The sequence below is a fragment of the Rhodopseudomonas sp. G2_2311 genome, assembly GCF_047501505.1.
Lineage (GTDB): Bacteria > Pseudomonadota > Alphaproteobacteria > Rhizobiales > Xanthobacteraceae > Rhodopseudomonas > Rhodopseudomonas palustris_H.
In genome coordinates this window covers 277,154-389,415 of record NZ_JAZDRK010000001.1, presented here as the reverse complement: position 1 = coordinate 389,415, position 112,262 = coordinate 277,154, and the positions used below count along the sequence as shown (strand labels likewise).

Genomic DNA, 112,262 nt, shown 5'->3' with positions numbered 1-112,262 from the left:
CCGATGCGCCGCCGGTGGTGACGAGCAGATCGACGCCGAGATCGCGCGCCTGCCGGATCGCGGCCTGGGTCGCGTCCAGCGTGTCGGCGGCGATGCCGAGGTCGATCACATCGGCGCCTTCGGCGCGCGCCAGCGCGCGCAGCGCGTAGCCGTTGGAATAGACGATCTGGCCGGGAGCGGGCGTCGTGCCCGGCATCACCAGCTCATCGCCGGTGGCGAGCATCGCCAGCCGCGGGCGGCGATGCACCGGCAGCGCCGCGTGGTTCATGCCGGCCGCGAGCGCGAGGTCGCGGTCGCTGAGCCGGTGGCCCTGGCGCAGCAGCACCTGGGCTTCCATGAAATCAATTCCGGCCGGGCGGATGTGACGGCCGGGTTTGACGGCTTCGTTGACGGTGACGCGGTCGCCGTCGCGCACGGTGTCTTCCTGGATCACCACGGCGTCCGAGCCTTCCGGCACCACGCCGCCGGTGAAGATGCGCAGCGCTTCGCCTGGGCCGATGCCGATCGTCGCGGGGCGGCCGGCCGCGATCTCGCCGATCACCCGGAGCGTTGCCGGTGTCGCCGCCACGTCCGCAGCGCGCACCGCGTAGCCGTCCATTGCCGACATCGCCTGCGGCGGCTGGGTCCGCAGCGCTGCGAGATCGCGCGCCAGCACGCGGCGGTGAGCGTCCTCGATCGCGACCAGCTCGGTGTCGAGCCCGTGCGCACCAGCCAGCACCGCGGCCAGCGCGTCGTCGACCGGCATCAGAGCCATCGGGCTTCTCCCTCGCAGGCAAGTTGAAATCGAACCGTCATGATCCGGCTTTAGGTGGCGCGCAGCGCCCGCGCAAGATGCGCCCGGCGTCGGCGGTGAGCGCGGCGTCCCGCCGCGTCGGCCTAAATCATTATTGTCGAACCGTCGTCTTCGCCTGTACGACCGGTTCCAGGCATCGAGCGGACGTGGAGCGGGCAGATGGAAGATTTCCCGAAATGGTTCCTGCGGATCATGGTCGTGGTCGGCATCATCGCGTTCGGCTCGGTGTATTGGATGCGCCACGACTGGAGCAAAGGCTGGGCGCCGTCATTTAACGCCGGTGACTACGGCCCGCCGTCCGCATCCGCGCCTGAGCCTGCAGCGGCACCTGTAGCAGCGCCGGCCGCGGCTCCGAGCGAAGCCGCACGGCCTGCGGCAGCGCCGAGCGCACAGGCGAGCCGTGCGTCCACGCCGTGCCAGCCGATCGGCCGCACCGCCAAGGGCGAGCTGGTGTACTCGATGGATTGCCGGGCGCTGCCGGCGCAGTAGCGAACGGTCGCGGCGTTGCGCGCGAGCGCACGCCGCCGTGCTTCTGAAGCGCTAATCGATGATCTCGGCGCCTTCGGCGCTGAGGCGGGCGAGACCGTCCTTCATCTGCTGCACGCGCTCCTGCGAGTGGCCCTGCCACTTGGTCACTTCGGCGACGATGCGCAGCGGGTGCTTCGAGCGATAGGACAGCGTCGGGTTGCCGGGAAATTTCTTGTCGGTGAGATTGGGATCGTCTTCGAACGGGCCGGTCGGTTCGACCACATAAATCCGCTGCGGCGCATCGCCGGCGGCGAGCTCGGCGCCCCAGATCGCAGCGTCCAGCGTGCCGGAGAAATACACCCAGGACAGCGGCGCGACGGTGGTGAAGTTGGACTGGTAGCCGACCACGATCAGCTCGCCGGGACCGAGATCGGCCCGTGTCCCGTGGAAGAACTGACGCACGAACATGCTGGCCGCTGCGGACATGAGGGGCGCGCTCCGGTGTGACTGAACCGACGACAACGACGTCGGTGCGTGTCGGGTTCATCAGCCTCGAGGCTGATACCGCGCGTGCCGCGGTTTCCTTCGCCCCGGCTCACGACGAAGTCGGGCCGGGCGGAAGAGACTTGTCCTAAGTCGTTGCCGGCGCTGGGCCGCCGTCGTCGGCCTTGATCATCACCGGCAGATAGACGCTGGCGAATTCCGGCGGCAGGCGGCGCGGGCGGCCGCTGCTCAGTTCGATGCACACCAGTTGCCAACGCCCGCGCATGATGGTGGCGCCGTCGCGCAGGCGGATCAGCTGGAAGCGGCGTTCCATCACCAGCTTGCCGTCGCTGCCATAGATCCAGGTTCCAAGCAGCAACTCGTCGCCCAAATGGCTCGGCAGCAGGTAGTCGTATTCGCCGCGCCGGATCGCCATCGCCCGGTCGATCCGCTGCCAGTCGGCGAGCGACAATCCGAGCGCTTCTGAATGTGCCCAGCCAACGCTGTCGCACCATCGCACATAGACGGAGTTGTTGGTGTGGTTGAGGCCGTCGATATCGGCCGGCGAAGGCGTCATCGGCAGCGTGAACGGGGCGGGATGATCCCAGGCAAGATCGGCAGAAGCGTTGGTCATCATCACGTCTCGTCGGTCGTCGGTTTCGCGCGCTTACAGCCCGAGCTGATCGAGGGTGCGGGCGACGTCGTCGCTGGAATGCACCTGGACGGCGTGCAGCCCACGCTCGCGCGCGGCTTCGATGTTTTCCGCCAGATCGTCGAAGAACACAATGCGCTGCGGCGCAACGCCGATCGCCTTGACGACGTAATCGTAGGTCTCGCCGTGCGGCTTGCGCATGCCGATCTGCGACGACAGAAACAGTTCGCGGAAGTGCACCAGAAGCTCGGCATAGTGCTCGGAGAAATGCGCGATATGCGCATCGTTGGTGTTGGACAGCGCGTACAGCGGAAGCTGCTTGGCGGCGCGGTCGAGCAGCGGTGCGATGCCCGGCATTTCGCCGATGAAGATTGCGTTCCAACCTTCGCGCAATTGCTCGTCGGTCAGCGTCAGCCCGAGCGCGCTGCGCACGGCGGCGAAGAACTGCGCATCGGTGACGTGGCCTGTCTCATAGCGATGAAAGGTGTCGTCCTGCGCCAGCTTGGCCATCAGCGCATGCGGATCGCTGCCGAGCTCGACGGCCCACGCCTTCAAGGTGCGGCGCAGGTCGTAGTCGATCACCACGCGGCCGAGATCGAACAGCAGCGCATCGGCGGCGCCGGGGGCGAGGGCGGTGGTCATGCTGAGAACCTTGTCGATGAGAAGCTGCGAGTCGTGAGGTGGCGACACATACGCATTTTGGTTAAAGAATGTTATAGACTGACGAAACCGTTTGGTAATCCGCAGCCGCTACAAGAAATGCCGCTGCGAAGCGCATCTTGCTGCAATCACCTTGCACCGTATGCGGGGTCGCGGCGCCGGGTATTGACCAGCGGCGATCCGCTCATGCGCTTCGGACTTCCCATCTTGCTGCCGTCGTCGACCGCATCGGATCAAAGCCGATGAAGGGTGGTGGTGGACGCCTGTCCTCGGGCAACAACAAGAAGAAGCCCGAGGAAGCTCACGCCACCCACGGCTGGTTCGTCACCTTTGCCGACCTGATGGGCCTTCTGGTCAGCTTCTTCGTCATGCTGGTGTCGTTCTCGACCCAGGACTTGCGCAAGATGCAGATCGTGGCCGGCTCGATGCGCGACGCGTTCGGCGTGCAGCAGAACTCGCGGTTCGCCGGTGTGATCGAGACCGATGGCGTGCCGGTGCAGGGCCACGTCAAGAGCAAGCGCAACGTCGCGCCCGATCAGGCCAGCAACACGCCGCATCTGGAAGAGGCCGGTGGTTCGGGGAGCGCCGCTTCTCATGCCAAGGCCGAGCGCGAATTCGCGCTGGCTTCCGCGTCTCTGCGCCAAGCGCTGCAAGACGTGCCGGAACTAGCCGAGATGTCCAAGAACGTCGTGTTCGAAGAGACACCGGTCGGGCTCAATCTCGAACTCACCGATCAGGACGGCCGGCCGATGTTTCCGGACGGCTCGGCGGTGCCTTACGAACGCACCCGCAAGCTGGTCGCCCGGCTTGCTGCGCCGCTGCGCGCCACCTCGCTGCGCGTGATCATCGTCGGCCACACCGCGGCGACCGTGGTGCAAGCTGGCGATGACGATCCGCTCAGCCTGTCGGTCAACCGCGCCAATGCGGTGCGCGAGGTCCTGAAGCAGGAGGGCCTGCCCACCAGCCAGGTGCTGTCGCTGGTCGGCAAGGGCGACGGCGAACCGCTGTTTCCGGATGCGCCGACACTCGCCGCCAACCGCCGCGTCACCATCACCTTGATGCGCGAGAACCCGCCGCTGCCGCCGGATCTGCAGCGCTGACAATCGGTTGAGCTGACGACTTCGATTGGTGGCTCAAGCTCAGAAGCACAATCCGACGCGGCGGCCGCGCTTCCACACCATCCGGCATTTCTTCTTGGTAGCGCCGTGCAGCATCTCGAAGCGCTGCGGCAGATTGGCGTCGGCATTGAGCTCGACGCAGGCGCCGCCCGCCGAGTAGTCGACGACCCGGCAAGGGATCACCGGCAGCTTCGGGCCGACGATCAGATTGGCATTCCCAGAGACGAGCCCGCTGGGGCGGACGCGTGCAAACCGTCGCGGCTGAGTCATGCAAGTGGCTCCCGGGCTGGCTGGATAAGGGATCAGCCCGATTGCAACCGAGACCTGTTAAATTCGAGTTGTTGTCGACTCTAAACCGGCGCTACTTCCTCGCAACTAAGCCGCGCCCCGGACCGCTTCGTGGAAGCCGGGGCGCGGATGCTTAATGCCAGGTTATGAGTTTGCAGGCCGGATCTCGATCCGCTTCGCCGTCGAGGGTGACGGTTCCACCTTCGGCAGCGTCACGGTCAGCACGCCGTTCTTGAAGCTGGCGCTGACCTGATCGGCGGCGACTGCGACGTCCAGCGGAATCCGGCGTTCGAACTTGCCGTAGAAGTGCTCGCTGAACTGCTTGTCCTTGGCCTCGTTCGACGACGTCTTTTCACCGCGGATCGTCAGCGTACCGTCGTCGAGCAGTACCTCGATGTCTTTCTCCTCGAGGCCCGGCACTTCGGCAGCAATCTTCAGCTCCTTGTCGCCATCGGTGATTTCGAGTTTCGGCCAACCGGTACTGAATGGCGTCAGGGCGCCGGCACGGGCCGGCACGTCGAAGCCGCGGAATACGTCGTCGAACAGCCGATTCATCTCGCGGTGCAGAGACAGGAACGGGTCGCCTTCGAACGAGCGGGTTGCGGGTTGATTGGTCCGGCCCCAGGGGATGATGTCGCGCATGTTCATGGATGCCTCCTCGTACTCAGTCTTGAAGTCCTCGATACTGTTAGTTGTGATCTGGAAGTCGCCCGCGTATCGCGGGTACGCTTTCGATTTGGGCGCGGTTGCGCCGCCGTCAAGGGGCAGGGTGGTAGTCCCGTGGAGGGAGTACGAAGATTTTTTTCGCGCAGCGTCTTGAAAACGGTAACGCCGTGTCCAAGTCATCGGCCGTCCCGGTTTGGAAGGAGGAATTCGGGAGGACCACAGATGCGATCTACCAATTTCGAACACAGCTACGCGCCTGGCGCCGCCAGCGTCACCGCCTTGCGCCACTCGGCAACGGTCTATGATCATCCCGACCAGGTGCTGCGCGACGACGCGCTCTGCACCGCCGAAAAGCGCGCCATCCTCTCCTCATGGGCGTCCGACGCCAATGCCGTCGAGCAGCAGCCGTGGCTGCGTCTCGCGCCGGGGCACCGCAATCCGGTGCCGCTACGCGCGATCCTCGACGCGCTGCAGCGCCTCGATGACGACGATCCGCCGCCGAAAGGCGGGGCCTCGATCCGGCTGAGCGGCGACCGCGCCGCTCAGCATGATCCGTCCGACGACTACCGGCCGTCATGGAGGAGGCATTATGGTCTGGCGCCACGTATCAACCAGTTTCGACCCGTCCCGCTGCCCGGAGTGCGGCGCGACCATGCGGCTCGTGCGCGTCGAGCCACGACCGGTCGGACACAAGGTTGAATTCGAGCGCCACACCTATCGCTGTGAAGACTGCGCCAATACCAGCCGGTTTGTGATCGACCGGCAGGCCGCGGACTACGCGTTCGCGTAACGACGCCGATCCGCGTCCCGCGATGCGGCGGCCGGTGCTACCCCGGTTGCCGCATCATTCTTCGCCACAGCGGCTTGACCAGTTCCAGCACGATCAGCACCACCAGCGCCGCGGCCGCGGTCAGGCCGAGATCGTCCGGATGCAGCGGACCGAACCGGAACAGATCGCGCAGCCAGGGCCATGCCAGGCTGGCGATCAGCACCACCGCGACGACGCCGAGCATCCCCGCCAGCATCGCGTTGGGACGCCGAAGCGCCGTCAGCAGCGAAGCGCTGAACGAGCGATTGACGAAGATCAGTCCGACGAAACTCAGCACCAGCGCGAAGAACGTCAGTGCGCGCAGCTCGGTGTCCGGCATCGCGCGCATCTGGCCGATCACGAACACGCCGGCGACCAGCACGAACACCAACAGGCCCTGCAACATGCCCCACACGATCAGCGCCCGGCTGAACAGCGGCTGCTCCGGATCGCGGGGCGGGCGGCGCATCGCGTCGTCCTCGGCGGTCTCCGCCTCGAACACGATCGAGCACACCGGATCGATGATCATCTCCAGGAACGCGATGTGGATCGGTCCGAGCAGGATCGGCAGTCCGAACAGCAACGGCAGTAGCGCCAGCCCGGCGATCGGCACGTGCACGGCGAAGATGAAGCCCATCGCCTTGACGAGGTTGTCGTAGATCCGCCGGCCGAGTCGGATCGCCTTGACGATCGAGGCGAAGTCGTCGTCGAGCAGCACGATCGCCGAAGCCTCGCGGGCGACGTCGGTGCCGCGGCCGCCCATCGCGATGCCGATATGCGCGGCCTTCAGCGATGGCGCGTCGTTGACGCCGTCGCCGGTCATTGCCACGACTTCGCCGTCAGCTTTCAGCGCTTCGACGATCCGCAGCTTCTGCTCCGGCATGATCCGCGCGAACACGGTGGCGCGGCGCAGCCGCTCGGCGAGCGCGGCGTCGTCGAGCGTGGCGATCTCCTCGCCGGTGACGCAACTGTCCGCATCGATCCCGGCCTGGCGCGCGATCGCCTGTGCGGTTGCCGGATAGTCGCCAGTGATCATCACCACGCGGATGCCGGCGGCACGGCAGTCGGCGACGGCGGCCGGCACCGACGCGCGCAGCGGGTCGGCGAGGCCGACGAGGCCGAGGAAGTCGAAGCGGAAGCCGAGCTGGGTCTCCGGCCAATCCTCGTCTGGATGCGACGCGCGCGCGACGCCGAGCACCCGCAGCCCCTCGGCCGCCATCGCATCGACGGTACGGGAGACGTTGCCGAGCGCGGCGGCATCGAGGCCGCACATCCGCGCGATCGCTTCCGGCGCACCTTTCGCCGCCACCACGTAGTTGCTGACATCGTCCGGGGCGCGCCAGACCTGGGTGATCGCCAGCAGGTCGCGGCGCAGCCCGTAAGCGTGGACGAGGCTGCGCGCGCCATTGCGGCTGGGCAGATGGTCACCGGCGAGCCGGTGCAGCGCGAGGTCCATCGGATCGAACGGATCGGGCGCGGCGGCGAGCAGACCGGTTTCCAGCAGTGGCGCGAAACCTTGGGGCAGCGCGCCGTCCTCGCGCGGCCGGAACACCTCGCCGGAAGGAAGCCGCAGTTCGGCGACCGACATCCGGTTTTCGGTCAGCGTCCCGGTCTTGTCGGTGCACAGCACGGTGGCGGAGCCGAGCGCCTCGATCGCGGCGGCGCGCCGGGTCAGCACCCGGGCCTGCGAGATCCGCCAGGCGCCCATCGCCATGAACACCGTGAGTACCACCGGAAATTCTTCCGGCAGCATCGACATCCCGACGGTGATGCCGGCCAGCACCGCGTCGAGCCATCCGTCGCGCAAAGCGCCGTAGAGGATCACGACCAGCGCGGTGAACGCGGCGGCGATGATGCCGAAGGTGCGGACCAGCACGCGGGTCTGCTGCTGTAGCCGCGGCGCTTCGGTCTGCATCGAGCCGAGGGCCTGACCGATCTTGCCGATTTCGCTGCGTGCGCCCGTGGCGGTCACTTCGGCAAGGCCGCCGCCGCGCACCACCAGCGAGCCGGAATACACATTGGGCTGATCGTCGCCGCCGGGACGATGCGACGCGGTGGTGTCGGCTTCGTCCCGGCTGAGCTTGCGCACCGGCACCGACTCGCCGGTCAGCAGCGACTCGTCGACGAGCAGATCGTCGGCCTGCAGCAGCACCGCGTCGGCGGCGATACGATCGCCCTCGGATAGTACGATGACGTCGCCGCGCGCCACCTCGCGCCCGGCAATGCGTTTGCGCTTCCCGTCGCGGATCACCAGCGCGCGCGGGCTGGTGAGATCGCGCAGCGTCTCCAGCACGCGCTCGGTGCGCGCTTCCTGCACCACCGTGATCACCACCGACAGGGTGGCGAAGATCAGCAGGATGATCGCTTCTTTCAGATCTCCGAGCGCCATGTAGACCACGCCGCCGCCGAGCAGCAGCGCCAGCATCGGCTCGCGCACCACCTCGAACACGATGCCGAGCAGGGTGCGGCGATCAGGGCTTGGCAGCTCGTTGTAGCCCTCGCTGGCGAGCCGTTCCGCAGCCTCGCGCTCGCTGAGGCCGGAGATGCTGTCGGAGGGAGAGGCGAGGTCGGGCATCGGGCAACCTGACATTCGAGAGCCCGCCGATGTTAGCCTATTTTCGGCTCGCGCTCGCGACGTAGTCGCCCGACTTGCCGCCGGTCTTGGCGATCAGATGGATGCCTTCGATCCGGACGCCGCGTTCGGCCGCCTTGATCATGTCGTAGATCGTCAGGCACGCCACCGACACCGCGGTCAGCGCTTCCATCTCGACGCCGGTCGGACCGGTGACCTTGCAGGTGGCGCGGACGATGCAGCCGGGCAGCTTGGCATCCGGCGTGATGTCGAGCGTGACCTTCGACAGCGCCAGCGGATGGCACAGCGGGATCAATTCGGCGGTGCGCTTGGCCGCCATGATCCCGGCGACGCGCGCGGTGCCGAGCACGTCGCCCTTCTTGGCGTCGCCGCTGAGGATGAGCTCCAGCGTCGCCTTCTTCATCACCACGCGGCCTTCCGCGACTGCGACGCGTTCGGTGGCCGGTTTTTCCGACACGTCCACCATCCGCGCCTCGCCGCTGGCGCCGATATGGGTGAGGGCGGCAGGCGCCGCCGCTTCTGGCCTGGATTTCGACTTCGCCGTCTTTGCCATGCTCCGCCTCAGGCCGCGCGCGTCAGCAGCGCGCGGGTGGCGGCGGTGACGTCCTGCTGCCGCATCAGGCTTTCGCCGACCAGGAAGGTCGACATCCCGACGTGGGCGAGGCGGGCGAGATCGGCGGGCGTAAAGATGCCGCTTTCGCCGACCATCAGGCGATCGTTCGGGATTAGCGGCGCCAGCGCCTCGCTGGTCGCCAGCGTGACTTCGAAGGTACGCAGGTTGCGGTTGTTGACGCCGACCATCGGCGACCGCAGCTTCAGCGCGCGCTCCAGCTCGGGCGCATTGTGGACTTCGAGCAGCACGTCCATGCCGAGGTCGAACGCGGCGTCCTCGATGTCCTTGGCTGCTGCGTCGTCGAGCGCCGCCATGATGATCAGGATGCAATCGGCGCCGTGGGCGCGGGCCTCGACCACCTGATAGGTGTCGTACATGAAATCCTTGCGCAGCGCCGGCAACGACACCGCGGCGCGCGCGGCGACGAGGTAATCGAGGCTGCCCTGGAACGACGGCGTATCGGTCAGCACCGACAGGCAGGCCGCGCCGCCGGCCTCGTAGGCGCGCGCCAGCGCCGGCGGATCGAAGTCGGCGCGGATCAGGCCCTTCGAAGGCGAGGCCTTCTTGATCTCGGCAATCAGCCCGTAGTCGCCGGCCGCCTGCTTGGCGCGCAGCGCCTTGACAAAGCCGCGCGGCGGCGACGCCTCACGGGCGATCGCCTCGATCGCAGCCAGCGGACGCTCGCGCTTGGCGGCGGCGATCTCCTCGCGCTTGTAAGCTTCGATCTTGGTCAGGATGTCGGACACGATGGGGTCTCCCGCATCAGCAAACGAGGGTCGTCATTGCGAGGAGCGAAGCGATGAAGCAATCCAGGAGCTCAATGCAGGGAGCCTCTGGATCTTCGCTTCGCTCGCAATGACGAATTTGAATCATCAGCTCATTCACGCCGCTGACGACACCGCGATCAGCTTCTTCAGCCGCGCTTCGGCGGCGCCGCTGTCGATCGATTGGGTGCCGAGCGCGACGCCTTCCTTGAGGTCCTTCGCCTTGCCGGCGACGACCAGCGTCGCGGCGGCGTTGAGCAGGGCGACGTCGCGGTATGGGCCCGGCATGCCTTCCAGCACGGCGCGCAGCGCCACCGCATTGGCCTGGGCGTCGCCGCCCTTCAGCGCGTCGGCGGGCGCGCGGGGCAGGCCGGCTTCCTCGGGGCTGATCTCGAAGCTGGTGATCTCGCCGTTCTTCAGCTCGGCCACCGCAGTGGTGCCGGACAGCGTGATCTCGTCGAGGCCGTCGGAGCCGTGCACCACCCAGACCGCCTCGGCGCCGAGATTCTTCAGCACCTGCGCCAGCGGCTGCACCCATTGCCGCGAGAACACGCCGATCATCTGCCGCTTGACGCCGGCCGGGTTGGACAGCGGCCCGAGCAGATTGAAGATGGTGCGGGTCGCCAGTTCGACCCGGGTCGGGCCGACGTTCTTCATCGCCGGATGATGCGTCGGCGCGAACATGAAGCCGATGCCGGCTTCGTTGACGCAGCGGCCGACCTGCTCGGGCGTGATGTCGATCTTGACGCCGAGCGCGGCGAGCACGTCGGCGGCGCCGGATTTCGACGACAGCGCGCGGTTGCCGTGCTTGGCGACGGTGACGCCGCAGCCAGCGACGACGAACGACGCGCAGGTCGACACGTTGACCGAGCCGGAGCCGTCACCTCCGGTGCCGACGATGTCCACCGCGTCCGCCGGCGCCGAGACCGGCAGCATCTTGGACCGCATCGTGGTCACCGCGCCGGTGATCTCGTCGACGGTTTCGCCGCGGACCCTGAGGCCCATCAGCAGCGCGCCCATCTGCGACGGCGTCGCGTCGCCCGACATCATCGCGTCGAAAGCGTCGGTGGCTTCGTCGCGCGTCAGCGTCGCGCCGGTCGCGACCTTTGCGATAATCGATTTGAAATCAACCATTGTCCCTTTCGGTGACGAAACGGCGGCACTGCGCCGTCAGTTCGTCGCCGCCCCCGTTGCCTGCGCCACCGCTTCCTGATTGACCTTGGTGCCGATGTCCTTCTCCAGCCAGGCGATGTACTCGCCGACCTGTTCGTCGCGCAGCCGCTGCACCAGATTGTCCTTCAACTGCTGCATCTGCGGCGCGTTGAGATCGGCGGTCGGCACGGTGTCACCGGTGACGCGGAACACGTACCACTCGGTGGCGCTGCCGCCCTGAACCTGGCCGGCGCCGTCCTTGGCGGTGCGGAACACCGCGTCCACCACCGTGTTCGGCAGGCCGGCATCGGCGCCTTCGCGCTTGATGCCGGAGGCCGTCTGTACGGTGACGCCGGCCGGCGCGACGTCCGCGAGCTTGGCGCCGCCCTGCAGCTTCTGCACCAGCTCGGCCGCGAGCTTGCGCAGCTTCTCGGTGACCTGCTCGGCGCGCCAGCCGGCTTCGACCTTGTCCTTGACCTCGTCGAGCGGCCGCTCGTGCGACGGCGTGATGCCGAGGATGTCGTACCAGACGTAGCCGTTCTGGAAGCTGATCGCGTCGTTGTCGACGCCCGGCTCGCTGTTGAAGGCGGCGTTGGCGAGTTCGAGCCCTTGCGGGATCGCTGCCACCGGCGCGCCGTCCGGCCCGCGGCCGGCGCGGTCGATCGCGTCGACCGTCACGGCGGTGAGGCCGAGCTGCTTGGCTGCGTCGACGACGCTGGCGCCGCCGCCGCGCGCGTCTTCCATCTTGTCGTGCAGCTCCTGCACCTGCTTGCGGGCGCGCTCCTGGGCGAGGTCGCGCTTCAGACTGGCCGCCACGCTGGCGTAGTCCGGCTGCTTGCCGGGCTCGATCTTGGTGACTTCGAGCAGCACGGTGCCGAACTGTCCCTGCACCGGCTGGCTGACTTCGTTCAGCGGCAGCGCGAACGCAGCCGCGGCGACCTTCTGATCGAGCATCTCGGACTGGCTGACCAGGCCGAGATCGAGATCGGCCGGCTTGACGCCGCGCTCCTTGGCGAGGTCGGCGAAGCTGGTGCCGCCGGCGATCTTGGCGCGGGCCGCCTGGGCCTCTTCGACGCTCGGGAACACGATCTGCAGGATCTGGCGCTTCTCCGGCGTCGACAGCTTGTCCTTGCGCTGCTCGAACAGCTTCTGCGCGTCGGCGTCCGACACCTCGGTCCACTTGGCGATCGATTCCGGCGTCACCACCAAGAACGAGATCTTGCGATACTCGGGGGCGCGGAACTGCGCCTTGTGCGAGTCGTAGAACGCGGTGAGGTCGGCGGGCGAGGGCGCCGGGATGGTGCCGGCCTGCGCGTCAGTCAGCTTCAAATAGTCGATCGCGCGCTCTTCGTTCTGAAACTGGCTCAGCGCCTGCATCAGCGTCTTCGGCGGCTCGAGGCCGGCGGTCAGGCTGCCGGCGATCTGGCGACGGAGCGCGACGCGGCGCTGCTCGGCGAGATAGCGCTGCTCGGTGAAGCCGAACTGGCGGATCAGCTGCTGGAAGCGGTTGGCGTCGAACTGGCCGTTGGCGCCCTTGAAGTTCGGATCCTCCAGGATCGACTTCATGGTGTCGGCGTCGGACTGGCCGAGGCCGAGCCGTCGCGCGTCTTCGTCGAGCGCGGCTTCGGCGATAGTCTGCTGCAGCACCTGGCGATCGATTCCGATCGCGCGCGCCTGATCCGGGGTCAGCGGCCGGCCGAACTGGCGGCCGATCTGCTGCAGACGGTCATTGTAGGTCTGGCGGAATTGCTCGGTGGAGATTTCGGTGCTGCCGATCTTGGCGAGCGTCGACCGGCCAAATCCGCGGAATACGTCGGCAATACCCCAGACTCCGAAGCTGACGATCAGGACGCCCATCACGATCGTCATGATGGTCTTGCCAATCCAGTTGGATGAGGCTTTGCGCATTCCTCGGAGCATGGAGTCACTTTTTGTCAGGAGGGAACCGGCCGCGCTGGGTCAGCGCGGGGGGCAAACTAGCGTCGCCGGCTTGAAAATCCATCATAAAGTGCCGTCTGGGGCGTCGCAACCGCAGCCAATGTCGCGGTCGGTGCAGATGCCATCCCGTTGCAGCGGCCGATGCTGCGGATCGCCGCAGCGCTCGCGTTCACGTCTCCTTGAGTCTCGCAATCGGCTCTGCTAGCGGAACGGTTCAACCCTTTATTGCGAGAGTGCTCATGCCGGTCCCCGCCGTTCGTCCTCTGATTGCTGGAAACTGGAAGATGAACGGCCTGAAGGATTCGGTGGCCGAGCTCGATGCGATGCTGAAAGGCGCCGCGGAGCTGCCGCAGGGCATCGATCTGTTGGTCTGCCCGCCGGCGACGCTGGTCGCGAGCTTCGCGGCGCGAGTCGCGGAAGCGCACGCCGGCAAGGCGCTGCCGTTCTCGATCGGCGGCCAGGATTGCCACGCCAATCCGTCGGGCGCCCACACCGGCGACATCGCCGCCGAAATGCTGGCCGACGCCGGTGCAGCGGCGATCATCGTCGGCCATTCCGAGCGCCGCGCCGACCATGCTGAAAACGACGCAATCGTCCGCGCCAAGGCACAGGCGGTGTGGCGCGCCGGGCTGGTGGCGATCGTCTGCGTCGGCGAGACTCAGGGCGAACGCGATGCCGGCCACACCCTCGACGTGGTCGCCGGCATGCTGGCCGGCTCGCTGCCGGACGGCGCGACCGCGGCGAATCTGGTGGTGGCCTACGAGCCGGTCTGGGCGATCGGCACCGGCCGCACCCCCACGGCGGCCGATGTCGAGGAAGTTCATGGCTTTATCCGCAAGACTTTGAGCGATCGGTTCGGTGCGGCGGGCGAGACCATTCGGATCCTGTATGGCGGCTCGGTGAAGCCTTCGAACGCCCGCGAATTGCTGGCGGTGCCGCATGTCAACGGCGCGCTGATCGGCGGCGCCAGCCTAAAGGCGTCCGATTTCCTTGCGATTGCGGCGGGCTGCCCCTAACTAAACCGCGCCAAGCGGTATTCCTGCGGCGTTTCCGGCGCGGCGCGGGGGTGACAAATCCCCGCGCGATCGTGTAGACACCGCGCGACTTCATTTATCCCGCAAGCCTGTCGAGCAGCCGCCCGTCGGCGCCTATCGGCCATTCGGCGGCGTTGGCTTGCGATGGAAGGGTACGATGCAGACTGTCATTATCGTCATTCACCTGATGTTCGTGCTGGGCCTGATCGGCGTGGTGCTTCTGCAGAAGTCCGAAGGCGGTGGCCTGGGCGTCGGCGGTGGTGGCGGTTTCATGTCGAGTCGCGGCACCGCCAACCTGCTGACCCGCACCACCGCGATTCTCGCGGCCGGGTTCTTCGCCACCAGCCTGCTGCTCACCTGGCTGGCGAGCTACAACCGTAAGCCGACGACGATCCTGCCGACCGCCGCGCCGATTCAGCAGCAGGCCCCGGGACAGCCGGCGCCGCCGCTGTCGCAGGGCGGTGGTCTGCTCGACACGCTGAAGCAGACCGATCAGCAGCAGAACCAGCAGCCGGCGGCACCGGCCGCGCCTGCGGCACCGACCCCGCCGCAGTCGCAGTAAGCATTGCCGATATGCGCTGACGGGGCCTCGCATCTGGTCTGAGGCCCCTTTAGCAATCGTCTGAAATAGCTGAGTTTTCAGCGTCACCCACAGGCATTCGTCAAACTGCCCGAGGGGTTGCGAATCGCTTTGGCGAATCGGACCGGCGGCATTAAAGGTAAAGTCCCATGGCGCGGTATATCTTCATCACCGGCGGCGTGGTCTCCTCGCTCGGCAAGGGTCTGGCATCAGCGGCACTCGGTGCGCTGCTGCAGGCGCGTGGCTACAAAGTCCGCCTTCGTAAGCTCGATCCCTATCTCAACCTCGATCCCGGAACGATGTCGCCGTATCAGCACGGCGAAGTGTTCGTGACCGACGACGGCGCCGAGACCGACCTCGATCTCGGCCATTACGAACGCTTCACCGGGCGGCCTGCGACCAAGCAGGACAACATCACCACCGGCCGGATCTACCAGGACATTCTGACCAAGGAACGCCGTGGCGACTATCTCGGCGCCACCATCCAGGTGGTCCCGCACGTCACCAACGCGATCAAGGAATTCATCGTCAGCGACAATGACGGCTACGACTTCGTGCTGGTCGAGATCGGCGGCACCGTCGGCGACATCGAGGGCCTGCCGTTCTTCGAGGCGATCCGCCAGATCAAGAACGACCTGCCGCGCGGCGACGTGATCTACATCCACCTGACGCTGCTGCCCTACATCCCGAGCGCGGGCGAACTGAAGACCAAGCCGACCCAGCATTCGGTCAAGGAACTGCGCTCGATCGGTATCCAGCCGGACATCCTGCTGTGCCGTACCGACCGCGAGATTCCCAAGGAAGAGCGGCGCAAGCTCGGTCTGTTCTGCAATGTCCGGGAAAGCGCGGTGATCGAGGCGCGCGACGTCGACAACATCTACGCGGTGCCCGAGGCGTATCACGCCGCCGGGCTCGACGACGAAGTGCTGGCGGCGTTTGCGATCGCCGCCAAGGAGCCGCCGCAGCTGGCGCGCTGGCACGAAATCAACGAACGGATCCGCAATCCCGAGGGCGCGGTGACGATCGCGATCGTCGGCAAGTACACCGGGATGAAGGACGCCTATAAGTCGCTGATCGAGGCGCTCAGCCACGGCGGCATCGCCAACAAGGTCCAGGTCAAGCTCGACTGGATCGAGAGCGAGGTGTTCGAGAACGAGGACCCGGCGCCGTTCCTCGAGCACGTCAACGGCATCTTGGTGCCCGGCGGCTTCGGACAGCGTGGCGCCGAGGGCAAGATCGAGGCGGCGCGGTTCGCGCGCGAGCGCAACGTGCCGTATTTCGGCATTTGCTTCGGCATGCAGATGGCGGTGATCGAAGCGGCGCGGAATCTCGCCGGCATCGAACAGGCCAACTCGACCGAATTCGGCCCGACGCCGGAGCCGCTGGTCGGCCTGATGACCGAATGGGTGCGCGGCAACGAGCTGGAGAAGCGCTCCCAGGCCGGCGATCTCGGCGGCACGATGCGGCTCGGCGCCTATCCGGCGTCGCTCAAGCGCGGCAGCCGGGTTAGCCAAGTTTATGGCGGCGCTACCGAGATCTCCGAGCGTCATCGCCACCGTTACGAGGTCAACACCGCCTACAAGGACCGGCTCGAACAGCACGGCCTGAAGTTCTCGGGCATGTCGCCGGACGGCGTGCTGCCGGAGATCGTCGAATACGAGGATCACCCCTGGTTCATCGGTGTCCAGTTCCACCCCGAACTGAAGTCGCGCCCGTTCGACCCGCACCCGCTGTTCGCCTCGTTCGTCCAGGCGGCGCTGGTGCAAAGCCGGCTGGTGTAAGGCGGTTCGCCAGTTAGTTCTCGAACAGCACGAACGCTGCCCAGACCGATGGGGCTTCGGCGGCTTTGATCTTGCCGTGGATCGCCTCGATGCGGACTTGGCGTAGCGCCGTGGCGTAGTCGAGGTTGGCGTCGGCGAGCACCTGGTACAGCCGCGCCATGAAATTGGCGGTGCCTTCGTCGCTGACTTCCCACAGCGTCAGCAGCGAGCGCCGCGCACCGGCGATGGCGAGCGCGGTCGGCAGGCCGCGGACGCTGCCGATCCGGCTCGGATCGCCGAGCGCGGTCTGGCAGGCCGAAAGCACGACGAGGTCGGCGGCCGACAAATTCCAGTCCATCAGTTCGCGGGCGTAGATCACGCCGTCGTCGCCGTCGCGTCGCGGCGGGCGGTCGAGCAGGGGACGGGCGGCGACGAGGCCGCTGCGCCACAGCGCGTCGGTTCGATCAGTCGCCGCCTTGTAGAAGCCGTGGGTGGCGAGATGCAGCAGCGCGGCGCCTTCGGCCCTGCCACGGATTGCGGTTTCGCCGGCATCACCGGTCATCGTCGTGCTGGCGATGCCCCAGCGCTGCAGATCGGGCGCGATGCGCTCGATCTCGGTCTTGGTCGAAGGAAGTTGACTGGCCGCGCCGGCGTAGTCGAGCCCGCCGACCAGCACCGCCTTGCTGCCCGCGACCAGTTTATCGTCCTGCTCGGCAAACACGATCGCGTCGGCGCGGGTCAGGATCCTGGTATCGTAGATCTCGTCGAGATAGCGGCCGTTGCCATCCTGCAGCATCGAAAACGGCAGGCTGTAGAGGTCTGCGTCCGGCACCAGAAACAGCCGAGTGACGCCGGCGAGCTGCGGCTTCAGCGGCCCGATCAGCGTCGCGTACAGTCGCCGGAACGGCTGGGTGCGATCCGCGTCGGCCACGCTGGGGGCGGTGAAGCTATCGAGCGGGCCGAGGTCGATCACCTGCGGCGGCTTGCCGTGACGGTGGATCACCGCCTGCAGCCGTGCGGCCGGTTTCGGTTCGGCCGGATTGACCCGGCTGCCGCGGCCGCTGACGAAGAAATCGACCAGCGCGTCGGTCGTCCCGAGTTTGTCGTCGACAGAAGGCAGTTGCACGTCGGCCGGCGGCTTGGTGCCGGCGCGTGTGGCGAGCTGCTGCCGCGCCTCCTGCAATCGCTTCAGCACGTCGCGCGCATCGTCGTCGAGCTTGCCGGAGGACAGCATCTCCTGCTGCTGGCCGGACAGCCGCAGCACGGTGCGCGCGAGTTCGCGCGTCGGCTCGTCCGGCAGCCGGTCGAGCGTCAGCCGCAGCAACGTGCGCTCGCCGTCCTCCATGGTCTTCCAGCGCGACACGGCGTCCGCATAGGCGACTGCCGCCGTTGGATCGATCAGCGCGTAGCGGCCGTATTCGTAGAGGATATCGTCGGCGAGCTTGCGCATCGTCTCGGCGACATAGCGGTTGCCGGCGGTGCCGACCTCGCGCAGCATCCAGTTGAAGGATTGCTGCTCGACGTCCTTGAAGGTCGCCAGCGCATCCGGATCACCGCGCTTCAGGCGTGTCACGGCGACGCCGAGCAGGGCATTGAACGTGATCGGATGCTGGCGCGCGATGGTTTCCTGCGAGCGGTGATACGCGTCGAGCCGCAGCGTCAGCGCACGCGCACTATCGCCGCGACGTTCGTAGTGATCGGCTGCAAGTTGCGCGGATTTGATCCGCAGCAGGTCGGGCGCGCCGTTCCAATCCTTCACCCGTGTCGTCGCTTCCAGCTCGGCCGTGCTCAGCGCGCGGTCGGGATGGAAGTAGGCTTTGGCGTAGGCGATCCAGGTGTCGGCCTGGGCGACGTGCTCGGAGGTCGGATCGGCGAGTTCGGCTGCGCAACGTTTCTGCAGCGCGAGCGCCTGCATGGTCTCGGCCTCGTTGCCCATCGCCAGATGGTCGAGCGCGAGATTGCTGGCGCTGACCAGCGCCTGGATGCTGCCGACGCCGTAATGCGCGATGCGTTTCTTCAACAGCGGCGCGTCGATCTTGGCGGCGAGGTCGGGATGTCCGACCATGCGCAGCGCTTCGGCGTAGTTGTTCTCGGTGCGCCAGGTCAGCGGCTCCTTGTCGCCGAGCGCCCGGCGCGCCCCGAGATAGGTCTCTTCCGACAGGTTGAGCCCGGCTGCTACGGCGCCGTTGTTGGTCAGCAGCGTGGCGAGGATATCGCTGCCGGCGATGTCCTGTGCGGTGTTCGCCCCATAGCTTTCGCGCATCCGCTTGCGCGCCTCGACCGCGACCGGAATGCCGCGTTCGTATTGGACTGTGCGCTCGAGGAAGCGGGCGTATTCGAACCACAGCGTGGTGGCCTCGGGGCTCGTCTCGTGCGCGGCGCGGGTGTTGGCGGCCTCAGCGAACAGTTCGGAGGCCGTGGCGGTGTCGCGGCGGCGTTCAAACAAGGTGACGGCGCTGAGATAGGCCTGGATGGTCAGCGGGTGATAGCTGCTATCACGCACGGCGCGCAGCGCGGCGGTGAGACGCTGGCGACCGCCGGCGCGATCGCCGGCCTGCAGCGAACGGAACGCATCGTTGATCTTCGCCACGAGTTCGCGTTCGGTCGGCGCTCCGCGCTGCTGCGCTTGGGCGTGCGTGGCGAAGGTCGAAACCAGCACAGGGGGAAGGGCGAGCGCTGCGAGGAGCAGGCGAGCGGCACAACGAGGACCGATGAATTGGCGTGGCGGTAACGAAACTGGCATGCCGGACCGGGCGATCTCGTTACTTGCAGTTCACGGTGCTGTCGCCCGCGCGTGCCACCGGCTTGCCGTTGATGAATACGCCCGAGCCGCTGCCGATCACCACCCCGCCGCAGCCGGTGCGGCTGCCGCCGATCGCCGCCGGCTTGCCGTTGATGAAGACATTTTTTGAGCCTTCGACGATCGCGCCGTCGCTGGTGGTGTCGCCGGCGCGGGCCGCCGGCTTGCCGCCGACCATCACGTCCTGACTGCCGCCGGTGACAACACCCGGCGCTCCGCTTCCCGGCGATTCGGCCAACGCCGACGCGGCGCTCAGCATCAGCAGCAAAACGACCGCCGAGGTTACGCCACAAGCAGGGCACAGCGCGCCGCCGGCGCTACGCTCGGGTGGTGTGGCCATACCTGACTCCTTGGTGGTTCGGCGATTTCCGTGAATGACCATGACCTGCGATGGACATTCCCCCTGCGGTGGATGATGTTTTCATCGCAACCGTAACGTGTCCGGTGACTTCTCTTCAGGGGAATGGAAATGACACCTTCGGTCAACCTCTACGCCTGGGCCGCCCCGGCCTGGTCTTCCGAATCCCCGGTCGACCACACCTGGGTCACCAGCTACGACAATCAGGTTCACCCCTACAGCACTATCGCCGACGTCGTCGTGGCAGGCCAGTCGTTCTGGTACTGCTGGGGATCGTTTCATCCGCAAGGCGGAACGCCGATCAATCCGACCGGCGCGCTCGGCCAGCAGTCCGGCAATCTCAAGCTGGCGCAGTGCCTGGTGCAGCCGAATGCGGACTCCAACACCACGGCGGCGGCGCGCGGCACGATTTACACCTACGGCGTCGACGGCGTGTGCCACCAATTAGCCAATCAGGTGTTGTACGCGACGGCGAACGGCAGCGTTCCGCCGCTGACGGTCAGCAAGGCGCGGGGCTATCCGCTGTCGAGCTTCATCTACGGCACCTACGGGCTGCAGCACACCGCCTGGGCCGCCAAGGTTGCTTCGTGCAGCGGTGCGCAATTGGTGGCGCGGCTGGCGCGGCCGGGCGGGCTGACGGTGGTGGCGGGCGGCGAGGGCATCGCAGTGGACGAATTCGAACGACGCGCGACAGAAGTGCTGGCGACCGAGCCGGCGAAGCTGGCCAGCCTGCTGCGGCTGCGCGGCGAGGTGCAGCGCTTTGCGGCGCAGCCCTGGCCCGGCACCGGCCAGCCCAGCGCCGAGGCGCTGAATGCCCGCAACCAGCACCTGATCGACGAAGCGGCCAAACTGCTCGGGCCGGAGCATTTCAGAAAGCTGTTCGGCGTCGAACCCGGCGCCAAGGTGACGCTGGTCGACCCGCGGACCGCGGCCACCGCCGGCGAAATCCCGCCGCCGAAGCCGCGCTGACGCCGCACGGTTTGCGTCAGCCGATCGGCAGGAATTAGCCGGCCTTCAGCTTCGCTGCCTTGCGCAGCGTCTCGTCGATCCGGGACTGCCAGCCCGGGCCGGTCGCCTTGTAGTGCTCCACCACGTCGGCGCTGAGCCGGATCGACACCGGGACTTTGGTCGGCGCCTTTTGCGGACCGCGGGTGTTCTTGAACTGCGCCAGGATCTCGGGCGGTAGAATTTCTTCCGGCGGCCGCGCGTTGGCGAAGTCCTGTTCGGTCCACTCAGGATTATCGTCGTCGAAGACCGGTTCTTTCGATCTAGGTGACATAGCGGCTAATCTCCTTCATGTGAGCACGACGAAGACTGGGCCGGACTTTTCCATGTCGGTCGGCGAAGACCAGACAGTATGGCAGGCCGTCGATATAGCCGTAGGCACGATAGCGATCTTCGCCATAGTCGCGCCGTTTATCCTTGATGGTCACCTGCATATCGATATCGACCCAACGCGCCAGGGAGATGCCGTGCTTGGCACGGTTGATCGCATCCTTGGCCGGGTCGAAATCCGACATTGCTGTATATACAATTTGCTATGGCAATGCGCAACTCTGCTCCTTGCGCGGCGGGCAAGACAACCCCCGTCGCTTACCGCTATAAGCGCCACAACGATGTGGAGGGCGTCATGATCTACGAGTCGCGAGTCTATCGCTGTGTGCCGGGCAAGCTGCCGGCGATCCTCAAGCGGTTCGAGACCATCACCTTAAAGCTGTTCGAGAAGCACGGCATCCGTCAGGCCGGATTCTTCACCACGCTGGTCGGCGCTTCCAACCAGGAATTGACCTATCTGCTGGCCTGGGAGAGCCTTGCCGAGCGCGAGCAGAAATGGACCGCATTCGCCACCGATCCGGAATGGCTCGCCGCCAAGGCCGAAACCGAGAAGGATGGCCAGATCGTCGACACCATCACCAATCAGCTGTTGGTGCCGACCGCGTTCTCGGCGCTGAAGTAATTCGGATGAGTATCAGTTTCGATCGTCATTGCGAGCGAAGCGAAGCAATCCAACGCCGAGCACGGAGCTGGATTGCTTCGTCGCTGCGCTCCTCGCAATGACGGCCTCGTTGATGTCCAACGGTTTCGACCATATCGTTCATGCGGTGCGCGATCTCGATGCGGCCGCGGATCTGTATCAGTGGCTCGGCTTCATCGTCGGCGCGCGCAACGTTCACCCCTGGGGAACACACAATCGTATTGTCCAGTTCGATCGCTTCTTCATCGAGCTGCTGACGATCGGCGAGCCCGACAAGATTCCGCCGCATCGCGACGGCGCGTTTTCGTTCGGGGCGTTTCAACGCGATTACCTGGCGGTCCGCGAAGGCCTGTCGATGCTGCTGCTGGCGAGCGACGACGCGGCAGCCGACCTGAGTCGGTTCACCGCCGCCGGCATCGCGGCCGGTGAGGTGTTCACGTTCGGACGGGAAGGGCGGCGTCCCGACGGCAGCGTGGTGAAGCTGCAGTTTTCGCTGGCGTTCGCGCGCGATGCGCTGTCGCCGCAGGCCGGCTTCGCCACCTGTCAGCATCACTACCCGGAGAATTTCTGGAATCCGGCGTTCCAGGCGCATGCCAATGGCGCGCGCGCTGCGACGGCGGTGGTGATGGTCGCCGACAATCCGACCGATCATCACATCTTCCTCGAAGCCTTCACCGGCAGCCGCGATCTGCGCTCGACGTCGATCGGCGTCACCGCGCCCACCAAGCGCGGCGAGATCGATATCGTCGAACCGGTGTCGCTGCGCGACCAATACGGCATCACGGTTCCATCCGAAGGCGAGGGCGCAAGCTTCGTCGGATTACGGATTGCCGCCGATGATCTCGGCGTGGTTGAACGGCTGCTGCAAGACCACAAGATCCCGGCGGCGCGCCATGTCGGCCGCCTGGTGGTGCCGAATGTCTGCGGCGCGACCCTGATCTTCGAACAAGGAACAGTGCGGTGAACAAGAGCATTGCGCCCGCGACCAGCGTCGTGGCGGGCAACGTCAAATTCGGCAACGCTTTGCCGCTGTCGATCATTGCCGGCCCGTGCCAGCTCGAAAGCCGTGCGCACGCGCTGGAAGTCGCATCGGCGCTGAAAGAGATCGCGACGCGGCTCGGCATCGGGCTCGTCTACAAGACCTCGTTCGACAAGGCCAACCGCACCAGCGCCGCCAGCGCCCGTGGTCTCGGCCTCGACGCCGCGCTGCCGATCTTCGCCGAGATCCGCGACAGCCTCGGCCTGCCGGTGCTGACCGACGTGCACGAGAACGAGCAATGCGCGCGCGCCGCCGAAGCGGTCGATATCCTGCAGATCCCGGCTTTCTTGTGCCGGCAGACCGACCTGCTGCTCGCGGCCGCGGCGACCGGCAAGATCGTCAACGTCAAGAAGGGGCAGTTCCTGGCGCCATGGGACATGGGCAATGTGGTGTCCAAGATCACCTACGCCGGCAACACGAAGGTGCTGGTGACCGAGCGCGGCGTATCGTTCGGCTACAACACGCTGGTGTCTGACATGCGCGCGCTGCCGATCATGGCCAAGACCACCGGCGCGCCGGTGATCTTCGATGCCACCCATTCGGTGCAGCAGCCCGGCGGCAAGGGCACCTCGTCGGGCGGCGAGCGTGAATACGTCCCGGTGCTGGCGCGCGCGGCGGTCGCGGTCGGCGTTGCCGGCGTGTTCATCGAGACCCATCCGGATCCGGATCACGCACCGTCAGATGGGCCGAACATGGTGCCGCTGCGCGAGTTCGAAGCGCTGATCAAGACGCTAATGGAATTCGACGCGCTCGCCAAGAAGCGGCCCGCGGTCGGGGCCGTTTGATGCCGTCAGCCGGTGGTGCAGCCTCCTCATCGCGGCTGCCGCCGGCGCTTAACATCATCGCTCTATCAAGCTTTGCCGCGTCGCTGTCGACGCGCGCGCTCGATCCGGTGCTGCCGCGGATCGCCGAAGAGTTCTCGGTGACGATCACCACCGCGGCGGGTCTCGCCGCGGTCACCGCGTTTACTTTCGCGGTGGTACAGCCGGCGATCGGTGCGCTCGGCGATCTGTTCGGCAAAGCGCGGCTGATGATCGTGTGCCTGGCGCTGCTCGGCTTCGCCAGCCTACTCGGCGCGTTGTCGTCGTCGTTCACCGTGCTGTTCGTCTGCCGCATCCTCGCCGGCGTCGGCTCGGGCGGGGTGTTTCCGGTGGCGCTGGGCCTTGCCAGCGATCTCGTCACCGTCGATCGGCGTCAGGTCGCGATCGGCCGCGTGCTCGGCGGCTCGATGGCCGGCAATCTGCTCGGCGCGTCAGCATCGGGCGTGATCGGTGATTTCCTCGGTTGGCGCGGCGTGCTGGCGATCCTCGGCGTGCTGGTGATCATCGCGGCCATTGCGGTGGCGTTCGGCGCCCGCGGCGCCAAGATGCCGCCGCGCAGCGCCGAGATGGACCTGCCGGCGCTGCGCCGCGGCTATCGCACCATCTTCAGTAATCCCAACGCGGCGATCTGCTTCACCGCGGTGCTGATCGAAGGCACCTGCGTGATGGGCGTGTTTCCTTACGTCGCGGCGTTCCTGCATGAGCAGGGCGAGCAAAGCCTTGCGATCGCCGGTCTGGTGATCGCCGGGTTTGCGATCGGCGGGCTGATCTACACGCTGACGGTGTCGCAATTGCTGCCGCGGCTCCGCACCACCGGCATGATGATCGGCGGCGGTCTTCTGGTGGCTCTGCAGCTCGCCGCGATCATGCTCGGCCCGCATTGGCAGGCGCAGATGTTCGCCTTCGTCCTGATGGGGATGGGGTTCTACATGCTGCACGGCTGCATCCAGGTGTTCGCGTCCGAACTCACCGAGACCGCGCGCGGCACCGCGATGTCGCTGCACTCGTTTTTCTTCTTCATGGGACAGACCACCGGCCCGATCGCCTACGGCTTCGGCCTGTCGCACCTCGGCAAGACCGCGACGCTGACGCTGACCGCGCTGACCATGGCCACGCTCGGGATTGTGCTGGCCCGCATCCTCAAACCGCGGCCGCCGGCGGATGCAGTCGCTCGCGAGTTGCCACTCTAACCGCGGGACTCCGTGGCGATTGGTCCTGGTCCATCTCCGCCGGGCAACGCCAGCAGCTCTTGCAGGGTCTCACGATCACCGAGCACAGCGCGGATTTCGCGCGGGCCGAGCCAGCCGGCCGCCTCGCTATAATTTTCAGCGTCGTCGATCAGCACGCGCGCGGTCGCCAGATGCAGATCGATACGGCCGCGCCGGCGCGGAGGATGGAAGGCCAGGGCGGCGAGATGGAGATCTCGGAGTCGTCGGTCGCTACAAAGCGCGCTCAGCGGATCGGTTGTCTGGTTTGCCTGGCAAAGACGATCGGCGAGTGCGTGCACCTGCGCCAGGATCGCCGGAGGATCGATCTGCTCCGGAGTCGTCATCAGCAACGGACGCGAGCGGGAGACACGGGTCGTCAGCAGCGCCACCGGGATCGCGAGCAGCAGGCCGACGATTACCGGCGTCATCCACAGGAGCAGCGGCCACGACACCAGCCACGCTCCGATCGCCATGGTCGCGCCCAGCGCTGTCGGGAGCGCGTAGCGGCGGACGACTTCCAGCAGCGGGATCGCGCCATCGCCGCGATGCTGAACCTGCCAGCCGGCGTCGCGGCCGAGCAGGATCTCGATCACCGCGGTGGATTGAAACACCATCATCACCGGCGCGGTCAGAGCCGAGATCAGCGTCTCTAGCAGCACGCCGCCGAACGCGCGCAGGCCGCCGCCGAACTTCCTGCGGGTTTCGTTGCGCATCAGCACCAGCAACAGGGCTAGCAACTTCGGCAGGATCAACAGTCCCATCGTGCCGACGAACACCCAGGCGGCGCGCACCGGGTCCTGCGCCGGCCAGATCGGAAACAGCGAGAAGTCCTTGGGGAAATATTCGGGGCGGACAAATTGCGCTTGCAGCGAAATCAGGATGCCGGCAATCAGAAACGCCAGCCACATCGGCGCGGTGAGATAAGCGCCGATTCCGGTGAGAAAATGCAGCCTCGACACCCAATGCAGTCCGCGGGTCGTGAGCAGCTTGCCGTGTTGCAGATTGCCCTGGCACCAGCGCCGATCGCGCGCGGCGAAATCGAGAAGTGAAGGTGGGCACTCTTCGTAGCTGCCGCGCAGCGTTGGGGCGAGGTGAATGCGCCAGCCTGCGCGGCGCATAAGCGCCGCCTCGACGAAATCGTGGCTGAGGATTTCGCCGCCGAATGGTTTGCGGCCCGCCAACGTCGGCAGCCCGGCGCTGCCCGCGAACGCCGATACCCGGATGATCGCATTGTGGCCCCAATAGTTGCTCTCGGAGCCGTGCCACCATGCGGTGCCGGCGGCGATCATCGGCCCGTAGATGCTGCCGGCGAATTGCTGGACCCGCGCGAACAGCGTGCGCGCCTGGACCACGACCGGCAGGGTTTGGATCAATCCGACGTCGCTGTTCGTCTCCATCGCGGCGGCGATACGCACCAGCACGTCACCGGTCATCACGCTGTCGGCGTCGAGGATGACCATGAAGTCGTAAGCACCGCCGAAACGTTCGACCCAGTCGGCGATGTTGCCGGATTTGCGCGCCGTATTGTGGGGCCGGTGGCGATAGTAGAGGCGGTCCTGTGTGGCGGCGAGTTCGGCGTAGCAGCGCTCTTCATCGATCCATACTGACGGATCGGTGGAGTCGCTGAGCACGAACCAGTCGAATTGTGCGCCGCGTCCGGTTTCGTCGACCGATTGCCGCGTCGCCTGCAGCCTCGCGAACACCACCGGGGCGTCTTCGTTGTAGGTTGGCAGCAGCATCGCGATCCTGGAGGAGACCGCCGGAACAGAGCCATCCGCCATGATGCCGATATCGTCGCGCCAGCCGCAGCACAGCACAGTGAAGCCGGCCAGCGCCGAGACGAACGACAGCGCGACCCAGGCGAACAGCGCGGCGAACAGCACCAGCACCACGCCTTCGAGAACCGTGATGCCGCCGACCTGCAGCACCTGATACATCTCGTAGATGCCCGCCGCGGACAGCACTGCGGTCGCGACCATGATCAGCACGCGGCGCCAAGCGGCCGGCGATCTGAGGGCGGCTGCCCGGGGACGCTGCAGCAACGACTGCACCGGCATCGGCAACGGTGCGTTCGCAGGCAGCGGTTCGGCTCGGCGCGCGGTGTCGCTGTAGCTCTCGCGCCGCGGCCCGATCACGGCGTCCATCGGTACAGCCAAACTTCCGAGACCGCCGCGTCGCCCTCGCACACGACCGCCCGTAATTCGACCGGGGCTCGCGCCTGGGCGAGGTCAAAGCTGAGCCGCCAGCCGCCCATCGCCGGGTTCGGTTGGGTCACGATATTGCGGATCTCGCCCTTGTCGGCGGTGACCACGCCGCGGATCGCGGCGGCATCGACGGTCTTCAGCCGCTCGCCGGCGAGGTCGAGCACGAATAATCGTTCGGTGTCGCTCCGTGCGCTGACGCCGGTCCGCACGAACCGTGCAAGCGCCTTGGGTTTCGGCGCGTCCGGTCCCCAGTGCAGGCGATAGGTGTAGATGTGTTCGCCCTTGGCGCGTAGCGGCTGCTTCGGCTCCCAGAACGCCGCGATATTGTCGTGCACCTCTTCGCGGGTGGGAATCTCGATCAGCTTGACGGCGCCATCGGTCCAGTCGCCGATCGGCTCGGCCCACAGGCTCGGCCGCAGCTCGTATCGGGATTCGAGATCTTGATAGTTGGCGAAGCTGCGTTCGCGCTGCATCAGGCCGAAGCCGCGCGGGTTGCGGTCACTGAACGAGCTGATCTGCAGATCTTTCGGATTGCTCAGAGGCCGCCACAGCTCTTCGCCGCTGCCGTTGAAGATCGCGAGCCCGTCGGAATCGTGCACCGCGGCGCGGAAGTCCGGGGTATCGGCCGGATCGTTCGGGCCGAACAGAAACATGCTGGTCATCGGTGCCAGTCCGGCATGCTGCAGATCGACGCGTGGATACAGCGCCATCTCGACATCGAACACCGTGGTGTCACCGGGCCGGATGGTGAAGCGGTAGGCGCCGGCGACGCTCTTGCTGTCGAGCAGCGCATGCACCACCAGCGACGATGCGCCCGGAGCAGGCCGCTCAAGCCAGAATGTCTTGAACAGCGGGAATTCCTCCCCGCTCGACTGTCCGGTGTCGATCGACAGGCCGCGCGCAGAGAGGCCGTAACGCTCGCCCTTGGTGACGGCGCGAAAGTAGGCCGCTCCGAGGAAGGCGCTGACCTCGTCGTAATAATCCGCACGCTGCAGCGGCGCGTGAATCCGAAACCCCGCAAAGCCGAGATCGGCATCCGGCGGCGACGCGACGTCGCCGAACGAGAAGTCGTCCGCGCGATACGGCACGTGGCGGGCCTTGCCATCGGCGACTTCAAAGATCGTCACCCGGTTCTTGTAGAGGAAGCCGCGGTGGAAGAACTGGACCTGAAACGGAAGGTTCTCGGCACGCCAGAGCGCGCGCTCGGGTCGAAAGCGCAGCGACCGGTAGGCGTCGTAGCTGAGGTCGTTCAGCGAGGCCGGCAACGAGCCGTCGGGTGCCTCATAGGGTTTGCTCGCCAGTGCGCGCGCCAGCTTGCGCACCATCCAAGGATCGAAGTCGATCGAGGAAGAGCGGTCCGCCGCGGCGGGATCGGGCTTTGCCTGCAACAGCGGCAACGCCGCCAGCCCGGTCAGAACTTGCCGCCGGTTCAATCTCGCTTCTCCGCCTAAACATTGCAGTTCCGTTCAAACGTTCGCGAGCGCGAAAAGTTCCAATCTGTTGCGAGATGCGCGACGTTGACGCAATGTCGATCGCACACCTCTACAAGTCGTAGGTCTATCGGTTCGCCGATCATCTCGGCGTGCCGCAGGAGATCCGGCCGCCACTGCTTGTGGACGACGCGGTGCGGCTGTAGCGGCCACGGCAGCGTCGTCAGTGATGCGGACGACGTTCGCGACCAGAGGGGCTTTGCGGTATTGGCCAGAGCGCAAAACCCGCGACTCGGTTGATGTCGGCGAGCTTCCGCTCGGAATCGCCGTGCAGTTCAAGTGACGCCAATAATTGCATCAGCCGATGATGCACGTCGCGTGCGAGCTCGGCCGACAGAGGCGCTTCATCGAACGCTTCGATGTAATCCTGCACGAGGTGAGATAGCACACGGCACAGACCGCGTTATGCGGGATGATCCTCGGCGAACTGCTCAAGCTTGTCTTGGAAGGATTTGAAGGTGTGCAAGCCGTGGTGCTGATGCGCAATCCACGAATACAAATCGTTCATGTCAGCCTCTTCAGATAGCAGAAGAAGCTGTGATTGATTACCTGTTCTTGCGCCGCTGCGCAACCCTGCGGGCGAAACACCATTCGCCGCGCCAGGGCGCATAGCGTCCCCAAGTGCTTGCGCTAACCCCGCCCGCGATACGGCTGCACGCCCTGGTCGGGCACCCAGACGTCCTTCGGCAGTTTGCCGGTCTGCCAGAATACGTCGATCGGGATGCCGCCGCGCGGATACCAATAGCCGCCGATGCGTAGCCATTTCGGTTTGATTTCGGTTGCGATCCGTTTGCCGATCGCCACGGTGCAGTCCTCATGGAAAGCGCCGTGGTTGCGGAAAGAGGCGAGGTACAGCTTCAGCGATTTCGACTCGAGGAGCCAGGGGCCCGGAACGTAGTCGATCACCAGATGCGCGAAATCCGGCTGGCCGGTCACCGGGCACAGCGAGGTGAATTCCGGCGCAGTGAAGCGGGCCAGGAAATTGGTGTCCTTCTGCGGGTTCGGCACCCGGTCGAGCTTGGCGGCTTCCGGCCGGTCGGGCCATTCGACGGCCTGGCCGAGCTGCAGGGACGGGGAGGCGGCGGATTTGCGAGGTGTTTTCGACATGGCTTGAAACTGTGGTCTCCGTTACCGCCGTCCTAGAGCATTTTCCGGGGCAGGGGAATCCGTTGCAAAACCGGTGCGTTCGCCGTTGGTCGGGCCCCATGGGGCAGGCGAGCGGCCTTTTCGTGCCCGGAGCCATGCTGTAGAAGCGGCGCAACTCCATTCCCTCCATCCGATCAAGAGGCATTCATGACCGCCATCGTCGACATCATCGGCCGCGAAATTCTCGACAGCCGCGGCAATCCGACCGTCGAAGTCGACGTGGTGCTCGAGGACGGCTCGGTCGGCCGCGCCGCGGTGCCGTCGGGCGCCTCCACCGGCGCCCATGAGGCGGTCGAGCTGCGCGACGGCGACAAGGCCCGCTATCTCGGCAAGGGCGTGCAGAAGGCGGTCGAGGCGGTCAACGGCGAGTTGTTCGACGCGCTCGGCGGCATGGACGCCGAACAGCAGGTGCAGATCGACCAGACTATGATCGAGCTCGACGGCACCCCGAACAAGGGCCGGATCGGCGCCAACGCCATCCTCGGCGTCTCGCTGGCCGCGGCGAAGGCGGCGGCGGCGTCCTACGACATGCCGCTGTATCGCTATGTCGGCGGCACCTCGGCCCGCACCCTGCCGGTGCCGATGATGAACATCGTCAACGGCGGCGTGCATGCCGACAACCCGATCGACTTCCAGGAATTCATGATCATGCCGGTCGGTGCGCCGACCTTTGCCGACGCGCTGCGCTGCGGCTCGGAGATCTTCCACACCCTCAAGGGTGAACTGAAGAAGGCCGGCCACAACACCAATGTCGGCGATGAAGGCGGCTTCGCGCCGAACCTGCCGTCGGCCGATGCGGCGCTCGACTTCGTCATGGCCGCGATCGGCAAGGCTGGCTACAAGGCCGGCGACGACGTGATGCTGGCGCTGGACTGCGCCGCCACCGAGTTCTTCAAGGATGGCTCCTACGTCTATGGCGGCGAGAACAAGACCCGCTCGCGCTCGGAGCAGGCCAAGTACCTCGCTGATCTCGTCGCGCGCTATCCGATCGTGTCGATCGAAGACGGCATGAGCGAAGACGACATGGACGGCTGGAAGGAGCTGACCGATCTGATCGGCGGCAAGTGCCAGCTCGTCGGCGACGACCTGTTCGTCACCAACGTCACCCGGCTCGCGGACGGCATCAAGAACGGCCGCGCCAACTCGATCCTGATCAAGGTCAACCAGATCGGCACGCTGACCGAGACGCTGGCCGCCGTCGAGATGGCCCACAAGGCCGGCTACACCGCGGTGATGTCGCATCGCTCGGGTGAGACCGAGGATTCCACCATCGCCGACCTCGCGGTCGCCACCAATTGCGGGCAGATCAAGACCGGCTCGCTGGCGCGCGCCGACCGCACCTCGAAGTACAACCAGCTGCTGCGCATCGAGCAGGAGCTCGGCTCCAGCGCGCACTACGCCGGCAAGGCGGCGCTGAAGGCGTTTCGCTGAACTAGAACCGCGTCATTGCGAGCGAAGCGAAGCAATCCAGAGGCCGGATGTCGGAACTGAATTGCTTCGTCGCTTCGCTCCTCGCAATGACGGATAGGTTATCAGCGCGGCCTTGAACCCTGCGCGCGGCTGCCCCAAGGTGCGGCCGCGCTGACAACAAGCAGGGAGACGACGCGTGAGTGAGACCACCGGACTGCAACTGCGCTCGCTGATCAAGGCGAGCGGTGACCTCGAAGTTTCGCTGCTGCCGGTGAGCGTTCCCGCGCCCGGCCCCGACGAGGTCGTGGTCCGGGTCGAAGCCACCCCGATCAATCCCTCCGATCTCGGCCTGCTGTTCGGCGCCGCCGACATGTCGACCGCGAAAGCGTCCGGCACGGCGGACGCGCCGGTGATCACCGCCAAGGTGCCCGAAGCCGCCATGAAGGCAATGGCCGCGCGGCTCGACGAGTCGATGCCGGTGGGCAATGAGGGCGCCGGTACCGTGATCAAGGCCGGCAGCTCGGATGCAGCGCAGGCGCTGCTCGGCAAGACCGTGGCGATGATCGGCGGCGCGATGTACGCGCAGTATCGCCTGATCAAAGCGGCCGACTGTCTGAAGCTAGCCGACGGCACCACCGCGGCCGAAGGCGCGTCATGCTTCGTCAATCCGCTGACCGCGCTCGGCATGACCGAGACGATGAAGCGCGAGGGCCACAAGGCGCTGGTGCACACCGCCGCAGCGTCGAACCTCGGCCAGATGCTGAACCGGATCTGCCTCAAGGACGGCATCGATCTGGTCAACATCGTCCGCAGCGAGGCGCAGGCCAAGCTGCTCCGCGAGATCGGCGCCAAATACGTGCTCGACTCCACGGCGCCGACCTTCGTCGATGATCTCACAGACGCGCTGGTCAAGACCGGAGCCACCATCGCGTTCGACGCGATCGGCGGCGGCCGGCTCGCGGGCCAAATCCTGAGCTGCATGGAAGCCGCGATCGGCAAGACCGCGACTGGACCCTACAGCCGCTATGGCTCGAACGTGATGAAGCAGGTTTACATCTACGGCAGCCTCGATACCAAGCCGACCGAGATTGTCCGCAATTTCGGTTTCGCCTGGGCGGCCGGCGGCTGGCTGCTGTTCCCGTTCCTCCAGAAGATCGGTGCCGCCGACGCGGCCAAGCTCCGCGCCCGCGTCGCAGCCGAACTCAAGACTACCTTCGCCAGCCATTACACCAAGATCGTGTCGCTGAAGGAAGCTCTGACCCTCGACGCCATCGCCGCCTACAACAAGCGCGCCACCGGCGAGAAGTACCTGATCGATCCGACCAAATAATCGCCGCGATCGCCTGCGAAACATGCTGGCTCTGGTTGAGAACAAGAGTTAGTCTCAACCAGGGCGGCAAGCAGGGAAAGCAGCATGGATCAGATGGCTGAGCAGCGTCCGTCGGAATTGGCGGAGGCGACCGCTGCGTTGATCAACCACATCGTCGGTGCGATCGAGGCGGCCGCTGTGGTGATGGAGCCGTTCTATCACCTCGAATTTGTCGGGATCTTTCCCGCGCTGGTGTACGCGGCGATGCTTCAGGCGCTGCCGCGCAACACGGACTACCGGCCGATGCACGGCCGCAGCAAAGGCAACGATCTCGCCGACGGCACCCATACCCGCGTGAAGATCGATTTGTTTCCCGAGTACATCCGGCATCTGCCGCCGCAGCAGCGCTCCGTCTGGCGCATGGTCGGAGATGCGCTGTGTTCAGAGCCGGTGAAGAACGCATTCCGCCGCAAGCTGGCACCGGCGCTGGAGAAACGATTTGGCCCGGACGCGCAGGACGTCGGGATGTTTCCGATCCCGATCCTGACCCGCGATGTGCCCGGCTATAAGATTACGCCGCATACCGACACGCATTGGAAGGGCATCACCGTGCAGCTGTATCTGCCGCGGGACGAAGCCCACACCGATATCGGCACGATCTTCCATGACGTCTTGCCGGACGGGTCGATGCCGAAAGCGCGGCAGATGAAGTTCGCGCCGAATTCTGGCTACGCGTTTGCGGTCGACAAGCACACCTGGCATTCCGCCGACACTGTGCCTGCAGGCGTCGAGACGCGGGACAGCATTCTGCTGACCTATTTCGTCGACCAGGGCGTTCTCAAGGTGCTGCGCAATCGCGGCAAGCGGCTCGGCAACTTCCTGCTCAACGAAATCCGCGCGCGGACGTGATACACTTCGTCATTGCGAGGCGGCGTAGCCGACGAAGCAATCCAGCGGGCAGTGCGCCGGATTTCTGGATTGCTTCGCTTCGCTCGCAATGACGCTGGATGAGCTCACCGCTCCGCGGTCGCCAGCTTGGCGCCGAGTGCGACGAAGGCGGCGGCGAAGCTGCGGCGGAGCCAGGTCATGACTTGTGGGCGGGTGATGACGTGGTCGCGCAGCCACGCGGCGAACAGGCCGTAGATCACGAACACCACGAACGTCATCAGCATGAAGATGCCGCTGAGCTCGATCATTCGTCCGAGCGGATGGGCATCATCGGCCGAGACGAACTGCGGCAGGAAGGCGAGGAAGAAGATCGACAGCTTCGGATTGAGGATGTTGATCAGCACGCCGGTCACCGTCATCTGCAGCGCCGAGGGGGCTCCGACGTCGCTGTCGACGCTGAGCGGTCCGCGTTCGCCGAGCGTCTTCCACGCCATGTACAGCAGATAAGCGACGCCGAGATACTTGAAGAGCTGGAACGCTACCGCGCTGGTGTGAAGCAGGGCGGCGAGACCGAGGATCGCGGCCGCCATGTGCGGCACGATGCCGATGGTCGAGCCGAACGCTGCGATGGCGCTGGCCCGCGGCCCGCGCGACAGCCCGGTGGCGACCGTGTAGAGCACGCCGGTTCCGGGCGAGGCGACCACGATCAGCGAGGTGATGAGAAATTCGGCGGTCACCATTGCACGCTCCGCTCCTGCCAGACACTTGCAATTTGCCTCGCACCCCTGAAACAGTGCGCGCCAACAGACATAACACGAAATCGGAGACCGCAATGGGTGGACCGCTCGCCGGCATCAAAGTGATCGAGATCGCGCAGGCGATCGCCGGGCCTATGGCCGGTATGATCCTCGGCGACATGGGCGCCGAAGTGATCAAGGTCGAGAAGCACGACGGCGGCGACGATGCCCGGCACTGGGGCCCGCCCTTCATCGACGGCGACTCTCTGCTGTTTCACACCTACAACCGCAACAAGCGCTCGGTGACTCTGGACATCAAGGACCCGGACGATGTCGCGCGGCTCAAACAGCTCGTCCAGGATGCGGACATCCTGATCCAGAACCTGCGCTCCGGCGTGGTCGCGTCGTGCGGCATCGGGCCGGACGTGATGTGCGCGGTCAATCCGCGGCTGATCTATTGCTCGGTCTGGGCGTTCGGCAAAGCCGGTCCGTTGAGCAAGGAGCCGGGCTTCGATCCGCTGCTGCAGGCCTATGGCGGGGTGATGTCGCTCACCGGCGGTCCCGAGCATCCGCCGACCTTCTGCGCACCGCCGATCAACGATCGCGCCACTGCGCAGTGGTGCGTGATCGGCGCGCTGGCAGCGCTTCAGCAGCGCCACGTCACCGGCAAAGGCTGCGTGATCGACACCTCGCTGTTCGACACGGCGGTCGGCTGGGTCGACATGTCGCTCAGCGGCTATCTGCTCGACGGCGAGCCGCCGGCCCGCCATGGTACCGCCAGCGGCACGCTGGCGCCGTATCAGGTGTTCGAGACCGCCGACCGTCCGATCGTGATCGCCGCCGGCAACGACCGGCTGTTCGCGCGCTGTGCCGCTGTGCTTGGCCACCCGGAGTGGAGTGCCGACCAGCGCTTTGCGCGGGTGCGCGACCGGCAGGCGCATCGGCCCGTATTGATCCCGCTGATGCAGGAGGTGCTGAGAACCCGCGGCGCCGCCGATTGGCTCGCGGACTTCAAGAACGCGGGCGTGCCGGTGAGTCCGGTCAATGACATTCCCGAGCTCGCCGCCACCGAACAGCTCGCCGCGGCCGATCTGCTGCGCACGATGCCGGACACTGGCCTGAAGGTCGCCGGCCTGCCGATCCTGTTCGACGGCCAGCGGCCCGATCCCGAACTCGCCACGCCCAAGCTCGGCGCGCACAACCATGAGGTGCTGGGTAACCGCGCTGCGGCCGAATAGGGCGGCGCGCACACCGAGTTAGGTGAGGGGACCATCAAAACCGCGTCATCGCCACACCACTGTCGCATGTTGCGCTTTCTCCGTCATCGCGGCGGGCTAGGCTCGCCGCGACTGTTCATGGTTTACGGAGGATTTTGAATGGCCCCACCATATAGCGTCGCCGCTGTCGTCGGCAGTTTGCGCAAGCAGGCGTATTCGCTGCGCACCGCGCAGGCCCTGAGCAAGCTCGCGCCGGACACTCTGAAGCTGGACATCGTCACGCTGCACGGGCTGTCGATGTACAACCAGGATCTCGAGACCGACGCGCCGCCCGCCGACTGGACCGCGTTCCGCGACAGCATCAAGGCCTCTGATGCGGTGCTGTTCGTGACGCCGGAATACAACCGCTCGATTCCGGGCGTGCTGAAGAACGCCATCGACGTCGGTTCGCGTCCGTACGGCAAGAGCTGCTTCGACAAGAAGCCGGCCGGCGTGCTGTCGAATTCGCCCGGCGCGATCGGCGGCTTTGGCGCCAACCACCATTTGCGGCAGTGCCTGGTGTTTCTCAACATGCCGACGCTGCAGCAGCCGGAGGCTTATGTCGGAGGCATCGGCGATGCGTTCGGCGAGGACGGTGCGCTGGTCAAGGATTCGCTCCGCGAGTTCCTGCAGAAGTACATCGACGCCTTCGCCGGCTTCGTCGCCCAGCAGTACAAATAGCGTCCGACACCTGTCCCGCCGGTTGTAAAGCTGGCGGGACAGTTGCGCGCGTTAGCCGTGCGTTAACCGCGCTGTCCCATGGTCCGGCCATGGTCACCCGCAGTCGCCTCAAATCGATCCTCGCCGGCATCGCGCTGTACGCGATTGCTGCGGCCGTGATCGGCTATTTCGGCGTCAATGCCTACACCGGCCGCTACGGCCTGACCGCGCAGCAGGAGCTCGACCAGGAAATCACCGCGCTCACTGCGGAACTGGTGCAACTGCGTCAGCAGCGCGCCGAGGCCGAGCAGCGAGTCTCGCTGCTGCGCTCCGACCGGATCGACCCGGATATGCTCGACGAGCGCGTGCGCTATCAGCTCGACTTCGCCAATCCGGCGGACTTGGTGCGGATGCTGCCCGAGCGCTGAGTGCGCAAATTCCAAAAATCTGGACGAACGATTTCGAAAGTTTCGTGTCGCTGCACTGCGGCATATTGATTTGCGCGCAGCGACATAGCGATCCTTTCAAGCCGCTATAAGTTACGATAGAGAGGCTCATCTCATCTCTAATCGGAATCGCCATGGCCGCACCCAAGAAGAGCGCCGCGAAGGAAACAGCACAGGACAATGCTGGAGGAGCGTCACCATCGAACGTGCCGCCTTTCACCAAGGAACAGGAGCTCGGCGCTTTTCGAGAAATGCTGCTGATCCGACGCTTCGAAGAGAAGGCCGGTCAGCTCTACGGCATGGGTGCGATCGGCGGTTTCTGTCATCTCTATATCGGTCAGGAAGCCGTCGTCGTCGGCATGCAGATGGCGCTGCGCGAAGGTGATCAGGTGATCACCGGTTATCGCGATCACGGCCACATGCTCGCCTGCGGCATGGACGCCAACGGCGTGATGGCCGAACTCACCGGACGCCGCGGCGGCTACTCCAAGGGCAAGGGTGGCTCGATGCACATGTTCAGCCGGGAGAAGAGTTTCTTCGGGGGACACGGCATCGTCGGCGCGCAAGTGTCGCTCGGCACCGGCATCGCCTTCGCCAACCGCTATCGCGGCGATGGCCGCGTCTGCCTCGCTTATTTCGGCGACGGCGCTGCCAATCAGGGCCAGGTGTACGAAAGCTTCAACATGGCGGAGTTGTGGAAGCTCCCCGTGGTGTACGTGATCGAGAACAACCGCTACGCCATGGGCACCTCGGTGACGCGCTCTTCGGCGCAGACCGATTTCTCCAAGCGCGGCGTGTCGTTCAACATTCCGGGCGAGCAAGTGGACGGCATGGACGTGCGTGCGGTGAAGGCCGCCGGCGACAAGGCGGTTGCACATTGCCGGGCCGGCAACGGCCCGTTCATCCTCGAGATGCAGACCTATCGTTATCGCGGTCACTCGATGTCGGATCCGGCGAAGTATCGGTCGCGCGAGGAGGTCGACAAGATCCGCAACGATCAGGATCCGATCGAGCAGGTCCGCAAGCGTCTGCTCGCGCTCGACATGACCGAAGACGATCTCAAGGCGATCGATGCCGAGGTGCGCAAGGTCGTCAATGAGTCGGCGGACTTCGCCCAGCACGATCCCGAGCCCGATCCATCCGAACTGTACACCGATGTGTATCGCTGATCCCCGCCTTGCCGTGTCGCGGCTGCTTCCCGCCTGACTGAATGACTGCGGAGCCCCAATGCCAATCCAAGTTCTGATGCCCGCGCTGTCGCCGACCATGGAGAAGGGCAACCTGTCGAAATGGCTCAAGAAGGAAGGCGACAAAGTCAAAAGCGGTGACGTCATCGCCGAGATCGAGACCGACAAGGCGACGATGGAAGTCGAAGCCGCCGACGAAGGCACGCTCGGCAAGATCCTGATCCCCGAAGGTACCAACGACGTCGCGGTGAACACGCCGATCGCTACCATTCTCGGTGACGGCGAAAGCGCGGCTGATGCCGACAAGGCGTCGGACCCGGCCGCGCAGAACAAGGCCTCGCAATCGGCCCCGCCGGCGGCGGAGACTGAAGCCGCGCAGGCCAAGTCCGCAGCGGCGCCGGCGCAGCACGCGCCAGGAGCACCGACGGTGTCGGCCGCCGCTGATCCGGACATTCCGGCCGGCACTGAGATGGTGACGGTGACGATCCGCGAGGCGTTGCGCGATGCGATGGCCGAGGAAATGCGCCGCGATCCCGACGTGTTCGTGATGGGCGAAGAGGTCGCCGAGTATCAGGGCGCCTACAAGGTCACGCAGGGACTGCTGCAGGAATTCGGCGACCGCCGCGTGATCGATACCCCGATCACCGAGCACGGCTTCGCCGGCGTCGGCGTCGGTGCCGGCTTTGCCGGGCTGAAGCCGATCGTCGAGTTCATGACCTTCAACTTCGCCATGCAGGCGATCGACCAGATCATCAACTCGGCGGCGAAGACGCTGTACATGTCGGGCGGCCAGCTCGGCTGCTCGATCGTGTTCCGTGGCCCGAACGGCGCCGCCTCGCGCGTCGCCGCGCAGCACAGCCAGGACTACTCGGCCTGGTACGCGCAGATCCCCGGCCTCAAAGTGGTGGCGCCGTATTCGGCCGCCGACGCCAAGGGCCTGCTCAAGGCGGCGATCCGCGATCCCAATCCGGTGATCTTCCTCGAGCACGAGATGCTGTACGGCCAGCACGGCGAAGTGCCGAAGCTCGACGACTACGTGATCCCGATCGGCAAGGCGCGCATCGTGCGCGAGGGCAAGGATGTCACGCTGATCTCGTGGTCGCACGGCATGACCTACACGCTGAAGGCCGCCGACGAGCTGGCGAAGGACGGCATCTCGGCCGAAGTGATCGACCTGCGCACGCTGCGTCCGCTCGACACCGAAACGATCATCGCCTCGGTGAAGAAGACCGGTCGTGCCGTGACGGTCGAAGAGGGCTGGCAGCAGAACGGCGTCGGCGCCGAACTCTCCGCCCGGATCATGGAGCACGCGTTCGATTACTTGGACGCGCCGGTGACGCGCGTATCCGGCAAGGACGTGCCGATGCCGTATGCCGCCAATCTCGAAAAGCTGGCACTGCCCAGCGTCGCCGAGGTGGTCGAGGCCGCCAAAGCCGTCTGCTATCGGTGAGCCTATGACCGGACCCAAGCAACAGCCGCTGCCGCCCGACGTCGCAAACCGCGAAGACGCGATCGAGGTGCTGCGCGCCTTCGTGCTCGACGGCGGTCTGTCGATTGCGTTCATGCGCGCGTTCGAAGATCCGGAGATGTGGGGGCTGCTGCTGGTCGACATCGCCCGCCACGCCGCGCGCGCCTATGCGCGCGAGAGCGAATACACCGAGGACGAGGCGCTGGAGCGCATCGTCGAGATGTTCGAGGCCGAGCTGTCGCGCCCGACCGACACCGGCGCCACCACCGAACGGCCGCAGTAAGGTTCTGTCCTCATGCCGATCAATATTCTGATGCCCGCGCTGTCGCCGACCATGGAGAAGGGCAACCTTGCGAAGTGGCTGAAGAAGGAGGGCGACAAGGTCAAAAGCGGTGACGTCATCGCCGAGATCGAGACTGACAAGGCGACGATGGAAGTCGAGGCCGCCGACGAAGGCACGCTGGCCAAGATCATCGTGCCAGAAGGTACCCAGGACGTTCCGGTCAACGACGTGATCGCGGTGCTTGCCGCGGACGGCGAGGACGTGAAAGCGGCGGGGGCAGGCGGGACGGCCAGTGCCGGCGGTGCCCCCTCTCCCCAGAGGGGAGAGGGAGCCGGCCCTGCGGGTGGCAAGGCCGAGGCCAATTCGCACGCACAGGACAGGGCTGACCAGAGGCCGACGCCCCAGCCGCCTTCACCTCTCCCCAACGGGGAGAGGTCGCCGCCGCAGGCGGCGGGTGAGGGGGCTAAGGCGCCAGCGAATGGCCGTGTGTTCGCCTCGCCACTCGCGCGGCGGCTGGCGAAAGACGCCGGCATCGATATCGCCCGCGTCACCGGCACCGGCCCGCACGGCCGTGTCATCGCTCGCGACGTCGAGCAGGCCAGGAGCGGCGGCGGCCTGAAGGCGCAGGCGGCAGCCGCTGCGGCCGGTCCGGCGATCGCGCCCGCGATGTCGGATCAGCAGATCCGCGCACTGTATCCGGAAGGCTCCTATGAGGTGGTGCCGCACGACGGCATGCGCCGGACCATTGCGCAAAGGTTGACCCAGTCGACCCAGACCATTCCGCATTTCTATCTGACGATCGACTGCAACCTCGACCGGCTGCTCGCCGCGCGCGAGGACATCAACGCCGCCGCGCCGAAGGACAAGGACGGCAAGCCGGCCTACAAGCTGTCGGTCAACGACTTCATCATCAAGGCGATGGCGATCGCCCTGCAGCGGATTCCCGACGCCAACGTTTCGTGGACCGAAGCCGGCATGCTGAAGCACAAGCATTCCGACATCGGCGTTGCGGTGGCGATGCCGGGCGGGCTGATCACCCCGATCATCCGCAGCGCGGAGACGGCGTCGCTGTCGTCGATCTCGGCGCAGATGAAGGATTTTGCCGCGCGCGCCCGCGCTCGCAAGCTGAAGCCCGAAGAGTATCAGGGCGGCACCACCGCGGTGTCCAATCTCGGGATGTTCGGCATCAAGGACTTCACCGCGGTGATCAACCCGCCGCACGCCACCATCCTGGCGGTCGGCACTGGCGAGCAGCGGGCCATCGTCAAGGACGGCAAGATCGAGATCGCCACCATGATGAGCGTGACGCTGTCTTGCGATCACCGCGCCGTCGACGGTGCGCTCGGCGCCGAACTGATCGGCGCCTTCAAGACGCTGATCGAAAATCCCGTGATGATGATGGTGTGAACGTCTTCCCCTCTCTCCTTGTGGGAGAGGGTGCCACCTGTGGCCGGGTGAAGGGAATAAGAGCGAGTAGTTATGTCCGACACCTCCTTCGACGTCATCATCATCGGCTCCGGACCCGGCGGCTATGTCGCGGCGATCCGGGCGGCGCAGCTCGGGTTCAAGACCGCGATCGTCGAGAAATCGTATCTCGGCGGCATCTGCCTGAACTGGGGCTGCATCCCGACCAAGGCGCTGCTGCGCTCGGCCGAAATCTATCACTACATGCAGCACGCCAAGGATTACGGGCTGTCGGCCGACAACATCTCGTTCGATCCGAAGGCGATCGTGCAGCGCTCGCGCGGGGTGTCGAAGCGGCTGAACGACGGCGTCGGCTTCCTGATGAAGAAGAACAATATCTCGATCATCTGGGGCCAGGCGACCATCGACGCGCCGGGCAAGCTCACGGTCGCCGCCTCCAAAAACGAGGCGCCGAAGGGTGCGCTGCCGCCGGGCAGCTATCAGGCCAAGCACATCATCGTCGCCACCGGGGCGCGGCCGCGGGTGCTGCCGGGTCTCGAGCCGGACAAGAAGCTGGTCTGGACCTATTTCGAGGCGATGGTGCCGGAAGTGATGCCGAAGTCGCTGCTGGTGGTCGGCTCAGGGGCGATCGGCATCGAGTTCGCCTCGTTCTTCCACACCATGGGCGCCAAGGTCACCGTGGTCGAAGTGCTGCCGCAGATCTTGCCGGTCGAGGACGCCGAGATCGCCGCGCTCGCCCGCAAGCGGTTCGAGAAGCAGGGCATCAAGATCCTGACCGGTGCCAAGGTCACCAAGCTCGACAAGAAGGCAGGTAGCGTCGTCGCCACCATCGATCCCGGCAACGGCAAGACCGAGACGCAGGAATTCGACCGCGTGATCTCGGCGGTCGGCGTGGTCGGCAATGTCGAAAACCTCGGCCTGGACAAGCTCGGGGTGAAGCTCGATCGCGGCACTATCGTCACCGACGGCCTCGGTCGCACCAACGTCCCCGGCCTCTATGCGATCGGCGACGTCGCCGGCCCGCCGATGCTGGCGCACAAGGCCGAGCACGAGGGGGTGATCTGTGTCGAGGCCATCAAGGGCCTGCATCCGCATCCGCTCGATAAGAGTCTGATCCCCGGCTGCACCTACTGCCAGCCTCAGGTGGCCTCCGTGGGCCTGACAGAGGCCAAGGCGAAGGAGCAGGGCCGGGAGATCCGGGTCGGCCGCTTCCCGTTCACCGCCAACGGCAAGGCGATCGCGCTCGGCGAGGACCAGGGCCTGGTCAAGGTGATCTTCGACAAGAAGACCGGGCAGCTCTTGGGTGCGCATATGATCGGCGCCGAAGTCACCGAGCTGATCCAGGGCTATGTGGTGGCGATGAACCTCGAGACCACCGAGGAAGAACTGATGCACACCGTCTTCCCGCACCCGACGCTGTCGGAGATGATGAAGGAAGCCGTGCTCGACGCCTACGGCAAGGTGCTCAACGCCTGACCCGACCGGCGACTAAGTGCACCTGAAAAGGGTGTCCGCCAGGACACTCTTGTTGCTGTGTCGCAACAGTTCTGCATCATTTAACCGTCTTTGACGGTCGCTCTTGCACACGCCGCTTTTTGGCCACACCGGTCAATGAGATCATCTGACCTGAGCCGAGCGCAGGTCGATGGTCTTACCGGGAGGGTCCGGAAAGCCCGATAGCGAGGCGGCCGGAAAGACGAGTTCGCGAATGTTCGCCACGACGCCGATGAGGTCGATGCCGACGAGCCGCCAGAGCACTGGCGGCGCCGCGAACCTGTCGGGAGCGGTTAGCGCGGGCCTGTTCGGCCTCGGCTCTCAACCTCACGTCTTCAAAAAGTCACTGTCTGCCGCGGATTTGCAGCGGCTCGGCCGTCATCTCGCCAAACAGCAGGGCGATGGTGAGGTTGCCCAGCTCCCGGCGACGATCTTGCGCAATCATGGCCACATAAGGTGCGATCACCTGACCGTCGAACAGCCGACGGCCGGTCGCGGCCGTGACAGAAATTTGACCGCCGCAGCGTTGGCAACCGACCCGTCCGAAACGGGTGTTGCCGCGACAGAGGAGAGGGCGGGAGCGTGTTGGATGGAAAGCCGGCGGGTCGTTGCGACCACACCGGGGGTGACCCGCGAGATGTGCGATGCGGAATTTTAAGCGTAGCGTTTTTGCCGCGTTGCTGATCGGCGCAGGAGCGAGCGCCGTTCCGGCGGCTGCGTTCGAAGGCACCCCGGTTCGCCCGGAGGACACCGCGATCCCGGTCGCCACCAGCCAGCCGGCCACCGCGCCGGCGCTGAAGAAGGCGCTGCCGGCGGCGCCCTCGACCACCTCGCTCACCGCCTTGCAGTATGCCGCCGAAGGCGGCCACCCGATCGCGCAGTGGCGGCTCGGGAAGATGTATGCCGACGGCAACGGCGTCGACCAGGACGACCTGCGCGCGTTCGACTATTTCAGCAAGATCGCCAACGCCCACGCCGAGGACAGCCCGTCGGCGCCGCAGGCCGCGATCGTCGCCAACGCCTTTGTGGCGCTCGGCCGCTACTATCTCGACGGCATCCCGAATTCGAAGGTCAAGCGCGATCCGGAGCGGGCGCGCGAGATGTTCTCCTATGCCGCCTCGTATTTCGGCAATGCCGACGCGCAGTACGATCTGGCGCGGCTGTACATCGATGGCGTCGGCGTGCCGCGCGACTTCCGCTATGGCGCGCGCTGGCTCGGCCTCGCCGCCCAGAAGGGCCAGCACCAGGCTCAGGCCATGCTCGGCCAGCTGCTGTTCAACGGCGAGAAGCTGCCCCGCCAGGCCGCCCGCGGCCTGATGTGGCTGACGCTGGCCCGCGATGCCGCGACGCCGGAAGAGGCCTGGATCAAGGACAGCTACAACAAGGCCTTCTCCAAGGCGTCTGACGACGACCGGGTGATGGCGCTGCAGATGCTCGAGCACTGGGTCCAGGGCCGGCGGGACTGATTGATCCCGCCACGTTCGCCGTCTCCAGAGGTGGCGAACGACGCGAGCCGTCGAAGGCAACGCTGAGGTCAGGGTCTTGCGCCATCCTTCGAGGCCGCCGCTGCCCGGCGGCGCCTCCGAATGCCACTCAGATTTGCGCGTACGTCGCTACGCAGCTTCGAGGTCGAGATCCGCCCACACCGGAACGTGGTCCGAGGGCTTTTCCCAATTGCGCACATAGCTGTCGATGCCGACGTGGCGCAGCCGGTCGGCGGCCTGCGGCGACAGCAGCAGATGGTCGATCCGCAGCCCCCAATTCTTCTGCCAGGCGCCGGCCTGGTAGTCCCAGAAGGTGTACTGGCCGGGCGCATCGGTGGTGGCGCGCAGGGCGTCGGTCAGGCCGAGGCCGAGCAGGGTCTGGAAGCTCTCGCGGGTCTCCGGGCGGAATAGCGCGTCCTCGGTCCAGGCGGCCGGATTATGGACGTCCTCCGGCTGCGGGATGACGTTGAAATCGCCGGCCAGGATCAGTGGCTCCTCGGTCTTCAGCCGCTGCTGGGCGTAGTCGCGCAGCCGCGCCATCCAGCTCAGCTTGTAGGGATACTTCTCGGTGCCGACCGGGTTGCCGTTCGGCAGATACAGGCAGGCGACGCGGACGACGCCGCGCTTCAAAGACACCACACCCTCGAGAAACCGGGCATGGACGTCGGCGTCGTCACCGGCGAGGCCCGGATTGGCTTCTTCCAGCGGGTATTTCGACAGCAGCGCCACGCCGTTGAAGGTCTTCTGGCCGTGGGTGACGACGTTGTAGCCGAGCGCCTCGATCGGCTCGCGCGGAAACGCCTCGTCGATGCATTTGATTTCCTGCAGGCAGACCACGTCGGGCTGGCAGTCCTGCAGCCAGCTGACCAGATGGTCCAGCCGCTGCCGGACCGAGTTGACGTTCCAAGTCGCAATCCGCATCGCGCCGTCCGTTGCCCGGGATGATTTGCGCCGCGGCAGATCGTGCCGTGCAGCGCTGTGATAGAGCAATCCGCGTCGGACGCAAATCGGGCGCGGCGATCGCTGTGAGCCGCCGCGCGATCGTCCACGGCAGCGCGAACAGCCGAGAGCGGAGCGCCGGGCATGTCGAGTCGCGGAGCACGGATGGTCGAAGCCATGCAGCTCAGGGGCATGACCAAGCAACATGCCTTGGCCTTCGCCATGGGCGTCAACGAAAGCACCGTGACCCGCTGGAAGAACAACGGCCCGATCTCGGTCGATCACGCCGTGCTGCTGTGCGGCGTTCTCGACATCTCGCTGGACTGGTTCCTGACCGGCCGCGGCCGGATCGACGGCCACGCCCTTCAGCCGGGTGCGGAGCCGGCTGATTCGAGACTCGTCAGCTGCGTCCGGCGAGCCGAGATGCGGATGTCGGAGCGCTCCAAGACGCTGCTGATCGCCTTCATCGCCTCGGTATTCCCCGAGGTGTCGGACCTCTGAGCGACGGAAGTTGCCGCCCGCGCAAGTTGAGCGGCTGTAGTTTGCACGATGCGCAATCACAAGTTGCATTTTGCAATGGTTGCCTGCGTTACGGTAATGCAACTCTCGGTTGTAAAAGTCCGAGGGTTCAACCCCACCCCGTAGCCCGCCAGGAGACCACCATGGCCACCAAAATCACCATCAACGTTACCAACAACAGCCCTAACTCTCAGAAGTTCTTCTTCTTTCAGCAGCCGGCCGTGTATTCCGGCGGCCCCAAGGTCTACACCAACAGCCTCTACAGTCAGGAGGTGCTGCCGTATTCAACCTCGGGATCGGTGCTGAGCTTCACCATGATCCTGCAGTACTATGCTGGCGTGCAGCAGCAGGTGGACCCGCCGCAGATCGGACAGCCGTCCGGTCAGCTCGGTGCGATCCAGGCGATCGACTTGACCCCGGCGTCCGACGGGACGCCCACGAAGAATACGACCAACATGTCGGTTACTCCGTCGCTGGGTCTGTCGCCGGCGTTCTCGACGCAGGATCCGCAGGCCGGCTCGTTCCGGATCAACACCCCAGTGTATGATCCGGCGCTGATGAACTACAGCGCGGGCTCGGCGGTGCAGTCGCTGACCGGCGCGATCACGCTGTCGAACTTCGTCACCGCTCAGCCGAACACGCATCTCGACTGCCAACCGATCATCAAGTTCTACGTGCAGACCGGTGACTACACGGCTGGAACGGTGATGAATTTCACCTCGTCGTCGGCAACGGCGGCGCTTTGCGACGCCACCCCCGGCTACACCACGTTCAACGTCAGCTACAACTCCAACGGCACCTGGACGGTGAAAAATATGGCGGTGTCTCAGCTCGCCAACGGCAGCCGCGGTCTGATCGAGAAGTCATCCTTCACGACCGAGCTGAGCGCGGCTGCCCAGATTGCCGAGGTTCTCAACGAGGCAGGTACGGGACTGGTTTCATCGGGCTTGGCGGCGAACTTCCTGCGCCCGATCACCGTGACCAACCTCACGGCGCCGGGCGCTATCGTTCGGAATCGCGACTATCAGGTCGGGCCGGTCGGTGGCCGGTATCAGGGTTTGACCTGTACGGACATTACCGGAAATACCGCGGTGTTCGACTAAGAGTGCGCTAAGCTCTTGGTCGGTTAAAGCCTGAACCGGCGGTACGACTAAGTCACGGCCGGAGGCGATGCTGCCTCCGGCCGTTCGCGTTGACGAAGACGACGGAAGCGACGCGACAGTTATGGCGACGACGATCACCATCAATCTCAAGAATAACAGCGATACTTCGCAGGATTTCTGCTTCTTCCAGCAGCCCGCGCAGTATTCAACCAGTGCTCAGGTCTACGTCAGCAGCCTGTGCGGTCAGCCTTTGCTGCCTTACACCACGTCCGGCGCGGTGCTCAGTTTCATGTTCACGCCGAAATCCTACGCCGGCGTTCAGCAGCAGATTGCGCCGCCAACGCCGGGCCAACCGGTCGGGGAGGCGGGCGCTCTTCGGGCGATCGAGCTGACGCCGGCGCAAGGGACGCCGATCAACAACACCACGACGATGTCGGTGTCGCCGTCGCTCGGCCTGTCGATGCCGACGTCGACCGACGGCGTGCTGGTCGGCGCGTTCCGGATCGTCACCGCGGTGTTCGACCCGGCGCTGATCAACTACAACGCCGGCGTGGCCATGCAGTCGCTCGCCGGTGGGATCCTGCTCTCCAATTTCGTGACAGCGTCGCCGAACGCGCGGCTGGACTGTACCCCGTCGTTGAAGTTCTATGTCCAGACCGGCAAGTACGTCGCCGGGACGGTGTTGAGCTTTGCATCCCTGTCGCCGACCGCAGCGCTGTGTGATGCCGCGGCGGGCTACACGGCGTTCGATGTCAGCTACAACACCGATGGCACCTGGACGGTCAAGAACATGGTGGCCGGGCGCCTGAAGGACGGCAAGCCCGGCCTGATCGTGAAGTCCGAATTTACAACGTCCTGACGCGCGCCGGGCCAAAAGGCGCTGCTATCCCGGCAGTCCCCGCAACACCAGCGCGAGACAGACGATCACCATGATCGACGGCAGCGCCCAGCGGCAGTGCGAACGCAGTCCCATGGCGAGGACGTGATAGCGCGAGGCCGGATCGCTGCGCGGCTTCCAGAGTAGCGCGTCGATCAGCACCACCACCACGAGATAGAAATAGCCGAGCGAGATGATCTTCGCGATGGGCGTGTTCAGCGAGATCGAGCCGGGAAAGCTCGCCTCGTAGGTGAAGCTGATCGCCGCCAGCGCCAGCAGGGCGGAGAACACCAAGCTGCCGTGATCCTTGGGTGCGGTGCCGGGGATCCACAGCACGAACAGCGACACCGCCAAGGTCGAGACGATCGGGATGAACAGCCGCAGCAGATAGCGCTCCGACAGTCGCTCGATCCCGACGGTCGCGTTCAGCCGCGAATACGCCCGCGCGTTCCAGCCGGCGGCTTCGTCGTAGAAGAACGTCAGGTCGAGCGGGCGCCAATCGATCACCGACAGTTTCGGTTCGATCCGCGAGAACAGCCGGTCGGTCTCGGTGGTCACCAGCATCGCGTCCTGCTTGGCGTAGCGCGGTAGCGAGAACGACAGCGACAGCCGCTGGCGGTCGAATGGAAACGCCGCCATGTCGACGCCGACCCGGAAATCGGCCTCGTAGCGTTCCACCAGCACGACGCTGCCGTCCGAATAGACCGAGACGGCGTCGGCCTTGGCACGGGGCTCGCCGAGCTGATTGTCGATCGCCAGACCCGGCGTCCAGATCCCGGCGATATACTGCCGTGCTTCGGCGCCGACGCGGTCGATCCGCGAGGTGCCGGCGTCGAGCGGATCGAACCGCCGGCGCGGATCGGTCCAACGCTGGGTGACTTCGATGTACAGCCGCGCGCGGCCGATCACCTCGCGGATTTCGGTGATGTCGAGCACGCGCAGGCCGATGCGGACCTTGACCGGCAGCTCGACGCCTTCGGGCAGTCCTTCCGGCGGCGAGCTTGCGGCGGATGCGGGTGCTCCGCACAGCGCGACGAAAACGATCAGCAGAGCCGCGAGCAGTGACCTCATGCCTGCGCCTCGTCGCGCGGCCTCAGCATCCGGGCCAACACCGAGAAGGTGACAAAGGCGAGCACGGTGCCGATCAGCGCCGCCGCGATCAGTTCGGTCCGGGTCCGCTGCAACGCGGCGCCGTGCGACGGGAAGCTCTTCACCGCCGCGATGTTGCCGATCATCCGGCCGGAGAAGTCGATCAGCGGCTGCACCAGGATCGCGCCGGTCTCGCCGCCGATCCGATACGGGCTGATCTCGCGGGTGCGGGCGAGGCGGATCGCGCCGTCGCGCAACAGGCCGGTGAACAGCGGGGTGTCGGTCGAGGCGAGCGCGATCAGGTCGCCGAATTGTTCTCCCTTGTCGCCGGGCCCGCGCGGCGGCAGCTCGGCGAGTGATTGGCTCAGCACCACCGCGATGTCGGCGTTGGTCAGCGTCTTCACCTGTTCGAGGATCGGCTCGAGGTTGAGGCCGGCCTCCACGGTGCCGACGAAGCGGTCGCCGTCGTTGATCACCGCGATGCCGCGTACGAAGGTGCCGGCGACGCCGATCTCGAGGCCGACCTGCGAGCGCCGCGTCTTGTTGGCGGCAAGCACCATCTGGCGAAACTTGGTCAGGTCGTCGCCGAACTTGTCCGGCAGATGCAGCCGCAACAGATAGGTCATGTCGGCGGCGTGAAAGCCGAACACCGGCACGCCCTGGCTTTTGAGATACGCATAGGGCGCGGCCGTAAGCTCCGTCAGCGCGGCGCGGTCACCGGCGGCAAGCGCGCGCGCGACGGCGCGCTGCCGTGCTGTGGTCTCCGCCTGGGTCAGCGCAAACCGTCCGGCTTCGTCGAGCGCGGCGGTGATGGCCTGGCTGACCGCCGCCATCTGGTGATCGCGGTCGCGCGCGATCACGTCGTTCTGCATCGAGAAGGTGAGGGCGAGCATTGCACCGAAGCTCAGCGCCAGCACCAGTGCGGTGATCAGGCCGGCTTGGACGCTGGAGACGCGCAGAGGCACACGAGGAACACTGGGAGGCAACGACATCGAGGTTTCCGGGGGCTGTTGACCCATCCTCGACATGGCGCGCAGCGCGCGGGGCATCGCGCGCTGCCAAAAAGTCGTTCGGAGGGTTCTTTGGCCGCGCCTTAGCGGAATTGGGAACCGGAACCAAGAGCAGAAGGTACGGCAGGGGACGTTTGTCTTGACCTAGCGTCTCAAAGCCAACGGCTGCGGGTGCCACCCAGCCGCCGCAACCGTCCTGCCGGCAAGGTCGTCAGATCGAGAAGCTGGTGCCGCAGCCGCAGGAGGCGGTGGCGTTCGGGTTGTTGACCCGGAACGAGGCGCCGATCAGGTCGTCGACGAAGTCGACTTCCGAGCCGGCGAGGAACGGTACCGAGGCGGAATCGACCAGCACCACCGCGCCATCCCTGGCGATCACCAGATCGTCGTCGGTCTTGGTGCGGTCGACGTCGAATTTGTACTGGAAGCCCGAGCAGCCGCCGCCTTCGACGCTGATCCGCAGCATCGCGCCCTGGCCTTCGCCCTTGAGGATTTCGCCGATCCGGCGCGCCGCGCGTTCGCTGATGGTGACGCTCGATTCCGTCATCTCGCCGCTCCGTGTCGTCGGGCAGGGCCCGTCATTGGATTTCTTTGCCAACAATAGTTAAGTGCGCCGCACCGCAGAATCAAACGTTGAAGGACGAGTCGCGCGCGTGTCGGTCGGTATGGCAGCTCCCCGTGCAGCCTTTGGCTGCGATCCGGACCACAGCCGCGGCCGGCAATTCCATGAGCCGCCGAGCCGGACCCGCAGCGCGTTTCGCCGCGATTGCGACCGCGTCATCCATTCCAACGCGTTTCGCCGGCTGAAGCACAAGACCCAGGTCTTCGTGTTTCACGAAGGCGATCACTACCGAACCCGTCTGACCCACAGCCTCGAAGTGGCGCAGATCGCCCGGGCGCTGGCCCGCCAGCTCGGGCTCGACGAAGACCTCACCGAGACGTTGGCGCTGGCCCACGACCTCGGCCATCCGCCGTTCGGCCACGCCGGCGAGCGCGCGCTCGACGCCTGCCTGAAGGATGCCGGCGGCTTCGATCACAATGCGCAGACTCTGCGGGTGCTGACGGCACTTGAACACCGCTATCCCGAGTTCGACGGGCTCAATCTGACCTGGGAAACGCTGGAAGGCGTGGTCAAGCACAATGGCCCGCTGACCGACCGCGCCGGCACGCCGCTGCCGCGCTATGCCGAACACGGCGTGCCGCGCGGCATCACCGAGTTCAATCAGCGCTTCGATCTGCAGCTTTGGAGCTTCGCCTCGCTCGAGGCCCAGGTGGCGGCGATTGCGGACGACATCGCCTACGACGCCCATGACATCGACGACGGCCTGCGCGCCGGGCTGTTCGGCATCGACGATCTGGTCGAAGTACCGCTGGTGGCGCGGATCATCGCCGCGATCGATAAGCGCTATCCGGGGCTCGACGACGGCCGGCGCGGCGCCGAGCTGGTGCGCGAGCTGATCTCGCACTTCATCGGCGCGGTCGCGGCCGAGGCGGAGCGCCGGATCAGCGAGGCGGGGCCGGGCTCGGCGGATGACGTCCGCCGCGCCGAGCGGGCGCTGGTGGCGTTTCCGGCCGAGACCGCCAAAGCCGAAGCGGAGATCAAGGCGTTCCTGTGGACCCGGATGTACCGCGCCGAGCGGGTGATGAAGGTGATGCGCGACGCCGAGGCGATCGTCGCCGACCTGTTTCAGCGCTATTGCGACCATCCGTCGGACCTGCCGCCGGACTGGCTGCCGGCCAACGGCCCGGTGGCCGAGTGCGAAGCCGACCGGCTGCTGCGGATTCGCAATTTCATCGCCGGGATGACCGACCGCTACGCGCTTGCCGAGCATCAGCGGCTTTTTGACTCGACCCCGGATTTGCGTTAGGCGGCGCCTCGACCGGCCTGAAACGGCCGCTCCATTTTCCCCTTGTCAGATATGGCCGAGCTCCCGATGTCCACGCATCTTTTCGCCCGTCTCCTGTCGCGCGTGCACGCTGTGTGCGGGGCGCTGATCGAAGAGGGCGCGCTGCCCGCCGGGATCGACCTGTCGCGCATCGTGGTCGAGCCGCCGAAGGACGCCTCCCATGGCGACATGGCGACCAACGCCGCGATGGTGCTGGCCAAGGACGCCAAGGCCAAGCCGCGCGACCTCGCCGACAAGATCGCCGACAAGCTGCGCGCCGAGGAGCTGATCGACCAGGTCGCGATCGCCGGCCCGGGCTTCATCAACCTAACGCTGAAGCCTGCGGTATGGGCGGAGGCGCTGCGCGCCGTGCTCGATGCCGGCACAGGTTACGGCCGCAGCAGCATCGGCGGTGGCGAGAAGGTCAACGTCGAATACGTCTCGGCCAATCCGACCGGGCCGATGCATGTCGGCCACTGCCGCGGCGCGGTGTTCGGCGATGCGCTGGCCAATCTGCTCGACACCGCCGGCTTCGCCGTCACCCGCGAGTACTACATCAACGACGCCGGCGCACAGGTCGATGTGCTGGCACGCTCCGCCTTCCTGCGCTACCGCGAAGCGCTCGGAGAGGCGATCGGTGAAATTCCCGAAGGGCTGTATCCGGGCGATTACCTCAAGCCGGTCGGCGAGGCGCTGAAGGCCGAGCACGGCGCGGCGCTCAAGGAACTGCCGGAAGCGCAGTGGCTGCCGACCGTCCGCGCCAAGGCGATCGCGATGATGATGGAAGCGATCAAGGGCGACCTAGCCGCGCTGAACATCACCCACGAGGTATTCTTCTCGGAGCGTTCGCTGATCGAAGGCGGCCGCAACCGCGTCGCCGAGACCATCGAGTTCCTGCGCGCCAAGGGTGACGTGTATCAGGGCCGGCTGCCGCCGCCGAAGGGTGCGCCGGTGGAAGACTATGAGGATCGCGAACAGACGCTGTTCCGCGCCACCGCCTATGGCGACGACGTCGATCGGCCGCTGCTGAAGTCGGATGGCTCCTACACCTACTTCGCGTCCGACATCGCCTATCACAAGGTCAAGTTCGACGCCGGTTTCGCCAACATGGTCGACGTCTGGGGCGCCGATCACGGCGGCTACATCAAGCGGATGCAGGCCGCGATCCAGGCGGTGACAGCCGGCAAGGGCGCGCTCGACGTCAAGATCGTTCAGCTCGTGCGGCTGCTGCGCAACGGCGAGCCGGTGAAGATGTCGAAGCGAGCCGGCGACTTCGTCACGTTGCGTGAAGTGGTGGATGAGGTTGGTTCCGACGCCGTCCGCTTCATGATGCTGTTCCGCAAGAACGATGCGGTGCTCGACTTCGACCTCGCCAAGGTGATCGAGCAGTCGAAAGACAATCCGGTGTTCTACGTCCAGTACGGCCACGCGCGCGGTCATTCGATCTTCCGCAACGCGCGGGAAGTGGTACCGGATCTGCCCGAGGACTCGAAGGCGCGTGCGGCGATGCTGCGGCAGGCGCCGCTGGAGCGTCTGAACGATCCGGCCGAGCTCGAACTATTGAAGCGACTTGCGCTCTATCCGCGCATCGTCGAAGCCGCCGCCCAGGCTCACGAGCCACACAGAATCGCGTTTTATCTCAATGAGCTCGCGAGCGAATTTCATGCGCTTTGGACGCATGGCCGCGATTTGCCTCATTTACGCTTCATTATCAATAATGATGCAGAGATTACCAGGGCGCGCTTGGCGATGGTCCAAGGCGTCGTCTCGGTTTTGGCCTCGGGGCTCGCCATTCTCGGCGTCACTGCGCCGGACGAGATGCGATAGGGGATCGGCCGTCAGATGGGGATCTGGAGCGGCTTGTGAGAGCGGCCGTGTCGTCTGCGAAGGCGCCTTGGGCAGCTTTCCCGAATGGGACGCGACATCACGATGACGGATCGATATCAGAGCCGACCTTTTCCGCTGGACGATGACGACAGCCGGGCGTCGTCCCGCTATCCGCAGAAGCCGGAAAACGATCCGCTTGCCGAGCTCGCGCGCCTGATCGGTCAGACCGATCCGTTCGGCCAAACCGCTCCGCGCACCGAGCCGGCGCCGCCGGTTGCCCCGCAGACGCGCTCCACCGATTTCCGCGCCAGCCGTCCGGTGCCGCCGCAGGCCGAGGACGAGGTGTCGCCGCCGCCGATGCCGTCGTGGATGCAGCATCGCCAGACGCCGCGTGCGCCTGAGCCGGCGCGCACCCAGGAGCCGACCTTCGCGCCGGAGCCGGATTTCAGCCGGCCGCCGTCGTTCATCAATGCCGCACCACCGCGTCGTGCTGAGGCTCCGAGCTTCGAGCGCGCGCCGGCGATCCAGCCGCCGATTGATCCGAACCCGCTGCAGATGCGGCCGATCGAACAGCCGGCGATGGATCTGCGCTCGCTCGATCCGCGGTTCGATCCGGCGCCGCCGGAGCAGCGTCAGCTCGATCTGCCGCCGCCGGACCACGTGCACTACGACCCGCCATTCGAACCGCTTCCCGCGACGTCGCTGGAGCCCGATCGCTACGACGAGGCGCTGTATGGCCAGCTTCCGGCCGACCCCGCGCCGATCGGCGGCTATCAGGAGGCGCCGTACGGATACGAAGACGGCTACGACGATCAGGCCGATCAGCGCGCACTGAAGCCGCGCCGCAATACGATGCTGACGGTGGTGGGGATCCTCGCGCTCGCGGTGGTCGGCACTGGTGGCGCGCTGGCGTATCGCACCTTCGCCGGCACGACCCGCACCGGCGAGCCGCCGGTGATCAAGGCTGATACCAGCCCGACCAAGATTCCGGGCCCGTCGAACGACAACGCCGGCAAGCCGATCCAGGATCGGCTCGCGTCCAGCAACGGCGTCGAAGCTTTGGTCTCACGGGAAGAGCAGCCCGCCGCCGATCCGTCGCGGATGCCCGGCTCGGGCCCGCGGGTCGTGCTGCCGCAGCTCAACCAGAACCCCAATCCGCCGCCGGTCGCCAGCGTCGCGCCCGGTGCCAAGCCGAACCTGCCGCCGCCGCCGAACAACGGCACGCTGGCGGGTGACGAGCCGCGCAAGATCAAGACCTACAGCATCCGCCCGGATCAGGCCGATGCGGCGGCTCAGCCCGCCGGTGCGGCCCGCACCTCAGCGCCTGCCGCCCGGACGCCCGGACGCGGCGTCGCCGACGCCAACGCCTCGGCCGGCAATGCGCCGCTGTCGTTGTCGCCGAATTCGGCCGAGACCGCAGCGCCGCGGCCGCAGCGCGTCGCCTCGGCGCCTGCGTCAGAGCCGGCCGCCACCTCCGGCGGCTACGTCGTGCAGGTGTCGTCGCAGCGCAACGAGGCGGACGCCAAGGCGTCGTACCGCAGCCTGCAGAGCAAGTTCCCGTCCGTGCTCGGATCGCAGCCGCCGCTGATCAAGCGGGTCGATCTCGGCAGCAAGGGCACCTACTACCGCGCGATGGTCGGACCGTTCTCGTCCGCCGAGCAGGCCCAACAGGTCTGCGGCAACCTAAAAAGTGCCGGCGGACAGTGCGTCGTCCAGAGGAATTAACGGCGGTTTCCTTGACCCTGGAGGCGCGCGCGGGCTAAGCGGCCATGTATGGCACCGCGCGCTTTCATCACCGGTATTGCCGGCTTAAGCCTCAGCGACGATGAGCGCGGATTTCTCCGCGAATCTCGTCCCTGGGGCTTCATCCTGTTCAAGCGTAATGTCGACAATCCGGCGCAAGTCAAAGCGCTGGTTGAGGAATTGCGTGGAACCGTAGGTTTCCCGGATGCGCCGGTCCTGATCGACCAGGAAGGCGGCCGGGTGCAGCGGCTCGGACCGCCGCATTGGCCGGTGTATCCGCCGGGCGCAGTTTTCTCCACGCTCTACGACGTCGATCCCGAGGCCGGGTTGACCGCGGCGCGGCTGAGCGCCCGGCTGATTGCGGACGATCTCGCCGCGCTCGGCATCACCGTCGACTGCTTGCCGCTGGCCGACGTGCCGATCGCGGGCGCCGACGCGGTGATCGGTGACCGCGCCTACGGCACCAGCCCGGACAAGGTCGCGGCGATCGCCCGCGCCGTCACCGACGGCCTGGCGCAGGGCGGCGTGCTGCCGGTGCTCAAGCATATCCCCGGTCATGGCCGGGCCACCGCCGACAGTCATCATCGCCTGCCGATGGTCGACACGGCGCGCGAGGAACTCGACCGCACCGACTTCGCCGCGTTCCGGCCGCTCGCGGATCTGCCGATGGCGATGACTGCACATGTTGTGTTTAGCGCGCTCGATGCCGCCCAACCCGCGACCACTTCTGCGACAATCATCGACCGGGTGATTCGCGAATCGATCGGGTTCCAAGGATTGCTGATGAGCGACGACGTCTCGATGAACGCGCTGGCCGGCAGCATCGCCGAGCGCACCCGCGCGATCGTCGCGGCGGGCTGCGACGTCGTCCTGCATTGCAATGGCAAGCTCGACGAGATGCGCCAGGTGGTGGTCGAGACTCCGGAGCTTCAGGGCAGGGCGCTGGCACGCGCCGAGGCGGCGCTGGCCGCCCGCCATGCTCCCCAGCCGTTCGACCGCGCGGCGGCGCGTGCCGAACTCGACGCATTGATCGGCCGCGCAAAGGTGGGCGCATGACCGCTGAGATTCTGCAATTCGAGACTGGCCGGCCTGTCGAGCAGCAGACCGACCAGGACGACGCGCTCGTCATCGACGTCGAGGGCTATGAAGGCCCGCTCGATCTGCTGCTCACGCTGGCGCGGCAGCAGAAGGTCGACCTGCACAAGATCTCGATCCTGGCGCTCGCCGATCAGTATCTGCTGTTCATCGAAGAAGCGCGGAAGATCCGGCTCGAACTCGCCGCCGACTATCTGGTGATGGCGGCGTGGCTCGCCTTCCTGAAGTCGCGCCTGCTGCTGCCGGAGCCGCCGGCCCAGGAAGGTCCGAGCGCCGAAGACATGGCGAACGCGCTGGCCAACCGGCTGCGCCGCCTCGAAGCGATCCGCGAAGCCGCCAACAGGCTGATGACCCGCGCCCAGCTCAATCGCGACATCTTTCCGCGCGGTCAGGTCGAAGAGATCGCCGAGATCAAACATCCGAAATTCACGGCGACGCTGTATGACCTGCTCAGTGCCTACGCGTCGCAGCGCCAGTCGCGCGTGCTCACCACCGTGCATCTCGCCAAGCGCACGGTGTGGTCGCTGAGCGAAGCGCGCGCGTCGCTGGAGCGCCTGGTCGGGCTCGCCGAGGATTGGAGCCGGCTCGACGAATATTTGCTGCGCTACATGCCCGATCCGACCCAGCGCGCCACCGTGCTGGCGTCGAGCTTTGCGGCCGCGCTCGAATTGGTGCGCGAGGGCGAGGTCGAGCTGCATCAGTCGGGCCCCTTGGCGCCTTTGTATTTTCGTAAGCGTCCGCCGTCTCCAGCGATGGAAGCGGCAGCCTTACCGGATGCTCCGGTCGGGTAGTGGAAGAAGGAGACCGAGCCATGGCAAGTCTGGCGGAGAAGCGCATCGTGGAGTTCGAACAGCCGGTCGAACATCTCGCTGATGACAGCGCCGAACAGCAGCCGCAGTCCCGGCCCGAGGAGCTGCGTCTGCTCGAAGCCCTGCTGTTCGCGTCCCCTGAGCCGCTCGATCAGGCTGCGCTTGCCAAGCGCATGCCCGAAGGCGTGGACGTCAAGGTCGCGCTGAAGCAGTTGCAGGAGGACTACGCCGGTCGCGGCGTGAATCTCGTCCGCATTGCCAACAAGTGGACGTTCCGCACCGCCGGCGATCTCGCCTGGCTGATGACGCGCGAGTCCACCGAGACACGGAAGCTGTCGCGTGCCGCGATCGAGATGCTGGCGATCATCGCCTATCACCAGCCGATCACCCGGGTTGAGATCGAAGAGATCCGCGGCGTGGCGACTTCGAAGGGTACGCTCGATGTGCTGCTGGAGACCGGTTGGATCAAGCCGCGCGGCCGTCGCAAGACACCGGGGCGGCCGCTGACCTTCGGCACTACCGAAGCGTTCCTGTCGCAGTTCAGCCTGGAGTCGCTCACCGACCTGCCGGGGCTCGAAGAACTCAAGGGTACCGGCCTGCTCGACACCCGCCTGCCGACCGGCTTCAGCGTGCCGACGCCGTCGGACGATCCGGCGCTGCGCGAAGACGAAGACCCGCTCGAGCCCGGTGATCTCGATCTGGCGCTGGCGCCGCAAGCCGACCCCGAGCTGGATTTGGAGGGCGAAGCCGCGACCGCCGAAGCTGCCGCGTCGGCGACCACCGAGACCACGGGCACCGCGGAGACCGGTGAGTCCGAGCTGGGCGTTGCCGAAGCCGCTGAGCAGGATGCGATCGCGCCGGAGGTCGGTTTCGCCGAGACCGCGGATGACGACGCCGAACCGGTCGAGACCGGCTTTGCCGAGACCTCTGACGATGAGGCCGAGGCTGAAACCGGCTTCGCCGAGACCGAGGAGGCCGACGAGACCGGCGAGATCGAAGACGCCGCCGAAGTCGACGATGGCGAGCTGGAAGCCGAGCAGGCTGACGCTGGCGATTTCGATGCCGAGGAGGACGTCAGCATCGAGATCGAGACCGTGGAAGTGGAACTGGTTGCGTCGGATGATCAGGATGAGGACGTCGTCGCCGAGGCGGACGAGGTCGCGTCTGACGACCTCGAAGCCCGGGAAGACGACACCGACCAGACCGATGCTCCGGAACTCGATACCGCTGAGTCGGAAGGCTCCGACGAGGACGCCGAGCATGACGCCCACGGCGAGGATGATCAGCACCAGTAAGTCGGCGCTACGCCTCGAAAGGAACTGGATCAGCGGCGATCAACTCGCCGTTGCGACAGCTTAAATCCTTGTTTCGGGCGGCTCTTTCACCTAGCTTCGCAAGTGAATAGGGCTGGCGCGCCGGTCGAGTTTCGGGAGAAGGCAGGATGGGTTCACTCAGTATCTGGCACTGGATCGTCGTTATCGCGGTCGTCCTGCTGCTGTTTGGTCGTGGCAAGATTTCGGACCTGATGGGCGACGTCGCCCAGGGCATCAAGTCCTTCAAGAAGGGCTTGCAGGACGATGAAAAGACGGCCGAAAAGTCCGAGCCGGTGAAGTCGATCGACCACACCTCGACGCCCGGCGCGACCAACCGCACCGACGTCGGCAGCAAGGCGGTCTGAAGCGCGGTCGCAACGCGCCTGATCCGTCTTCGAGCCCCGTGCGGCATCGCCGCGCCGGGGCCGCTTGATCCGGCGACGGCACGCGCCGCCGGATGACCCAAGGGTGAGCGCATCGCGGGGACGGCGGGGCGCGCCCGTAAGCGTCCCGGCGGTTGCGCGGGCGCATTGAGGCATAGTCGGCACGTTTCATGTTCGACATCGGGTGGAGTGAACTGATGGTGATCGGGGTGGTCGCGCTGATCGCGATCGGCCCCAAGGAACTGCCGGGCGTGCTGCGCACGGTCGGGCAGTGGATGGGCAAGGCGCGCCGGCTCGCCACCGAATTCCAGGGGCAGTTCCAGGAAGCGATGCGCGAGGCCGAGATGGCCGACCTCAAGAAGTCGTTCGACGAGGTCAAGGAAGCCACCAGCGGGCTGTCGACCAACAACATGCTCACCAAGCTGTCGAGCCAGGTCACCGACGCCATGGCGCTCGACAAGGCCACCAACATCGATACCCCGCCGACCGAGCCGACGACGCCGGCGCAGCCGACACCAGAGACCTTCGTCGAGGCGACCCAGCACGATGCGGCGGCGTCCGAGCCGCTGGCGATCGTGCGCGAGGCGCAGGCCACCGAGCCGGCGAACCTGCCGGTCGCTGCCGAAACCCATGCGCTTGCCACGCCTGATGCCGCGCCGCCGGATCTCGCCCATCCCGAACCCGCCAAGGACGCGAAAGCGTCATGAGTGCCGAGGATATCGAGGCTTCCAAGGCGCCGCTGATGGACCACCTGATCGAGCTGCGGTCGCGGCTGATCAAGGCGCTGCTCGGCTTCGGCGTCGCGTTCATCTTCTGCTTCTTCTTCGCCAAGCAGATCTACAACGTGCTGGTCTGGCCGTTCGTCTGGGTCGCGGGGCCGGAGAACTCCAAGTTCATCTACACCGCGCTGCTCGAATACTTCCTCACCCAGCTCAAGCTGGCGATGTTCGGCGCCGGCTTCATTTCGTTTCCGATCATCGCCACCCAGATCTACAAGTTCGTCGCGCCGGGCCTCTACAAGCACGAGCGCAACGCCTTCGTGCCTTACCTGATCGCGACCCCGGGCTTCTTCCTGCTCGGCTCGCTGGTGGTGTACTTCCTGGTGCTGCCGATGCTGGTGCGGTTCTCGCTCGGCATGCAGCAGATGGGCGGCGCTGAGACCGCGCAGATCCAGCTGCTGCCCAAGGTCGGCGAGTATCTGTCGCTGATGATGTCGCTGATCTTCGCGTTCGGCCTGGCGTTCCAGCTGCCGGTGATCCTGACGCTGCTCGGGCGGATCGGCGTGCTCACCGCCAAGCAGCTCAAGGAGAAGCGGCGCTATTTCATCGTCGGCGCCTTCATCATCGCCGCGGTGCTGACGCCGCCCGATGTGATCAGCCAGGCCTCGCTCGCGATTCCGCTGCTGCTGCTGTACGAGGGCTCCATCATCGCGGTGTCGATGGTCGAGAAGAAGCGTGCCGCCGCCGACGCTAGCGCCAACTCGAGCACCGACTCCTCGACACCGGCGGCCTGAGCCTAAACCCGCTCGTGATTGTTAGTTGCTGCTTCGGCGGCCGTGTCGGGCAGGGCTGGTAACCCGGTCAGCATTGCGCGGTTTTCCGAATCGAACGCATGCTCGCGCGTGCAGCGAGGCCTTTCGTCGGTCGGCCCGTTCGCCGGACGATCGGTCATCCTATGCGCAAATTCCGAGATACGATCCTCCTGACGCTGACGTTGATCACTACGATCACAGCGCCGCCTCTGGCGCTCGCCCAGCAGCCGAGTTGCACGGGGATTTGCGCGCTGCAGGCCGCCGATCAGGAAGCACTGCTGGCGCCGTTCAACAGCCTGCCGTCGACCGCGCAGGGGCGGGCGGTGCTCGACGCCAATCTCGCCAAGCAGGTCGAGATCTATCTGAACTCGACCCAAGCCGAGAAGATCGCCGCAGGTACCGTGCTGATCCTGCCCGCGGTGCCTGCCAACGTGCTGCTGCGCGCGTTCCCGGGCAATCCCGCCTACGGCTACAATGCGCAAGGCATTCCGACCGCGCCGACGCTGCCGCCCTCCATCTTGAAGATGGAAGCCGCGATCATCGGCAGCAATCAGATCGTCGCGATGAAGCCATACTTCGGCACCACCGACGTCTACGGCAACGCCTATGGCTATCTGCCCGGCCAGACCGACAGCTATGGCAACCCGCCGCCTTATCAGGTCTCCGCGGCGATCTTGAACAATCCGTTTACACCGCAGAATTCGTCGTATCTGGCGTGGCAGAACCAGCAGACGCCGGGCGCGTACAAGATCAATTGGGTACTCGGCGACTCCAACGTCGGCGATTTCCCAAGCGCCCATACGATGCTGGCGACCTCCAACGCGGTGCCGTTCGCGATCCTGGCGCCGGGCTATTATCAGCAGTTCGTCATGGCGGCGGCGCAGTTCTCCTACGACCTCAACGTCTATGCGGCGCACTATCCGCTTGACGTAATCGGAGGCCGGATCATGGCGACCTACGTCACCGCCAACATGCTGGCCGGCAATCCGCTGTACGCCTCGGCCGATTTCAACACGACGCTTTTGCCGTCGCTGAGAAACGACATGCAGACCTATCTCGGCAGCGGTGGCAGTTCGCCTTACGCCGCGGCCTGCGCCAATCTGGTCGCGTGCCTCAGCGGCGGCGTGATCCCGACGGCCACGAGCTATCAGCAGCAGGCGCAGGCTTATCGGCATTTCCTGACCTACGATCTGCCGTCGGTCGGACCGACCGATCTTGCGCCCGTGGTGCCGGAGGAAGCGCACTATCTGATCGCGACGCGCTATCCGTATCTGACGACCGCTCAGCTCGACGAGATCCTCGCCACCACGGAACTGCCGTCGGGTGGTCCGCTCGACAACGGCACCGGCTGGGCGCGGCTCAATCTGTATGCGGCGGGCGGCGGCTACGGCGCGTTCCGCAGCAACGTCACCGTGACGATGGACGCGTCGCAAGGCGGCCTTAACGCGTTCGACGTCTGGAGCAATGACATCTCCGGCCCAGGTGGATTGACGCTGGCTGGTACCGGCACGCTGGTGCTGGCGGGGGCCAACACTTACACCGGCGGCACTCGGGTCCAGAGCGGCAGCACGCTCGGCCTCAGCGGCAGTCTGCTCGGGCCGCTGTGGGTCGCCTCCGGGGCGAGCTTCGTCGTCGGCCGGACCGGCACGTTCACCGGCGCGCTGAGTAACGACGGCACCGTGTACAATGCCGGCGTGGTCGACGGCAGCTTCAGCGGTGGCGGCGCCTTCACCAACGCCGGCTGGCTCGGCGGAACCGGCACGTTCGGCTCGCTCGATCTGCGTGGCGGCTCGATCGTGTCGCCCGGTCATTCGGTCGGCACCATTCAAGTCTCCGGCAATCTCAACGTGTCGGCCGGCGCCGCTTACTTCGCCCAGGTCGAGGGGAGCACCGCGGATCTGATCCAGGTCGGCGGCGCGGCGAACCTGTCGGGCGGCACCGTCATCGCCGGTCTGATCGGGCACAGCCCGATCCTCGGCCAGGCCTATCCGATCCTCACCGCGGCCGGTGGCATCACCGGCAGTTTCGCGAGCGCGGTGACCGACGATCTGCCGTTCCTCGACGCGTCGTTGAGCACCTCGGCCAACGCGGTGACGCTGACGCTGACCCGCAACGCCGTTCCGTTCGCCAGCCTGGCGACCAGTGCTAATCAGGCCGCGGTCGCCAATGCGCTCGACGCCGGCCCGGCAGCGAGCGGGCTTGGCCTGCTGATCGCCACGCAATCCACCGCTGGGGCGCCGCGCGCGTTCGATGCGCTATCCGGCGAAGTTCATGCCAACGCCCAATCCGCGCTGCTCGACGACAGCCTGCTCCTGCGCGAGGCGGTGCTCGGGCGGATGCGGCAGACCGGGGGCGCCGACACGGTGCTCGCCACCGGCCCCAGCGTCTGGGCGCAGGGCATCGGCACCTGGGGCCGCAACGGCAGCGACGGCAATGCGGCGGAGGCGACCAGCTCGGTCGCAGGCTTCGTCAGCGGCGTCGATTATCGCTTCGGCTCCGGCTGGAAGGTCGGCCTCGCGGGCGGCACAACAAGCTCCACCGTCACGGTCCGCGACCGCGCCAGTTCCGCCGATATCGATACTGCGCATCTCGCCGGCTACGCCTCGGGGGAAGCTGGCCCCTGGCGGTTGCGTGCGGCCGCCGCCGCCAGCTTCAGCACGCTGTCGACCAGCCGCTCGGTGAGTTTTCCCGGCATCACCGACATCGCCGGTGCCCGCTACGATGCCACCACCGCGCAGGCGTTCGGCGAGATCGGCTACCGCGTGCCGGTCGGGCAGGCCGTTGCCGAGCCGTTCGGTGGGCTGGCGCTGGTGCATCTGCATCGCGACGCGTTCACAGAAGGTGGCGGCATCACCGCGCTGGCGGGGACCAGCCGCAACGACGACGTTGGCTTTTCGACGCTGGGCGGCCGGCTGACCACCAGCTTCACGTTGTCGCCCGGTCTGGTGGCGATGCCGCGGCTGGCGGCGTCGTGGCAGCATGCGTTCGGCGCGGCGGCTCCGATCGCGGATCTGGCGTTTCGCAGCACTGGCGAGCCGTTCACGGTCGCCGGCGTGCCGCTCGATCGCGACACTGCGCTGGTCGAATGCGGCTTCGATCTGCAGCTCGGTCCGCAGGCCCGGGCCGGACTATCGTACGCCGCCCAGCGCGGCGAGCGGGGCCGGCGCGACCAGGTCCGCGGCCTGTTGAGCTGGCAGTTCTGAGCTGTCTCCGTTGCCGTGCCCGGCCTTGTGCCGGGCATTGCCGTCTTCTACAGACGTTGCTCCGCAAAACGGAAATGGCCGGGACGGGCCCGGCCATGACGAGGCGATTCCATGCACGACATCAAAGCGATCCGCGACAATCCGCAGGCCTTCGACGCGGCGTTCACGAGGCGCGGTCTGGCGCCGATCGCCGATAGCCTGATCAAGCTCGACGAAGCCCGCCGCGCCGCGGTGCAGGCCGCCGAGCAGGCGCAGGCGCGGCGCAATGCGGCGTCGAAGGAGATCGGCGACGCCAAGAAGGCCAAAGACAACGCCCGCGCCGACGCGCTGATGGCCGAGGTCACCGAGCTGAAGACCACGATGCCGGCGCTCGACGCTGCGGTGAAGGAGGCCGATGAGGCGCTGAAAAAAGCGCTGTCGGAGATCCCGAACCTGCCGCTGCCTGAGGTGCCCGAAGGCGCCGACGAGCACGGCAATGTCGAACATCATCGCTTCGGCGAGAAGCCGAGCTACAGCTTCACGCCGAAACCGCATTACGACCTCGGCGAAGCCCTCGGCATGATGGACTTCGAAGCCGCGGCCAAGCTCTCGGGTGCGCGCTTCACCGTGCTGAAGAAGGGCCTCGCTCGGCTCGAGCGCGCGATCGGCCAGTTCTTCCTCGACGTCCACACCGGCGACCACGGTTACACCGAAGTCAATCCGCCGCTGCTGGTCAAAGACGACGCGATGTTCGGTACCGCGCAGTTGCCGAAGTTTCGCGAGGATCAGTTTGCCGCCGGCGCAATCGGCAGCGGCGGCGAGGGCTACTGGCTCATCCCCACCGCCGAAGTCTCGCTGACGAACCTCGTGCGCGAGTCCATCCTCGACGAAAAAGAGCTGCCGATGCGGCTCACCGCGCTGACGCCGTGCTTCCGCGCGGAAGCAGGGGCGGCGGGGCGGGATACCCGCGGCATCATCCGGCAGCATCAGTTCACCAAGGTCGAGTTGGTGTCGATCACCACGCCGGAGCAATCCAAGGACGAGCACGAGCGGATGCTGTCCTGCGCCGAGGAAGTGCTGCGCCGACTGGGTCTGCATTATCGCGTGATGACGCTGTGCACCGGCGACATGGGCTTTGCGTCGCAGAAGACCTACGACATCGAAGTCTGGATGCCGGGGCAGGGCGAAGGCGGTGCGTACCGCGAAATCTCCTCGTGCTCGGTGTGCGGTGACTTCCAGGCCCGCCGCATGGACGCGCGCTCGCGCGGCCCGGATGGCAAGCCGCGTTTCGTTCACACCCTGAACGGCTCAGGCACCGCAGTCGGTCGTGCGCTGATCGCGGTGATCGAGAATTATCAGCAGGAAGACGGCTCGATCGCCGTCCCCGACGTGCTGCAGCCCTACATGGGCGGGCTGAAAGTGATCGCGAAGGCGTAAGGCTGATGTCTCTCTCCGTCATCGCGAGCCAACCGGTCGGCGCAAAGCGTCGCCCGATGACAGGCTCCGCGAAGCAATCCAGCTCCGTGCACCGAGCTCTGGATTGCTTCGCTGCGCTCGCCATGACGCTGATATTTGCGGTGACCTTCTTCGCTTCAGTTTCTGTGCTGCCCGCCTTCGCCGCCGGCCCCGCCGAAATGATCTCCGATTTCCGCGCCAAGAACGGCGAGGGCAAGGTGGTGATGGACGCGACGCTAAATGCGATCGCGCAGCGGCAGGCGGTCGCGATGGCGTCGAAGGACGTCCTGAGCCACGAGGCCGGCGGCTCCTTCACCTCGCGCGTTGCGCCGGCCAAGGTGTCGCGCGCCGCCGAGAACATCGCCTACGGCTATCCGGATTTTCCCAACACGCTGAAGCAGTGGATCAACTCGCCCGGCCATCGCGCCAATCTGCTGCTGAAGGGGGCTTCTAAGGTCGGCGTCGCCAGCGTCCGGTCGAGCGCGAGCGGCCGGACCTATTGGGCGATGGTGATCGCGGGCGGCGACGAGAAGCCGAAGCCGAAGGCAAAGCCGCCGGCTAAATCCTCGGGCAAGCAACCGGCGAAATCGACCGCCAGCTCCAAGGCCGCGGCCGAGCCGCCGGCCACTTGGAGCAAGCAGCTGCCGAAACCTTCCGCCGCACGGGATTGCACAGTGCGGATGCTCGGCCTCTGCCTCTAAAACTGATTGCAAAACGCGTCGTGCGCTACTTTCCGGACCGTACGGCAACACGCGCATCCGGAAATAATTAGAATAGTTCGAACAGTACGCTGCGCCAAGCGTCTACGCGCTTGCTATGGCCAATTATCGCGGATTTTCCAAGTAATGCGTGTCGACGTCGCTGTCCTGTTTGGACCCATTCAAATTGTTCCAGAGCGCCTCGCCCCCCATAAGCCGTTTCCAGTTGTTACAGCTGGGGACTTGGAATGCCGGGTTGGCAAATATCGCGAAAGGTTGCGCTCGCGAGCTGTAGTTTGTTGATCATCGATGGCTGCTTGAGCCGAGAGGGGCATGCTCAGACGAGCCTGCCGTCGGTGACGGTCGATGCGCCGAAGGCGGCGCAGGCGCGAACCGTACGCGCTGATCGCCGTTCGACCGCCACGCAGCAGCGCCGCACCACGCAACGCGTGACGCCTGCTCAGCCTCCGGCTGCGATCGTGCCAGCCTCCGCCACCACGCTGTCGAGCGCGACCGGACCGGTCAATGGCTTCGTCGCATCTGGCAGTGCCACCGGCACCAAGACCAATACGCCGCTGATCGAAAGTTCGCAGTCGGTCTCAGTCGTGACCCAGGACCAGATCCGCGACACTGGCGCTCGCACGGTCGGCGAGGCGCTGGCTTATACGGCCGGCGTGCAGACCCAGCCGTTCGGCTACGACGCACGCTATGATCAGTTCATGATCCGCGGCTTTTCGTCGACGCAATACGGCAATTATCGCGATGGTCTGCGCCAGGGTAACGGCCTCTACGCGTACTTCCGCAACGAGCCGTACGGCGCCGAACGCATCGAGGTGCTGCGTGGGCCATCGTCGGTGCTGTACGGTGCCAACGACGCCGGCGGGCTGGTGAACTACGTCAGCAAGATGCCGCTTCCGTATCGGCTCAACGAAGCCGGCTTCGACGTCGGCAATTTCAACCGCTATCAGGGGCGGTTCGATTTCAGCGGGCCGGTGCCCGGCCATGACGACCTGCTGTATCGCTTCACCGGCCTGGTGCGCGACAGCGGCACGCAGATCCCCGGCACCTGGGACGACCGCGTCTTCCTCGCACCGAGCGTCACCGCGAAGCTGGGCGAGGATACGACCCTCACCATTCTGTCTGAGTACACGCACAGCAAGGCCTCGATGTGGCCGTACTACATGCCGAACCCGATCACCGGGCAGGCCACCAACATCCGGCTCGGCGATCCCGCGTTCGATGCGCTGAAGATATCGCAGGCATCGGTCGGCTACCGGCTGGAGCATCGCTTCAATCCGGCGCTGACGTTCAGGCAGAACGTGCGCATCGGCCATGCGCGGCTCGACGGCGACATGATCGACGGGCTCGGCCTGTCGGACGACGGACGCACGCTCAACCGCTATGCGTCCAATTTCAAGGAAACCCTGAACACGTTCGCCATCGACAGCCAGATCGAAGCCAAGCTGGTGACCGGGCCGATCAGGCACACCGTGCTGGCGGGTGTCGATTATTTCCGGCAGGCGACGAATTTCGGCTACTCGGTCGGGACGGCCCCGCCGCTGGACCTGACCAATCCGGTGATCGGCGTCGGATTTCCGACCTCAGCATTGTCGCTGGCCGCTGCCAATCGGCAGACGCTCGGGCAACTCGGCCTCTATGTACAGGATCAGCTCGCGCTCGGCGGCTGGCGGCTGACGATCGGCGGCCGGCAAGATTTCTCCGAGCTGTCGCAGTACAACGAACTGTCGAGCACGACCACCGACAGCAAGCCGGATCGCTTCACCGGGCGCGCCGGGCTTCTGTATCTGTTCGACAGCGGCGTCGCGCCTTACGTCAACTACGCGACGTCGTTCCTGCCGCAGGCCGGAACCACGGCGCCGGGGCGGGGTGCATCGCCGTTCGCGCCGACCACCGGCGAGTCGATCGAGGCCGGCATCAAGTATCAGCCGCGCGGCTGGAATAGCTATTTCACCGCGACCTGGTTCAACCTGACCAAGGACAATGTGCTGACGGTCGATCCGGTGTTCGGCGCGATGTATTCGGTGCAGACCGGTCAGATCCGGTCGCGCGGCACGGAATTGGAGGCCGTGCTGTCGCTCGCGGAGGGGCTCAAGGGGATCGCGTCGTACAGCTACACCAGTGCCGAGGTGACGCGCAGCAATGACGTCGATCTCGGCAAGGTCCCGATCGGTGTGCCGACCCAGCAGGCGGCGCTGTTCATGGATTATACGTGGCAGACCGGCGCGCTCGCCGGCTTCGGTCTGGGCGCCGGTGTGCGCTGGACAGACCAAACCTGGGCGGATTCCATCAATACCGTGCGCAATCCGGCAATCACCGCGTTCGATGCCGGCGTGCATTACGATTTCCGCGGCATGCGGTTCGCCGTCAACGCGCGCAATCTTGGCGACCAGCGTGTCGGCATCTGCAACGGGGGCAATTGCACCTTCACGCAAGGCCGCACCGTGCTCGGCAGCGTCACCGCGCGCTGGTGACGTTCGGGCGCCCCCGGGGGCCCAATTGCCCCTGGGGGCGCCGCACGATTCCGGCCGGCTGGGGCCGAATTTGCCTCTCGCGGCTGGGCCGGATATGACGACGGCCCAAGAAAGACCTTCAGAGAGGCGGCCCTGCGACATGCGGATTCTGTGCACCAACGACGACGGCATTCATGCGCCCGGCCTGAAGACGGTCGAACAGATCGCCCGTGCGATCTCGGACGACGTCTGGGTGGTGGCGCCCGAGCTCGACCAGTCCGGGGTGTCGCATTCGCTGTCGCTGAACGATCCCTTGCGGCTGCGCGAAGTCGGCCCGCGGCACTTCGCGGTGCGCGGCACGCCGACCGACTGCGTGATCATGGGCTCACGCTTCATCCTCAAGGACAAGGCGCCGGATCTGGTGCTGTCGGGCGTCAACCGCGGCCGTAACGTCGCCGAGGACGTGGTCTATTCCGGCACGATCGCCGGCGCGCTGGAAGGCACCATTTTGGGCCTGCCGTCGTTCGCGCTGTCGCAGGAATTCACCATCGAGACCCGCAACGCGCCGCTGTGGGAGACCGCGCGAACTCATGCGCCCGACATCATCCGCAAGGTGATGGCCGCGGGCGTGCCAAAGAACACCGTGGTCAACATCAACTTCCCGGCCTGCACACCCGACAAGGTCAAGGGCGTGGTGGTGACGCGGCAGGGCAAGCGCAATCCCGGCTTCCTGCGGATCGACGAGCGTCACGACGGCCGCGGCAATCCGTATTACTGGATCGGCTTCGAGCGGATCAAAGTCGAAGACATGCCGGCCGAAGGCACCGATCTGGCCGCGCTCGCCGCCAACTTCGTCTCGGTGACGCCGCTCAAGCTCGACCGGACCGACGAAACATTCTCGGCAGCGCTGACCAAAACGCTGGCCTGAGATCGCGCGCGCCGGATGGGTTGAGCGTAGCGAAACCCATCAATCGGGCGCCCGAGGTCAATGGGCGCGGCGTTCGACGTCGCGGCGCGGAGACAAGGCGAAGCGGCGAGGATGAAGCGTGGCCGCACACGGCCGCCGTTGCGTAGCGACGGTCGGATGCGTGGACATGTGGGCATGGCGCGAAGCGCTTTTTTCTACCCTGCGGTCAATGCAAATGCCCAATCCTGATCGGTTCCACATTGCCGCGGATCATGACCACGCCCGCGATGCCGCCGAGCGTCTGTTTGCTGCAGTTAAGCAGCAGCTTATCGCCGTCCTGCCCAACACCAGTGAGTTGCTGCACATTGGTGCGACCTCAGTTCCGGGGTGTCTCACCAAGGGCGACCTTGACATCGTCATTCGGGTGGAGCGCGGAAGACTTCCGCGTCACGGACGCCGCGCTCGCCGTCCGGTACGCGCGCAATTCAGGCTCGGTGCGGACCAACGAATTCGCCGCCTTCGAAGACGACGCCTGCACGCCCCATCTCGGCATCCAGCTCACCGTCAAGGGCGGAGAGTTCGACGTTTTTCACCAGTTCGCCGCTGCGCTACGCGCCGATCCGGCTCTGGTAGAACGCTACAATGAGCTTAAGCGGGCGCATGATGGGCAACCGATGGACCGCTACAGATCCGCGAAGGATGCCTTCGTGACGGACGCGCTGCGTGGTCGCTCAGCCAAACGCGGGGATGATCGCACGGAGTGACGCAGCAGCTACGCCGCGCCGCGCAGTGTGGCGTCGAGGGCCTGCTTCAGCGATTCGATCTGGAACGGCTTCTGCAGCGCCGGGCGGTCGCGATAATCTTCCGGCACGCCCTGGGTCCCGTAGCCGGTGGCGAAGATGAAGGGGCGGTTCCGCGCCTTCAGCAGGTCGGCGACCGGCGAGATCACCTTGCCGTTGACGTTGACGTCGAGGATCGCGATGTCGAATTCGGTGGCTTCGGCGAGCTGCAGCGCCTCGTTGATTTCGCCGGTCTCCGCGGCCACCGAGAACCCTAGCTCCTCCAGCATGTCGACGACCATCATGCGGATCATCGCTTCGTCCTCGACCAGGAAAACGGAGCCGCCGGTCGGACTCGGTGTCGTCATCGGGTGATGTCCTCGAGAAGGTGCTGTCGCACGCCGGTCGATAGCTTCGGCGCTTTCAACGAACACCGTCGCAAATAAGCGATGCGCTGGCAATTGCAAGCTTGACGCGCGCGTGCGTGACGCTCCGCACTTGCAAGGTTTCGTTACGCACGCCAACACTCTGCTGAGAATCGCGCCAACTGGAACCCGACCGGCGAGGCGCACGACCGATCGCGAGACCCGAAATGCCGAGCCCCGCGGCGCCGCCGCCCGAAAAGATGATGTTCCAGCTCAGCCTGCGGCGGCGCGGCATCAGCGATCAGGCGGTGCTGCGGACGATGGAGGCGGTGCCGCGCGACCAGTTCGTCGACCCCAATTATCGCGACGGCGCCTGGCGCGACACCGCGCTGCCGATCGCCTGCGGCCAGACCATCAGCCAGCCGTTCGTGGTCGCCTTCATGACCGAGCAGCTCGAGCTGCGGCCGCGCGACCGCGTGCTCGAGATCGGTACCGGCTCCGGCTACCACGCCGCCGTGCTGTCGCGACTCGCGGCGGACGTGCTCAGCTACGAGCGCTTCAAGACGCTCGCCGACCGCGCCCGCAAACGACTCGCCGAGATCGGCTGCCGCAATGTCGAGGTGGTGTTCGGGGACGGATTCGATCTGCCGGAGACCGCCGGCACCTTCGACCGAATCCTGGTCACCGCCGCGGTCCCCGAGCTGCCCGAGCGGCTGCTCGAGCGACTCGATCCCGGCGGTGTTCTGATCGCGCCAGTCGGACCACCGAACGGCCGCCAGAAGCTGCTGCGTGTGCGCCGCACGCCGACCGGCGACGAGCAAAAGGTGCTGGGCGAGGTCCGTTTCGTGCCCGCGCTCCGCGGCACCGCACGCGAGCTTTGAGCGCGCTGGATTTTTCGATTTCTCAGCGTCAACAAGCGGTTTCCTCGCAAGGTTAAACGGTTGTTTACTGGCACGGTGTTTACTCAATTTACCAATCGTATTGCGTATGAGTGAGTAACCATGTCCCGCGTTGCCGCGTTGCTTTGCTCGCGCCGCGCCCCGCAGATGGCGGTGCTGGCGTTGATGTCTGTCGGTTTCAGTGCGTGCAGCGCCGACATGCAGACACGCTTTCAACAGGCCCCGTTCGGGCCGGTTGAGACCACCGGATCGGTGGCGCCTCCACAACACCGCCAGGAACTGCCGCAATACGCGCGGCCCCAGTACCAGTCCCAGCCGCAATACCAGTCGCAGGCGCTGCCGCCGATCACGGCGCCGTCGTCCTATCCGGTGGCGAACCGGGGCGGGGGCTTCTCCGGCGGCGGTCGCGGTGTGGCATCCTACGAACCGCCGGCGCGTGCGCCGCTCGATCAGACCGGGACCGTGCAGGCGCCGCGCTCGGTCGCTGCAGCGCGGCCGATGCCTGCCGCTGCTCCCGCCGCCGCGCCGGTGCATGCGCCCGGCACCACGATCATCGTCGGCACCAGCGACACGCTGGAAATCCTGGCGCAGCGCTACAACGTCTCGACCGCCGAGATCCTGCGCGCCAATGGCTACAAGGGCCCGCGCCGGCTGCAGCCGGGTCAGCAGCTGGTGATCCCGAGCCGCACCACCGCGACCGCCCAGGTCGCGGCGCCGATCGCAGCGCCGGTGGCTGCTCCGCCGGCTCCGCGTCCGGTCGCGACCGCTGCGCCGGCTCCGGCCCGGGTGCACTACGTCAACAACGGCGACACGCTGATGAATATCGCGCGCCGCAACAACATCTCGCTCGGCGAGCTGGCGCGTTACAACAACCTCACCACCACGACCAAGCTGAAGCCGGGCATGAAGATCAACGTGCCGAGCGCCCAGGTCGCTGGTCTCGCGCCGGCACAGCCCCCGATCCAGGCGCCAGCCGCCGCGCCGATGGCGGCTGCGCCGGTGCGGATGGCCAATGTTGCTCCGACTGCGCCGGCCGAGCCGCCGCAGAAGGCCCGGATGGTTGCGCCGACCGAAACGCCGGAAGCCGCTGCCCCCGCTGAAGCCGCGCCGGTGAAGGCGGCCGAAGCGACCGGCGCGCTGCCGAGCTTCCGCTGGCCGGCCCGTGGCCGGGTGATCGCGGCCTACGGCGCCAAGACCAACGGCAAATCCAACGACGGCATCAACCTGTCGGTGCCGGAAGGCACGCCGGTGAAGGCCGCCGAAGATGGCGTCGTTGCCTATGCCGGCAGCGAGCTGAAGGGCTACGGCAATCTGGTGCTGATCCGTCATTCCAACGGCTACGTCTCGGCTTACGCCCACGCCAGCGAACTGATGGTGAAGCGCGGCGAGACCATCAAGCGCGGTCAGGTGATCGCCAAGTCGGGCCAGAGCGGCGAGGTGTCCTCACCACAGCTGCACTTCGAAATTCGGAAGGGATCGACTCCGGTCGACCCGCTTAAGTTCCTCAACGGCGCCTGAGCAACGCGGTTGAGCGATACTGGGGAAGACAAAATGCCCGGCCCGAATGGCCGGGCATTTTTGTTTGCCATGCCGCGATCCATGAAGCCGAACTAACAATCTTTAAGGACGAGGCCTGGTCCGCTTCGGATTCGCGCGGCGAACGAGGCCGCTGACAAACGGCCTGATGGCGTCGAGCACCGGACGTTGGTCCCCCGCGAAGAACCAGTGGTCGTCGCCGTCGAGCTCGACAAATTCGGCGCCGGCGATCCGAGCGGCCATGTCGCGTCCCGCCGCGATCCGGACGGCACGGTCGCCGCGGCGGTGTAGCACCAAGGTCGGCACAGTGAGTTGGGGCAGCAGCTCGAGGACATCGGCGTCACGTAAAGCTGCCAGCACGGCCCAGATGCCGCCGGGACTGGAAGCCGCGCGGAGCAGCCCGGCCCACCACGCTTTGGATTTGGCATCGTGCGCGAGGCTTGGGCCGAACGTCTCGATGCCGGCTGCGCTGCCCCATGCGCCGATCAGCTGCCGGCGCCAAACCTCGTACTGCTCGACCGTCAAGGCATACGGGTAGTTCGGGGCGCGGCAGCCTTTGGCAAGCGAGCCGAACAGGATCAGGCCGGCGACGAGGCGGGGATGATCGACCGCGAATTTGATGCAGGCCGGCCCGCATTCGGATGCACCAAACAGCACGACGCGGCGCGCTCCTGCTGCCCGCAGCACGGTGCCGATATCCTCGGCGGTGACGTCGACATTCGGCGCCGAGCCGACCCGGTCGGACAGCCCGACGCCGCGGCGGTCAAAGATTATCAGCCGTCCGAGCGCCATCATCGAAACGAGAAAGGCCCGGCACGACGGATGCTCCCAAACCCGTTCGACATGCGAGACGAACCCCGGCATCACCAGGATGTCGAGCTCGCCGCTGCCGAAGGTCTGGTACGCCAAGTGGATGCCGTCCCCTTCAGCATAGCGCGTCGCCGGGATAGTGAGAGCGGCCTGCGTCGCCGCCTCATGCATCAACTCCTCGGTTTCGGTCTCGGGCGTCACCCCGAGTTCATCGCGCAGCCGTCGGGCCAGCGCTGCGTAATGGCGTTCCGCAGCCTGCCGGTCGCCCGCCAGCAGCAGACTGCGGATCAGATGGCGGCCGTAGATCTCGCTGAGCGGATCTAATTCAACCAGACGCGTCGCGCGAGCTGCGGCTGCTGCGTGATCGCCGGCGGCATTGTTGTCCTGCACCAAGCGCTCCAGTGCGTGCAGGTAGCGTCCGCGCAGTGCCTCGCGGCGGAAGAACGCCCACTCCTCAAACTCGGGGCAATCTGGCAATGCGAAGCCGGCGAGAAAATCGCCGTGATAATAGCCGCAGGCTTGCGCGAAATCCCCCCGCTCACAGGCGGCTTCGAACAGCTGCGTGTCGAGGCTGAGTTCGACCGAGGGCGACCAACGCAGGCTGGTGCGGTCGGTCTCGAACACCGGCTGGCCGAGCGCTTGCTCGATGCGGTGCAGCAAACGTCGCAGCCGCGCGCGGGCAACGTCGATGGCGCTGTCCGGCCAAAGCAGGGTGGCGACGACGTCGCGGGACACAACTGCGCGCGCTTCTGCGAGATGCACCAGCAGCGCCAGCCCCTTGCGCAGATTGAGCCTGACGGAACCGTCGAAGCTGCGGATCTCCGGAAACCCGAAGGTTTGGAGCTGAAATCCGGTCACAACAGCTGCCTCAGTGCGACCCGGCACGCGCCGAGGGGACGGGCAGGGGACGGTGCGGCGGTAGCAATCGTGGCTGATCGCCGTCGAATGGCGGTCGTGACCGCATCGCCTGCCGCCGCCCGCGGCGGCCCAACCGGAAACGCACTCATGATCAAACGCCTCCTGATCCCGACCTACGGTCTGTTGAGCTATGCCGTATTCCTCGTCTCGATGATCTACGCGCCCGGCTTTTTCGGCAACACGCTGGTGTCGAAATCGATCGACGTCGGCGGCGCGGCCAGTCCGGGCCAGGCCGTCCTCATCAATCTGCAACTGATCGGTCTCTTCGCGATCCAGCACAGCATCATGGCGCGCCAGCGCTTCAAACAGTGGTGGGCAAGGCATCTGCCCGCATCGTGCCAGCGCAGCACCTACGTGCTGCTGACGAGCCTGCTGCTTCTATTGCTGTTCTGGCAGTGGCGGCCGATTCCGGTCGTGGTCTGGAGCACCAGCGGCATCGCCGCTTGGCTGCTGGTCGTGCTGTATTGGCTGGGATGGGTCTTGGTCTTGGCGTCGACCCACATGATCGACCACCTCGATCTGTTCGGGCTTCGCCAGAGCTTCTCAGCGCTGCGCGGCACCGAGCCTTTGCGCCCAGCGTTCCGGACGCCCTTGCTATACAGGATGGTGCGGCACCCGCTGATGCTCGGCTTCCTGATCGTGTTCTGGGCGGCGCCCGAGATGACGGCGGGTCATCTGCTGTTTGCGGTCGTCATCACGATCTACATCCTGATCGCGCTGCAATTCGAAGAGCGCGACCTGATCGCCGAATTTGGCGCAACCTACCAGCAGTATCGAGAGCGCGTTCCGATGCTGCTGCCTCGTGTTCTCCGCCGGACTGCACGACGGCACGCCGCTGGACAAGCCGGCGCCGTACGCGATGAGAGCGGAGGGGCTGTTTCGCCTCCATCCGGCGGCTGAGCCGCCGGCGAGGTGGTAGATGAATCGCCAGACGACCCGACCGGAATCAGCGATCGAACTTGTAGGATGCCTGTACGAAGGTGCCGTAGCGCTCGACGCGGATCGGCAGCAACTGGGTCGGCACCGGGCTGCCGAAGCCTGCGGTGTCGACGTCGGTCGCCCACATCGCCCAGTAGCGGCCACCGACACCGACGTTGAACCTCGAGGTGATGTCGTACGTCAGAATGGCTTCGAGCTGGACACCGCGGCCGCTGCCCCAGGCCGGCGAATTCTTGTCGGCGACGTCGGTCCTGTTGTGATGGATGTCGAGCGCTGAAATATGTGTGTAGGGCAGGTACGCCGCGTCGACGACCAGTTTGGTGTTCGGCGCGACAGCCAAAGTGCCGTTGGCGCCGATCCGCAGCGAGTGCCAGTCTTCGTACTGGCTGATCGAAATTCCATCCGACGACCCGCAGAATGCTGTCGGAACAGCAAGCGCGATCTGGCGGCAATTGAACGCGTCCTTGCGGTCGCGGTAGAAATTGTAGCCGGCGAACACGCCGAGTTTGCCGAACGTGTCGCTGAACAGATCAATGCCGGCATCGAGCGTCGCATAACCAATTGTGCCGGTGACCTTGTTGTGGTCCGTGTTGGAATACGCCGTGGCGTTTTGCTGATCGGTGGGGAACCAGTCTTCGTCGTTCATCTTGCCGGCCACCAACCCGCCGCCGCCGGCAAATCCCTTCAGAAACAGCTTTTGCGGACCATCGATCCGCCAGAACACTTCGCCGGAATGACCGTCGCTCTCGTAGGTGAGACGCGACACCAGATGCTCCTGGAGCGCGCTGTTGGTGCTAAGCGTCAGATCGTTCTGATAGCGGCCGTGGCTGTACCAGTAGCGTGCGCCGACTTCGAATTGCCAGGCCGACCAGCGATCGGCCGCAGGCGCTTTCACCGGCAGCAGCGGCGTCTGATCGAAACCGCCGTCGCCGCGGCCGAAGTAATAGTTCAGCCCGAGCTTGATCAGGTGCATGTCCTGATGCACCTGCGTTGGTGCGCCGGCGGTGTCGACCAGGGTCTTTGGGTCGAACGGAATCTGCAGAAAGCCGCCGCCGGGCGTGTCGATTCCGCGGTGACTGAAATTGGCGTAGTCGTATTCGGCGCGCACCGCCCAGCGCGACGATAGCGCGTATTCGATCCCGGCGCCGACGGTCCAGCCCCACCGCGTGGTGTCGAGCTCCGCCGCCGGCTGATTGAGATAGTCGGAGGCGTTGGTCGTCATCCGGAAGTTGCCGACCAGAACCGCGCCGCCGCCTTTGACGTACATCAGCGAGCGCCCGTCGGGCCCGAAACTGTGGCCGAGCCGGCCGGTGAGGGTGCCGAGCATGTGCTCGCGCACGCGGCAGTTCGCCGAGACGAACTGACCGGAATAGGCAAGGCAGGTGTCGGTGCCGTCGGCGTCGATCGCCGAGGCATCGACTTCGACACCAAACACCCAGGGCGAGCCGGGAGCTTGCCAGTTGTAGCCGGCCTGCAGGCCGGCCAGAGCTTTGGGTGCGCGCATGGTGTCGCCGTAGATCGACGGCCCAAACGGATTGTCGACCTTCGCGGTGCCGAACCCGGCACCGAGATGGCCGCCGAGATAGAAGCCGGTCCAGCTCCAGGCCGGAATGGCTTTGACGTCCGGAGGCCGCGACAGATCCGCAGCTTGCGTAGCGCCGCAGGATGCGGCGAGCACGGCGGAAACACAGATGATGGACGTGCGCACGGCCTTTGCCCCCAAGGTCGCATGATCGACGCGGCAACACGGCCGTCAGCGTGACGGCGCGTGTCCGCGAATCGAGACTGCAGTTTAGGGACGAGATGTTCGGTTTGCGAACTCGGTAAGCTCCGAGTCCGGTTCGACTGTTGATCGAACCGGACTCGTGAAAGCAGTTACTTGGTTCCGAGCCGCACCTTGAGACGGCCGGCGAGATCCTGCACGAACTGCCAGGCGACGCGGCCGGAGCGGGAGCCGCGGGTGGTCGACCATTCCAATGCTTCGCGCTCGAGCTGCTCGTCGTCGATCGTGATTCCGAAGTGCGCACAGTAGCCACGCACCATCGCCAGGAATTCGTCCTGGCTGCACTTGTGGAACCCGAGCCAAAGCCCGAACCGATCCGACAGCGACACCTTCTCCTCGACCGCCTCGCCGGGATTGATCGCGGTCGACCGCTCGTTCTCGACCATTTCGCGCGCCAGCAGATGCCGTCGATTGGAGGTCGCGTAGAGAATCACGTTGTCGGGCCGGCCCTCGATGCCGCCTTCGAGCACCGCTTTGAGCGATTTGTAGGAGGCGTCGTTGCCGTCGAACGACAGGTCGTCGCAGAACACGATGAAGCGGTAGTCCGAGGCGCGCAGCAGCGTCATCAGCGCCGGCAGGCTCTCGATGTCCTCGCGGTGAATCTCGATCAGCTTCAGCTGGCCGGCGACGTCGGGCCGTGCGTTGACATGCGCGTGAGCGGCTTTGACCAGCGACGATTTGCCCATCCCGCGCGCGCCCCACAACAGCGCGTTGTTGGCGGGCAGGCCGGTCGCGAAGCGCTCGGTATTTTCGATCAGCGTGTCGCGCATCCGGTCGACGCCCTGCAGCAGCGACAGATCGACCCGGCTGACCCGGGGAACCGGTGCGAGACGCCCCTCGGGCTGCCAGATGAACGCATCGGCCGAATTCAACGCGGCATCGGCCGGGGCGGCGGAAGTGCCCGCCAGGTGGGCGGAAATGCCCTCCAGGGCGGTGGCGATCCGCTCCAGCAATGCGCCGTCGAGGGGCGCGCCGGGGGATGTCCCCGATGGGCGGCGCTTTGCCGCCGCTGTACGGGCGGGCTTGCGGGCGGCGGACTTCGGGGCGGCTTTGGCGGGGCGGGATTTTGTCTTTTTGGCCATGCTTGCACTTCCTTATGCCGCAGCCATATCGGGCCATGTCACCCCCGGCAACCCACGGAAATGGGAGCGCTATGAGGCGGGTGGCAGCGTTGCAATTGGGACCGCGGCGGTTATAGTCCGCGCGAATTTGCGCCCCCCGGCCGACGCTTCCGCGCCGGGCCGGCTCGCTTGCTTTCACGGGGAATCCGAATGTTCGTTACGCCCGCTTACGCCCAGGCTGCTGCCGCCGGCGGCGACGCCAACAGCATGATCATGTCGCTGCTGCCGTTCGCGCTGATCTTTGTCATCATGTATTTCCTGATCCTGCGCCCGCAGCAGAAGAAGGTCAAAGAGCACGCCGAGATGGTGAAGAACATTCGCCGCGGCGACACCATCATCACCTCGGGTGGTCTGGTCGGCAAGGTCACCAAGGTGATCGACGATGATACCGTCGAGTTCGAACTTGCGGATGGGATTCGCGCACGCCAGATGCGCCAGATGATCACCGGCGTCCGCAGCAAGGGCGAACCGGTCAAGGATGCTCCCGAAGCCAACGGCAAGGCCAAGGGCAAGAAGGACAAGGACGCTCCGGCCAAGACCGAGGGCGACAAGGCCGAGCCGGCGAAGGACGACACTGCGTCGAGCTGATGCTTCGACGCGCCGCCTCTTTCGGTTTCTGACGGGACAACTCGATGCTTTATATCTCACGGTGGAAGGCGCTGGCGATCATCCTGACGGCGCTGGCAGTGTGCCTTTGCGCCGTTCCCAATTTCTTCCCCGAGAGCACCGTCAAGAGCTGGCCGAAATGGGCGCAGCGACATCTGGTGCTCGGCCTCGACCTGCAGGGTGGCTCGCACATCCTGCTCGAGGTCGACGCCAATTCGGTGAAGAAGGACAAGCTCGATTCGGTTCGTGACGACGCCCGCCGGGTGCTGCGCGAAGCCCGGATCGCCTATACCGGTCTTGCGACCAAGGGGGACTCGGTCGAGGTCCGGATCAGCAAGGATACGGATGTTCCGGCCGCGCTCGCCAAGCTGCGTGAGCTGTCGCAGCCGCTCGGCGGTCTGCTCGGATCCAACGGCCAGCGTAGCCTCGAAGTCTCCGACGCCGGCGGCGGCCTGATCCGCCTGACGGTGCCGCAGGCCGCGATCGCCGACCGCGTCCGTCAGTCGGTCGACCAGTCGATTCAGATCGTCGAACGTCGCGTCAACGAACTCGGTACCGTCGAGCCGTTGATCCAGCGTCAGGGCGCCGACCGCATCCTGGTGCAAGTGCCCGGTCTGCAGGATCCGACCCGGCTGAAGGAGCTGCTCGGCAAGACCGCCAAGCTCGACTTCCGCATGGTCGACAGCTCGGTCTCGGGCGACCAGGCGATGGGCGGCAACGTGCCGCCGGATTCCGAATTGCTGATGAGCGCGTCGTCCCCGAAGCAGCCTTACGTGATCAAGAAGCAGGTGCTGGTGTCGGGCGCCGATCTCACCGACGCGCAGCCCGGCTTCGACCAGCGCACCGGCGAGCCGATCGTCTCGTTCCGCTTCAACACCAACGGAGCCCGCAAATTCGCCCGCGCCACCACCGAGAACGTCGGCCTGCCGTTTGCCATCGTGCTCGACAACGAGGTGATTTCTGCTCCGGTGATCCGCGAGCCGATCACCGGCGGCTCAGGTCAGATCTCCGGCAGCTTCACGGTGCAGGGCGCCAACGACTTGGCGATCCTGCTGCGCGCCGGCGCACTGCCGGCGCCGCTGACGATCATTGAAGAACGCACCGTCGGTCCGGGCCTTGGCCAGGACTCGATCGAGAAGGGCGAACGCGCCGCCTATGTCGGCTCGATCCTCGTCATCGTGTTCATGCTGCTGACCTACCGGCTGTTCGGCGTGTTTGCCAACCTCGCGGTGGCGGTCAACGTGGCGATGATCTTCGGCATTCTGTCGTTGCTCAACGCCACCCTGACACTGCCCGGCATCGCCGGCATCGTGCTTACGGTCGGCATCGCGGTCGACAGTAACGTGCTGATCTACGAGCGCATCCGCGAGGAGATTCGTGCAGGCCGAAACGCGATCTCGGCGATCGACGCCGGCTTCAAACGCGCGCTGGCGACGATTCTCGACTCCAACATCACCACCTTCATCGCCGCCGCCGTGCTGTTCTATATCGGCACCGGTCCGGTGCGCGGTTTCGCGGTGACGCTTGGTATCGGCATCATCACCACGGTGTTTACCGCCTTCACTTTGACCCGACTGATCGTCGCGACCTGGGTGCGCTGGAAGCGGCCGCACCACGTGCCGATCTGACGCATCGAATCCGAGAGAGCCACACGTGACACACTGGATTTTGGTCGGGCTGGGCGTTCTGATTGCGGTGCTGACGGTCGTCAGCATCTTCGGCTGGCTGCCGTCGCTGCGCATCGTTCCCGACAACACCCACTTCGACTTCACCCGCTTCCGCCGCATCAGCTTCCCGATCTCGGCGGTGCTGTCGATCGCCGCGATCACGCTGTTCTTCACCCACGGGCTGAATTTCGGCATCGACTTCCGCGGCGGCACGCTGCTCGAGGTCCGCGCTCATTCCGGTGCGGCCGATATCGCGGGCATGCGCGACACGCTGAGCAAGCTCAATCTCGGAGACGTGCAGCTGCAGCAGTTCGGCGGTCCGGCCGAAGTGCTGATCCGTATCGCCGAGCAGCCCGGCGGCGACCAGGCGCAGCAGGCGGCGGTGCAGAAGGTGCGCGCTGCGCTCGGCGACTCGGTCGACTACCGCCGCGTCGAAGTGGTCGGCCCGCGCGTCTCGAGCGAGCTGCTCGCGTTCGGCATGCTTGGCCTGATGGTCGCGATCCTGGGCATCCTGGTCTATCTCTGGTTCCGGTTCGAATGGCAGTTCGCGCTCGGCGCGATGATCGCCAACGTCCACGATATCGTGCTGACGATCGGCTTCATGTCGATCAGTCAGGTCGACTTCGACCTGACCTCGATCGCGGCGCTGCTGACGATTCTCGGCTACTCGCTGAACGACACCGTCGTGATCTACGACCGTATCCGCGAGATGCTGCGGCGCTACAAGAAGATGCCGATGCCGCAGCTGCTCAACGAGTCGATCAACTCGACGCTGTCGCGCTCGATCATCACCCACGTCACCGTGACGCTGGCTCTGCTTGCGCTGCTGCTGTTCGGCGGCCATGCGATCCACTCGTTCACGGCGGTGATGATGTTCGGCGTGGTGCTGGTCGGCACCTACACCTCGATCTTCATCGCGGCACCGATCCTGATCTATCTCGGCGTCGGCACCCATCGGCTCGACGAGCCGGCTGAAAAGCCGGCGAAGCCCGAGCCGGTCGCGCCGCCCGCGGCCGAAGAGGTTCCGGCGCGGTTCGTCGATCCGGAGCCGGCCGCACCGGCCGCCAAGCCGGCCAAGGCCGGTAAGCCGAAGAAGCGGTAAGTCAGGCGGGCAGGGCTGCTGGGAAGAGGCAGACCCGGTCAGCTTGTTTGAACCGTTGACGTGCCACCGCATTGACGCGCTGTCGCCGCTCGGTGCCGAGCGGCGCAAACCTGTAGGGTGCCGCCGCATGACGCCAACGCTCGACGCAGGACGCTAGCTCGTGGCGCAGCGCTCCGAGTTTCCGCACTTTCCCCGCATGGCCGCGGTCGACGCCTATGGCAAAGGCGGGTTCTACTTCGCCGACATGTCGCATCAGGGATCGCTGCTGTTTCTGCCCGATGCGGTGTGGGGCTGGGACGTGACCAAGCCGGAGCAGATCGACCGCTACAGTCTGCAGCGCGTGTTCGACAACGCCCACGCGATCGACACGCTGATCGTCGGCACCGGTGCCGATGTGTGGATCGCGCCGCGGCAACTGCGCGAGGCGCTGCGCGGCGTCAACATCGTGCTCGACACCATGCAGACCGGTCCGGCGATCCGCACCTACAACATCATGATCGGCGAGCGGCGGCGGGTCGCCGCTGCGCTGATCGCGGTGCCATGAGCGAGACGGCCGACAAGGGCGCTGCTGCGTTCTGCGCCAATTTGGTGCGCGAGGCCGACTTCGACCGCTATGCGGCGACGCTGTTCGTCCCACCCGAGAAACGCCGGGCGCTGCTGGCGCTCGCTGCCTTCAATGCCGAGATCGTGCGGGTTCGCAGTCAGGTCAGCCAGCCGCTGCCGGGCGAGGTCCGGCTGCAATGGTGGACCGATCTGCTTGCCGGGTCGGCGCATGGCGGCGCCGAAGGCAATCCGGTCGCGGCCGAGCTGACCCGGGCGATCGCCGAGCACGAGCTGCCGACCGAACCGCTGACGCGGCTGATCGAGGCGCACATCTTCGACCTGTATAACGACCCGATGCCCGACTGGACCGTGCTCGAGCCGCATCTGGCGGAGACCGACGGGGCGCTTCTTGCGCTCGGAGCGCGGGTTCTTGGGCAGACTAGCGGGCAGAATGCCGAAGCGATCGATCACATTGCACGGCACGCCGGCGTCGTGGTTGGAGTCGCGCGCATCGTGGCGCGGCTGCCTTATGATTCCGCCCGTCGCCAACTGTATCTGCCGAACGACGTGCTGCAGCGGCACGGCTGCGACTTGGAGCAGGTGTTCGGCGGCCAATCGGGCCCGGCGCTGAAAGCCGCGCTGGCCGATGTCATCGCGGATGCCCGCAAGCATCTCGATCAGGCGCTGCAGGAGCTGACCGAGCTGCCGGCTTCGGTACGGCCCGCCCTCCTGTCGCTTGCGCTTGCGCGCCGCGATCTCGACCGGCTGGCGTCCCCGGAACGCGATCCGTTCACGCCGTTCGAGCGCTCGCGCTTGGCGACGTTATGGACGCTGTGGCGAGCGGGCCGGAGCAAGCTGTTTCGTATGTAACGGACCGCTCTCCGACCAAGTACAAGCTACAGACCTCTCCGCGTCATTGCGAGGAGCGAAGCGACGAAGCAATCCAGCGCTGTGCATGGAGCTCTGGATTGCTTCGCTTCGCTCGCAATGACCGAGAAGACTTGTGCGCCTTCAGACACGGCGCGATTAAAGACTACGCCGCCTTCGGCAGCTTCAGGTGCGCGGCGATCCAGCTGTCGATGTCGGCGAGGGCGCGGGCGCTGAGGGCCTGCTTCTTGGCGACCGACTTCTCCGGACCGCGCAGGCGCTTGCCGTCCGGTCCTTTGGTCGGCGGGTTGGCGAGCGGCGGGAACAGGCCGAAGTTGATGTTCATCGGCTGAAACGAGCGCGGGCCGGCATCGATGGTCTCGATGTGGCCGCCGGTGATGTGGCCGAGCAGGGCGCCGAGCGCCGTGGTCGGCGGCGGCGGAGCCAGCGGCGCTCCGAGCAGATCGGCTGCTGCGGCCAAGCCGGCGAACAACCCGACGCTGGCGGATTCGACGTAGCCCTCGCAGCCGGTCATCTGACCAGCGAACCGCAGCCGGGGCGCCGCGCGCAGCCGGAGGCTTTCGTCGAGCAGTTTTGGCGAGTTCAGAAACGTGTTGCGATGCAGGCCGCCAAGCCTTGCAAACTCAGCGTTTTCGAGCCCCGGAATGGTGCGGAAAACACGCAGTTGCGCGCCGTGCTTCAACTTGGTTTGGAAGCCGACCATGTTGTACAGCGTGCCCAGCTTGTTGTCCTGCCGGAGCTGCACGATGGCGTAGGGCTTGACCCTCGGGTTGTGCGGGTTGGTCAGGCCGACCGGCTTCATCGGGCCGTGGCGCAGCGTCTCGCGGCCGCGCTCGGCCATTACTTCGATCGGCAGGCAGCCGTCGAAATACGGCGTGTCCTTTTCCCAGTCCTTGAAGTCGACCTTCTCCCCCTCGATCAGCGCGTCGACGAAGGCGTCGTACTGCTCGCGGGTCATCGGGCAATTCAGATAGTCGGCGCCGGTACCGCCGGGGCCGACCTTGTCGTAGCGGGACTGAAACCACGCCACCGACATGTCGATCGAGTCGCGGTGCACGATCGGCGCGATCGCGTCGAAGAACGCCAGCGCAGTCTCGTCGGTGAGGCTGCGGATCGCGTCGGCGAGCGGCGCCGACGTCAGCGGGCCGGTCGCGACCACAACGCTGGCCCATTCCTCCGGCGGCAGGCCATCGATCTCTTCGCGGCAGATCTCGATCAGCGGATGCTCCGCCAGCGCCTTGGTGACCGCGGCCGAAAAGCCGTCGCGGTCGACCGCCAGCGCACCGCCGGCCGGCACCTGGTTGGCATCGGCCGCCTGCATGATCAACGAGCCGAGCTTGCGCATCTCGGCATGCAGCAGCCCGACCGCGTTGTTGGCGGCATCGTCGGAGCGGAACGAATTCGAGCACACCAGCTCGGCAAGGCCATCGGTCTTGTGGGCCTCAGTGGTACGGACCGGCCGCATCTCATGCAGCACGACACGCACCCCAGCGCGGGCGATTTGCCAAGCGGCTTCCGAGCCGGCGAGGCCGGCGCCGATGACGTGAACGACGGGTGAGGCGGAGGGTGTGCTGCTGGTCATCGGCTACAGCTAGCTTGTTTCGGTCGCGGGTCAAATCCCGTTTGCGACGCTGCGAAACTGCGCGACTCTTCTCCACAAACGACAACGCCCGCCAGGAGGCGGGCGTTGGCCGTAGAAGGCAGAAACAGGCGGTCGGGTCAGCCGTTGTAGTGACCCGAAGCGACGCGCGGGATGTCCGAACGGTCAAGTCCGATGTCGGCCAGTTCGCGATCGCTGAGCTGGGACAGCTCAGCGACGTTGCGCTGGTAGTCCCGGAACGCGCGGATCGCGCGGATGAGCGAAAGCAGCATGGGATGGTCTCCTTGTCCACGATTCAGTTCTTCGGAAGAACCGAAGCGTCGAGAGGAATATAGGCGACGAGTCGCAAAACCAGCAGCGTAAATGCTGCACCGCAGCTAATCCGTGGATGCATACCGTCGGGAAGGAATGATTAACCCTTCTGCGCCGGCTCGGCCTCCGAGATCTGCTCGCAGCTTGGGGCGGGGGACCAGCTGATCTCCCGCCTCGGGGGCTTTCGAGCTGAAATATAGTGCATTTTCAGCGCAATCTTGCTCCGCTCTCCGCCTTTTAAAACGTCTCACCGGAAATCTAGTGCTGGTCAGCTCCGCCGTCCGAGTTAAGACCTTCGGACAATCTGGTCCGTTCCCATGCATTATACGCATAAATACGGAGGTCGTGAATGAGTATTCATGGCGAATCGAGGGATTTGATCTGCCGCAATGCACAAAACGGCCGCCGACCTCTGAGAACGATCGGCGGCCGAGGTGGGGAGCTTGCCGATGAGTCGGCTCAGGTCCCGTTGCGCTTCCATTGCAGCAGGTTGGCCGGGAAATCAGCGGCCGACCGCTTGAGCGGGCTGGGCGGGGGCAACCGCGGCGGATTGGGGTTCGGCTCGACCGCCTTGCGGTACAGATGCCAGGTGGCATGGCCGAGCAGCGGGATCACCACCGCGAGCCCGAGGAAGGCCGGCACCGAGCCCACAACCAGCAGCAGCGCGACGATGACGCCCCAGGCGGCGATCGGCAGCGGGTTGACCGCGACCACCCGGAGCGAGGTGGCCATCGCGTCGCCGATCCCGGCATGCCGGTCCAGCATCATCGGGAACGCCACCACGCTGAGGCACAGCGCCGCCAGCGCAAACAGGAATCCCACGCCGCAGCCGACCAGGATCAGGCTCCAGCCTTCCGGCGTGGTCATCACGCGCCGGGCGAAGTCGGGGATCGCAGCCGCCGGCGCATAGCCGAACAGCGCGACGTAGATCGCCTGCGCCGCCGCGAGCCACACCAGAAACAGCGCCAGCAGGATCGCGCCGAAGCCCAGCATTGCGCCGAGCGATGGTGACCGCAGCACCGCGAAGGCATCCGATGCGAAGGCCGGTTCGCCAAGTTCGCGGCGCCGGCTCAGCTCATACAGACCGAGCGCGGCGAACGGGCCAAGCAGCGCGAAGCCGGCAGCGAGCGGAAACAGCAACGGCAGCACCGCGTAGCCTTGCACCAGCCGCGCCAGCACCAGGCCCAGCACCGGATAGATCAGCACCAGCATCACGGCGTGGCTCGGCACCGCCTTGAAGTCCTCCCAGCCTTGCCGGAGCGCGGCGCCGAGATCGGCAAAGCCGATGCGGCGGACTGCGGGGGCGGCCTCGTCCGCAGCGATGGCGGACGGAGCAGAAGAATAGGTCGTAGCCATGCGTAGCGTCCTCCCATGTTCGACAGTGGTGATCACCGGCCGTTACGCCAAAACGGCGGGCCGGGCGCTTCTTGCGCGGAGACGAACGATCAGAAGGAGCCAGACGCGAGAGCAACGAATGAACTGGTCCTGTGACCCGAGCTTGCCGCGACCTGTGAAGGTATCCTAACGCCGCTCAGCTCCGGTCGTTGCTCAAGCTTTGGTGAGCGTCGATGCTGCAATGCGAACTAATCGACCGATCGCTGCGCGTGCGCTCCATCGTGTTGGCATGTGCCGCAGGCTGATCCGCGCGCGGAACTCGGATGGCCTCACCCCGTTGATGCGGACGATGCGTGGCATCGCAACAGGGGGAGACAGCATGAGCATTTTCGGCAAGATCATGAGCGCGATTTTCGGCGAGAGCGCCGCTGCGGCGCCAGGTGGCGCAGCCGCGCCAGCGCCGGCACCGACAACGACCGCTGGCGCAGGCACCGCGCCGGCGCCGACTGCACCGCAGCCGACGGCCGCACCGTCGGTCGACGTTGGGCCGATCCTCGACAAGGCTGTCAAAGCCAAAGGCGAGAAGCTGGAATGGCGGACTTCGATCGTCGATCTGATGAAGGCGCTCGATATCGACTCCAGCCTGTCGGCCCGCAAGGAGCTCGCCAAGGAGCTCGGCTATAGCGGCGATATGAATGACTCGGCGTCGATGAACATCTGGCTGCACAAGCAGGTAATGAGCAAGCTGGTCGCCAACGGCGGCAAGCTGCCGCCTGAGATCAAGCACTGATCCCACACGGAATCTTGGTTGGTCAGCCGCGCCGCATGCGTTACGACTCGAAGATCCTGAACACCGCGCTCGTGGTCACCAGCAGCTTGTCGCCGGCGAGTGCTTCGGCGTCGATGAAGGCGAGGCTACGGGACAGCTTCTTCATCGTGGTGCGGCCGGTGATCCAGCCGCCCGGCTCGATCGTGGCGATGAAGCGGCTGTCGAGCGACACCGTCGCGCAGCGCCGCTGCCCCGCCAGCACGACCGAGAATCCCAGAATGGTATCAAGGAAGCCGAGCAGCGCACCGCCGTGCAGCACGCCGTTGGGATTGCCGTGGCGATCGTCGCTGAGGAAGCCAAACTCCGGCTGGCTGTCGCCGCTCTGCCGCCAGTAATACGGGCCGTTGGTGCCGATATAGCCGTCCTGAACGGCGAACGGTTGAAAGCCCGGCGGCGGTGACACGGTCATTGGCGGCTCCTGCGCGGAGCGCGGCCGCAGGATATCACAGGATGGACCGGCGGGCCGCGCGCGATGGAACCGATGCCACAGCGCGCGGCGGCGGGCAATCGCCGGACCGTAGCAAACGGTCCGGCCAAGTCCTCACGCGGTGAGGTCGGCGTATTCCGGGTGAGCGTCGAGATAGTCTGCGACGAAGCCGCAGCCGGCGCTGACCTTGGCGCCTTCGGCGCGGATCAGATCGAGCGCGCCGCGCACCAGATTGGAGGCGATGCCGCGGCCGCGCAGCGGCGGCGGGGTCTCGGTGTGGGTGATGACAACGCGGCCGCCGGTGCGGCGATAATTCGCGAATGCAACCTCGCCATGGGCGTCGAGTTCGAAGCGGTTCAGCGCCTTGTTGTCGCGCACGTTGGCCGCGGCTGTGGTCCCGCTCATAGCGTCTCCTCGTGTTCAATGTCCGGCGCGCCGGCAGGAGCCGGTGTGCCGTTGGCTGTCAAGGTGATGCCGGCCCCGTTGAAATCAAGGGGACGGCGAGGTGGCAAGCGCGGCGTCGTTGCGACGCAGGCCACGATGGATGGTGTGGAGGGTAAGGCCACACCGCGCTGCGCCGCGCAACCCGGACAATCCCGGAGGCGACGGCCTTAAGCGCGTGAAGCGCGTGCGCCACCGCACCACGATCGTCATGGCGCGAAGCGCAACGCCGGCGGCTTCGATTAGTTCTTCAGCGATGCATCGAGCATCTGCCGCACCGACCACGCCTGACCGTCGACACTGCCGCGGATGTCGTCGATCCGCCATGATGTGCCGTCGCGCACCAGCTCGTAACGGATCACGCCGTCGGCGGCGACCTTGCGCGACTGACTGCCGATCAGCGCCACCGCCAGCGTCGCGCGCGCGTCGTCCTGGCTCTCAGTCTTGATGACGAACGATTTGATGTCCGGGTCCTGCGAATTGCTCACGGGATCGAAATCGATCGGCCCGATCTCGCCCTGTGGCACCTTGGCCTCGGCCTTGGTCCACAGCGCCGCCAGAGACTTCGACAGATACTTGCCGCGCTCCTTGGCGTTGTTGACGAAGGCGCTCCCGGCATTGTCCTTGGCGGCCGCCTTGTAGAGCCGCGTCAGCAGGGCCGCGGGATCGGCCGTGGCCGGTTTGGCCGAAGACGCTGCGGCCGGCTGAGCCGGAGCCTGCGCAAGCGCGGCAGCGGGCAGGGCAATAGCGGCGGCGAAGCAGGCGAGTGAAGCGAAGGCGGAGCGGCGGGTGAGCATGGCGGATCCTGTCGGCAGCGAGGATCGCGGCACCGGCTCAGTCGCGGCCCTCATCCGGAATATTCAGCACGGTGCCGCACGCCTTGCAATGCACCGCATCGGCATCGTGGCGCTGCAGCCCGCACACCGGGCAGGGGAATCTCACCTTGTTCGGGCTGATCAGCGCTCGCGCCAAATTGAAGAACAGCGTGACACCGAAGATCATGATCACGACGCTGATCATCCGTCCCAGCGTACCGGGCAAGGTGATGTCGCCGAACCCGGTCGTCGTCAGCGCGGTGACGGTGAAGTACAGAGCGTCCGCGTAGTTGGCGATCTGCGGATTGCTGAAACGCTGGGTCTCGAACACGATCGCCGTCATCACGAAGATGAACACCGCCAGCCGCGCCACCGCGATCACCACCTCCTCGTGGTGACGGAAGAAGGTGCTGTCGCTGCGCAGCCGGGTCAGCATCTGATAGTCCTGGAACGCGCGCAGCGTGCGCAGGATCCGCAGAAAGCCGGCCCCCTCGCCGGGCAGCGGCGCCAGAAACGAGCCGATCGCCACCAGGTCGGTCCAGGTCGCGAGCCGCCCGAACTCTCGCATCGGCCTGCGGCTGGCATAGAGCCGCGCCAGGAAGTCGACCAGGATCAGCACGCCGAACCCGGTATCGAGCGCCTCGACAATCGGGTTGGGCGGCAGAAATGACGTGCCGACGATGAACAGGATGGTGACGACGTCGAACGCCAACAGGCCGTAGCGGAACGCCACCCCACGCGGCGTCGCGCCGTCGTACAGCCGCCGAACGGCGAGTCGGACATCGTGCAGCGTCATGGCGGATTATTGGCCCGGGAGGGGCGTTGGAGGCAATGGGGCGGAGTGGCCAACTGATCGGCGACGGCCAATTACACTGCGTGCAGAATGAGGACGACGGACTGCTCTACTTCCCGCAATTCCAGACGGGCCCGATCGGCGTCTGGGTCCAGCACGGCCCGAAACTGCCGCCGTTGTAACGGCCGCGATAGAAGCCGGCGCGGCCGAGATAGCGCCATTCGCCGCTCCACGGGCCGTTCCAGCGATAATAATCCGGCGTCGGATCGATGTACCACGGCCGCTTCGGCCGTAGCAGCGCGAGCTGCTCGCGCGTGAGTTTCTGCTTGAACAAAGGCACGGCATTGTTCGGCGGCTGCACATAGCCGGGCAGGAAGCCGTACCCCTGCAAGCGCTTGGTGTGCTTCTTGTGTGAAGCCGCCGAGGCGGTGAGGGGAACGAGTGCGAGAGCGACGGCGAGCGTGAGAGAGGTGAGGCGGTACATGGAGGGAGTGTAGACGGGAGGAGGCGGGAGGGCGATTCAAATCCGTGTATGATGGGCGGTAGCGCGCATGAGCTCACCAATATGCGGAAACGCCGAAACCCCGGGTGTCGCTTCGCTCACCCGGGCTACGCTTGCTGCATGAAGGCCGTGGGCCACCGTGGCGGATCGGGGCAATATCACGCCACCGGAATAGCTGGACAGGCCGTTGACTTGCGTACCCTGCTCCACGCCATGAGCGAAACGATATGCCTGGCTCAACAATCTACGATTGCTCATGTGAGCGACCTTCGATTGTCTTCATCGGTTCATTCGCCTGAGTGCAGTTTTTGCTGGACGTATTCTTGCACTTAAGGATTAGATCAAATTCGTTCTTACAGTCTCTGTGCAAAATACATGAAACTGGATCATCTTGCCCTTCCGGAAAATAGTTCAGCTCTGCGGTCGCAGAGTTGATCGCGTTTGTTCGGACATACAATGGCCGAACACGATCTGGTTCAAAATCCATGATTAAAGTGCCAAGGTGCTCTAACGTTGGGACATCTAAGGTGTGGCCATGAATGATAGTACCAACCCCTAGTTTCTCAATGTGTCTCACAAAAAATGGCAGCCATCGATCCTTTTCGAAGTATCCAGGCTTCACGCGAAGCTTTGGTCTACCTGATCTCGAATAAATCGAGTATTTCTTCGAAGAATCTGTACATTCATGCTTAGGCCAAGGAGGGCCTAGGTTATTAAAATAGGCTCCGCCCCCATATCGCCCTCGTATGAAATAGACCGGCGCGTGGCACTCTGGGCACTGAGCGGTCGGTCCCTTTAAGGCTCTGCGCGCAGTCCTTGGGACCCATCCATGCCATTCGGGCGGGCGTGAGCGTCGGTGTCCGCCTCGAAAATCGCATCGGCAGTCTTTGGTATGATTGTATCCGTTGCAGGCCATAAGACCCTCGTCAATTCACTCCGCCGCCTCGTCCGCCTTCCTTTTCCGCACAGCCGTCGGCCCCTTCTTCTCCAACACCGGCTTCAAGAACTTCCCGGTGTAGCTGCGCGGTGCCTTGACGATGTCTTCGGGCGGGCCCCAGGCGACGATTTCGCCGCCGCCGTCGCCGCCTTCGGGGCCGAGGTCGATGACCCAGTCGGCGGTCTTGATGACTTCGAGATTGTGCTCGATCACCACCACGGTGTTGCCCTGCGCCACCAGCTCGTGCAGCACTTCGAGTAGCTTGGCGACGTCATGGAAGTGCAGCCCGGTGGTCGGCTCGTCGAGGATGTAGAGGGTGCGGCCGGTGGCGCGCTTAGAGAGCTCCTTGGCGAGCTTGACGCGCTGGGCTTCGCCGCCGGACAGCGTGGTGGCCTGCTGGCCGACATGGATGTAGTCGAGGCCGACGCGCTGCAACGTCTTGAAGGTTTCGCGCACGCGCGGCACCGCCTTGAAGAACTCGGCGGCTTCCTCGACCGTCATGTCGAGCACGTCGGCGATCGACTTGCCCTTGAACAGCACGTCGAGCGTTTCGCGGTTGTAGCGTTTGCCCTTGCAGACGTCACAGGTGACGTAGACGTCGGGCAGGAAGTGCATCTCGATCTTGATGACGCCGTCGCCCTGGCAGGCCTCGCAGCGGCCGCCCTTGACGTTGAACGAGAACCGGCCGGGCTCGTAGCCGCGCGCCTTGGATTCCGGCAGGCCGGCGAACCACTCGCGGATCGGCGTGAACGCGCCGGTGTAGGTCGCGGGGTTCGAGCGCGGGGTGCGGCCGATCGGCGACTGATCGATGTCGATGATCTTGTCGATGTGCTCGAGGCCTTCGATGCGGTCGTGCGGGGCCGGCGGCTCGGAGGCGTTGTTCAGCTTGCGGGCGATCGCGCGATACAGCGTGTCGATCAGTAGCGTCGACTTGCCGCCGCCGGAGACACCGGTGACGCAGGTGAACAGGCCGAGCGGAATCTCGGCGGTGACGTTCTTCAGATTGTTGCCGCGAGCATTGACCAGCTTGATGGTGCGGCGATGGTTCGGGGGCCGCCGCTCCGGCACCGGCACGTCAAGTTCGCCGGTGAGATATTTGCCGGTCAGCGACTTCGGATTGCGCATGATCTCGGCGGGCGTGCCCTGCGCGACGATGTGGCCGCCATGGACGCCAGCGCCGGGGCCGATGTCGAGCACGTAATCGGCGAGGCGGATGGCGTCCTCGTCGTGCTCGACGACGATCACGGTGTTGCCGAGATCGCGCAGCCGCTTGAGGGTATCGAGCAGCCGGGCGTTGTCGCGCTGGTGCAGGCCGATCGACGGCTCGTCGAGCACGTAGAGCACGCCGGTGAGGCCGCTGCCGATCTGCGAGGCGAGGCGGATGCGCTGGCTTTCGCCGCCGCTCAATGTGCCGGACGAGCGCGACAGCGTCAGATAATTGAGGCCGACGTCGAGCAGGAAGCTGAGGCGGTCGCGGATCTCTTTGAGGATGCGGACGGCGATCTCGCTCTGCTGCTTGTTGAGCACGTCCGGCACCTTGGCGAACCAGTCGCCGGCCGCCTTGACCGACAGCTCGGAGACTTCGCCGATATGCTTGCCGCCGATCTTGACGCACAGCGCCTCGGGCTTGAGGCGATGGCCGTGGCAGGCGTCGCACGGCACGTCGGAGAAGTACTTGCCGAGCTCCTCGCGCGCCCACTCGCTCTCGGTCTCGCGGAATCGGCGCTCGATATTGGTGACGACGCCCTCGAATGGTTTCTTGGTGTCGTAGGAGCGGACGCCGTCTTCGTAGGAGAATTTGATTTCGTCGTCGCCGGAGCCGTGCAGCAGCACGTTCTGGACCTTCTTGGTCAGGTCCTTCCACTTGGTGTCGAGCGTGAACTTGTAGTGCTTGCCGAGCGCGGTCAGCGTCTGCAGGTAGTACGGCGAGGACGACTTCGCCCACGGCGCGATCGCGCCCTTGCGCAAGCTGAGCTCCTTGTCGGGCACCACGAGATCGGCGTCGATGTGCTGCTCGATGCCGAGGCCGCCGCATTCGGGGCAGGCGCCGTACGGGTTGTTGAACGAGAACAACCTGGGCTCGATCTCCGGAATGGTGAAGCCGGACACCGGGCAGGCGAACTTCTCCGAGAACAGGATGCGCTCGGCACCGCTCTTGTCGTGGATCTTTGCGACCTTCTTGTCGGCCTTTTTCTTTTTGCCTTCGACGTCGTCATGGCCCGGCTCAGCCGCCGCTGGGGCGGCGGGCGCGTCCGCAAACTCGATCACCGCCAGCCCCTCGGCCAGCTTCAGCGCGGTCTCAAAGCTCTCGGCGAGGCGCTGGCCGATGTCGGGACGGACCACGATGCGGTCGACCACGACGTCAATGTCGTGCGGGAATTTCTTGTCGAGCGTCGGCGCTTCGGCGAGCTCGTGAAACGCGCCGTCGATCTTGACGCGCTGGAAGCCCTTCTTCAGCCAGTCGGCCAGCTCCTTGCGGTACTCGCCCTTGCGGCCGCGGACCACCGGCGCCAGCAGATACAGCCGCGTGCCTTCCGGCAGCGCCAGCACGCGGTCGACCATCTGCGACACGGTCTGGCTTTCGATCGGCAGGCCGGTCGCCGGCGAGTAGGGCACGCCGACGCGCGCCCAAAGCAGACGCATGTAGTCGTAGATCTCGGTGACGGTGCCGACGGTCGAGCGCGGGTTCTTGGAGGTGGTCTTCTGTTCGATCGAGATTGCCGGCGACAGGCCGTCGATCTGGTCGACGTCCGGCTTCTGCATCATCTCAAGGAATTGTCGCGCATAGGCCGACAGCGACTCGACGTAGCGGCGCTGGCCCTCGGCGTAGATGGTGTCGAACGCCAGCGACGACTTGCCGGAGCCAGACAGGCCGGTGAACACCACCAGCTTGTCGCGCGGAATGGTGACGTCGACATTCTTGAGATTGTGCTCGCGGGCGCCGCGAATGGTGATGGCGGTCCGGCTCGAGGCCGCGGGGGTCTGACGCTTGGCCTTGATCACTTCGTCCATGCGGGTGTCCAGACGCGCGACAACGCGCCGGTTGGGGCGCGCGCCGGAGCGTCCGGGGCTGGCGCCGGTTGGGGCTGAGCCTGGAACATAGGAAGAACGCGAAGCGATTGCCAGAGGCTGCGGGCGTCCATCAACCGGATTGTTGCGATAAAGGGGAGGCGCTGGTTCCGCTAAGGCCGAGCCGGGACGATCGCTTTCTCCGCGGTCTGCCGCGGTCGACGCGAGGCCGCTGCAGTGGTCCGAACGCAAAAGGCCGGCGCGATGCCGGCCTTCCGCAAGCGTGACTGAAATCAGCCGACGCGCAGCTCAGTAGCGCGCCACGATCGGGCCGCCCCAGCGATAGTTGATGCGGGCGGTGACGACGTCGACGTCCTGCTTGATGTGGTCAACATTGGTGGTTGGCGCGAAGGTGATGTCGCGGCCACCCATGAACAGGTGATCGTATTCGACGGCGAACGACCAGCTCGGCGTAAAGCCGTATTCGAGGCCGCCGCCGACCGCTGCGCCCCACCGGGTCTCACTGGCATCGTCGATGGCCGTGCCCGCCAAGGTCCGATAAGTCGTGTACTTGTCGCTCGTGACCGCCGCACCGCCCTTCACGTAAAGCAGAGCATTACTCCAGGCGTAGCCAACGCGGGCGGTGAACAGGCCGAAGGCATCGACTTTGCTTTGATCAGTCGTGTTTGTGAATCGAAGGCTTGAGTTTGAGCCCTTGAAATCGGCCCAGTTGCCCTGAGCTTCAACACCGAACACCCAAGTGCTGACCTGCCAATTATAGCCGATCTGACCACCAACGGTGCCGCCAGAAGCGTCGTGACACCCTTCGCCGAACGCCGGGAGCGGTGTAGCCGTGGTGCCTTGATAATCCCAGCACTTCCGGCTGGTGCCCCAACCGCCGTTGGCGCCGACGTAGAAGCCCGACCAGTCGTAAGCCGCCGCAATGATCGGCGGTGCCTTGGTGTAAGGACGAGCCGCGAGATCGGCAGCCATCGCCGGCGCGGCGCCCAACGCAATCAAACCAACAGTCCCCAACAGAAACTTTTTCATCGCAATTCCCCGGTTCGTCTGTGCTTCACCGGTTCTCGCTCCGAGGTGTGTCCCCGCCGCAGAGCGAGAAGCGCGAGCGCCCCTCGAAATTCCACGTGACAACCATACACGCTATGCGAGCAACGCGCCGTCGCGGAAATGCAACAGTCGCGAGTGAAATGTGATTCCTAAAACCATGGATAGATCACCGAAAAGACGTTGGGCGTAACCGCGGGTCACTGCTGAGACATGGTTGCCCGGCCGCTGCCGCAGGCGGAGCGACATGCGGCCGCTCCAGCGCGGTTGCACTTTGGACTTCACTTTGGAACAAAAATAGAACAGACTGGCCGAGATCGTGCCGGTGGATAAATCTCATCGGACGGGCGTTTTCGCTCGTGCACGTATGGGCGTAGCGGCGGCGACAGCGTAATCGCTTGAGACTGGGACGGCTCGCGCCAGCTTGGGCGCGACCGCAGCGGCGGAGCAGGACGGCGGGCGGTCGCCGGCCGGTTGCGGAGCCGCTCAGTCAGTATGGTTTTGAGAGGAGACGTCGATGGCGGGTAGCGTGAACAAGGTGATCCTGGTCGGGAATCTCGGTGCCGATCCGGAGATCAAGCGGACCCAGGACGGGCGTCCGATTGCCAACCTGCGGATTGCCACTTCCGAGTCCTGGCGTGATCGCGCCACCGGCGAACGCAAGGAAAAGACCGAGTGGCACCGCGTGGTGATTTTCAACGAAGGGTTGTGCAAAGTCGCCGAGCAGTACCTGAGAAAAGGCGCGAAGGTTTACATCGAAGGCCAGCTGCAGACACGCAAATGGACCGACCAGAGCGGCGCTGAGCGCTACAGCACCGAGGTTGTGCTGCAGAACTTCAACTCGAACCTGACCATGCTCGACGGCCGCAGCGGCGGCGGTGGAGGTGGTGGCGGCTATGGCGACGACAATTCCGGCGGCGATTTCGGCTCCAGCGGCCCGTCGGGTGGCGGCGGCGGACGCCGGCCGATGCCGGTCAGCAGCGGCGGCGGCCGCAGCGACATGGACGACGACATTCCGTTCTAAGCCCACCGTTCTCAGCCATTCCGTTCCGGCCGCGCCCGGCGGGGATGGGATACGAGCCGACGGCCGCCGCGCCCCGATCGCGGCGGCCGTCGCCGTTTGTGGACCGAAGAGAGACAGGCTCAACCTGTCAGCAGCGCCCAGCCGAGCTGGAATTGGCTGAGGGCGAACAGCGTGCCGAACAGCCGCTGGTTATAGCGGGCGAGCCAGCGCGGCAGGTAGATATCGAAATTGTCGGCGCGGTCGTCGGTGTAGCGCGCCGCCAGCGTCGTCAGCGGACAGCGCATCCGGTTCAACACCAGCACCACCACTTCACCCCACACAAAGACGCTGAGCCACAGCGCGGCCACCAGCTGCCCGAGCCCAACCGTCACCGGGATCGCCAGGATCGAGGAGGCAAAGAACGCCCAGATCGCGGTGTGCAGCAGCCGCACGGCGGCGAGGGCGCGGGCATCGCCTCGTCCGCGTGCGACCGGTGGCGTCATGGCGAGGCTTCGTCGTCGGGCAGGCGGCTCGCCAAGATCTTGTCGATCCGGCGGTGATCGAGGTCGAGGATTTCGAACCGCCACCCTTGGAAGTCGAACTTGTCGCCGACGGCCGGCAGCGCGCCGAGATGGGCCAGCACCAGGCCGGCGACGGTGTGATAATCGCGCGGCGTCGGCACCAAAATGCCGAGCAGATCGCCGAACTCGTCGACCGGCATCCAGCCGGCGATCAGATACGAACCGTCGTCGCGGCGCACTGCGGCGGGCTCCGGCGGACCATCTTCGGAGCTGAACGCGCCGACGATCGATTCCAGGATATCCGCGGTGCTGACCACGCCCTCGAAGCCGCCGAATTCGTCGTACACCAGCCCCATATGCACCGAGGCGTTGCGCAGCATCAGCAGGGCGTCGCGGGCGTCGGCCGAGGCGGGGATCACCGGTGCGTCGCGGACCAGCGCGCGGAAGTCCGGCGTGTCGCCGCGCAGATAGATCTCCAGCACGTCCTTGGCCTGGATGATGCCGATCGGATCGTCACGATCGCCGTCGGTCGCGGGCAGCCGCGAATGCGGGCTCTCGACAAAGGCGGCGCGGATGACCTCCGGTGGATCGGACACATCGATCATGTCGACCTCCGGCCGTGGCGTCATCACCGCGCCGACCGGGCGGTCGCCGAGCCGCATCACGCCGGCGATCATCTGCCGTTCGCCCGGCTCGAGCACGCCGGCGGTCTCAGCCTCCAGCACCAGGCTATGGATCTCCTCTTCGGAGATCTTGTCCTCGGGCTCACCGCTCTGGCCGAGCAGCGCCAGCATGGCCTTGCCGGAGACGTCGAGCACCACCACCACCGGCAGCGAAATCTTGGCGAGCAGCGCCATCGCCGGCGCGACCTTCACCGCGACGGCTTCGGGGTCGCGCAGCGCAAGCTGCTTCGGCACCAGCTCGCCGACGATCAGCGTCGCGTAGGTGATCAGCGTCACCACCAGGCCGACGCCGATGATATCGGCGAACGGCACGCCGGTTGCCGCCAGCCAGTCACTCAGGCGTTGGCCCAGCGTCGCGCCGGAGAACGCGCCGGACGCCACGCCGACCAAGGTGATGCCGATCTGGACGGTCGAGAGAAACCGGCCCGGATCTTCGCTCAGCTTGAGCGCCTGCCGGGCTCCGCGAACGCCGCGCTGCGCCAAGATCGAGAGCCGCGCCGGGCGAGAGGAAACGATCGCCAGTTCGGACATCGACAGCAGACCGTTGACGACGATCAGGACGACAACGATTGCCAATTCCACCGAGAGCATGATGCTCGCGCGACCCCCTGCATTGTTTTCGTGCAAGCATAGATAGGAAGTCGTGGCCGGAATCGGAACCGGGCGGCGTTATTTCGTCGCTTCGGTCGCTTTGGCCTCGTTCCACAGCGCGTCCATCTCGGCGAGCGTGGCGTCGTCGGGCGAGCGGCCCTGGGCTGCCAGCGCCTGCTCGATATAGGCGAAGCGGCGCTCGAATTTGGCGTTGGCGCCGCGCAGCGCGATTTCCGGATCGGCATTGGCGTGGCGGGCAAGGTTGACGAGCGCGAACAACAGATCGCCGGTCTCTTCGGTAATGTGCGCCTGATCGCCGCGGTCCAGCGCGGCCTCGATCTCGTCGGTCTCCTCGCGGATCTTCGCCAGCACCGCGCGCGGGTCGTTCCAGTCGAACCCGACCTTGGCGGCCTTGCGCTGCAGATCCATCGCCCGCGACAGCGCCGGCTGGCCGGATTTGACGCCGGCCAGCACCGAGCTGGACGGCTGCTCGGTGAGGCCACGGCGGGCGGCGCGCTCGGCCTTTTCCTCCGCCTTGATCCGGTCCCAGACACCCTCGACATGCGACGGCGTCAGATTGCCCTCGGCGTCGGCAAACACGTGGGGATGGCGGCGGATCATCTTGCGGGTGATAGCCTCGACCACGTCGCCGAACGCAAAGGCGCCGCGCTCTTCGGCGATCCGTGCGTGGAACACCACCTGCAACAGCAGGTCGCCGAGTTCTTCGCGGAGGTCGTCGAGATCGTGGCGGGCGATCGCTTCAGCGACCTCGAACGCTTCCTCGATGGTGTAGGGCGCGATCGTCGCGAAATCCTGCTCGAGGTCCCAGGGACAACCGGTCACCGGGGTCCGGAGCGCAGCCATGATCTCGATCAGGCGGGCGATATCGCGGGAAGGGGTCATGGCGCTGGTCCGGGGCAGGAGGAGGTTTGTCTCCTATGCCGCAACCGGCGCCGCCATCCCAGCGAAAATCGCGCAGGATTTGGCGCGCCCGCCGCGCGGTGCTACAGCCATGCGCATGACCGACCATTCATCCGACAAGACCGCGCTGGTGCTGTTCTCCGGCGGGCAGGACTCCGCGACCTGTCTGGCCTGGGCGCTGGCGCGCTTTGCCCGGGTCGAAACCATCGGCTTCGATTACGGCCAGCGACATCTGATCGAATTGGAGTGCCGCTCGCGGCTGCTCGACGGATTCCGCGCCATCAGCAACGACTGGGCCGCCAAGCTCGGCGACAATCACACCCTGACAATCCCGACGCTGGCGCAAATCTCCGACACCGCGCTGACCCGCGACGTCGCGATCGCGATGGGCGCCGATGGCCTGCCGAACACGTTCGTACCCGGCCGCAATTTGATCTTCCTGAATTTCGCGGCAGCGCTGGCGTATCGGCGCGGCATCACCGACATCGTCGGCGGGATGTGCGAGACTGATTACTCCGGCTATCCGGACTGCCGCAACGATACCATCCAGGCGTTGCAGACGGCGCTGTCGCTCGGCATGGCGCGCGACATCACGCTGCACACACCGCTGATGTGGCGCGACAAGGCCGCCACGTGGCAGCTCGCGCAAGAGCTCGGCGGCGATGGGTTGGTCGATCTGATCCGCGAAGACTCGCACACCTGCTATCTCGGCGAGCGTGGGGCGCGTCACGATTGGGGCTATGGCTGCGGCGAATGCCCGGCATGCCGGCTGCGCGCCAAGGGCTGGATCGAGTACGCCTCCGGCATCTGATCCGTACTCTTTCGTATCATCGAGCCGCAACGGTGCGCGTGCTAAAGCTGGCGTCTCGATGCTACGGACATGCTCGCCATGCCGCGCTCCTTCGTTTCGATCCGCCGCCGCCAGATTCTCCAAGCAATCGGCGCGGCGCTGACCATGCCTGCTGGGACGGTGCGGCTCGCAGCCGCGCCCGGTAGCGCGGCGGCAACTCCCAAGTCCGAGAAGCTGGCGCGGCTCAGCGCTTTCTTCGAACATGAAGTCGCCGCGGGTAAGCTGCCGGGAGCCGTGGTGCTGATCCAGCAGCACGGCAAGCCGGTTTACCTGCAGTGTTTCGGCTGGCGTACTGCCGAGCGGCGTCATCGGATGACGCCGGACACGATTTTCGCGCTACATTCGATCACCAAGCCGATCACCAGTGTCGCGGCGATGATGCTGATCGACGAGCACCGACTCGGATTGCAGGATCCGCTGGCGAAGTACATTCTATCGTTCGCGCACGTGAAGGTCGGGATCGAGACCGTCGAAGACGGCAAGCCGGCGCTGAAGCTGGCCGAGCCGGATCGGCCGGTGACGATCGAAGATCTGCTGCGCCACACCTCGGGAATGACGTACGAATATATCGGCGGCGAACTGATTATGGCGGCGTATCAGCGGGCAAACCTGTTTGCTGGCCGATTCGACAATGCTGAGTTCGCGGAGCGGATGGCCCGGCTGCCGCTGGCACGCCAGCCCGGCACGCTGTGGCGCTACGGCCATTCGACCGACGTGCTCGGCCGTGTCATCGAGATCGTGTCGGGCGAGCCGCTGTACGATTTCCTCAAGCATCGGCTGTTCGATCCGCTCGGCATGACCTGCACCAGCTTTGTGCTGCGAACCGAGGCGGAGCAGGAGCGGATGGCCGCGGTATTTCCCACCGATACCGTGCTGGCCGATGCCGAGCGGCAGCGCCGCGCGCATCCGGAATGGCAGTCGGGTGGCGGCGGACTGTTGTCGACCGTCACGGACTACGCGCGGTTCGCCCAAATGTTGCTGGAAGGTGGTGAACTCGACGGCCGCCGCTATCTGAGCCCTGCGGCGTTCAAGATGATGACCACCGATCAGATCGGTCCCGGCTCCGGCGTCGAGCGCGACTACTTCTATTTTCCCGGCGACGGCTTTGGTTACGGCTACGGTCTCGCCGTGCGGGTCGAGCCGGGTGAGGCCAATCCGCCGGCGCCAGGCTCGATCGGTGAATTGAAATGGGACAGCGGCAGCGGCACCTATTTCGGCGTCGATCCGTCGCTCGACATGATCTACATCCTGATGCAGCAGACCGAGACCGAACGCGGCCGCGTAGTGCCGATGTTCAAGAAGCTGGTTTACGACGCCTTCGCCGTCAGCGACTGAACCAGCGAGCGGCCGCCCGTATAGGTCGACCATGCCGACAGCGCCATTCGGCCTTTCAGCGTCAGCGCCTTCTCCAGCACCAGCAGCGGCTGCGGTTCGCAGCCGAGCTGTTTCTTGTAGTCGTAGCCTCCGGCGCCGAGATCGAACTGCTCGATGCCGTTGTCGATCAGCCAACGGATGATCTCGCTCGCGAGCACAATGCCGGGCGATCCGCGGCTCCATTCTGCGCCGGCGTTCGCGAGCCGCACCGTCGTGCAGCTCTGCCGATGCAGCAAGCTGTAGGCGACCGCGACGACGGAGTCGCCGGACTCCATCACCGACAGCATCGCCTGTCCGCGCGAAAACACCTCGCGATAGAACCGTGCATAAGCCGGCCGGTCGAGTACGTAGCGCTTGCCGAGCGCGGCGATGCGCGCGCGCTGAAACTGATCGAGCTTGCCGAACAGCTTTGCGGTGTCGTCGCCGGGCGAGGTGATCATCCGAACCCGCACGCCGCCGAGCGCGTCGAGAGTGCGATGGTGCTGGCGCAGCGCCTTGCGGAATTTGCGCGGACGCGACTCGAGATAGTCTTCCCATGAGTGCGGCAGCGTGGTGACGTTGCGCACTGTCGAAGAGGGCGTGGATGCGAGTAGCGCCAGAGGATTGACCTTGCCACCCGCGGTCAGCGGCAGGTTGCACAGCCGCACCACGTCGACGTCGGGCATCGCCGCCAACGCGGCTGCGAAAGCCGCGGCAGCCGCTTCCGGCGTTGAGGGGGCGGCGGGGCCGAGCAGCGGCACGTTGTAGTCCGACACCGAGAGGTCGGCGAATTCGACCAGCGCCACGCCGCACACCCGGCGGATCACCAGCGGCAGCAGCATCGCGATCTCGTCGCGGAAGCTGTCGCGGACGGTGATCAGCAGCGGCTCGGCGGACGCGGAAGGCCCGAGCAGCCTCAACCAGGCGTTCAGCCAGTCGGGAGATTGAAACGGGGTGATCGCCGCGGAAGGGCCGAGCGCCGCGGCGCGTTGCAGAAACAGTTCGGAGTCGCAGGTGGCGTCGGCGAGATAGCGGCCGGCGGCATTTGCCGCCCATCGCATCGGTCGATCAAAATCGATCTGCGCCATCACCCAACTCGCTGCCGCCGCAGCCTCGCCATCCGCGATCTGTCGGCAGGCTGCAGATTAGCGCCGATCGGTTCGGTTCTCGTTGACGTCAGTGACGTACAGGCCAAACTTGTCGCATCAGCGTTAACGCGGCGGTGACTCAGCCGCCGAAAACGCTTCTGACTGTGGAAAATCGCCGGGCTGCAGCTCGATCGGATGGCCGTGCGGGGTCCGATCGGCGGCGCGGTCCCAGGCGTCGCGGTACTGATGCTGCGTCGCGAGGCTGGCGACGCCCTTGGCTGCGACCATCTGTTCCAGCGTCGCGAGCCAATGGCGGTAGTAGGTGTCGCCGCAGTCGGGATCGCCGTCAGCTTGGGCGCGGCGTATCTCGGCGGACAACGCCGCCGCCCATTCAGGCCAGGTGAACAGGCCGCGGCTGTGCAGCGTCACCGCCATTGCAAAGGCGTGGGCTTCCCAGGGCTCCCGGAACACGGGGCCGTCATCGTCGCGGGGCAGGCCCGGCACGCTGCGTGCCGCGATCGCCGCAGCCTCGGAATGGCCGCTCATCACGCCGGCTCCAGATATGAATCCCAGGCATCGACCGAGACCCGTGAGGTCGGGTCGGCATCGTCGCCCCACAACTCCCGTGCTTCGAATGTCACCGTGTACAGCCATTGCGGCTGCTCGCCGCCGCCATGCGCGTGGCTATCGGGAAACACGTGCGCGCCGTGCACCAGTTCGATCGTGCCGACCCGGCCGCGGACGTAGCGAGGCAGCCGGATATGGGTTCGGGGATGCAGTTCCTTAGCGCGGACCCGATCGCCGACGCCGAACCGGGCAGGGACCGCTGCGTCACGTTCGGTCGGCGCACCGCGCGCCAGCATTGGTGCCACGTCCGCGGCCGACAGCACCGACACATGCTTTGCCGGATGCAGCGGGCGGCCCGCATCGATTTCATCTGCGGTGACGAGGCCGCGTTCGGCCATCAGTGCTTCGAGGCCCGCGAGCCAGAGCTGATAGTAGCTCTTCGACAGATAATCGATCGGTGCACGGTTCTCGCGGGCGAACCGCGACATGTCGATGTTCCAGCCGCCGGGGCGTCCCATCGCTAGCGTCAGCGCGAAGGCACGGCGCTCCCACGCGGCATGAAACAGCGGCTCATCGCTCTCGGGCATCACCGGCCCGAAGCCGTCCATGCCGCCCATGTCGTGTGCGCCGTTCATTCCGTGATCTCCGCGGGCGTGCGAGCAAGGCCTGTGCCGATCATGCTGTCGCGGGTGACGAGGTCGGCGAGCTGATCTTCGCTGAGATCGTCGCTGCCGACCGGACGCATGGGAATAACCAGGTAACGGATTTCCGCAGTTGAATCCCACACCCGGATCGCCGTGTCCTTCGGCAGCGTCACGCCGAATTCGGCCAGCACCGCGCGGGGTTCTTTGACCACACGCGAACGATACGGCGCCGATTTGTACCAGACCGGCGGCAGGCCGAGCACCGGCCACGGGTAGCAGGAGCACAGCGTGCACACGACCATGTTGTGGGTGGCCGGCGTGTTCTCGACCGCGACGATGTGTTCGCCCTGGCGGCCTGTGTAGCCGAGCTCGGCGATCGCCGCAGTGGCGTCGTGCAGCAGCCGCTCGCGATACGCCGGGTCGCGCCAGGCCTTGGCGACCACGCGGGCGCCGTTGCGCGGGCCGACCTTGGTCTCATAGGTTTCGATCAGCTCATCGAGTGCCGCTGGATCGACATAGCCCTTTTCGGTGAGGATGGTTTCGAGCGCGCGCACCCGCAGCTCGGTCTCCGACAATTCGGAATGGTCGTGATCGTGGGGATGATGATGCTCATGGTCGGCCATGAAGTTGAGGATAGGCGGAAGTCGCGGAAGCTGTCGAGCCGGCCGTCTGCTAAGGCTGGTTCCATGCTTCCGCTGACCCGCGCCCTGACCGTTTTGCTGCTCGCCGTGATCGGGCTTGCCCTGCTGCTGTCGGGCGAAGCCTGGGCGGCGAACGGTGCCTATGCGGTCGATGCCACCGACATTTCCGAACTCGGTTCGTGCAAGCTGGAAAGCTGGTGGTCGCGAGCCACCAACGCCGACTTTTCGGCAGTGGCGAACCCGTCCTGCGTGGTGGACCTCGGTCGTCCTTTCGAGCTGACGCTGCAGGCCAACCAGGCGCGCGCCGACGGCGACTGGAGCACGACACTGTCGCCGAAGCTCAAGACCGTCCTGGTGCCGACCGCGATCGGCCGGTTCGGTCTCGCGATCGAGGCGGGCGGCTCCTACGATGCAGCCAGCGGCAACAACACGGTCGGGTTCGTGACGCTGCCGGCGACCTACCGGCTGTCCGAGACGATGCGGGTCAACCTCAACGCCGGCTGGCTGTGGGATCGGACGATCGACCAGCACTATCTCAGCTACGGCGTCGGCTTCGACTGGAAGTTCACCGACACGCTGCAACTGACGCTGGAGGGGTTCGGCCTCTCCGGCGCTTCGGACGATAGCGCCGGCAAGATCCGGCCCCGCGCGCAGGCGGGCGTGCGCTGGCGGCCCAATGAGATTTTCTCGATGGACCTGATCGTCGGCCATAACATCACCGGCGAAAATGCCCGCTGGATCACGCTCGGCATCACGGTGCGGTTTCCAGATGCGTTCAAATAGCCGGGCTGCGGCAGGCAGAGACAGCGTGGCGCCGATTGCGCTAAGATGCCGGAAAAATCCGAGGAGGTTCCGATGATCACCACCGTCGTGCAGTTTCACATGGCGACGCCGATCAGCCTGGAGGAGGCAAAGAAGCGGTTCGAGAGCAGCGCGCCGAAATACCAGAAGCTGCCGGGCCTGATCCGCAAATATTACATTCGCTCCGAGGACGGCGCGACCGCCGGAGGCATCTACCTGTGGGAGAGCCGCGAGGCTGCCGAAGCCGTCTATGGCGGCGAATGGCGCGCCCGCGTCGCCGCCTTGTACGGCGCCGAGCCGGTGATGAGCTGGTTCGACAGCCCGGTGATCGTTGACAACGCCGACGGCGGCACCATCACCACCAGCGCGGCGGCGTGATCGTGCTCAGGTCCACATCCGCCGCATTCGCGAATTGATATCCATACGCGGTCCGCGCTGCGACGCCGCTGCTGCGGTTTCAGGCGTGACGCGCGGCCAGCTGGTGCGTTCGAACAGCGGCAGCAGCCGCTCGGGGATGAACCGGGTGCGTGACGCATAAACGTGGCGATCGCCTTGGGCGTTCTGGCCATGGGTAAAGAAACGCTGCGGCACCACGAGGTGCAGATCGTCCTTCGCCCGGGTCATCGCCACATAGAGCAGGCGGCGTTCTTCCTCGATCTCGGCCGAGGTGCCAGTGCCGAGGTCGGACGGCATGCAGCCATCGACGACGTTCAGCACGAACACCTGCTTCCATTCCTGGCCCTTGGCGGAATGGATCGTCGACAGGATCAGATAGTCGTCGTCGAGCGTCGGCACACCGGCCTGATCGGAGGTTGCGTCCGGCGGATCAAGCGTCAGCTCGGTGAGGAAGCGCTCGCGTGACGGATAGCCCGAGGCGATCTGCGCCAGCTGCACCAGGTCGGCCCTGCGGGTCTCAGCATCCTCGTGAATGCGATCGAGATGCGGCGCGTACCAGATCAGCGCGCGCTCGATCTCCGCAGGCCAGCCCGCATCGCCGCTGCGCAGCTCCTGCACTGCTTCGACGAAGCCGCGCCAGTCGGCACCGGCGCGCGGCGGTGGAGGCAGGGCGGCGAGTGAGCCGAGCGGGTCGGCCGCGACTGTCATTGCATCCAGTGCCTTCTGCGCCGACGCTGGGCCGACGCCCTGCATCAGCAGCATCACCCGGAAGCCGGCGACCCGGTCGCGCGGATTCTGCACGAAGCGCAGCAGCGCCAGCATGTCCTTGACGTGCGCGGCATCGAGGAACTTGAGCCCGCCGAACTTGACGAACGGGATGTTGCGCCGGGTGAGCTCGAGTTCCAGCGGAGCGGAATGCGACGAGGTGCGGAACAGCACCGCCTGCTGCTTCAGCGTCGCGCCGCCTTCGCGGGCGTCGAGCACGCGCTCGACGATGTAACGCGCCTGATCGGCTTCATCGCGGACGCCGACCAGCAGCGGCCGCGAACCTTCGGCCCGATCGGTCCATAGGTTCTTGGTGAAACGCTCGCGCGCCAGATCGATCACGCCATTGGCGGCCGACAGGATCGCCTGGGTCGAGCGATAGTTGCGGTCGAGCGTGACCACGCGAGCGGGCGGATTGAAGGCCTTCGGGAAGTCGAGGATGTTGCGCACCGTGGCGGCGCGGAACGAGTAGATCGCCTGGGCATCGTCGCCGACCACGGTGAGGCCGGCGCCATTTGGTTTGAGTGCCAGCAGCACCCGCGCCTGCAGCGCATTCGTGTCCTGATACTCGTCCACCAGCACGTGATCGAACCGGCCGCCGATCTCTGCGGCAAATGCCGGCTCCTCCATCACCTGCGCCCAGTACAGCAACAGGTCGTCGTAATCGAGAACGTTGTGGCGCTGTTTGGCTTCGACGTAAGCGGCGAACAATTGCTTCAGTTCGGCGGCCCAGCCGGCGCACCACCGATAGTTGGCGCCGAGCACGACATCGAGCGGCTGGCCGGCGTTGACGCAGCGCGAGTAGATCGACAGGCACGTCGCCTTGGCAGGAAACCGGCTGTCGGTCTTGGAGAAGCCGAGGTCGTGGCGGACCAGGTTCATCAGGTCGGCGGAGTCTTCGCGGTCGTGGATGGTGAAGCCGGGATCGAGCCCGATCCGCTCGGCATAGTCGCGCAGCAGCCGGGCGCCGATGCCGTGGAAGGTGCCGGCCCAATGCAGCCCGCCGCTCAACGCCGAGGCGCGGTCGCCGAGCACTTTGCGGGCGATCCGTTCGACCCGGCGGGTCATCTCGGCGGCGGCGCGGCGCGAGAACGTCATCAGCAGGATGCGATACGGGTCGGCGCCGCCGACGACGAGATGCGCGACCCTGTGAGCCAGCGTGTTGGTCTTGCCGCTGCCGGCGCCCGCGATCACCAGAAGTGGCGGGCAGGCAGCTGCCCCCGCGCCGTGCTCGACGGCGCAGCGCTGCTCGGGATTGAGGCCATCGAGGATCGGAGCGGGCAAGGACACGAATCAGCGCCTGTCGGGTGAAGGATGGACGCTCCCAGATTCCTGCTTTGTTCGCAATCCCGGCATGGCGCAGGTGTGACACACAGGTGTCCACGGCGAACTGTGCGCTCCGTAGCAAAAATGTCGCGCTGCCCCGGCTATGCTCCGCCATGCATTCGGCTATCCTCGGTTGTGGCGACCGCGGGCGGCCGCCTTGGCGATGGACCCGACGCGCAAGCGTCACTGCAACAGGTGGGGAGAAGTTGATGGCAAGACGATCCATTCTGGTCGGAGCCGCGATCCTGGCGATGACCTCCGGCGCGGCCTCGGCGCTGGAGATCGACACGCTGGCGATCGAGAGCGGCAAGCTGGTGATCACCGGCAAGACCACCAAGGCCGGCCAGGAGGTCGAGGTTGTCGGTACCGGCGACAAGGCCAAGAGCTCGTCGTCGCGCCGATTCAAATTCTCGCTGTCGGACGTCCCCGAGACCTGCAAGCTCGACCTGAAGTCGGGCACCGAAACCCTGACCGGCCTGCTTGTCGCCAATTGCGGACCGCGCGGTCCGAAGGGCGAAGCGGGCGCCGCCGGCGCTCCAGGTCCGGCCGGCCCCGCTGGTCCTGCAGGCCCGGCGGGTCCCGCTGGTCCGAAGGGAGATGTTGGTCCTGCCGGTCCCGCGGGACCTGCCGGTCCGGCTGGTCCCTCAGGCGCCGTTGGCCCTGCCGGCCCGAAGGGGGAAGCCGGCGAAGCCGCGCCGAAGAACTGACCGAGCTTGCATGCGATCCGGCTGCGCGGCATCGCGCCGCGCGGCCGCGATCGTGCGAGGCTGCGCTGACGTTTGACATCGAGTCCAGCGCGCGCCAGAGTCGCTGCGGGTGGATACGACCCGCCGCTTGCGCCCCCTCAGGGAATGGTGAACGTATCAGAGCGACCCGTGCCCCTTTTGCCGAGGCGAACGGAGTCAGTAACGCAAGCATCTGACCTGATCAGTTCGCCCTGCAGAGGGTTGATGATGCGCGATTTCCGCGACGCGAAGGCCATGGCGCAGACGCTGCGCGAGGCCATCAAGCCGAAAGCCGAACTCACTCATAGCGAGAGCCTGGAGCTGATTGCCAAGGTTCTGGGCTGCCAGAACTGGAATGTGCTGTCGGCGGCCGTCCAGTCCGCAGGAGAGCCGACGCGAAGCCCCGAGCGTGAGGAGGTTCGGCTCGATCCGGCGATCCTGGATCGCTACGTCGGTTTCTACGAACTCGCCAATCAAGGCGTGATGACGATCAGCCGCGAGAGCGGGCGGCTGGTGTCGCGACTGAGCGGGCAGCCGAGCGTGCCGCTGTTCGCCGCCAGTCCGACGAGGTTCTTTGCCAAGGTGGTCGACGCGCAGATCAGCTTCGTGACTGACTCTTCAGGCGTGGCACAATCGCTGGTGCTGCATCAGAACGGTCTCGATATCCCGATGCCGCGCCTCGACGCCGACGAGGCTCGGCGGATCGAACAGCAGCTCGCTCAAAAACTGACGAGTAACCGCCCGAGTCCCGGCACGGAAGCTGCGCTGCGCCGACTGATCGACGGAATCTCCACCGGTCAGCCCAACTACGACGAGATGACTGAGGTGCTGGCCAACGCCACCAGGCAGCAACTGGCAAAGTTGCACGAGGAGATCGGCGAGGCCGGCGCGGTTCGGACCGTCGAGTTCGTCGGCGTCGGCAATGGCGGCGTTGATGTCTATCTGGTGCAGCACGAGCGGCGGCCGCTGTATTGGCGGATCGGCCTCGATGGCCGCGGCGCGATTTCGACCGCGTGGGTGGCGCCGGGGCTGTAACGCTCTGAGCGGCAGCACTCCGAAGTGCTCGATAATGAATCTTCCGGAGTCATCGAGGAGGAGGCTCGCCGCATGCGGGGTTCAGTGCATCGATGACGCTGGCAAGCTGCATCTCGCGTTCACCAGCGGCGATGGTGCGTTTCAGCACGTCGAGCACGATGGCGGCGGCGCGGCGGGCGGCATCGACCAGGCTGAGATTGCGGGCGAGGCCCGCAATCAGAAGGCCGGTGTAGAGGTCGCCTGTGCCCGCCGCCGCCAGCTCCAGGCGCGGCGACGGCAGTCGGGTGGAGGTCGCGCCCTCGAACACGATGTTCTCGAGTGAGTCGTCGGGCGTATCCACCAGCCTGCAACTGGTCACGACGACACGGGTTCCCCGCCAGGCCCGCATTTTATCGACCGTGACCTTCAGCTCGGACCATGTCGCCAGCGGGTGGCCGGCGATCAGTCCGGCCTCGAACTGGTTAGGCGTCAGCAGATCGGCGAGCGGGATGAGTTCGTTGCAGATGCAAGCGGCAACGTCATCGGGCACGAACACCCCGACATGGGAATCTCCCATCACCGGATCGCAGATGTAGGTGATGGCGGGATTGAGTTGTCGGGCTCGTCTGACGAACGCCGCCACCACCGCGCCGTTGGCACGCGAGCCGAGATAGCCGGAGACGATGTAGCGGCTGGTTTCGATCAGCCCGCGTTCTTCGATCCCGCGCAGCAGTTCGCCGACCAGCTCGGCGTCCAACACTCGGCCGCGCGTGCTCCCGAGGCCCGGATGATTGGAGAGCAACGTCGTCGGCACCGCCGCCACATTCAGTCCGTGCGCCTGCATCGGCAGCACGGCGGCGCTGTTGCCGACGTGGCCGTGCGCAACCTGGCTCTGGATCGAGATGATGGACGTCGTCATCGGCGTCGTTCCGTGGTTCATTTTGCAGCCGCCTCGGTGGCGGAGCGATCGGCTGTCGCGCCATAAGGTATGCGGCCGTTGAGCACAACATAGGCGAGTCCGCCGATCAGCAGGCCCCAGAATGCGCCGCCGATGTCGAGCAGCTTGATGTTCGCGGCCGAGGCCAGGAACGTGATCAGTGCCGCCTCGCGCGAGGTCGGGTCTGCCATCGCCCCGGCAAGGCTGCCGCCGATGGTGCCGAGCAGGGCCAGACCGGCGAGGGTGGTGATGAAGGTGGCGGGAAACGCCATGAACACCGCAGCAAGCGTGACGCCGAACACGCCGACCAGCACATAGAAACAGCCCGCCGCGATGCCGGCAATCCATCTCTTGGACGGGTCTTCGTGGGCCTCCCGGCCGGTGGCGATCGCAGCCGTGATCGCCGCGATGTTGAAGGCGTGCGAACCGAACGGCGCCATGATCAGCGAGCCGAGGCCGGTGACGGTCACGATCGGATTGGCGCTGGTCTTGAACCCGTCGTTCCGCAACACCAACATCCCCGGCATGTATTGACCGGTGAGCGTGATCAGGAACAGCGGCAGCGCGACCGACAGTAGGGCGTTGAGTGAGAACTCCGGCATGCTGAACACCGGGGCCGCAAACACGAGTTTGAGGCCGGAGAGATCAACGCGACCTTGCGTCAGCAGGAACGTGAGGCCGAGCAGCAGAATGCCGACCACGGCGTAGCGCGCGGAGAAACGCTTGAATGCGACGTAAGCGGCAATCAGCAAGCCGACCAGCCAAGGATCGACGCTGGCGCCGCCGAAAGCTCCAATCCCGAACTGCAGCAGAATGCCGGCGAGCAGGCCCGAGGCGATCCCGGGCGGGATCAGACGGATCACCTTTTCGAAATAGCCGGACAGGCCGAGCACGACGAACGCCGCCGCCGAGATCATGTAGGCGCCGATCGCCTCGGCATAGGGCGTCGTCGCCAGCGCGGTCACCAGAAATGCCGCCGCCGGCGTCGACCACGCGGTGATGATCGGCTCACGATAGTGCAGGCTCAGCAACAATCCGGTCAGTCCAACGCCGATCGAAATCGACCAGACCCAGGATGCCGTAAGCTCAGGACTGAGGCCAGCGATCTTGGCAGCCTGAAACACCAGGATGAAGGTGCCGCCGTAGTTGACGATCACGGAAATCAGGCCGGCGACGATCGGGTGGGTGAGGTCGCCGAGGCAGACCGGAGAAGACGGAGGGCGGGGCGTCATGCGGTCGCAATCCTCTGCTGGAAGCCAGACGAGCTGGATGGATTGACATCTAGCCATCAGGTGGCCTGATGTGCCCGGCCATTCTCCGCCACAAGGGCAGACCAATTGTTCAAGCACTCCCAGCTCGAATCCGTCAAAGCTTGGGTCGCGCATCCGGCTCATGCGGCGATGCCGCTGCACGCGCGGGTGCAACGTGCCATCCGCCAGCTGATCGTCGATGGTGCGCTGGGCGCTGGCAAGCCGTTGCCGGCATCGCGTGCTCTTGCTCAATCGCTTGGAGTGTCGCGCGATACGATCGAAGTTGCGTATGGCCAGCTTCACGCCGAGGGCTTCATCGAGCGGCGGGTAGGCAGCGGCAGCTTCGTTGCGGAGATGACGGAATTCACGCCGGGCCGCCGCCTGGCGCAGCGGGACACGCTGCTCCGCAACCAGGCGCCGAAGCTCAGCAAGCGCGGAGCCGCGATGTTCGGCAGCGGCGGCATTCGCGAGCAGCTGTTGCCGCGGCCGTTCGTCCATGGCGTGCCGGAAACGCGGACGTTTCCACTTCAGCTCTGGGAGCGGCTGGAGCGCCAGGTCCGCAAGGAGATGGGTGCGCAGACCCTGCTTCACTGCGATCCGCAGGGCAGCGAGCCACTGCGCCGCGCCATCGCCGACTACGTCAACCTCGAACGCGGGGCCCGCGCCTCCGTGGATCGCGTCCTGGTGCTCACCAGTTCGCAGCAGGCCCTGTCGCTGTGCGCAAATATGCTGCTCGATCCCGGCGACCGGATCTTCATCGAAGATCCGGCCTATTACGGCGCGCGCAAAGCGTTCGATGCCGCAGGTGTGGATTGCGTTCCGATTCCGGTCGACCGTCAGGGCCTCAGCGTCGACCAGATCACGGCCCAGCCGCGCCGGGCCAAGGCGGTGTTCCTGACGCCGTCCCACCAGTTTCCGACCGGCGCGACGCTGGCGCTGGACCGCCGCCTCGCACTGATCGAATGGGCAACGCGGCACCAGACCTGGATCGTCGAAGACGACTACGACAGCGAATTTCATTACGCCGGCAAGCCGACGGCGTGCGTGCAAGGTCTCGATCCTCACGATCGGACGATTTACATCGGCACCTTCACGAAATCGCTGTTTCCGGGCCTGCGTATCGGATACGTCGTGCTGCCGCCGCAGCTGGTGAAGCCGATGACGGTTGCGCGCACGCTGCTGGATGGTCACAGCGCCTCGATGGCGCAGTTGACGCTGGCCCGATTCATGGAGGGCGGCCATTTCGGCGCGCATGTCCGCACCATGCGCGGTGTCTATGCGACGCGTCTGGACGTCCTCGTCCGCCTCGTCCGCAGACATCTGTCCGGCTTTGTCGAGCCGCGCGTTCCGGTCGGCGGCCTGCAACTCCCCTGCGTGCTAACGTGCGACTTGCCGGAGCGAACTGCGGTCGACGCAGCACGCCGTGCGGGGATCGAAGTGCTCGGGCTGTCGGGGCTGCATCATGCCCGCGACGGCGAGGCCGGCTTCCTGATGGGCTTTGCGGCGTACACGCCGCTCGAAATCGAAGGCGCCGTCAAGAAGCTCGCCAAAGCGCTTCGGGCGGCAACGAAATCCTGAAGCTCCGGCGCGAATGGGGCGTCCTCAATTGGTCCGGTCTGGTTGAAGGAAGTGGAGGGGAGAGCCAGACCACGACGTGCTATGTTATGCTGACTTACTGTAGCCGCGGCCTCATACCGGAAGGACAGCCGGCCGGCCTCACTGATCGGAGGCGGATGGATACGATGCCTGCCAACCTCCAGCTTTCCCCGGACGATATCGCACGCTTCGGCGCGGATCCCGCCGCTATCTTTGCCGCCAATTTGACGCTGGTCCGCGAGCGCATCGCGGCCGCCTGCGATCGCTGCGGCCGGAG

General features: G+C 65.8%; 109 protein-coding genes (2 of these 109 running past the window's edge). 60 read left to right on the top strand and 49 right to left on the bottom strand.

The features are described 5' to 3' along the window. Positions 1-754, bottom strand: partial view of a gephyrin-like molybdotransferase Glp gene (glp, locus tag VRZ08_RS01940; RefSeq protein ID WP_414531408.1) — the 5' portion only. It extends 458 nt beyond the left edge of the window; 754 of the gene's 1,212 nt are visible here — the first part of the coding sequence; its start codon is at positions 752-754; its stop codon lies beyond the left edge, outside the window. A 198-nt stretch (positions 755-952) separates the two neighbouring features. Here glp and VRZ08_RS01935 point away from each other — a divergent pair, with 198 nt between their 5' ends. Further along, positions 953-1,282, top strand: coding sequence for a hypothetical protein (locus tag VRZ08_RS01935; protein WP_414531407.1), 330 nt, complete (start codon positions 953-955; stop codon positions 1,280-1,282). Between the two features lie 51 nt (positions 1,283-1,333). Here the strand turns inward: VRZ08_RS01935 and arr are convergent, their stop codons facing one another. The 3 genes from arr to VRZ08_RS01920 all read right to left on the bottom strand — a co-directional run bounded on the left by arr (position 1,334) and on the right by VRZ08_RS01920 (position 3,038). Next, positions 1,334-1,747: an NAD(+)--rifampin ADP-ribosyltransferase gene (gene arr / locus VRZ08_RS01930; RefSeq protein WP_414531406.1), complete on the bottom strand. Its 414-nt coding sequence runs from the start codon at positions 1,745-1,747 to the stop codon at positions 1,334-1,336. Between the two features lie 145 nt (positions 1,748-1,892). After that, positions 1,893-2,381, bottom strand: a complete 489-nt coding sequence (locus tag VRZ08_RS01925) for an acyl-CoA thioesterase (protein WP_414531405.1) — start codon at positions 2,379-2,381, stop codon at positions 1,893-1,895. Positions 2,382-2,411: 30 nt separating this feature from the next. Further along, positions 2,412-3,038: an HAD family hydrolase gene (locus VRZ08_RS01920; RefSeq protein WP_164634926.1), complete on the bottom strand. Its 627-nt coding sequence runs from the start codon at positions 3,036-3,038 to the stop codon at positions 2,412-2,414. A 260-nt stretch (positions 3,039-3,298) separates the two neighbouring features. Between VRZ08_RS01920 and VRZ08_RS01915 the strand changes: the two genes are divergently transcribed. Next, entirely contained in the window at positions 3,299-4,156 is an 858-nt protein-coding gene (locus VRZ08_RS01915) for a flagellar motor protein MotB (protein ID WP_107344798.1), read from the top strand. 39 nt (positions 4,157-4,195) lie between these two features. On the opposite strand, the gene VRZ08_RS01910 is transcribed toward VRZ08_RS01915, so the two are convergent. Together VRZ08_RS01910 and VRZ08_RS01905 are read right to left on the bottom strand one after the other, a co-directional pair. Further along, on the bottom strand, positions 4,196-4,444 hold the full coding sequence (locus VRZ08_RS01910) for a PilZ domain-containing protein (protein WP_013502316.1): 249 nt from the start codon (positions 4,442-4,444) through the stop codon (positions 4,196-4,198). Between the two features lie 162 nt (positions 4,445-4,606). Beyond that, positions 4,607-5,110, bottom strand: coding sequence for an Hsp20/alpha crystallin family protein (locus tag VRZ08_RS01905; protein WP_107355890.1), 504 nt, complete (start codon positions 5,108-5,110; stop codon positions 4,607-4,609). A 240-nt stretch (positions 5,111-5,350) separates the two neighbouring features. Here VRZ08_RS01905 and VRZ08_RS01900 point away from each other — a divergent pair, with 240 nt between their 5' ends. Beyond that, a complete protein-coding gene (locus VRZ08_RS01900; protein WP_414531404.1) occupies positions 5,351-5,827 on the top strand; it encodes a hypothetical protein in 477 nt (158 codons plus the stop codon). Positions 5,828-5,955: 128 nt separating this feature from the next. Here VRZ08_RS01900 and VRZ08_RS01895 read toward each other — a convergent pair whose 3' ends face one another. From VRZ08_RS01895 to VRZ08_RS01875, 5 genes are all read right to left on the bottom strand, one after another. Beyond that, on the bottom strand, positions 5,956-8,511 hold the full coding sequence (locus VRZ08_RS01895) for a cation-translocating P-type ATPase (protein ID WP_414531403.1): 2,556 nt from the start codon (positions 8,509-8,511) through the stop codon (positions 5,956-5,958). A 37-nt stretch (positions 8,512-8,548) separates the two neighbouring features. Next, complete coding sequence (gene moaC / locus VRZ08_RS01890) at positions 8,549-9,082, bottom strand: cyclic pyranopterin monophosphate synthase MoaC (protein WP_414531402.1); 534 nt, start codon at positions 9,080-9,082, stop codon at positions 8,549-8,551. An 8-nt stretch (positions 9,083-9,090) separates the two neighbouring features. After that, a complete protein-coding gene (trpC, locus tag VRZ08_RS01885) occupies positions 9,091-9,888 on the bottom strand; it encodes an indole-3-glycerol phosphate synthase TrpC (RefSeq protein ID WP_414531401.1) in 798 nt (265 codons plus the stop codon). 135 nt (positions 9,889-10,023) lie between these two features. Then, positions 10,024-11,040 (bottom strand): anthranilate phosphoribosyltransferase, encoded by a 1,017-nt coding sequence (trpD, locus tag VRZ08_RS01880; protein WP_414531400.1) that lies wholly within the window; start codon positions 11,038-11,040, stop codon positions 10,024-10,026. A 36-nt stretch (positions 11,041-11,076) separates the two neighbouring features. After that, entirely contained in the window at positions 11,077-12,978 is a 1,902-nt protein-coding gene (locus tag VRZ08_RS01875; protein ID WP_414531399.1) for a peptidyl-prolyl cis-trans isomerase, read from the bottom strand. A gap of 257 nt (positions 12,979-13,235) precedes the next feature. Between VRZ08_RS01875 and tpiA the strand changes: the two genes are divergently transcribed. From tpiA to VRZ08_RS01860, 3 genes are all read left to right on the top strand, one after another. Beyond that, a complete protein-coding gene (tpiA, locus tag VRZ08_RS01870) occupies positions 13,236-14,012 on the top strand; it encodes a triose-phosphate isomerase (RefSeq protein ID WP_414531398.1) in 777 nt (258 codons plus the stop codon). Positions 14,013-14,187: 175 nt separating this feature from the next. Then, positions 14,188-14,592 (top strand): preprotein translocase subunit SecG, encoded by a 405-nt coding sequence (gene secG, locus VRZ08_RS01865; protein WP_107344789.1) that lies wholly within the window; start codon positions 14,188-14,190, stop codon positions 14,590-14,592. A gap of 167 nt (positions 14,593-14,759) precedes the next feature. Continuing rightward, the gene (locus tag VRZ08_RS01860; protein WP_107355881.1) at positions 14,760-16,391 is read left to right on the top strand and encodes a CTP synthase; all 1,632 of its coding nucleotides are present in this window, start codon (positions 14,760-14,762) and stop codon (positions 16,389-16,391) included. Between the two features lie 13 nt (positions 16,392-16,404). On the opposite strand, the gene VRZ08_RS01855 is transcribed toward VRZ08_RS01860, so the two are convergent. Together VRZ08_RS01855 and VRZ08_RS01850 are read right to left on the bottom strand one after the other, a co-directional pair. Continuing rightward, positions 16,405-18,960, bottom strand: a complete 2,556-nt coding sequence (locus tag VRZ08_RS01855) for a CHAT domain-containing protein (protein ID WP_414531397.1) — start codon at positions 18,958-18,960, stop codon at positions 16,405-16,407. A 172-nt stretch (positions 18,961-19,132) separates the two neighbouring features. Next, positions 19,133-19,510 (bottom strand): PAAR domain-containing protein, encoded by a 378-nt coding sequence (locus tag VRZ08_RS01850; RefSeq protein ID WP_346294762.1) that lies wholly within the window; start codon positions 19,508-19,510, stop codon positions 19,133-19,135. Between the two features lie 129 nt (positions 19,511-19,639). Between VRZ08_RS01850 and VRZ08_RS01845 the strand changes: the two genes are divergently transcribed. Next, entirely contained in the window at positions 19,640-20,497 is an 858-nt protein-coding gene (locus VRZ08_RS01845; RefSeq protein WP_346294761.1) for a hypothetical protein, read from the top strand. A 34-nt stretch (positions 20,498-20,531) separates the two neighbouring features. On the opposite strand, the gene VRZ08_RS01840 is transcribed toward VRZ08_RS01845, so the two are convergent. Further along, the gene (locus VRZ08_RS01840; RefSeq protein WP_107355878.1) at positions 20,532-20,807 is read right to left on the bottom strand and encodes a BrnA antitoxin family protein; all 276 of its coding nucleotides are present in this window, start codon (positions 20,805-20,807) and stop codon (positions 20,532-20,534) included. Continuing rightward, on the bottom strand, positions 20,797-21,048 hold the full coding sequence (locus VRZ08_RS01835; RefSeq protein WP_346294760.1) for a BrnT family toxin: 252 nt from the start codon (positions 21,046-21,048) through the stop codon (positions 20,797-20,799). The genes VRZ08_RS01840 and VRZ08_RS01835 overlap by 11 nt, the downstream gene beginning before the upstream one ends. A 110-nt stretch (positions 21,049-21,158) precedes the next feature. Between VRZ08_RS01835 and VRZ08_RS01830 the strand changes: the two genes are divergently transcribed. From VRZ08_RS01830 to VRZ08_RS01815, 4 genes are all read left to right on the top strand, one after another. Then, on the top strand, positions 21,159-21,485 hold the full coding sequence (locus VRZ08_RS01830) for an NIPSNAP family protein (RefSeq protein ID WP_164633546.1): 327 nt from the start codon (positions 21,159-21,161) through the stop codon (positions 21,483-21,485). 112 nt (positions 21,486-21,597) lie between these two features. Then, positions 21,598-22,467: a VOC family protein gene (locus VRZ08_RS01825; protein ID WP_346294759.1), complete on the top strand. Its 870-nt coding sequence runs from the start codon at positions 21,598-21,600 to the stop codon at positions 22,465-22,467. Beyond that, positions 22,464-23,327: a 3-deoxy-8-phosphooctulonate synthase gene (gene kdsA / locus VRZ08_RS01820; protein WP_107355876.1), complete on the top strand. Its 864-nt coding sequence runs from the start codon at positions 22,464-22,466 to the stop codon at positions 23,325-23,327. The genes VRZ08_RS01825 and kdsA overlap by 4 nt, the downstream gene beginning before the upstream one ends. Next, the gene (locus tag VRZ08_RS01815) at positions 23,327-24,553 is read left to right on the top strand and encodes an MFS transporter (protein WP_414531396.1); all 1,227 of its coding nucleotides are present in this window, start codon (positions 23,327-23,329) and stop codon (positions 24,551-24,553) included. The genes kdsA and VRZ08_RS01815 overlap by 1 nt, the downstream gene beginning before the upstream one ends. Here the strand turns inward: VRZ08_RS01815 and mdoH are convergent. The 4 genes from mdoH to queF all read right to left on the bottom strand — a co-directional run bounded on the left by mdoH (position 24,550) and on the right by queF (position 29,372). Then, entirely contained in the window at positions 24,550-26,715 is a 2,166-nt protein-coding gene (gene mdoH / locus VRZ08_RS01810) for a glucans biosynthesis glucosyltransferase MdoH (RefSeq protein WP_414531395.1), read from the bottom strand. The genes VRZ08_RS01815 and mdoH overlap by 4 nt on opposite strands. After that, complete coding sequence (locus tag VRZ08_RS01805; RefSeq protein ID WP_414531394.1) at positions 26,703-28,208, bottom strand: glucan biosynthesis protein G; 1,506 nt, start codon at positions 28,206-28,208, stop codon at positions 26,703-26,705. Before VRZ08_RS01805 ends, mdoH begins: the two co-directional genes overlap by 13 nt. Before the next feature lie 220 nt (positions 28,209-28,428). Next, positions 28,429-28,638 (bottom strand): hypothetical protein, encoded by a 210-nt coding sequence (locus tag VRZ08_RS01800; RefSeq protein ID WP_414531393.1) that lies wholly within the window; start codon positions 28,636-28,638, stop codon positions 28,429-28,431. Between the two features lie 257 nt (positions 28,639-28,895). Beyond that, positions 28,896-29,372 (bottom strand): preQ(1) synthase, encoded by a 477-nt coding sequence (queF, locus tag VRZ08_RS01795; protein WP_107355870.1) that lies wholly within the window; start codon positions 29,370-29,372, stop codon positions 28,896-28,898. A gap of 186 nt (positions 29,373-29,558) precedes the next feature. Here queF and eno point away from each other — a divergent pair, with 186 nt between their 5' ends. The 3 genes from eno (at position 29,559) to VRZ08_RS01780 (ending at position 33,039) form a co-directional block, all read left to right on the top strand. Beyond that, complete coding sequence (gene eno, locus VRZ08_RS01790; RefSeq protein WP_264052428.1) at positions 29,559-30,842, top strand: phosphopyruvate hydratase; 1,284 nt, start codon at positions 29,559-29,561, stop codon at positions 30,840-30,842. Between the two features lie 175 nt (positions 30,843-31,017). Beyond that, entirely contained in the window at positions 31,018-32,151 is a 1,134-nt protein-coding gene (locus VRZ08_RS01785) for a zinc-binding dehydrogenase (RefSeq protein ID WP_414531392.1), read from the top strand. Positions 32,152-32,235: 84 nt separating this feature from the next. Then, entirely contained in the window at positions 32,236-33,039 is an 804-nt protein-coding gene (locus tag VRZ08_RS01780; RefSeq protein ID WP_107355868.1) for a hypothetical protein, read from the top strand. A 104-nt stretch (positions 33,040-33,143) separates the two neighbouring features. Here the strand turns inward: VRZ08_RS01780 and VRZ08_RS01775 are convergent, their stop codons facing one another. Next, a complete protein-coding gene (locus VRZ08_RS01775) occupies positions 33,144-33,758 on the bottom strand; it encodes a LysE family translocator (RefSeq protein ID WP_011158420.1) in 615 nt (204 codons plus the stop codon). Positions 33,759-33,850: 92 nt separating this feature from the next. Here VRZ08_RS01775 and VRZ08_RS01770 point away from each other — a divergent pair, with 92 nt between their 5' ends. The 10 genes from VRZ08_RS01770 (at position 33,851) to VRZ08_RS01725 (ending at position 43,440) form a co-directional block, all read left to right on the top strand. Further along, positions 33,851-34,993, top strand: a complete 1,143-nt coding sequence (locus tag VRZ08_RS01770; protein WP_414531391.1) for a CaiB/BaiF CoA transferase family protein — start codon at positions 33,851-33,853, stop codon at positions 34,991-34,993. Between the two features lie 138 nt (positions 34,994-35,131). Next, positions 35,132-35,692, top strand: coding sequence for an NADPH-dependent FMN reductase (locus tag VRZ08_RS01765; RefSeq protein WP_414531390.1), 561 nt, complete (start codon positions 35,132-35,134; stop codon positions 35,690-35,692). Positions 35,693-35,781: 89 nt separating this feature from the next. Next, positions 35,782-36,099: an FtsB family cell division protein gene (locus tag VRZ08_RS01760; protein WP_107344770.1), complete on the top strand. Its 318-nt coding sequence runs from the start codon at positions 35,782-35,784 to the stop codon at positions 36,097-36,099. 152 nt (positions 36,100-36,251) lie between these two features. Then, positions 36,252-37,286 carry a pyruvate dehydrogenase (acetyl-transferring) E1 component subunit alpha gene (pdhA, locus tag VRZ08_RS01755; RefSeq protein WP_264052424.1) on the top strand — a complete coding sequence of 345 codons (1,035 nt, stop codon included), beginning with the start codon at positions 36,252-36,254 and terminating at the stop codon, positions 37,284-37,286. Between the two features lie 58 nt (positions 37,287-37,344). After that, positions 37,345-38,754 (top strand): pyruvate dehydrogenase complex E1 component subunit beta, encoded by a 1,410-nt coding sequence (locus VRZ08_RS01750; protein ID WP_414531389.1) that lies wholly within the window; start codon positions 37,345-37,347, stop codon positions 38,752-38,754. 4 nt (positions 38,755-38,758) lie between these two features. Continuing rightward, a complete protein-coding gene (locus VRZ08_RS01745; RefSeq protein ID WP_107344767.1) occupies positions 38,759-39,055 on the top strand; it encodes a DUF5076 domain-containing protein in 297 nt (98 codons plus the stop codon). Positions 39,056-39,067: 12 nt separating this feature from the next. Next, a complete protein-coding gene (locus tag VRZ08_RS01740) occupies positions 39,068-40,462 on the top strand; it encodes a pyruvate dehydrogenase complex dihydrolipoamide acetyltransferase (RefSeq protein WP_414531388.1) in 1,395 nt (464 codons plus the stop codon). Positions 40,463-40,534: 72 nt separating this feature from the next. Beyond that, positions 40,535-41,956: a dihydrolipoyl dehydrogenase gene (lpdA, locus tag VRZ08_RS01735; RefSeq protein WP_414531387.1), complete on the top strand. Its 1,422-nt coding sequence runs from the start codon at positions 40,535-40,537 to the stop codon at positions 41,954-41,956. A gap of 232 nt (positions 41,957-42,188) precedes the next feature. After that, positions 42,189-42,632, top strand: a complete 444-nt coding sequence (locus VRZ08_RS01730) for a hypothetical protein (RefSeq protein WP_414531386.1) — start codon at positions 42,189-42,191, stop codon at positions 42,630-42,632. Beyond that, positions 42,619-43,440: a tetratricopeptide repeat protein gene (locus tag VRZ08_RS01725; protein ID WP_011158411.1), complete on the top strand. Its 822-nt coding sequence runs from the start codon at positions 42,619-42,621 to the stop codon at positions 43,438-43,440. The genes VRZ08_RS01730 and VRZ08_RS01725 overlap by 14 nt, the downstream gene beginning before the upstream one ends. A gap of 147 nt (positions 43,441-43,587) precedes the next feature. On the opposite strand, the gene xth is transcribed toward VRZ08_RS01725, so the two are convergent. Then, a complete protein-coding gene (gene xth / locus VRZ08_RS01720) occupies positions 43,588-44,379 on the bottom strand; it encodes an exodeoxyribonuclease III (protein WP_414531385.1) in 792 nt (263 codons plus the stop codon). A gap of 162 nt (positions 44,380-44,541) precedes the next feature. Here xth and VRZ08_RS01715 point away from each other — a divergent pair, with 162 nt between their 5' ends. From VRZ08_RS01715 to VRZ08_RS01705, 3 genes are all read left to right on the top strand, one after another. After that, on the top strand, positions 44,542-44,898 hold the full coding sequence (locus tag VRZ08_RS01715; protein ID WP_264073608.1) for a helix-turn-helix domain-containing protein: 357 nt from the start codon (positions 44,542-44,544) through the stop codon (positions 44,896-44,898). Between the two features lie 161 nt (positions 44,899-45,059). Then, positions 45,060-46,019 (top strand): hypothetical protein, encoded by a 960-nt coding sequence (locus VRZ08_RS01710; RefSeq protein ID WP_107355858.1) that lies wholly within the window; start codon positions 45,060-45,062, stop codon positions 46,017-46,019. 121 nt (positions 46,020-46,140) lie between these two features. After that, positions 46,141-46,878 (top strand): hypothetical protein, encoded by a 738-nt coding sequence (locus VRZ08_RS01705; RefSeq protein ID WP_414531384.1) that lies wholly within the window; start codon positions 46,141-46,143, stop codon positions 46,876-46,878. Between the two features lie 24 nt (positions 46,879-46,902). Here the strand turns inward: VRZ08_RS01705 and VRZ08_RS01700 are convergent, their stop codons facing one another. The 3 genes from VRZ08_RS01700 to erpA form a co-directional block, all read right to left on the bottom strand. Beyond that, on the bottom strand, positions 46,903-47,967 hold the full coding sequence (locus VRZ08_RS01700) for a neurotransmitter-gated ion-channel ligand-binding protein (RefSeq protein ID WP_408018504.1): 1,065 nt from the start codon (positions 47,965-47,967) through the stop codon (positions 46,903-46,905). Further along, on the bottom strand, positions 47,964-48,977 hold the full coding sequence (locus VRZ08_RS01695) for a cache domain-containing protein (protein ID WP_414531383.1): 1,014 nt from the start codon (positions 48,975-48,977) through the stop codon (positions 47,964-47,966). Before VRZ08_RS01695 ends, VRZ08_RS01700 begins: the two co-directional genes overlap by 4 nt. A gap of 229 nt (positions 48,978-49,206) precedes the next feature. Beyond that, positions 49,207-49,539: an iron-sulfur cluster insertion protein ErpA gene (gene erpA / locus VRZ08_RS01690; RefSeq protein WP_107344758.1), complete on the bottom strand. Its 333-nt coding sequence runs from the start codon at positions 49,537-49,539 to the stop codon at positions 49,207-49,209. A 106-nt stretch (positions 49,540-49,645) separates the two neighbouring features. Here erpA and VRZ08_RS01685 point away from each other — a divergent pair, with 106 nt between their 5' ends. The 14 genes from VRZ08_RS01685 to surE all read left to right on the top strand — a co-directional run bounded on the left by VRZ08_RS01685 (position 49,646) and on the right by surE (position 68,313). Further along, positions 49,646-50,860 (top strand): deoxyguanosinetriphosphate triphosphohydrolase, encoded by a 1,215-nt coding sequence (locus tag VRZ08_RS01685; protein ID WP_414531382.1) that lies wholly within the window; start codon positions 49,646-49,648, stop codon positions 50,858-50,860. A gap of 51 nt (positions 50,861-50,911) precedes the next feature. After that, on the top strand, positions 50,912-52,705 hold the full coding sequence (gene argS / locus VRZ08_RS01680) for an arginine--tRNA ligase (RefSeq protein WP_164633567.1): 1,794 nt from the start codon (positions 50,912-50,914) through the stop codon (positions 52,703-52,705). Positions 52,706-52,807: 102 nt separating this feature from the next. Beyond that, positions 52,808-54,430 (top strand): SPOR domain-containing protein, encoded by a 1,623-nt coding sequence (locus tag VRZ08_RS01675; protein WP_414531381.1) that lies wholly within the window; start codon positions 52,808-52,810, stop codon positions 54,428-54,430. Positions 54,431-54,478: 48 nt separating this feature from the next. After that, positions 54,479-55,504, top strand: a complete 1,026-nt coding sequence (gene nagZ / locus VRZ08_RS01670; RefSeq protein ID WP_414531380.1) for a beta-N-acetylhexosaminidase — start codon at positions 54,479-54,481, stop codon at positions 55,502-55,504. Beyond that, on the top strand, positions 55,501-56,334 hold the full coding sequence (locus VRZ08_RS01665; protein ID WP_107355852.1) for a segregation and condensation protein A: 834 nt from the start codon (positions 55,501-55,503) through the stop codon (positions 56,332-56,334). The genes nagZ and VRZ08_RS01665 overlap by 4 nt, the downstream gene beginning before the upstream one ends. A 20-nt stretch (positions 56,335-56,354) precedes the next feature. Then, entirely contained in the window at positions 56,355-57,647 is a 1,293-nt protein-coding gene (scpB, locus tag VRZ08_RS01660) for an SMC-Scp complex subunit ScpB (protein WP_414531379.1), read from the top strand. A gap of 146 nt (positions 57,648-57,793) precedes the next feature. Then, positions 57,794-58,030, top strand: a complete 237-nt coding sequence (locus VRZ08_RS01655; protein WP_011158398.1) for a twin-arginine translocase TatA/TatE family subunit — start codon at positions 57,794-57,796, stop codon at positions 58,028-58,030. A gap of 188 nt (positions 58,031-58,218) precedes the next feature. Further along, positions 58,219-58,755 (top strand): Sec-independent protein translocase protein TatB, encoded by a 537-nt coding sequence (gene tatB, locus VRZ08_RS01650; protein WP_107355850.1) that lies wholly within the window; start codon positions 58,219-58,221, stop codon positions 58,753-58,755. Continuing rightward, positions 58,752-59,561 carry a twin-arginine translocase subunit TatC gene (gene tatC / locus VRZ08_RS01645; RefSeq protein ID WP_264073588.1) on the top strand — a complete coding sequence of 270 codons (810 nt, stop codon included), beginning with the start codon at positions 58,752-58,754 and terminating at the stop codon, positions 59,559-59,561. The genes tatB and tatC overlap by 4 nt, the downstream gene beginning before the upstream one ends. Positions 59,562-59,722: 161 nt before the next feature. Next, positions 59,723-62,782, top strand: a complete 3,060-nt coding sequence (locus tag VRZ08_RS01640; protein WP_414531378.1) for an autotransporter domain-containing protein — start codon at positions 59,723-59,725, stop codon at positions 62,780-62,782. 111 nt (positions 62,783-62,893) lie between these two features. Beyond that, positions 62,894-64,198: a serine--tRNA ligase gene (gene serS / locus VRZ08_RS01635; protein ID WP_414531377.1), complete on the top strand. Its 1,305-nt coding sequence runs from the start codon at positions 62,894-62,896 to the stop codon at positions 64,196-64,198. Between the two features lie 122 nt (positions 64,199-64,320). Further along, positions 64,321-64,917, top strand: a complete 597-nt coding sequence (locus VRZ08_RS01630) for a CAP domain-containing protein (RefSeq protein WP_264073585.1) — start codon at positions 64,321-64,323, stop codon at positions 64,915-64,917. A 353-nt stretch (positions 64,918-65,270) separates the two neighbouring features. After that, the gene (locus VRZ08_RS01625; RefSeq protein ID WP_414531376.1) at positions 65,271-67,406 is read left to right on the top strand and encodes a TonB-dependent siderophore receptor; all 2,136 of its coding nucleotides are present in this window, start codon (positions 65,271-65,273) and stop codon (positions 67,404-67,406) included. A 139-nt stretch (positions 67,407-67,545) separates the two neighbouring features. Next, positions 67,546-68,313 carry a 5'/3'-nucleotidase SurE gene (surE, locus tag VRZ08_RS01620; protein ID WP_164633577.1) on the top strand — a complete coding sequence of 256 codons (768 nt, stop codon included), beginning with the start codon at positions 67,546-67,548 and terminating at the stop codon, positions 68,311-68,313. 205 nt (positions 68,314-68,518) lie between these two features. Here the strand turns inward: surE and VRZ08_RS01615 are convergent, their stop codons facing one another. Continuing rightward, a complete protein-coding gene (locus VRZ08_RS01615) occupies positions 68,519-68,656 on the bottom strand; it encodes a hypothetical protein (RefSeq protein ID WP_414531520.1) in 138 nt (45 codons plus the stop codon). On the opposite strand from VRZ08_RS01615, the gene VRZ08_RS01610 reads away from it, so the two are divergent. Further along, positions 68,594-68,938 carry a GrpB family protein gene (locus tag VRZ08_RS01610; RefSeq protein WP_414531517.1) on the top strand — a complete coding sequence of 115 codons (345 nt, stop codon included), beginning with the start codon at positions 68,594-68,596 and terminating at the stop codon, positions 68,936-68,938. The two genes, VRZ08_RS01615 and VRZ08_RS01610, sit on opposite strands and share 63 nt — an antisense overlap. A 126-nt stretch (positions 68,939-69,064) precedes the next feature. On the opposite strand, the gene VRZ08_RS01605 is transcribed toward VRZ08_RS01610, so the two are convergent. After that, complete coding sequence (locus VRZ08_RS01605; protein ID WP_011158390.1) at positions 69,065-69,439, bottom strand: response regulator; 375 nt, start codon at positions 69,437-69,439, stop codon at positions 69,065-69,067. A 224-nt stretch (positions 69,440-69,663) separates the two neighbouring features. Between VRZ08_RS01605 and VRZ08_RS01600 the strand changes: the two genes are divergently transcribed. After that, the gene (locus VRZ08_RS01600) at positions 69,664-70,317 is read left to right on the top strand and encodes a protein-L-isoaspartate(D-aspartate) O-methyltransferase (protein WP_414531375.1); all 654 of its coding nucleotides are present in this window, start codon (positions 69,664-69,666) and stop codon (positions 70,315-70,317) included. Between the two features lie 120 nt (positions 70,318-70,437). Next, positions 70,438-71,853, top strand: coding sequence for a peptidoglycan DD-metalloendopeptidase family protein (locus VRZ08_RS01595; RefSeq protein WP_414531374.1), 1,416 nt, complete (start codon positions 70,438-70,440; stop codon positions 71,851-71,853). A gap of 102 nt (positions 71,854-71,955) precedes the next feature. On the opposite strand, the gene VRZ08_RS01590 is transcribed toward VRZ08_RS01595, so the two are convergent. Beyond that, complete coding sequence (locus tag VRZ08_RS01590; RefSeq protein WP_414531373.1) at positions 71,956-73,539, bottom strand: alpha/beta fold hydrolase; 1,584 nt, start codon at positions 73,537-73,539, stop codon at positions 71,956-71,958. 147 nt (positions 73,540-73,686) lie between these two features. Between VRZ08_RS01590 and mddA the strand changes: the two genes are divergently transcribed. Continuing rightward, positions 73,687-74,499, top strand: a complete 813-nt coding sequence (gene mddA, locus VRZ08_RS01585) for a methanethiol S-methyltransferase (protein ID WP_414531516.1) — start codon at positions 73,687-73,689, stop codon at positions 74,497-74,499. 46 nt (positions 74,500-74,545) lie between these two features. Here the strand turns inward: mddA and VRZ08_RS01580 are convergent, their stop codons facing one another. Continuing rightward, entirely contained in the window at positions 74,546-76,246 is a 1,701-nt protein-coding gene (locus VRZ08_RS01580) for an outer membrane protein (RefSeq protein ID WP_414531372.1), read from the bottom strand. A gap of 167 nt (positions 76,247-76,413) precedes the next feature. Next, complete coding sequence (locus VRZ08_RS01575) at positions 76,414-77,403, bottom strand: ATP-binding protein (protein WP_107355839.1); 990 nt, start codon at positions 77,401-77,403, stop codon at positions 76,414-76,416. A 189-nt stretch (positions 77,404-77,592) separates the two neighbouring features. On the opposite strand from VRZ08_RS01575, the gene yajC reads away from it, so the two are divergent. The 5 genes from yajC to VRZ08_RS01550 all read left to right on the top strand — a co-directional run bounded on the left by yajC (position 77,593) and on the right by VRZ08_RS01550 (position 82,230). After that, positions 77,593-78,030 (top strand): preprotein translocase subunit YajC, encoded by a 438-nt coding sequence (gene yajC, locus VRZ08_RS01570; RefSeq protein WP_414531371.1) that lies wholly within the window; start codon positions 77,593-77,595, stop codon positions 78,028-78,030. Positions 78,031-78,074: 44 nt separating this feature from the next. Further along, positions 78,075-79,676, top strand: coding sequence for a protein translocase subunit SecD (gene secD, locus VRZ08_RS01565; RefSeq protein ID WP_107344739.1), 1,602 nt, complete (start codon positions 78,075-78,077; stop codon positions 79,674-79,676). 25 nt (positions 79,677-79,701) lie between these two features. Beyond that, positions 79,702-80,817 carry a protein translocase subunit SecF gene (secF, locus tag VRZ08_RS01560; protein ID WP_264073575.1) on the top strand — a complete coding sequence of 372 codons (1,116 nt, stop codon included), beginning with the start codon at positions 79,702-79,704 and terminating at the stop codon, positions 80,815-80,817. A gap of 160 nt (positions 80,818-80,977) precedes the next feature. Further along, the gene (locus tag VRZ08_RS01555; protein WP_414531370.1) at positions 80,978-81,361 is read left to right on the top strand and encodes an Mth938-like domain-containing protein; all 384 of its coding nucleotides are present in this window, start codon (positions 80,978-80,980) and stop codon (positions 81,359-81,361) included. Then, entirely contained in the window at positions 81,358-82,230 is an 873-nt protein-coding gene (locus VRZ08_RS01550; RefSeq protein WP_414531369.1) for a phytoene/squalene synthase family protein, read from the top strand. The genes VRZ08_RS01555 and VRZ08_RS01550 overlap by 4 nt, the downstream gene beginning before the upstream one ends. Before the next feature lie 163 nt (positions 82,231-82,393). Here VRZ08_RS01550 and trmFO read toward each other — a convergent pair whose 3' ends face one another. From trmFO to VRZ08_RS01535, 3 genes are all read right to left on the bottom strand, one after another. Next, positions 82,394-83,830: a methylenetetrahydrofolate--tRNA-(uracil(54)-C(5))-methyltransferase (FADH(2)-oxidizing) TrmFO gene (gene trmFO, locus VRZ08_RS01545; RefSeq protein ID WP_414531368.1), complete on the bottom strand. Its 1,437-nt coding sequence runs from the start codon at positions 83,828-83,830 to the stop codon at positions 82,394-82,396. Positions 83,831-83,967: 137 nt separating this feature from the next. After that, the gene (locus tag VRZ08_RS01540) at positions 83,968-84,120 is read right to left on the bottom strand and encodes a DUF1127 domain-containing protein (RefSeq protein ID WP_012496279.1); all 153 of its coding nucleotides are present in this window, start codon (positions 84,118-84,120) and stop codon (positions 83,968-83,970) included. 499 nt (positions 84,121-84,619) lie between these two features. Further along, positions 84,620-85,516, bottom strand: coding sequence for a DUF2189 domain-containing protein (locus tag VRZ08_RS01535; protein ID WP_414531367.1), 897 nt, complete (start codon positions 85,514-85,516; stop codon positions 84,620-84,622). 358 nt (positions 85,517-85,874) lie between these two features. Here VRZ08_RS01535 and VRZ08_RS01530 point away from each other — a divergent pair, with 358 nt between their 5' ends. After that, positions 85,875-86,285, top strand: coding sequence for a DUF3597 domain-containing protein (locus tag VRZ08_RS01530; RefSeq protein ID WP_414531366.1), 411 nt, complete (start codon positions 85,875-85,877; stop codon positions 86,283-86,285). Positions 86,286-86,325: 40 nt separating this feature from the next. On the opposite strand, the gene VRZ08_RS01525 is transcribed toward VRZ08_RS01530, so the two are convergent. The 7 genes from VRZ08_RS01525 to VRZ08_RS01495 all read right to left on the bottom strand — a co-directional run bounded on the left by VRZ08_RS01525 (position 86,326) and on the right by VRZ08_RS01495 (position 94,298). After that, positions 86,326-86,733: a PaaI family thioesterase gene (locus VRZ08_RS01525; RefSeq protein WP_107344732.1), complete on the bottom strand. Its 408-nt coding sequence runs from the start codon at positions 86,731-86,733 to the stop codon at positions 86,326-86,328. A 132-nt stretch (positions 86,734-86,865) separates the two neighbouring features. After that, positions 86,866-87,156: a GNAT family N-acetyltransferase gene (locus VRZ08_RS01520; RefSeq protein WP_107355737.1), complete on the bottom strand. Its 291-nt coding sequence runs from the start codon at positions 87,154-87,156 to the stop codon at positions 86,866-86,868. Between the two features lie 278 nt (positions 87,157-87,434). Then, on the bottom strand, positions 87,435-87,989 hold the full coding sequence (locus VRZ08_RS01515; RefSeq protein WP_414531365.1) for a DUF3828 domain-containing protein: 555 nt from the start codon (positions 87,987-87,989) through the stop codon (positions 87,435-87,437). Positions 87,990-88,026: 37 nt separating this feature from the next. Continuing rightward, positions 88,027-88,803, bottom strand: a complete 777-nt coding sequence (locus VRZ08_RS01510) for an ion transporter (RefSeq protein WP_414531364.1) — start codon at positions 88,801-88,803, stop codon at positions 88,027-88,029. A 106-nt stretch (positions 88,804-88,909) separates the two neighbouring features. After that, positions 88,910-89,284, bottom strand: a complete 375-nt coding sequence (locus VRZ08_RS01505) for a hypothetical protein (RefSeq protein WP_414531363.1) — start codon at positions 89,282-89,284, stop codon at positions 88,910-88,912. 949 nt (positions 89,285-90,233) lie between these two features. Further along, a complete protein-coding gene (gene uvrA / locus VRZ08_RS01500) occupies positions 90,234-93,251 on the bottom strand; it encodes an excinuclease ABC subunit UvrA (RefSeq protein ID WP_414531362.1) in 3,018 nt (1,005 codons plus the stop codon). A gap of 306 nt (positions 93,252-93,557) precedes the next feature. After that, a complete protein-coding gene (locus tag VRZ08_RS01495; RefSeq protein WP_414531361.1) occupies positions 93,558-94,298 on the bottom strand; it encodes an outer membrane protein in 741 nt (246 codons plus the stop codon). A gap of 532 nt (positions 94,299-94,830) precedes the next feature. Between VRZ08_RS01495 and VRZ08_RS01490 the strand changes: the two genes are divergently transcribed. Continuing rightward, entirely contained in the window at positions 94,831-95,337 is a 507-nt protein-coding gene (locus VRZ08_RS01490) for a single-stranded DNA-binding protein (protein ID WP_107344726.1), read from the top strand. Between the two features lie 119 nt (positions 95,338-95,456). Here VRZ08_RS01490 and VRZ08_RS01485 read toward each other — a convergent pair whose 3' ends face one another. The 3 genes from VRZ08_RS01485 to mazG all read right to left on the bottom strand — a co-directional run bounded on the left by VRZ08_RS01485 (position 95,457) and on the right by mazG (position 98,014). Further along, entirely contained in the window at positions 95,457-95,819 is a 363-nt protein-coding gene (locus VRZ08_RS01485; protein ID WP_414531360.1) for a hypothetical protein, read from the bottom strand. Then, on the bottom strand, positions 95,816-97,111 hold the full coding sequence (locus tag VRZ08_RS01480) for a hemolysin family protein (RefSeq protein ID WP_107344724.1): 1,296 nt from the start codon (positions 97,109-97,111) through the stop codon (positions 95,816-95,818). Before VRZ08_RS01480 ends, VRZ08_RS01485 begins: the two co-directional genes overlap by 4 nt. Positions 97,112-97,189: 78 nt before the next feature. Beyond that, on the bottom strand, positions 97,190-98,014 hold the full coding sequence (gene mazG / locus VRZ08_RS01475) for a nucleoside triphosphate pyrophosphohydrolase (protein ID WP_107344723.1): 825 nt from the start codon (positions 98,012-98,014) through the stop codon (positions 97,190-97,192). A 115-nt stretch (positions 98,015-98,129) separates the two neighbouring features. Here mazG and queC point away from each other — a divergent pair, with 115 nt between their 5' ends. Both queC and VRZ08_RS01465 read left to right on the top strand, forming a co-directional pair. Continuing rightward, positions 98,130-98,843 carry a 7-cyano-7-deazaguanine synthase QueC gene (gene queC, locus VRZ08_RS01470; protein ID WP_414531359.1) on the top strand — a complete coding sequence of 238 codons (714 nt, stop codon included), beginning with the start codon at positions 98,130-98,132 and terminating at the stop codon, positions 98,841-98,843. 78 nt (positions 98,844-98,921) lie between these two features. Continuing rightward, positions 98,922-100,217, top strand: a complete 1,296-nt coding sequence (locus VRZ08_RS01465; protein ID WP_414531358.1) for a serine hydrolase domain-containing protein — start codon at positions 98,922-98,924, stop codon at positions 100,215-100,217. Here the strand turns inward: VRZ08_RS01465 and VRZ08_RS01460 are convergent. The 4 genes from VRZ08_RS01460 to nthA form a co-directional block, all read right to left on the bottom strand. After that, complete coding sequence (locus VRZ08_RS01460) at positions 100,190-101,323, bottom strand: GNAT family N-acetyltransferase (protein WP_414531357.1); 1,134 nt, start codon at positions 101,321-101,323, stop codon at positions 100,190-100,192. The two genes, VRZ08_RS01465 and VRZ08_RS01460, sit on opposite strands and share 28 nt — an antisense overlap. Before the next feature lie 123 nt (positions 101,324-101,446). Continuing rightward, a complete protein-coding gene (locus VRZ08_RS01455; protein WP_414531356.1) occupies positions 101,447-101,869 on the bottom strand; it encodes a nitrile hydratase accessory protein in 423 nt (140 codons plus the stop codon). Next, entirely contained in the window at positions 101,869-102,525 is a 657-nt protein-coding gene (nthB, locus tag VRZ08_RS01450) for a nitrile hydratase subunit beta (protein WP_414531355.1), read from the bottom strand. The genes VRZ08_RS01455 and nthB overlap by 1 nt, the downstream gene beginning before the upstream one ends. Continuing rightward, complete coding sequence (gene nthA, locus VRZ08_RS01445) at positions 102,522-103,157, bottom strand: nitrile hydratase subunit alpha (RefSeq protein WP_414531354.1); 636 nt, start codon at positions 103,155-103,157, stop codon at positions 102,522-102,524. The genes nthB and nthA overlap by 4 nt, the downstream gene beginning before the upstream one ends. A gap of 63 nt (positions 103,158-103,220) precedes the next feature. Here nthA and VRZ08_RS01440 point away from each other — a divergent pair, with 63 nt between their 5' ends. Both VRZ08_RS01440 and VRZ08_RS01435 read left to right on the top strand, forming a co-directional pair. Further along, entirely contained in the window at positions 103,221-103,958 is a 738-nt protein-coding gene (locus VRZ08_RS01440) for a hypothetical protein (protein ID WP_414531353.1), read from the top strand. A gap of 72 nt (positions 103,959-104,030) precedes the next feature. Beyond that, positions 104,031-104,354, top strand: coding sequence for a YdhR family protein (locus VRZ08_RS01435; RefSeq protein ID WP_107357514.1), 324 nt, complete (start codon positions 104,031-104,033; stop codon positions 104,352-104,354). A gap of 6 nt (positions 104,355-104,360) precedes the next feature. On the opposite strand, the gene VRZ08_RS01430 is transcribed toward VRZ08_RS01435, so the two are convergent. Next, on the bottom strand, positions 104,361-106,427 hold the full coding sequence (locus VRZ08_RS01430) for an ATP-dependent helicase (RefSeq protein ID WP_414531352.1): 2,067 nt from the start codon (positions 106,425-106,427) through the stop codon (positions 104,361-104,363). A 245-nt stretch (positions 106,428-106,672) separates the two neighbouring features. Here VRZ08_RS01430 and VRZ08_RS01425 point away from each other — a divergent pair, with 245 nt between their 5' ends. Together VRZ08_RS01425 and VRZ08_RS01420 are read left to right on the top strand one after the other, a co-directional pair. Further along, positions 106,673-107,170: a hypothetical protein gene (locus VRZ08_RS01425; protein WP_107344717.1), complete on the top strand. Its 498-nt coding sequence runs from the start codon at positions 106,673-106,675 to the stop codon at positions 107,168-107,170. A 243-nt stretch (positions 107,171-107,413) separates the two neighbouring features. Beyond that, positions 107,414-108,223, top strand: coding sequence for a DUF3471 domain-containing protein (locus tag VRZ08_RS01420; RefSeq protein ID WP_414531351.1), 810 nt, complete (start codon positions 107,414-107,416; stop codon positions 108,221-108,223). A 49-nt stretch (positions 108,224-108,272) separates the two neighbouring features. Here VRZ08_RS01420 and pdxY read toward each other — a convergent pair whose 3' ends face one another. Together pdxY and VRZ08_RS01410 are read right to left on the bottom strand one after the other, a co-directional pair. Then, positions 108,273-109,142, bottom strand: a complete 870-nt coding sequence (pdxY, locus tag VRZ08_RS01415; protein ID WP_414531350.1) for a pyridoxal kinase — start codon at positions 109,140-109,142, stop codon at positions 108,273-108,275. Next, positions 109,139-110,371 (bottom strand): benzoate/H(+) symporter BenE family transporter, encoded by a 1,233-nt coding sequence (locus VRZ08_RS01410; RefSeq protein ID WP_414531349.1) that lies wholly within the window; start codon positions 110,369-110,371, stop codon positions 109,139-109,141. Before VRZ08_RS01410 ends, pdxY begins: the two co-directional genes overlap by 4 nt. 105 nt (positions 110,372-110,476) lie before the next feature. Here VRZ08_RS01410 and VRZ08_RS01405 point away from each other — a divergent pair, with 105 nt between their 5' ends. Then, positions 110,477-111,967 (top strand): PLP-dependent aminotransferase family protein, encoded by a 1,491-nt coding sequence (locus VRZ08_RS01405; protein ID WP_414531348.1) that lies wholly within the window; start codon positions 110,477-110,479, stop codon positions 111,965-111,967. 164 nt (positions 111,968-112,131) lie between these two features. Beyond that, positions 112,132-112,262, top strand: the 5' end (the start) of a protein-coding gene (locus tag VRZ08_RS01400) for a YggS family pyridoxal phosphate-dependent enzyme (RefSeq protein WP_414531347.1). 652 nt of this gene lie beyond the right edge of the window; 131 of the gene's 783 nt are visible here — the first part of the coding sequence; the start codon lies at positions 112,132-112,134; its stop codon lies beyond the right edge, outside the window.

What these genes read in the sequence shown, in the direction of transcription:
- VRZ08_RS01935 (WP_414531407.1), top strand. Translation starts at nt 953, where the DNA reads ATGGAAGATTTCCCGAAATGGTTCCTGCGGATCATGGTCGTGGTCGGC.
- arr (WP_414531406.1), bottom strand. Translation starts at nt 1,747, where the DNA reads ATGTCCGCAGCGGCCAGCATGTTCGTGCGTCAGTTCTTCCACGGGACA.
- VRZ08_RS01925 (WP_414531405.1), bottom strand. Translation starts at nt 2,381, where the DNA reads ATGATGACCAACGCTTCTGCCGATCTTGCCTGGGATCATCCCGCCCCG.
- VRZ08_RS01920 (WP_164634926.1), bottom strand. Translation starts at nt 3,038, where the DNA reads ATGACCACCGCCCTCGCCCCCGGCGCCGCCGATGCGCTGCTGTTCGAT.
- VRZ08_RS01915 (WP_107344798.1), top strand. Translation starts at nt 3,299, where the DNA reads ATGAAGGGTGGTGGTGGACGCCTGTCCTCGGGCAACAACAAGAAGAAG.
- VRZ08_RS01910 (WP_013502316.1), bottom strand. Translation starts at nt 4,444, where the DNA reads ATGACTCAGCCGCGACGGTTTGCACGCGTCCGCCCCAGCGGGCTCGTC.
- VRZ08_RS01905 (WP_107355890.1), bottom strand. Translation starts at nt 5,110, where the DNA reads ATGAACATGCGCGACATCATCCCCTGGGGCCGGACCAATCAACCCGCA.
- VRZ08_RS01900 (WP_414531404.1), top strand. Translation starts at nt 5,351, where the DNA reads ATGCGATCTACCAATTTCGAACACAGCTACGCGCCTGGCGCCGCCAGC.
- VRZ08_RS01895 (WP_414531403.1), bottom strand. Translation starts at nt 8,511, where the DNA reads ATGCCCGACCTCGCCTCTCCCTCCGACAGCATCTCCGGCCTCAGCGAG.
- moaC (WP_414531402.1), bottom strand. Translation starts at nt 9,082, where the DNA reads ATGGCAAAGACGGCGAAGTCGAAATCCAGGCCAGAAGCGGCGGCGCCT.
- trpD (WP_414531400.1), bottom strand. Translation starts at nt 11,040, where the DNA reads ATGGTTGATTTCAAATCGATTATCGCAAAGGTCGCGACCGGCGCGACG.
- VRZ08_RS01875 (WP_414531399.1), bottom strand. Translation starts at nt 12,978, where the DNA reads ATGCTCCGAGGAATGCGCAAAGCCTCATCCAACTGGATTGGCAAGACC.
- tpiA (WP_414531398.1), top strand. Translation starts at nt 13,236, where the DNA reads ATGCCGGTCCCCGCCGTTCGTCCTCTGATTGCTGGAAACTGGAAGATG.
- secG (WP_107344789.1), top strand. Translation starts at nt 14,188, where the DNA reads ATGCAGACTGTCATTATCGTCATTCACCTGATGTTCGTGCTGGGCCTG.
- VRZ08_RS01860 (WP_107355881.1), top strand. Translation starts at nt 14,760, where the DNA reads ATGGCGCGGTATATCTTCATCACCGGCGGCGTGGTCTCCTCGCTCGGC.
- VRZ08_RS01850 (WP_346294762.1), bottom strand. Translation starts at nt 19,510, where the DNA reads ATGGCCACACCACCCGAGCGTAGCGCCGGCGGCGCGCTGTGCCCTGCT.
- VRZ08_RS01845 (WP_346294761.1), top strand. Translation starts at nt 19,640, where the DNA reads ATGACACCTTCGGTCAACCTCTACGCCTGGGCCGCCCCGGCCTGGTCT.
- VRZ08_RS01840 (WP_107355878.1), bottom strand. Translation starts at nt 20,807, where the DNA reads ATGTCACCTAGATCGAAAGAACCGGTCTTCGACGACGATAATCCTGAG.
- VRZ08_RS01835 (WP_346294760.1), bottom strand. Translation starts at nt 21,048, where the DNA reads ATGTCGGATTTCGACCCGGCCAAGGATGCGATCAACCGTGCCAAGCAC.
- VRZ08_RS01830 (WP_164633546.1), top strand. Translation starts at nt 21,159, where the DNA reads ATGATCTACGAGTCGCGAGTCTATCGCTGTGTGCCGGGCAAGCTGCCG.
- VRZ08_RS01825 (WP_346294759.1), top strand. Translation starts at nt 21,598, where the DNA reads ATGTCCAACGGTTTCGACCATATCGTTCATGCGGTGCGCGATCTCGAT.
- VRZ08_RS01815 (WP_414531396.1), top strand. Translation starts at nt 23,327, where the DNA reads ATGCCGTCAGCCGGTGGTGCAGCCTCCTCATCGCGGCTGCCGCCGGCG.
- mdoH (WP_414531395.1), bottom strand. Translation starts at nt 26,715, where the DNA reads ATGGACGCCGTGATCGGGCCGCGGCGCGAGAGCTACAGCGACACCGCG.
- queF (WP_107355870.1), bottom strand. Translation starts at nt 29,372, where the DNA reads ATGTCGAAAACACCTCGCAAATCCGCCGCCTCCCCGTCCCTGCAGCTC.
- eno (WP_264052428.1), top strand. Translation starts at nt 29,559, where the DNA reads ATGACCGCCATCGTCGACATCATCGGCCGCGAAATTCTCGACAGCCGC.
- VRZ08_RS01780 (WP_107355868.1), top strand. Translation starts at nt 32,236, where the DNA reads ATGGATCAGATGGCTGAGCAGCGTCCGTCGGAATTGGCGGAGGCGACC.
- VRZ08_RS01775 (WP_011158420.1), bottom strand. Translation starts at nt 33,758, where the DNA reads ATGGTGACCGCCGAATTTCTCATCACCTCGCTGATCGTGGTCGCCTCG.
- VRZ08_RS01770 (WP_414531391.1), top strand. Translation starts at nt 33,851, where the DNA reads ATGGGTGGACCGCTCGCCGGCATCAAAGTGATCGAGATCGCGCAGGCG.
- VRZ08_RS01765 (WP_414531390.1), top strand. Translation starts at nt 35,132, where the DNA reads ATGGCCCCACCATATAGCGTCGCCGCTGTCGTCGGCAGTTTGCGCAAG.
- VRZ08_RS01760 (WP_107344770.1), top strand. Translation starts at nt 35,782, where the DNA reads ATGGTCACCCGCAGTCGCCTCAAATCGATCCTCGCCGGCATCGCGCTG.
- pdhA (WP_264052424.1), top strand. Translation starts at nt 36,252, where the DNA reads ATGGCCGCACCCAAGAAGAGCGCCGCGAAGGAAACAGCACAGGACAAT.
- VRZ08_RS01750 (WP_414531389.1), top strand. Translation starts at nt 37,345, where the DNA reads ATGCCAATCCAAGTTCTGATGCCCGCGCTGTCGCCGACCATGGAGAAG.
- VRZ08_RS01745 (WP_107344767.1), top strand. Translation starts at nt 38,759, where the DNA reads ATGACCGGACCCAAGCAACAGCCGCTGCCGCCCGACGTCGCAAACCGC.
- VRZ08_RS01740 (WP_414531388.1), top strand. Translation starts at nt 39,068, where the DNA reads ATGCCGATCAATATTCTGATGCCCGCGCTGTCGCCGACCATGGAGAAG.
- lpdA (WP_414531387.1), top strand. Translation starts at nt 40,535, where the DNA reads ATGTCCGACACCTCCTTCGACGTCATCATCATCGGCTCCGGACCCGGC.
- VRZ08_RS01730 (WP_414531386.1), top strand. Translation starts at nt 42,189, where the DNA reads ATGTTCGCCACGACGCCGATGAGGTCGATGCCGACGAGCCGCCAGAGC.
- VRZ08_RS01725 (WP_011158411.1), top strand. Translation starts at nt 42,619, where the DNA reads ATGCGGAATTTTAAGCGTAGCGTTTTTGCCGCGTTGCTGATCGGCGCA.
- xth (WP_414531385.1), bottom strand. Translation starts at nt 44,379, where the DNA reads ATGCGGATTGCGACTTGGAACGTCAACTCGGTCCGGCAGCGGCTGGAC.
- VRZ08_RS01715 (WP_264073608.1), top strand. Translation starts at nt 44,542, where the DNA reads ATGTCGAGTCGCGGAGCACGGATGGTCGAAGCCATGCAGCTCAGGGGC.
- VRZ08_RS01710 (WP_107355858.1), top strand. Translation starts at nt 45,060, where the DNA reads ATGGCCACCAAAATCACCATCAACGTTACCAACAACAGCCCTAACTCT.
- VRZ08_RS01705 (WP_414531384.1), top strand. Translation starts at nt 46,141, where the DNA reads ATGGCGACGACGATCACCATCAATCTCAAGAATAACAGCGATACTTCG.
- VRZ08_RS01700 (WP_408018504.1), bottom strand. Translation starts at nt 47,967, where the DNA reads ATGAGGTCACTGCTCGCGGCTCTGCTGATCGTTTTCGTCGCGCTGTGC.
- VRZ08_RS01695 (WP_414531383.1), bottom strand. Translation starts at nt 48,977, where the DNA reads ATGTCGTTGCCTCCCAGTGTTCCTCGTGTGCCTCTGCGCGTCTCCAGC.
- erpA (WP_107344758.1), bottom strand. Translation starts at nt 49,539, where the DNA reads ATGACGGAATCGAGCGTCACCATCAGCGAACGCGCGGCGCGCCGGATC.
- argS (WP_164633567.1), top strand. Translation starts at nt 50,912, where the DNA reads ATGGCCGAGCTCCCGATGTCCACGCATCTTTTCGCCCGTCTCCTGTCG.
- VRZ08_RS01675 (WP_414531381.1), top strand. Translation starts at nt 52,808, where the DNA reads ATGACGGATCGATATCAGAGCCGACCTTTTCCGCTGGACGATGACGAC.
- nagZ (WP_414531380.1), top strand. Translation starts at nt 54,479, where the DNA reads ATGGCACCGCGCGCTTTCATCACCGGTATTGCCGGCTTAAGCCTCAGC.
- VRZ08_RS01665 (WP_107355852.1), top strand. Translation starts at nt 55,501, where the DNA reads ATGACCGCTGAGATTCTGCAATTCGAGACTGGCCGGCCTGTCGAGCAG.
- scpB (WP_414531379.1), top strand. Translation starts at nt 56,355, where the DNA reads ATGGCAAGTCTGGCGGAGAAGCGCATCGTGGAGTTCGAACAGCCGGTC.
- VRZ08_RS01655 (WP_011158398.1), top strand. Translation starts at nt 57,794, where the DNA reads ATGGGTTCACTCAGTATCTGGCACTGGATCGTCGTTATCGCGGTCGTC.
- tatB (WP_107355850.1), top strand. Translation starts at nt 58,219, where the DNA reads ATGTTCGACATCGGGTGGAGTGAACTGATGGTGATCGGGGTGGTCGCG.
- tatC (WP_264073588.1), top strand. Translation starts at nt 58,752, where the DNA reads ATGAGTGCCGAGGATATCGAGGCTTCCAAGGCGCCGCTGATGGACCAC.
- VRZ08_RS01640 (WP_414531378.1), top strand. Translation starts at nt 59,723, where the DNA reads ATGCGCAAATTCCGAGATACGATCCTCCTGACGCTGACGTTGATCACT.
- serS (WP_414531377.1), top strand. Translation starts at nt 62,894, where the DNA reads ATGCACGACATCAAAGCGATCCGCGACAATCCGCAGGCCTTCGACGCG.
- VRZ08_RS01630 (WP_264073585.1), top strand. Translation starts at nt 64,321, where the DNA reads ATGACGCTGATATTTGCGGTGACCTTCTTCGCTTCAGTTTCTGTGCTG.
- surE (WP_164633577.1), top strand. Translation starts at nt 67,546, where the DNA reads ATGCGGATTCTGTGCACCAACGACGACGGCATTCATGCGCCCGGCCTG.
- VRZ08_RS01605 (WP_011158390.1), bottom strand. Translation starts at nt 69,439, where the DNA reads ATGACGACACCGAGTCCGACCGGCGGCTCCGTTTTCCTGGTCGAGGAC.
- VRZ08_RS01600 (WP_414531375.1), top strand. Translation starts at nt 69,664, where the DNA reads ATGCCGAGCCCCGCGGCGCCGCCGCCCGAAAAGATGATGTTCCAGCTC.
- VRZ08_RS01595 (WP_414531374.1), top strand. Translation starts at nt 70,438, where the DNA reads ATGTCCCGCGTTGCCGCGTTGCTTTGCTCGCGCCGCGCCCCGCAGATG.
- mddA (WP_414531516.1), top strand. Translation starts at nt 73,687, where the DNA reads ATGATCAAACGCCTCCTGATCCCGACCTACGGTCTGTTGAGCTATGCC.
- VRZ08_RS01575 (WP_107355839.1), bottom strand. Translation starts at nt 77,403, where the DNA reads ATGGCCAAAAAGACAAAATCCCGCCCCGCCAAAGCCGCCCCGAAGTCC.
- yajC (WP_414531371.1), top strand. Translation starts at nt 77,593, where the DNA reads ATGTTCGTTACGCCCGCTTACGCCCAGGCTGCTGCCGCCGGCGGCGAC.
- secD (WP_107344739.1), top strand. Translation starts at nt 78,075, where the DNA reads ATGCTTTATATCTCACGGTGGAAGGCGCTGGCGATCATCCTGACGGCG.
- VRZ08_RS01550 (WP_414531369.1), top strand. Translation starts at nt 81,358, where the DNA reads ATGAGCGAGACGGCCGACAAGGGCGCTGCTGCGTTCTGCGCCAATTTG.
- trmFO (WP_414531368.1), bottom strand. Translation starts at nt 83,830, where the DNA reads ATGACCAGCAGCACACCCTCCGCCTCACCCGTCGTTCACGTCATCGGC.
- VRZ08_RS01540 (WP_012496279.1), bottom strand. Translation starts at nt 84,120, where the DNA reads ATGCTGCTTTCGCTCATCCGCGCGATCCGCGCGTTCCGGGACTACCAG.
- VRZ08_RS01535 (WP_414531367.1), bottom strand. Translation starts at nt 85,516, where the DNA reads ATGGCTACGACCTATTCTTCTGCTCCGTCCGCCATCGCTGCGGACGAG.
- VRZ08_RS01530 (WP_414531366.1), top strand. Translation starts at nt 85,875, where the DNA reads ATGAGCATTTTCGGCAAGATCATGAGCGCGATTTTCGGCGAGAGCGCC.
- VRZ08_RS01525 (WP_107344732.1), bottom strand. Translation starts at nt 86,733, where the DNA reads ATGACCGTGTCACCGCCGCCGGGCTTTCAACCGTTCGCCGTTCAGGAC.
- VRZ08_RS01520 (WP_107355737.1), bottom strand. Translation starts at nt 87,156, where the DNA reads ATGAGCGGGACCACAGCCGCGGCCAACGTGCGCGACAACAAGGCGCTG.
- VRZ08_RS01515 (WP_414531365.1), bottom strand. Translation starts at nt 87,989, where the DNA reads ATGCTCACCCGCCGCTCCGCCTTCGCTTCACTCGCCTGCTTCGCCGCC.
- VRZ08_RS01510 (WP_414531364.1), bottom strand. Translation starts at nt 88,803, where the DNA reads ATGACGCTGCACGATGTCCGACTCGCCGTTCGGCGGCTGTACGACGGC.
- VRZ08_RS01505 (WP_414531363.1), bottom strand. Translation starts at nt 89,284, where the DNA reads ATGTACCGCCTCACCTCTCTCACGCTCGCCGTCGCTCTCGCACTCGTT.
- uvrA (WP_414531362.1), bottom strand. Translation starts at nt 93,251, where the DNA reads ATGGACGAAGTGATCAAGGCCAAGCGTCAGACCCCCGCGGCCTCGAGC.
- VRZ08_RS01495 (WP_414531361.1), bottom strand. Translation starts at nt 94,298, where the DNA reads ATGAAAAAGTTTCTGTTGGGGACTGTTGGTTTGATTGCGTTGGGCGCC.
- VRZ08_RS01490 (WP_107344726.1), top strand. Translation starts at nt 94,831, where the DNA reads ATGGCGGGTAGCGTGAACAAGGTGATCCTGGTCGGGAATCTCGGTGCC.
- VRZ08_RS01485 (WP_414531360.1), bottom strand. Translation starts at nt 95,819, where the DNA reads ATGACGCCACCGGTCGCACGCGGACGAGGCGATGCCCGCGCCCTCGCC.
- VRZ08_RS01480 (WP_107344724.1), bottom strand. Translation starts at nt 97,111, where the DNA reads ATGCTCTCGGTGGAATTGGCAATCGTTGTCGTCCTGATCGTCGTCAAC.
- mazG (WP_107344723.1), bottom strand. Translation starts at nt 98,014, where the DNA reads ATGACCCCTTCCCGCGATATCGCCCGCCTGATCGAGATCATGGCTGCG.
- queC (WP_414531359.1), top strand. Translation starts at nt 98,130, where the DNA reads ATGACCGACCATTCATCCGACAAGACCGCGCTGGTGCTGTTCTCCGGC.
- VRZ08_RS01465 (WP_414531358.1), top strand. Translation starts at nt 98,922, where the DNA reads ATGCCGCGCTCCTTCGTTTCGATCCGCCGCCGCCAGATTCTCCAAGCA.
- VRZ08_RS01460 (WP_414531357.1), bottom strand. Translation starts at nt 101,323, where the DNA reads ATGGCGCAGATCGATTTTGATCGACCGATGCGATGGGCGGCAAATGCC.
- VRZ08_RS01455 (WP_414531356.1), bottom strand. Translation starts at nt 101,869, where the DNA reads ATGAGCGGCCATTCCGAGGCTGCGGCGATCGCGGCACGCAGCGTGCCG.
- nthB (WP_414531355.1), bottom strand. Translation starts at nt 102,525, where the DNA reads ATGAACGGCGCACACGACATGGGCGGCATGGACGGCTTCGGGCCGGTG.
- nthA (WP_414531354.1), bottom strand. Translation starts at nt 103,157, where the DNA reads ATGGCCGACCATGAGCATCATCATCCCCACGATCACGACCATTCCGAA.
- VRZ08_RS01440 (WP_414531353.1), top strand. Translation starts at nt 103,221, where the DNA reads ATGCTTCCGCTGACCCGCGCCCTGACCGTTTTGCTGCTCGCCGTGATC.
- VRZ08_RS01435 (WP_107357514.1), top strand. Translation starts at nt 104,031, where the DNA reads ATGATCACCACCGTCGTGCAGTTTCACATGGCGACGCCGATCAGCCTG.
- VRZ08_RS01425 (WP_107344717.1), top strand. Translation starts at nt 106,673, where the DNA reads ATGGCAAGACGATCCATTCTGGTCGGAGCCGCGATCCTGGCGATGACC.
- VRZ08_RS01420 (WP_414531351.1), top strand. Translation starts at nt 107,414, where the DNA reads ATGATGCGCGATTTCCGCGACGCGAAGGCCATGGCGCAGACGCTGCGC.
- pdxY (WP_414531350.1), bottom strand. Translation starts at nt 109,142, where the DNA reads ATGAACCACGGAACGACGCCGATGACGACGTCCATCATCTCGATCCAG.
- VRZ08_RS01410 (WP_414531349.1), bottom strand. Translation starts at nt 110,371, where the DNA reads ATGACGCCCCGCCCTCCGTCTTCTCCGGTCTGCCTCGGCGACCTCACC.